We start from the raw sequence: 115343 nt of genomic DNA, 5'->3' as shown, positions 1-115343 counted from the left end.
TCTTGCAGCAAACACGCCACAAGAGTCTTTGATTACAATACGTTACGAGTTGTATTGCTTAATAGTTTTTCATAGGCTGTCTCAAATTTTTGCACATCGCCTGCTCCCATGAAAATCACGACAGCATTTTGATGATCCAATAGCGGAGATACGTTCTCTTCTTTGATCACAGTTCCGCCTTTTTGAATTTTCTTGCCTAGATCTTCAATTTTAACATCTCCTCGTGATTCACGAGCAGATCCAAAAATGTCACATAGATAGACATGGTCTGCAAGATCCAATGCTTCCGCAAATTCATCCATCAAAGCGATCGTGCGGGTAAAGGTATGTGGTTGGAAGACAGCAATAATTTCTTTCTCTGGATATTTTTGACGAGCGCCATCGATCGTTGCTTTGATTTCTGCAGGATGGTGGGCGTAGTCGTCCACGATCGTCATATCCGCCACGATTTTTTCGCTAAAGCGGCGTTTCACTCCAGGAAATGAAATCATCTCAGCGGCAACTTCTTTCATATCCAATCCTTCTTTGTAAGCCACAGCGATCACACTTAATGCGTTGTTGATGTTGTGCTGACCAAACGCTGGTAAGACAAAATGGCCAATATTTTCACCATGGATGAAGACGTCGAACTCTGAACCTTGGGTGGTGCGTTCAATATTTTTTGCTTGGACATCGTCGTTATCGTTGACTCCGTAATAGTAGATTGGGACATCGGCTTCAAGTTTACGCAAGTATTCATCATCACCAAAAGCAAAGATGCCTTTTTTCACTTGACTTGCCATCGATTGAAAGGCTGAGAAGACATCCTCGATCGAGTGGAAGTAGTCTGGGTGATCAAAATCGATGTTGGTCATGATTGCATAATCCGGTGAATACGCTAAGAAATGACGACGGTATTCACAGGCTTCAAATGAAAAGAATTCCGCATCAGGTTCCCCATGACCGGTGCCATCGCCAATCAAGAAACTTGTTGGACGGATGCCGCTTAAGACATGAGAAAGCAATCCTGTCGTACTGGTTTTTCCGTGAGAACCGGTCACCGCAATACTCGTATAGGGCTGAATGAATTGGCCAATAAAGTCATGATAACGAGTAACTTCTAAACCAAGTTCTTTTGCCCGTACGATTTCTTCGTGGGTGTCAGGGAAAGCATTCCCTTGGATAATGACCATTTCTGGTTGAATGTTTGCTTTATCGAAAGGCAACAATTTGATCGCTGCTTTTTCTAGATCACGTTGAGTGAAGAAATATTCTTCCACATCAGAGCCTTGTACTTGGTAGCCTTTTTCGTGCAGAATCAAAGCCAATGAACTCATACCGGAACCTTTGATTCCAACAAAATGATGTATTTTGTTTTGATTTTCCATTATTATAATCCTCTTTTCTCAAATCCGCGTCGTAAAAAAACGCGTGTATTGACAAATATCAGGTTGTCACACGACCTACATTATCATACAAAATGAAAAAAATAGCAACGAGTTTTATTTTTCGACTTGACTTTTCTCATCATTTCCTATTTCTAGCAAACGTCCACGACATTTTCCACAAACATATTTTTTGATATCCACACGTCGCTGCCGCCGAATCTCGCAGCCGCAATTTTGGCATCGATAGCGATGTTTGGCTGTCCTTTTGGCAGGAGGTGCATAACGCAAGCCTCCCGTTCTTGCCAGCAATGCTTTAAAGGCAGGATCTTGGTGACGGTGACCAAGACCTGCTAAGTGCAAATGATAATGACACAATTCATGCTTGATAATGCCGATAAAAACCTCCATCCCGTGTTCTGTGAGCATGGTTGGATTGAAATCCAAGTGGTGATCACTTAGATGGTAGCGGCCACCGGTTGTTTTTAAGCGAGAATTAAACACCGCTCGATGCGTGAATGGTTTGTTGAAAACAGACAGCGACAGCTCTTCCACCAACCGCTGCAGTTCTTGTTGGGTCATTTTGCATTTCCCGGATCGACCATGGTTAAACTGATACGGCCTTTTTTGACATCTACTTGCTCGATCCAAACGGTTACGACATCACCAACGGAAACAACGTCTTTCGGATGCTTTACAAACGAACGGCTCAGCTTCGACAAATGCACCAGTCCATCTTGTTTGACACCGATATCGACGAAAGCACCAAAGTCGATCACATTTCGAACCGTTCCCTTCAGTTCCATTCCCGGTTTTAGGTCCTCCATACTCAGCACATCTTTGCGCAATAATGGGGCTGGCATTTCATCACGCATATCGCGTCCAGGCTGCATTAACGCCTTTAGGATATCCGTGATGGTTTCTTTGCCGACTGACAATTTTGCGGAAAGCTCCGCTGGGCGTAGTTGGGCAAGTTTCGCTTTATTTTCTTCCATTTGCTCTTTCCCTAGCTCCGCTAAAGAAATACCCGCGATCGCCAAAATTTCTTTGGCAGTGTCATAACTTTCTGGATGGATCCCGGTATTGTCCAAAATGACTTTTCCGCCAGGTATCCGCATAAAGCCGATCGCCTGTTCATAAGCTTTTGGTCCTAAGCGAGGGACTTTTTTCAGTTGATTCCGCTGCGTAAATACACCATTTTCTTCTCGATAAGTCACGATATTTTGAGCAGTGGTTTTATTTAAACCAGCTACATGCTGCAAGAGTGCCGCACTTGCGGTATTGACGTCAACGCCAACTTGGTTGACAACAGTCTCAACAACAAAATCCAATTGTTCAGCGAGGCGTTTTTGCGAAACGTCATGCTGGTATTGTCCGACGCCCACGGATTGTGGATCAATTTTGACTAATTCTGCCAAGGGATCTTGCAGACGGCGACCAATACTGATGGCGCTGCGTTCTTCCACTTGCAGATCAGGGAATTCTTGACGAGCGATCGGACTGGCAGAATAAACAGAAGCGCCTGCCTCATTCACGATCACATAATATACTTCTTGATCGATCAATTTTAATTGTTCAGCGACGAATTGCTCTGATTCCCGACTCGCAGTCCCATTACCGATTGCGACCATCTCGACTTTATAGGTTTGTAATAAGCGACGAAACGCTGGTCCGGCAGCTTCTCGCTTATTCATAGGCGCTGGTTTATGAGGATAGATCACTTCGATCGCTAGTACTTTTCCAGTCTCATCAATGACGGCTAGTTTACAGCCTGTACGATACGCTGGATCAAAACCTAAAACGACTTTGCCCTTCAATGGCGGCTGCAGCAACAGATTGCGAAGATTTTCTCCAAAAATCGCAATTGCTTGTTCGTCAGCTTTTTCTGTCAATTCATTGCGGATCTCTCGTTCGATGGCTGGTGAAATAAACCGTTTCAGCGCATCAGCAGCTGCAGCTTCAACAAAACCGGCTGCGGGTGAATCCCTATTCGTGATCAATTTGCGACGTAGGTAATCCATGATTTTTTCTTCATCTGCCACAAGGGCGACCTTCAAGATGTCTTCTTGTTCCCCACGATTAGTGGCTAAAATTCGGTGGGACACCATCTTATTGATAGGATGCTGGAAATCGTAATACATTTCATAAACGCCTTTTTCATCTTTTTCAGCATTTTTGACCGTGCTTTGATACAGTCCTTTGTTTGTGTAATAGCTGCGGATCCAACTACGAAACTCTGCAGTATCACCAACGCCTTCTGCAATGATCTCGTGCGCGCCTGCTAAGGCATCTTCTACAGTAGGAACAGCATCACTGATAAATTCGGCCGCTTTTTCTTGAACGTCACCTGCTTTTGGGAAGCTTAACAGCCACTGAGCAAATGGTTCCAAGCCGTTCTCTTTGGCGATCGTCGCTTTGGTGCGTCGTTTTTGTTTATAAGGACGATACAGGTCTTCGACGGCCTGCATTTTTGTCGCAGCTAAAATCGCCTGTGATAGTTCAGGCGTTAGCTTTTCTTGTTCTTCTATCAAACGCAAAACCTCTTGCTTGCGTTTCTCTAAGTTTTCTAAGTATTGGTATCGCACTTCAATTTCTCGAATCTGAACTTCGTCAAGTCCATTCGTCATTTCTTTACGGTAGCGGGCAATAAAGGGGACGGTATTTCCTTCTTGCAATAACTGCAACACCGTACTGATTTGTTTTTGGGTAAAAGCGGTTAATTCTTGTTTTACTAAATCAAGTACCTCTTGATTCATTTCTGCCATTTGTTCTCACCTTTCCTTTGTTGCTTTTGCTATTTTAACATAAAAAAGACAGCCATTGAGCGAACAAGATTGCACGAAAACAATGTTGCTTTCGCGACTCTTGTTATGGCTGCTTTTGTCTTTTCTCAAAAAGACTTTTAAAAGTCTGGTTGCCAAGGACCTGCTAAATTTTGGTATTCGATGTCCTGAACGATCCCTTTGTCATCAAAAATCACGCCATGCACCGATCCACCAAATACTGCCCCGCCATCGATGCCGATTTTGTCGTCTTGTTGCCATAGATCCGTCGTCTGCATATCTCCATGCAGCATGGGCGTGATGGTATGGCCAAAAACGATCGTTTTTCCTGTACGGTTTTTTCCTTTATGAAACGGCTCGCGAATCCAGATAAAATCATGGTCTGCGGTCTTACGCCAATCTTTTTTACTTAAATCCACGCCCGCATGAACAAAGAGATACTTTCCCCATTCGTAATAAAGCGGTCGCTCCATCAAAAACTCTATTAAGTCTCGATAGCTACTGCGGATCATTAAGGCGATTTCCGTCGGCGAATACTCCTCAGTAGCGCCTGTATGCAAAAGACTTTCAATCGTTTCTTTGCCGCCATTGCGTACGTAAGCGGCAAACCAATCCTCAGGGGCATTTAGAAATTGCAGAAAATACTCCTCGTGATTGCCGCGTAAATAAATCGCTTGGTATTCTTCGACTAACTTTTTTCCCAGAAAAAAACACTCTTTTGACTTCGGCCCCCGATCATTTAAGTCTCCAATCAAAAGCAGCTGATGGAGCTTAGGGTCATAATCGGTAAGAAGTTTTTTAAACAGATCGGCCATTCCATGAATATCACTGATTGCATATAGATAGTTTTGCATAGTCATTTCCTCCTTAAAGGCAATTGATTCTCTTGTTATCAATTTTAGACCTTTGCCTGTAAAATGTCTTGCAATAAAACGAAAAAACCAACCATTTGTCCTGAACAGTACGACAACATAAAGTCGGGTTCAAAAGGACGAATGATTGGTTACGATCGACAAAAGCTATTTTCCTGATACAGCAAAATAATTGCCATCCGGATCGGCAAAATTGAAAACCAGTTGTTCTTCCATCTGAATCAATTCACCCACTTCTGCTTCCATCTCTAAAAGCTTCTTATAAAGTATCGTAATATCTTCTGCAAAAAACATGATCGATGGGGAATTCAAAGCGACTTCAGGTGAATGTGTTTCGATAAACTCACGGTCATATAAGACAAAATGTGCCTCCGCCTCTTTTGATGGCGCGATTTCAACGACGGATGTTCCATCAACGGTTTGTTGTTCAATGATCACAAACCCTAGTTCTTGCCAAAACTCAACTGCTTTCGTCACATCGTCAACGTATAGCATCACTTGCATTTGATTGGAAAACAATGGGCATCCCTCCTATTTCTCGTTATTCGTCTGCTTCCTTCGCTTCTTGCGCAGCGTTCGAATTGGTATTAAAGTTCAATTGTAAACCTGGTTTGTCGGTCACGATCTCTGTCACTTCATAAGTCAAGCGTTTGACGATATCAAACAAGGGCTCAACCAAGCGATCAGTTTCGGCTTTCGTCAAATCCTCTCCAGAATTGACTTTGCGATTCAAAATATGATTGACTTGTCCGACACGTCCTGACAAAACGTAATCAGGGAACACCAATTGGAATTCTAAGCGGGCACCAATAATACTGTTTTTTTCCATATATTCTTCATCTTTGACTTTTAACGGCGCAAAGCCGACATTCAATTTTGTTTCCATTTCTTTGTCTTTCGGTTTCATATCAAAATGATATGCTTCAACGATCGGTTGTTGTCTTTTTAATTCCACTAGATTCACACTCCTTATCTAAAAGTATAGCATAACCTTTTCTTTGAGCCTACTGTATTCTTTAGACAATAAAAAAAACGGCAAGTGCCGTTTTAATTTGCTTCTTTTAGTGTTGCTAGGTAGTCCAATGCATCTTGGACATTGGCGATCGGAACGATTTTCATGTCTGTGTCTAACTTCTTCGCTGCTGCCACTGCCTCTTCGTAATTCGTTTTAATGGAAGGATCTATTTCACGCTCTTCATCAGTGATTTCATCGTCCGGAGCAAAAAAGATTTCTGCTCCACTTTCGCTGGCACTCGCTACTTTTTTGTCAATCCCACCGATTCGACCAACCGTCCCATCAGCTGAGATCGTTCCGGTTCCAGCAATATTATGGCCTTTACGCAAGTTATCTCCAGTTAGCTGTTCATAGATTTCAAGGGTGAACATCAACCCAGCTGAAGGCCCGCCGATATTGCCAGAATCGATCACGATCTCTTCATCAGAAGTGATCTCTGTATGATCGACGAGTGAGATACCGATACCTGCTTTTTGATTGCTTTCCAGTTCAATTAATTTGCCTGTTGCTTCTTTTTCTTCACCATCTTGCAAGTAAGTTACGGTGATCTCATCACCAATGGTTTGACTTTGTACATAGTCGATAAAGTCTTGGCTACTTTTAAATTCTTTGCCATTGACAGCGGTGACGGTATCTCCAACGGATATTTTCCCCGCAAAACTGGAATTTGGATCGATCCCCATGACATAGACCCCTTTATAGGTCATTTCATAAGGTAAGTCTGCCAGCTTTAATGCTTGCTCAATCGCACTATTTTGCGAGGATTCCATATAATAGCGCTGGATGCGATTGTACTCCTCATCTGTCGCACCGCCTAAAAGTTCTTCCTCACTGATCAAGTCTTGAAATTCATTGAATTTCGTTCCAATCGCCGTAAACACGGTAGCCTGTCGAATCCCGACACTGGTTAAAGAAAAGGAGCCGGCTGAGGTGTCTTCTTTTTGATTGACGGTAATCAATTCTTTTAAATCGATCGTTGCACCAGGTTGCTCGATATAATAAGGAATCGGCAAAAAGGCACAGGCTGCGATGATCAGTGCTAAAACAAACAAGAGAACATATTTGATCGTTGATTTAAGATTCATTGGTATCACGCTTCTTTACTATAGCATCGTAGATATTTTGTGGTAAATATTCCGCCACATCGCCGTTAAAGGTTAAGATTTCTTTCAACAAACTGGAGCTGATGAAACTATGCTTTGCATCTGCTAAAAGAAAGACGGTCTCCAGGGAAGGTTCTAAGTGATGATTCATTTCCATGATGTCCCGCTCATACTCATAATCTTTCACACTGCGAATGCCTCTAAGCAGAAACTGTGCGTCTAGTTTTTTCGCGATCGTGACCGTCAGCTCCGTTTCTTGCGCCAGAATCTTGACGTTTGGAATATGAGCGAGGGCTTCTTCAATTAGATGAACTTTTTCTTCACTTGTAAAAAAACTTTTTTTATTGGTATTTGTAAAAACACCCACGATCAGTTCATCAAAAAGCGTTGCGCCTCGCTCAATCAGATCCACATGACCTGACGTCAGCGGATCAAAACTTCCTGGAAATAAAGCAATCTTTTTCATGTTATCCCTCATTTCTATAGATCGTCACCGCAGATATGCCATAGGTTTGGGCGCGCATCAAATGCAAAGAACCAATCTTTTCTGGCAAGACGATGGACTTATCTGTTTCGCAAACCACATAACCAAACGGACGAATCAATTCATCCTTCAGCATAGCTTCTAGCTGTTGCAGGATCTCTTGCTTTGCGTAAGGTGGATCTAAAAATAGATAGTCAAAACTTTGTCCCTCAGCTGCAAACTGGCGTAAGGCTTGATTGGCATCCATTTTTAGTACCGTGAACTTTTCTGGTTCTTTGGTTATTGCAATATTTTCACGGATCACTTTGATAGCTGGAAAACTACGGTCGACACAAACGGCATGCTCCGCACCACGAGAGACCGCTTCGATCGCTAAGCCCCCGCTCCCACTAAACAGATCCAGTACAACTCCTCCATCTAAATATTGCCCTAACATGTTAAAGATCGCCCCTTTTACTTTGTCTGTCGTGGGACGAGTGTTATCTCCAGCAAGACTTTTTAATCTGCGGCCACCATATTCTCCGGCTACTACACGCATGCGTTTTTCCCTCCAAGATCTTCGTAAATACAAATATAGCACTGTTTCTATAAATAGCAATAAAAAAATGGCGGTGACTCAAGGCACCCCCACTTTTCTATTACACGTTTTCTGCCAATCGAATCATCGTATTTTTTTCTTCGATATCAAACCCTTCATCTTTCACTGGATAGGCTGCTGATGTACCAATTTTTTCAGCAAAATCCATTTCGACATCTGGTCGATAGGAAGCTTCAACTTGTCGAACAAAGTGAAACTGCTCGATTTTTGTTTTTTTGCTTTCGTATTCTTCTTCGTTCAAATACATGACCACGTATTTCATTTTGCGTGACACATAATGAACGAAGCCAAAACGACGCAAATTTTTTAGTTGACGTAGGCTGTAGACCCATACGATCAATCCTCGACGCTTCTGCATCGTAAAAGGCGTTTTATCCTCGTGCATGACAATTTCCTCCACAACTTGATTTTGATTGAAAAAAAGGACTTCCAGCATCCACTTTGACAGTTGGTGAAAAACACGTAGAAATCGCTACGGTCAGTTCATCCAGCAAACGCTGCAGCTGCGTTTCACTCCAGCGGTACTCGCTCACTTGCTCATTGAGATCCAGCTGTCGCTTAGCTGTGCGCATCGCACGCTTTTTCTCTTTGAAATCAGGGGCATATGCGCCGTACGCTTCAATTCTTTCAAAATCCAGCTTTTTTTCTAAAAACGTTCGCATCAATTCCTGAGCAACAGGATCTTGATGCATGGTTTGTTTCGCTATTTGATAGTTTCTACACGTTTCACTCGCTTTGATTGCCGTCACAAGTGAATCGATTTGATCTTCAATCTCGAAAAAGGCTTCATCGTAAATCATCTGATGTACTATCCTCGGTCCCTTCTACATCTTCTTGCACTAAGACTACCATATTTGCTTCAGAAAAAGCAATTCCTATCTTTTCTGATTGTTCATGGGTCAAACGTTCAGTAAATCTTGGGTTACTGAACCAAGATAAAATAGTAAAGGTTGGATCATAGACAGGCGCTTCAAAAATCGAAGCAGAAGCCTCTAACTCCTTCGCTGCTAATAACTCCTGCCACTCATCGTTCGTCAAAACAAAATTACTCGTTTTTTCCGAAGAAAGAGCACGTTGATAGGAATGGATGCGTTGAGAGGTCAAATGATCCGATAGATTATTCGTCAAATCCGCTAAAAGTCCGACCGCATCTTGATGCGTCTGGGTATCTTGTACAAAGCTTTCCAAACCGATTTGATTACGAAGCTTATCAATAATGACAAAGGCTAACGTCTCTTTTTCAAGATCAGCTTGTGCTTGGTCAATCGTTTGCGAAACTTGAAACAGCGGTCGTTCTCCTTCTGTCAAGGGATAGGGCGCTAACTTAAGCAGGGTCGTCTGATCCAAATAAGTGATCGCCTGCAGTTGAGCCGTCTCTTGATCAAAGAATAAAACAGCAAATGTCCCATTATCAAACGCTACTAAGGGTCGGTAGTTCATGTCTTCTTCCATCAATTCAAAACTGATGGTGCGATCATTTTGTGTCAAGGTAAAATTTGGATAAATCATGGTCAGCTCAGTCAAGTCAGTCAAGGTCATGCCCATTGCAAAGGGCGCTAGGGAAGATCCCCCGGCGCCAATCACTTTGATTGCCTGCACACTCTCACCATCAGTATTGATCTCAACATATTGCTGATCGTCTAATTGATTGTAGACCCGAATTTCAAACTCGTAGCCCGAGCGATACGTTTGAACTGGAAGCCCATAGATTTCTTCAAAATCAGAAACGGGCTCCCCAATCAATTCAGCTAACCCTTGAGCTGCGATTGGTTCGTAATTCATGGTCGTTGGTGCTTTGATTGGGTTCTCGATCGTCATTCTTGAATCTGAAGCGTTTTGCATGAATACTGGCTGCAAATACACGATTATCAGGGCTAGGACAAATAAGCCGCAAAATAATAATCCCCTTCGCTTCATCTGCTGATCGACTCCTTATTTTTCTTTGACTTCAATCAGAAGGTCTCCTGACTGGATTGGTTCCCCATCGGTCACGTAAACATGCTCAACTACACCAGAAAAGCGAGCTTCGACGGAAGTTTCCATCTTCATCGCTTCAGTGACCATCAACGTCTGTCCACGTGCTACTCGGTCACCTTTTTTGACTAATACTTCTAAAACTGAACCACTCATGGACGCACCGATTTGTTCTTTGTTCGTTGGCTCTGCTTTGCGTTTTGTTTGAACAGAACTGATGATCGAACTATCTTTCACAACGATTTCTCGTCGTTGACCGTTCAAGTTAAAGAAGAGGGTCCGATTGCCTTCGATATCTGGTTCACCGATTTCATCAAGACGAATGATCAAAATTTTGCCTTTTTCTAATTCGACATTGATCGTTTCGCCTAAGCGCATACCATTAAAGAAGGTTGGTGTATCAAGGACTTTTACATCGGCAAACTGCTCATACGCTTTTCGATAATCAAGGAAAACTTGCGGATACATCAAGTAGCTCAAAACTTCTTCGTGTTTTGGTTCATAGCCGATTTTTTCCGCTAGTTCTTGTTTCACTTCGGCAAAATTAACTGGCTTGGCAAAGGTTCCTGGACGTTCCGTAAAGGCTGGGCGTCCTTTTAAGATAATGCGTTGCAATTCTTTCGGGAAACCACCGACTGGCTGACCTAACTCGCCTTGGAAGAAGGTGATCACTGATTCTGGGAAACTCAATGTATCGCCTTTTTCAAAAATATCTTTTTCTGACAAGCCATTTTGTACCATGAAGAGCGCCATATCGCCCACGACTTTCGAAGAAGGTGTCACTTTCACGATGTCTCCAAACATCATATTGACTTCATGATACATTTCTTTGATTTCATCCCATTTTTCGCCTAAACCAACGGCTTTGGCTTGCTGCTGGAGATTGGTATATTGTCCTCCTGGCATCTCATGCTTGTACACTTCCGTTTGAGGGGCGTTCAAGCCATTTTCAAAGGAATGGTAGTACATGCGGATATCTTCCCAATAGTGATTCAATTGTTGGATATTATCCACATTGATCTCTGGGCACCGCTCGCCGTTTAAAAGAGCATAATACAAACTACTCATACTTGGCTGGCTCGTTGCGCCACTGATAGCTGACATAGCGACATCCACGATATCAACGCCAGCTTTGGTAGCTGCTGAGTAAGTGATAATCCCATTCCCGCTGGTATCATGGGTGTGCAGATGGATCGGTACATCGATCGTATCTTTTAACTCACTGATCAAACGATAAGCCGCTTGCGGTTTTAATAATCCAGCCATATCCTTGATAGCAATAATATGGGCACCAAGATTTTGCAATTCTTTTGCCATGTCTTTGTAATATTGTACCGAATATTTTTGGCGGGATGGATCATTGATATCCCCTGTATAACAAATCGTCGCTTCTGCAATTTTGCCCGTATCGCGAACGGCTTGGATACTTTTCTCCATTTGTGGGACCCAGTTCAAACTATCAAAAATTCGGAATACATCGATTCCTTGTGCCGCAGATTCTTTAATGAATTCTTCCAACACATTGTCTGGATAATTGGAATACCCGACAGCGTTGGAGCCTCTAAACAACATTTGTAAGAGTGTATTCGGCATTTTTTTCCGGAACATCCGCAATCTTTCCCATGGATCTTCTGTTAAGAAACGATACGCAACATCAAAGGTTGCTCCACCCCACATTTCACTTGAGAACAATTGTGGCAGGCCAGCTTCCGTCATCGCGGCAATTTTCTTAAAGTCATGAGTTCTTACACGAGTTGCCAACAAACTTTGATGGGCATCTCGGAAGGTTGTATCCGTCAGCAAGACATTCTTTTGTTGACCGATCCATTCAACGACACCTTCTGCACCTTTCGTATCTAAAATATTTTTGGCGCTGACAAAATCAGGCGTTGCTTGGATGTGTTGTGGCATCCGTGGTTCATTGTAAAAAGGTTTCTTTTGTTTTTCGATTCCTGGGAACCCATTGATCGTGATTTCACCGATATACTTCATGGTTTTGTTTCCACGGTCACGAATCCGAGGGAAATTGAATAGTTCTGGCGTATTGTCGATAAAGGTGGTTTTGGCTTCACCTGAACGAAAGGCTGGATGAGAAACAACATTACGCATAAAGAGAATGTTTGTTTTTACACCACGTACTCGGAATTCTTTCAGACAGCGCATCATTTTTTGAATTGCTTGGTCGAACGAAGCAGCATGCGTACAGACTTTTACAAGCAGCGAGTCGAAGTAAGGGGTTACCACCGCACCCGCATAAGCATTTCCGACATCTAAACGAACCCCAAATCCACCCGGAGAGCGGTAGGTATCGATCTTACCAGTATCTGGCATAAAATTATTCGCTGGATCTTCTGTCGTCACACGACATTGGATCGCAACACCCTCAAAACGAATGTCTTTTTGTTCAGGAATCCCGATTTCTTTATGCAAGTCTTTGCCTTGTGCAATCAAAATTTGCGTCGTCACGATGTCTAAATTGGTGATCATTTCAGTGATCGTATGTTCCACTTGGACCCGTGGGTTTACTTCGATAAAGTAGAATTTGTCGCCCTCTACTAAAAATTCCACGGTTCCAGCATTGATATACCCGACATGCTTCATTAGTTGAACGGCTGCTTGGCATATTTTTTCCCGTTGTTCATCAGTCATTGACACACAAGGTGCCACCTCGACTACTTTTTGGTGGCGGCGCTGAACAGAGCAATCACGTTCAAATAAGTGAACGACGTTTCCGTGAGTATCTCCTAAGATTTGGACTTCAATATGTTTTGGATTACTAATGTATTTTTCAACGTAGACTTCATCACTACCAAATGCCGCTTTAGCTTCACTTTTGGCACGTTCGTAGCCGTCTCTTGCTTCTTTTTCATCATGAGCGACACGCATGCCTCGCCCACCACCCCCAAGGGCTGCTTTGATCATGATTGGATAATCATGTTCGTTCGCAAAAGCTAAAACGTCATCGATCGATGCAACTGGACCATCAGAGCCAGGAATCGATTGAATCCCCGCCTCGATTGCTGCTGCTTTTGCTTTGATCTTGTCGCCAAAAATATCTAAATGATGGGTGGATGGTCCGATGAAAATCAAACCTTCTTCTTCACAGCGTTGAGCAAATCCCAGATTTTCTGATAAAAAGCCGTATCCGGGATGGATTCCTTCGGCACCGGCTTTTTTCGCCGTGCGAATGATATCTTCAATGTCTAAATACGCATCGATTGGACGTTTGCCTTTCCCCACTAAATACGCTTCGTCTGCTTTAAAGCGATGGACGGAGTATTCATCCTCCGCAGCATAAATACCGACTGTTTTGATTCCTAACTCCGCACATGCGCGGAAGACACGGATCGCGATTTCTCCACGATTGGCAACAAGAATTTTCTTCATCTAATCCACTCCATTCAATTGATCAATAATCCAAATAATATTGCTTCCTCTTTTCTTCGGCACTGATATTTAACACAAAACCGATACAAATCGATAGCATCAGCAAGCTTGATCCACCTTGACTTAGAAATGGGAAAGTGATTCCCGTCAATGGGATCAAACCAGTGATTCCACCTAAGTTGATAAAAATCTGAGACATAAATAATGTCCCTATACCTATACACATCATGGAATTAAAGGGATCTCTTGAACGGATACCGACAAGAAAGATCCGTCCCACCATATAGAACAAAACACCTAAAATGATGATCGATGGGATCAGCCCTAATTCTTCCATAACGATCGAAAATATATAATCGGTGTGCGCTTCGTTTAAGAAGCCACGTTTTTGGATACTATTTCCAAGCCCGCGCCCGAACAGCCCACCGTTGAACATTGCGTAATACCCATTAACCATTTGATGACCTGTATTGTATTCATCAGCAAACGGGTTTAAAAAAGATGAAAAACGACTATAGACATAGTCGGGTAAAAGCTTACCGCCGGTTAGATTCACAAACAAGACGATCAACATACTACCGATAATACCTGCCACCCCTAATATTAAGGTATACAGGTAATTCAATCCGCTAGACAATAACACGACAAATGCCAGCAACATAACGATTACAGCATTCCCTAAGTCGGGATAAAGTGCCATGATCCCGGTGTAGACAAAAACGATTCCGATTGGACGCCAAACCGTTTTCCAAAATTCTTGTTGGATACCTTTTTGACGATAAGATAGCGTCACCGATAAAAACCAAATCACAATAAACTTTAAATACTCTGCTGGCTGAATGGAAAAGCCAGCAATCGATAACCAACCGAGTGCCCCATTTCTTCTTGGGAAAAAGAAGGCAGCGATCAATAAAAACAAGATGACGATCATGGCGATCTGGACAAATTTTTTGTTCCGAAAAACATCCGTTTTCATTTTATACATGACAGCGATCGCTATTAGGCTCACCAACCAAAATAATGTTTGATTGATGACGTAAGAAGCAGCTGTGGTCGGTTGTGTGGCGGTCATCGCAACGTAAGATGTGGAACTATAAACCATCATCAAGCCCGTGACACACATAACAATATATGGTAATAAAATACTATAATCTAATAAATGTCTTTTCTTTACTTTCTCTGGCAAGTTTATGCCTCCTTGCCGATGTCAGGTGTCCGCTGGTCCTCGTAGACCTCGCTATACAATTGGTTCAAATCTTTTTCAAGATCCGCCATCAATTGCTGCCCTGTTTGATTATCAACGATCCCCAAGCGGATCGCAAATGCCACTTGCCGTGATAGACCATACATCTGGGTATCAACCACTTCTTCAAATGCTTTGCATTGTGCGATACATAAACTATTTTCTTGGTTTCGGATCAGCTTTTTGATTCGTTCTGCGTCATCTCTCAGCAGATCAAGCGCTTTTGTAGAATCGATTTGCTCCATTCCGGTCCCCCCATTTCTTCGTTTCACCATTATAGCATATTCTTATTCGCTTTTGCATCCATAGATTGGATAGAAATACGGAAATAACGAACTTTAATGAGCATATATTCGAAAAGTTCGCTTTTTGATGATTATCATTCGTGTTTTGGAAATTTTATTCGTTTTATTTATATGATCCGCGCCCGATCTCGTGAAACAAAGGCAAATCGTGAAACACTTTATAAAAAACGTCCTTTACTAAAATTTAAGAAAAGCTATTCTATCAAGTATTCGAAAAAAAATCGGTGCCTGCTTTTCCACAATTACGTTTTAAAAAAAGAACAGGTCCAAAAGTCCCTGTTCTTTCAACTCGCATGAAAAGAAAAATCGTTTACTTTGTTTCGTCGCCGATCTTGCCATCCCCATTGATGTCCTCATCGGAAAGACGTTCGACTTCTTTAATAAAACCTTCGCTCATCTCTTGATAATTTTGCTCACCAACGACCGCATCGTCAGGGATTTGATCGACATTTGCAAAAAACTCAATATGATTGTGTAGGTTTTCAAAGCGCATAGGAGCATCTCCGCCGTATTCGCCATCAAGGTTGATCATTAAACGATTGACCTGTTCTGGTGCGTCTACTTCAAGAAAAGATGTTTTCGTATAAATCAGACGACGATCGTTGATGTGTTTTCCACCATTCATCATTAAAGCAACTAAGTGGACGATCTCAAAAATATTGGCCGTTTTGACAATGATCAACGAAAATTTCCCATCGTCAAGCTTTGCATCAGGCGCAATCTGTTCAAAGCCCCCCACTGAATTCGTCAGCCCTAAAAAGAACATCGACGCTCCGCCAATGTATTCTCCGTCTTCATACTTTAGATGCATTTTGATTGGTTTGACACGAGGGAGTAATTCCGCTCCTTTTGCTAGATAAGCTAAGTAGCCAAAAACACTTTTCAGTTCAGAAGGAACATCGTAGGTCAATTCCGTTAAGTGCCCACCAGCAGCAATGTTGATAAAATACATGTTGGGTGTTTTTCCGACATCCATTTTCACTGTCTGCTGCTTCAAAATAACTTCCGCAGCTGCTTTGATATCCGTACGGGGAATCTTTAGTGCTCGTGCGTAGTCATTGGTCGTGCCTCCAGGAATGATCGCCATTTTTGGTCGCTTTTCTAAAGGAGCGATCCCATTGACGACTTCATTGATCGTGCCATCCCCACCGGCAGCTACCACCAAATCAAAACCAGCTTCGCCGGCTCTTCTTGCTTCATCACGAGCGGAAAATGGCGCAGCGGTCGTGGCAAATGCACTCGCCTCATAACCGCCAGTTTCCAAAACATCTAAAATATCTGCTAAGTTTTTTCGAATCAATTCTTTCCCAGATGTCGGGTTGTAGATTACTCTTGCTCTTTTCATCACTTGCCTCTTATCGCTTTGCTAGTTCTTCTTGCAACAGCTTGTTCACAACGCCTGGATTCGCTTGTCCTTTGGTTGCTTTCATGATTTGACCAACTAAGAAACCGACTGCGCGGTCTTTTCCGTTTTTGAAGTCATCGACGGATTGTTGGTTGTTATCTAATACTTCATTGATCATAGGTAGTAATTGCGCAGGATCTGATAATTGGATCAATCCTTTGGCTTTTACGACTTCTTCAGCGTCGCCGCCGTTTGTGATCAACTCTTTGAAGACTTTTTTCGCAATCTTCGAACTGATCGTGCCATCGGCGATCAAACGAATCATTCCCGCTAAATTGTCTGGGGTTAACTTCGTTTCTGGCAGTTCCAATTTCTCGCTGTTCAGATACGCTGAAACTTCACCCATCAACCAGTTAGAAGCTTGTTTAGGATCAGCACCAGCATCGATGGTTTTTTCAAAGAAATCGGACATTTCTTTTGATAAAGTCAAGACCATTGCATCATATTCTGGTAAGCCCAATTCAGAGATGTAACGGGCACGACGTTTTTGCGGCATTTCTGGCAAGCTTTGACGTACACGTTCGATCCATTCATCATCGATCACAAACCGTGGGATATCTGGTTCTGGGAAGTAACGATAATCAGAAGAACCTTCTTTGACACGCATCAATAAGGTTTTGCTGGTTGCTTCATCAAAACGTCGAGTTTCTTGTTGGATCTCGCCTCCAGAAAGCAATACTTTGGCTTGGCGTTTTTCTTCAAATGCCAACCCTTTTTTCACGAAGGACATAGAGTTTAAGTTTTTCAGTTCTGTTTTTGTTCCGAATTGTTCTTGGCCGTAAGGTCGCAACGAAATATTCGCATCACAACGCATGGAACCTTCTTCCATCTTCACATCGGATACTTCTGTAAACAAGATGATTGAACGCAACGCTTCTAGATACGCATATGCTTCTTCTGGTGAACGCATATCCGCTTCGGAAACGATCTCGATCAAAGGGGTTCCTTGACGATTTAGATCAACATAAGAATAACCGCCTTTGCCGTGCATGTTTTTCCCAGCATCTTCTTCCAAATGAACTCGCTCGATGCGAATCTTTTTCTTTTTGCCTTCCACTTCGATCTCGATCCATCCATCATGACCGATCGGTTGATCGAATTGCGAAATTTGATACGCTTTTGGATTGTCGGGATAGAAATAGTTTTTGCGGTCGAAATGCGTTTCTTTTGAGATTTCACAATTCAGCGCAAGCGCAGCTTTCATCCCAAATTCGATAGCCGCTTTGTTCATTACTGGTAAAACACCTGGATAGCCCCAGTCGATCACATTCGTGTTGCTATTTGGTTCAGCGCCAAAGTGAGCAGGTGCTGGAGAAAAAATCTTTGATTCTGTTTTTAATTCTACGTGGACTTCAAGCCCAATGACTGTTTCGAAGTTCATGCCTTATCCCCTCCTAAAATCACTGGTTTTTTCGTGTGGAAATCAGTTGCTTGTTCAAAGGCATAAGCCGCTTTATACATGGTTGCTTCATCAAAATGTTTCCCAATGATCTGCAAGCCGACTGGCAGTCCTTCAGAAAAACCTGCTGGGATCGACATCCCTGGAAGTCCTGCTAAGTTCACAGGAATGGTTAAAATATCATTCAAGTACATGGTGATCGGATCATTGATGTTTTCTCCAATACCAAATGCTACCGTTGGGGAAGCTGGGCCAATGATCAAGTCGTATTGGCTGAAGACCTTATCGAAATCTTGTTTGATCAACGTCCGTACTTGACCGGCTTTTTTGAAGTAGGCATCGTAGTAGCCAGCACTTAGTGAAAACGTACCTAACATGATCCGGCGTTTTACTTCTTCCCCGAATCCTTCACTGCGAGAATTGACATAGACATCTTCTAGATTGCTGACATTTTCTGAACGGAAACCATAACGAATACCGTCAAAACGTTGCAAATTAGAACTTGCTTCAGAAGAAGCGATGATATAGTAAACGGCTACCCCGTATTTTGAGTGTGGCAAGCTGACTTCTTCCACAGTCGCTCCTAACGCACGGAAAGTGTCCGCTGCTTTTAAGATTGCTTCTCGAACGCCTGCTTGGATCCCTTCACCTAAGTATTCTTTAGGCAAAGCGACTTTCATTCCTTTGATATCACCCGTCAAACCTGCTGTAAAATCAGGAACAGCGGCGCCTGCTGACGTACTATCTTTCGCATCAAACCCACTGATGGCATTTAATGCAAAGGCATTGTCTTTCACACCACGCGTCATCGGTCCAATTTGATCTAAAGATGATGCAAACGCGATCAGACCAAAACGAGAAACCCGTCCGTAGGTTGGCTTCATCCCGACGATTCCATTGAAAGCTGCTGGTTGGCGAATCGAACCACCTGTATCGCTACCTAAAGATAATGGGACTTGTCCCGCTGCAACGGCAGCCGCCGAGCCACCTGATGAACCACCAGGTACTTTTGTCTCATCCCAAGCGTTTTTCGTTTTCTTAAAGAACGACGTTTCGGTACTTGCGCCCATCGCAAATTCATCCATGTTTAACTTACCAACTGGAATCATGTCTGCTTGGTAAACTTTGTCCATGACTGTTGCATCGTAGATTGGGTCAAAGTTGCCTAAAATTTTAGAAGCCGCTGTTGTGCGTAGATCTTTCGTAACAATGTTATCTTTGATCCCAATGGGAATCCCTGCCAACACATTGCCTTCAGTGATACCTTTTTGATCGATAGCTTGCGCTAACTCATGGGCTTTTTCTTCATTCAACGCTAGAAACGCATCGACTTTCGGCTCTGTTTCTTTAATGCGAGCAAAGGTTTCGCTCGTTAAGTCTGTTGCAGTAATTTCCTTTGACACTAATAAGCTGTGTAATTCTTCTAAGCTTTTTTTATATAATTCAGTCATTAGGCACCCGCCTCCCCATTATCAATGATTGCAGGCACTTTGATAAAGCCTTCTTCGGATTCTGGAACATTTTTCATTAATTCATCACGGTCCCAGCCGCCGGTCGTTACATCTTCACGCATCACGTTAATCGTTTCTGTGACATTCGATGTGAATGGTACTCCTGTGGTGTCCACTTCTTCAAGTGTTTCAACCATATCAATAATTTTCCCTAGCTGAGAGGTAAACTCATGTAATTCATCGTCTGAGAATGAAAGTTTTGCTAGTTTGGCAACGTGTTTGACTTGTTCTTCGCTGATCGCCATAAAATCCTCCTCTTTCTCGTATCCGTAATCTACGTTTACGTTTTTCCAATGTATTGTATCATTTTTTTAACAAATCATGAAATAGAATTTGAAAATTATCAAATATAATTGCAAATAAAAGCAGAAATCATTTCTTTCCTCGTAGTGCAGGGAAGAAATGATTTCAATTAGACAAGAAAAAACAACTGCTTCTCGTCTGTGACAATGCTTAAAGGTTATTGATCTGCCGAATGACTGCCTTCGATCGCAGCCACCATTTGAGCTTCATCCCAAACGGTGACACCTAGGGATTGTGCTTTGGTCAGTTTGCTGCCTGCCTCTTCCCCAGCAACAACGATATCGGTCTTTTTCGATACACTGCCTGTTACCTTCCCACCGAGATTTTCAATTCGTTCCTTGGCTTCTTCACGAGTGAAGTGACTTAATTTTCCTGTTAAAACGACGGTTTTCTCTTTAAATGGTGATTCGACGTCTTCCAACTGTTCATTTCTAAGCCCCAAATAAGCAAAGTTGACACCCGCTCTTTCAAGTTCATCTAACAGGTCGTGAACTTCTTGATTGTCAAAATACGTGACGACACTTTCAGCAATCGTTGCGCCGATAGCTTCTAGCGAAATGATTTCTTCTTCCTTGGCTTTGCTGAGCGCCCGCAGATCACCGAAATGTTCTGCTAAAATCCGAGCCGCTTTCGCACCGACATGACGGATGCCTAGCCCAAAAATCAAACGTTCAACCGAATTTCCTTTACTCTGATGAATCGCCCGCAACAGGTTATTGGCTGATTTCTCTTTGATTTTATCAAGGGTCAACAATTGTTCTTCTGTTAAAAAGTACAAGTCGGCCACATCTTTAACTAAGGATTTATCGAACATTTGCTCTAAAACACGGGGTCCTAAACCGTCAATGTTCATAGCATTCCGTGAAACGAAATGGCTGAGTCCTTCTTTGATCTGTGCTGGACACTTTGGATTGATACAACGCAAGGCAACTTCTTCATCTAAATGGATCAGCTCACTCCCACATTCGGGACAATGTGTAGGCGATTCAAAGGGTTGACTTGCTTCTGTTCGTTTTTCTTCCAAGACTTTCGCAACCTCTGGAATAATGTCCCCCGCCTTAAAGATGATGACCGAATCGCCAATGCGGATGTCTTTCATTTTAATGAAATCTACATTATGGAGACTGGCACGGCTGACCGTCGTTCCAGCAACACGAACAGGGGTCATCACAGCGGTCGGTGTCACAACACCCGTCCGTCCCACGGTCCATTCGATCGTTTCGATCACTGTTTCCGCTTCTTCCGGCGGAAACTTATATGCCGCCGCCCATCGGGGTGCTTTTACGGTAAAGCCTAGCGCATCTTGATCTTTGAAATTATTGACTTTGATGACTACGCCGTCAATCTCATAGGGAAGCTCACTGCGCTTGTCATGAAACTCTTCGATATATGCCCAAACCTCATCGATGGTGTGACACACTCTGCGTTCGTGATTTGTACGAAAGCCTAATTGATCCAGTTCATTCAATGCTGAAAATTGATCATTGGCTTCAATTGGTCCAAAGTCAGCTAGTGTGTACAAGAAGGTGCTTAAGTTTCTTTGGGCTGCGATCCGTGTGTCTAATTGTCGCAAGCTTCCAGCCGCTGCGTTTCTAGGATTGGCAAAAACTTCCGCCCCTTCTTCTTCTCGCTGTTGATTCAATTTCAAAAACGAAGCCTTTGGCATATAGCATTCGCCACGAACTTCCAACGAGATCGGTTCTTTTAATTTCAGTGGAATCGATTTGACGGTCTTTAGGTTTTCTGTAATGTTTTCACCTACCGTACCATCTCCTCGAGTTGCTCCACGAACAAAGCGCCCTTCTTCATATTTCAAGGAAATTGACAATCCATCGATCTTTAACTCGCAGACATAATCTACCGCTTTCCCCAGTGCTTTTTGAACACGGGCATCAAAAGCCACGATTCCTTCTTTGTCAAAGACATCGTTCAGGCTATACAGCGGAATATCATGCGTGACCTTTTCAAAGCCAGGTAAAATGATACCGCCTACTCGTTGGGTGGGTGAGTCTTCGGTTACTAGCTGCGGATAATTGGTTTCAATTTCAACCAGTTCTGCATATAGCTGATCATAGAGATAATCTTCCACGGAAGGCTGATCTTTTACATAGTATTCGTAAGCATACTGATTTAATTGTGTGCGCAGCTCTTCTGCTCGTGATTGGATTTCTTTTGAAGGGACATCCATCCTAATATCCTCCTTATTTTTCAACTTTTTCAATCGGCGCAAAGGCCGCCAACAATCGTTTGACGCCTTGTTGTGGGAACGCCACATCTAATTCAACATCTTGCGCGCTGCCAGTCGTCCGAACGACGGTACCGATTCCCCATTTTTTATGTTGAACTTTCTCGCCTACTTGCCAAGTATTCCCCGCTGCAGAGGTCTGTTGTTTAGAAGCGACGGTCGTTTGACGCGGTTGTGTATAGCTCGGTTTGAACACTTTTGGTTGAAACGGTGCAGCAGCTTTCGGCTGTGAACGCTCGCCTAATGATTGCAGCAGATCTTGTTCGATCTCTTCGATAAACCGAGACGGACGATTGTATTGGGTCCGACCGTATAATGTTCTGGAAAAAGCGTTGGTCATAAAGAGCTCTTCCTCGGCACGAGTGATTCCCACGTAAGCAAGGCGCCGTTCTTCTTCGAGCTCGCTTTCTTCCATTAAGGCACGAGAAAGCGGGAAGATATTTTCTTCCAACCCAATCAAAAATACCACTGGAAACTCTAGTCCTTTTGCCGCATGCAAGGTCATCAAAGTCACTTGACTACTTTCTTCTTCATAACTATCGACGTCTGACAATAAAGCTAAGTCATTTAAGAAAACACTCAACTTCTCATCTGGTGCATCTGCATCGTCTTCGTTTTGCGCCTCAAACCGTTTGTCGAATTCTTGGGTAACCGATAAAAATTCTTCCAGGTTTTCAAGTCTAGCTTGTGCTTCTAAATTATTCTGGTTGACTAACTCTTGACGATAACCCGTCTTTTCTAATATTTCTTTCGTCAGTTCAGTTACTGAGAGGTAAGGAACCATTTGGGCGAAGCCATCCATCATCATCCCAAAGCTTCCTAATTCTTTGCCGGCCTTTCCAGAAATATTCGCCAACTCGACGTTCATGGCTGCTTCTAGCAATGACCACTCATGAAGATTCGCAAAATCTCGTAGTTTTTCGACGGATGTCGCACCGATCCCACGTTTTGGTACATTGATGATTCGTTCCAAGCTGATGGAATCTCGCGGATTGGCGATCGCCGATAAATATGCCAAAATATCACGGATTTCTTTGCGGTCATAGAATTTTCTGCCGCCGACCATCGTATAAGGAACGTTGGCTTTTAAAAGCATTTCTTCAATGATCCGTGACTGGGCATTGGTCCGATACAATATCGCAAAATCACCGAATTTACGGTTCTTTTCTGCAATTTGTTTTTGCATTTCACTGACGATAAATCGCGCTTCATCTCGTTCACTATCCCCGCGATAATAAGTGATCTTTTCCCCATCATGATTTTCTGTCCATAGATTTTTATCTGGACGGTTGCGGTTATTTTTGATTACTTGGTTTGCCGCATTTAAAATCGTTTGCGTTGAACGATAGTTTTGCTCTAACAAAATCGTTGCGGCATCTGGATAGTCCTTTTCAAAGTCTAAAATATTTTGCATGTTGGCACCACGCCAACCGTAAATACTTTGGTCCGCATCCCCAACAACACAAAGATTTCGAAAACGAGCGGCCAATAAATTGACCAGCGTGTATTGGGCGTGGTTGGTATCTTGGTATTCATCGACATGGATATAGTGGAATTTCCGTTGATAAAATTGCAGCGCATCTTCATTGTCTTGGAAGAGGCGGATCGTATTCATGATTAAATCATCGAAGTCCATGCATTGATTATTGCGCAGCTCTTTTTGATATTTTTCATAGCAACGACCTACGATCTGCTCAAATAGACTACCTTCCATGGCTTGGTAAGCTTCAGGTGTCAACAGCTCGTTCTTGGCATGAGAGATCGTTCCCAAAATAGAACGAGGATCATATTTTTTGGGATCGATATTCAATTCTTTTAATACCCGTTTCATCAGTGTATTTTGCTCAGAAGAGTCAATGATGGTAAAATTTTTCGAATAGCCAATACGATCAACGTCCCTGCGCAAGATTCTGACACACATCGAGTGGAAGGTTGAAACCCAAACGTCTTCTCCACCCGATCCTAATAGTTGACTGACCCGTTCCTTCATTTCACGTGCCGCTTTATTCGTAAATGTGATGGCTAAAATATTCCATGGATTCACATTTTTTTCTTCTATTAAATAGGCGATTCGGTGGGTTAGGACACGGGTCTTCCCACTTCCTGCACCTGCCATCAGCAGCAACGGTCCTTCCGTATGCATAACGGCTTCTTTTTGCCGTGGGTTCATGCGTTCAAGTAATTCACTTTTGGATGACATGATTTTAAACATCCTTTCTTTCTCAATCTTCTCAATTATAGCATTATCGGGGAAAGGGGAAAACCGAACGCTTTGAAAACTTTTAATTAAAAGCGCTTTGATTTTTTCCCTTACGATTCATGCGATTTTTTCAAGAGAAAGTAGGCTTGGTTTGTTTACATAATAAAAAGGCTGTAAACCTACCAGCCTTTTTATTCGTTTGAAGATTTTGGTTAACTAAAGTACTTCTCCACTAGTTTTTCATTTACATAAATCGAGACTTGCCCATCATTGACCGGGAAAACACCTTTTCCGGTATCATCTAAAACAACTTTCGCTTCATTGTTTCTCAATATATCCACGAATGTCTCTCCACCATGGATCGCACTGATAGTCATTTCTTTCTCCGCTCCTTGGGCATTGGTCATCACGACCGCTAATCCAGAAAGCTCATGTTCATAATCGCCAGTTAATACCCAGCCAATGCAATTAGGATCATCGAAATAATCGACTTGATTCCCGAATGCAAGCTTCTCCCGAAGTTTCAGCATATGGACCAGCGCATCCCCGACAGGGGCGATTTCTTGCGCGGGAATCCCAAATAAATCCCCCCAGAAAACTACTGGTACGCCAGCTTTACGTAAAAGGATCAATGAATAGGCATGGACTTTGAACCATCCGTCTATCCAAGATTGTAAACTTTGCCCAACCTGCGTGTCATGATTATCCACAAAAGTCACTGCGTAATCTTCGCGAGCGGCGGTCAACGTCCCTGCAAAAATTTGGCTCATATCGTATTCGCCATTTGAGTGAGATGCTTCATATAAATTGTAGTGCAATGGCACATCAAATAAATAAATCAAATTTCCTGAAGAATCTAAATACTCTTCTAATTTTGGCAGATCCCCTGACCAATATTCTCCGACAACAAATAGTGGTTTGCCTTTTTCCTCGCGTCGGTTTAAGATCCAATCCGCGTAATAGTTGAACTCAATGTGTTTGACCGCATCTAGTCGATACCCGTCAACGCCGGTCAGTTCTTGGTACCATTGGCCCCATTTATTGAGTTGTTCCACTGTTTCGGGATTTTCCATGTCCAAATCACAACCCATTAAGTAGTCGTAATTGCCCATCTCATCATCCACTTGGTTTTCCCAGCCCTTATCAGCGAAGTTAAAAATCCCGTGGTCTTTGTTACGGTCATCATAATCGACACCAGAAAAATTATGCCACGTCCAAACGTAATCATTGTACGTCCCCTGACGTCCTGGGAATGTGAACTTGGTCCAAGCTTCGATTTCTTCCTCATCACTGATCGGTTCATTACGGTTTTCGGTATTGTATTTAACCGCTGGAACGACTTCTTTTTCATCGGCACCAATCAAGTGATTGAAAACGATGTCGGCATAAACCTCTATTCCTTGTTCTTGCAGTGTTTTGATGGCTTCTAGGTATTCATCCTTTGTCCCATATTTTGTTGGCACCGACCCCTTTTGATCGAATTCGCCTAGATCATAATAATCATAGACACCATACCCAACGTCTTCGGACCCAGCTGTCCCTTTATAGGCAGGCGGCAGCCAAATTGCGGTAAATCCATACTCTTTGATTTCTTTACTCATTTCTTTCAATTTGTTCCAGTGCTGGCTATCTGCCGGCAGGTCCCATTCGAACCCTTGTAAAATGACTTTGTTATTCATTTATTTATCCCCCCTTACTTCAATTAAGCCAAATAATAGTAAAAATTGTCAAATATAAGGATAGCTATTAAATCAAAATGACGGTTATCATGACCGATTATGACCGATTCCATTTATTCACGCTTTCATTTTGAATGTTTTTTACTGTTTATGATTGATTTTGAACGAATCATATGGTATCATGGCAGGTGAAGAGGTGATGAAAATGCTTACAGAGGAGCGTCATCAAGCGATTTTGGCACGATTGGAACAAGAAGAGATCGTCAAGGTCAGTGAACTGATTCAACTGTTGGATGCTTCAGAATCAACGATCCGTCGAGACCTGCAAGAGTTGGAAGACAAAGGATTTTTAGTCAGAATTCACGGTGGAGCCAAGAAAAGTCAGCAATTAGGCTTCGAACCAAACATGTCAGAAAAAACGGCGAAGTTTCAAACGGAAAAGCAAAAGATAGCAAGAGCAGCTGCCCAGACGATCAAAAATGGTGAAGTCATTTACTTAGATGCTGGAACAACGACCCTCGAAATGATTCCTTTCCTATCGGCTATCACAGGCCTTAAGGTGGTCACAAACTCCGTCAAACACGCTTCCCTGTTGATCGATCACGGGATCGACACCATGATTTTAGGGGGAACCATAAAGATATCGACGAACGCTGTGTTAGGGATCAATGCTGGTGAACAACTGCGAAAACTACGCTTTAATCGTTGCTTTATGGGCATGAACGGGGCTCATTCTGAGGCTGGATTCACAACACCAGATCCTGAAGAAGCCCTGATCAAGCAGATCGCTTTAGAGCACAGTCAACAAGCCTATGTCTTGCTAGACCATTCCAAATTTCAGCAAACGACTTTTGCTCAAGTTGCCTTTATCGAAGGTGCGACGATCATCACCGATTATTGCCCAAAAAACTATTTAGCGAAATTCAGAGCAAAAACAACCATTATGGAGGTAATACAATGATTTACACAGTAACACTCAATCCATCGATCGACTTTATCGTCCATGTCGATCATTTGGAAATCGGCGCCCTTAATCGAATGAAACAAGACTTTAAACTACCTGGCGGCAAAGGAATCAATGTCTCACGGATTTTGAAACGCATCGGCATCGCCTCGACTGCCCTTGGTTTCGTTGGCGGATTTACTGGTCGTTTTATTGAAGAGTGGCTGACCAAAGAGGAAATCAACAGCAACTTTACCCAAGTCGCTGCGGACACACGAATCAATATCAAACTAAAATCCGGCGAAGAAACAGAAATCAACGGTCTTGGTCCAGTCATTCGCCAGCAAGAAATTGCTGAATTAAAACACCAGTTATCCACTCTTTCTGCCGAAGACATCGTCATCCTATCAGGAAGTAAACCAGCTGGTCTTCCAACCGACTTTTATAAAGAATTGATCAAAATCGTTAAAGAAGCGGGTGCGGAATTTGTCATTGATACGACCGGCGCGGAACTTTTTGATGCTTTATCCGATCAGCCTTTGCTGATCAAACCAAATAATCATGAATTAGCCGAACTTTATGAAATTTCTTTTTCAACAATCGAAGATATTTTGCCTTATGGTCAAAGAATGCTAAAGGATGGCGCTAAAAATGTCATTGTCTCTCTAGGCGGCGATGGCGCCCTGCTCTTTACTGGCAATGAGATCTATCGATCCAATGTGTTGAAACGGCCATTGAAAAATTCAGTTGGCGCTGGAGATTCCATGATTGCTGGATTCATTGGGCGTTATGCAAAGACCAAAGATGTGGTTGAAGCATTCAAATGGGGAGTCGCTTGTGGCAGTGCCACCGCGTTTTCAGATGATTTAGCTGAGGCGTCATTTATCGAAGAATTACTACCGGAAGTCATAATTGAACAAGTGAATCTATAGGAGGATGGAAAAAATGAAAATCAATGAGTTGATGCTGAAAGATGCCATGATCATGGACTTAAAAGCAACAGACAAAAAAGGTGCCATTGATGAAATGGTCGCAAAATTATATGCTGTCGGACGAATTTCAGATATCGAAGTCTACAAAGAAGGAATTCTTGCGCGAGAAGCTCAAACATCAACAGGGCTAGGTGACGGCATCGCAATGCCTCATGCCAAAAACAGTGCGGTCAAAGAAGCGACGGTCTTATTCGCAAAAAGTAATGCGGGTGTTGACTATGAGGCGTTAGATGGACAACCAACGTACCTCTTCTTTATGATCGCAGCACCAGAAGGAGCAAATGATACTCATTTACAAGCATTAGCAGCGCTATCTCGCTTGTTGATCGATCCAGATTTCGTTGCTAAATTAAAAACAGCGACGACTGCTGATCAAGTACAGCAACTTTTCTCAGAAGCTGAGGCACAGCAAGAAGCCGATGCTTTAGCAGAAGAAGCGGCAAACCAAGAAGCAGCACCTGCTAGCGAACGTCCCTATATCGTCGCAGTTACAGCTTGCCCGACAGGGATTGCTCACACCTACATGGCAGAAGATGCTTTGAAAAAGAAAGCCAAAGAGCTTGGTGTAGACATCAAAGTCGAAACAAACGGTTCAGAAGGAATCAAAAATCGTCTAACAGAAGCTGATATCGCCCGTGCTACTGGTGTAATCGTAGCTGCTGATAAAAAAGTAGAAATGGATCGCTTTGACGGCAAACATTTAGTAAACCGTCCTGTCAGTGATGGTATCCGTAAAACCGAGCAATTAATCAATGAAGCAATGAGCGGAACTGCTCCTGTTTTTCATGGTAGCGGCCAAGCTTCTGATAAAGAGGACGCTTCTGCTGATGGTTCAGTCGGTCAACGAATCTATAAAGATTTGATGAATGGTGTTTCTCATATGCTGCCATTTGTTATTGCCGGTGGAATCATGATCGCTATTTCCTTCATGGTGGACCAGTTCATGGGTGTCCCTCAAGATGCCTTGAGTCAATTAGGGAACTACAACCAAGCAGCTTCTTGGTTCAATCAAATCGGTAGCGCGGCATTTGGTTTTATGTTACCTGTCTTAGCTGGATTTATCGCTTCAAGTATCAGTGACCGACCTGGATTGATCGTCGGTTTTGCAGCAGGTGCGTTAGCAAATACAGGTGGTGCTGGTTTCTTAGGTGCCTTGATCGGCGGTTTCTTAGCTGGTTACGTCATCAAGTTCTTACGTTCATTATTCAAAGGCTTACCAAAATCATTAGAAGGAATCAAAACGATCCTCTTCTACCCTGTTTTCGGCCTATTGATCACTGGCTTCTTGATGTTACTGATTAACGTGCCAATGAAAGCTATCAACGACGGCTTGAACAGCTTCTTGACTGGCTTAAGTGGTACCAACGCAGCTTTACTTGGCGCTTTGTTAGCAGCGATGATGGCAGCCGATCTTGGCGGCCCAATCAACAAAGCCGCTTATGTTTTCGGTACTGCAACATTGGCAACGACCGTTGCTGAAGGTGGTAGCGTCGTGATGGCATCTGTAATGGCGGGCGGAATGGTTCCTCCATTAGCAATCTTTGTCGCAACGTTATTGTTCAAAAATAAATTCACAAAAGACCAAAAAGAAGCAGGTTTGACAAATATCGTCATGGGGCTGTCCTTCGTCACAGAAGGTGCGATTCCATTTGCAGCAGCAGATCCACTGCGAGCGATCCCAAGCTTTATCGTCGGTTCTGCCCTGACTGGTGCACTTGTCGGTGCCTTTGATATCCAACTAATGGCGCCACATGGTGGGATCTTCGTTGTCCTGTTATTATCGAAACCAATTTTGTTCTTGCTATTCATCTTGATCGGTGCGATCGTTTCTGGCGTCGTATTCGGTTTGTTGAAAAAAGCGCCTGAGCAAGCAGCTTAATTGAAAAGACCCACAAGTGTAGTGACCCCAAAAAGTTAGACTTTTATGGAGTGGAGAAATCCACTCCTTTTTTGTACGATAAGATTAACTGTTAGACAGCTGTTTTTACAGCTTCTCGAAACTGAACCGGACTTCGCCAATTTAATTTCTTTTTGATGCGTTTATGGTTGTAATAATAGATATATTGGTCAATTTTTGTTTTCAATTCATCTAAACTCCGATAGACTTCTCCATGAAAAATCTCTTGCTTTAATAAACCAAAGAAGTTTTCCATAGGTGAGTTATCTAAACAATTCCCTTTACGAGACATACTCTGGAAGATTTTATGCTGCTTCAATTTATTCTTATAAGCATTCATTTGATAGGCCCATCCTTGATCTGAATGGAAGGTTCTACGAAATGGACAATCATTTGTCATCTGGATTGCTTCTTCTAATCCTTCCATTATGGCTAGTGCGTTTGGTTTTTCAGAAATCCGATAAGATAGAATTTCACTATTGTAGAAATCCATGAAAGGATCTAAATACAGCTTTTTCTGACGAACGACACCTGTGGTGTCTACTTCATAATACTTAAACTCTTTGGTATCAGTTGTAATTTTTTGGTGACAGATATTTGTATAAAACCGACGATGAATACGATTTTTGGCGACAGTACCAACCTTCCCACGATAAGAATTGTACCGTCGAGATTTTCGAGTGTAAGACTTTACTTCGATACCTAGTTTTTTTATCAGACGTTGAATCTTCTTTTTATTGACATGAATCCCTTGATTCTCTAATTCTTTTTTTAGTCGCAGACAGCCATAGTCTTTATGCTCTTTGCGAATTTCAAGCATTTTTTCTTCAATTTCTTGGTCTGGGTTTGGTCTGTCAAACCGTTTCTGCCAATACATGTAGGTTGCTTTAGGAAATTTCAATGTTTCAAGAAGCTCAACTAGTTTGAATGATCCTCGGAGGCTGGCGATGATTCGTGCGATTGATTCTTGCGTCTTTGCTGGGCTTCCTGTTTTCGCAGCTTCCTCAACTCTTTTAAAAAGGCATTCTCAATTTGAAGGGATCGGACTTGCTTTTCTAATGACTTGATACGCTCGCGTTCTTCAGTTGTTGTATTTTCTTTTTTGTTTTCTTTTTTTCTAGTCAAAGTAAGTGGTCGCCCTTTCTCTTTTGAGAGCCCCTCAATACCTGCTTCTCTGAAATTACGCATCCAATTGGCAATAAGCGCAGGGTTGTTCATTTCTAAAGTGCTAGCAACTTCTCGATAGGACATCTCACTTGTTTGATATAACTCTAGCGCATTTAACTTAAATTGAACAGAATATTTCTGATTTTGATGCTTTCTCAATAGACCTTCCTCTCCGTATTCACGATAGGCATTCACCCAATTACTTACTTGAGACTTGCTTGAAATACCGTATTTGTTGGCAAGATACCGATATCCGCCCACGCCACTAAGATATTCTTTAACGATTTTTAGTTTTAATTCAAAAGGATATTTTGCCATACAAATAACGACCCCCAAAAGTTAGATTTTTTGGTCTAACTTTTGGGGGTCGCTTCAAAGATCCTCGTGATCTTGCGGGTCTTTTTCATTCTTGATTGGTAAAAAGCTGCTGCTCGACTAACTTTTGGGTATTCATAAAATACACTCGAAGTTTCTTGCCATTCTTTTTTAGATTGACCCACGTATATTTGCGCGTGCGGTGCAAATACCCAAAATGAACATCCGGCATCGCTGCTTTCAATCCGTCTATTGGCAGCTCCTTCAAGGCTGTTTCTGGTAAATAAAATTGTAAGCAAGCTGTGTAGTCTTTAAAGCGATCCTCTGAGTAATCAATTTCGAGGTGATTCCGAATATAAAAGGCATATGCCTCGACCCCATCATCTACAGTCAATTCCGGTTTTAATACGATATAATCCATCATTCGCAACCGCTCTTGATCCACCCAAGGAAAATACGCTTGGGCATTCAGATACCCTTTCACTCGTCGCTCTTGATACTCTTCGTTCACGAGGTCGAAGCTTCTGGTGACAAAATGTGTCGCGCTGCGTTTTGTTGTCGGCTGCAGTCGATCATTTTGGTATTGGATGGTTTGGATCAAGTGATCCCCAAAGGCATATTCAATATATGGTTCTCTCAAAATACCGACCCCGTTATCCCAAGTCAATTGATCGATTCCAGTTTGATCGCGAAACAATCGCTGATAGGATAGATTCAATTCGTGATCCCACTGGAAAGGATCGCGATACAATTCCACCATCACGACCCCTTGGTCTCTTACCTGCACTTGCTCCACCTGTTGCGCATCAGTAATGATCACTTGAGGAATGATATGCGCGTAGAATGCCGAAAAGTACATGCGCCAGCAAGAAGTCAATGTATAGCCATTGTAAAAAACATCGTACCCAGCAAATTGATTGCAGTCGATGACGATTTCTTGTTCAAAATTTTTCCGCTTCGGTAACGCGTTGATTTCAGCAATCGATTGAAAATTTTGTCTTTTCTCGATTCCTTCGACGTTATGCATCAAGTACTCGTCATATGAACGCAAATAGCCGAACAAGCCATCTCTTTGCATCGTTTCATCAAAGTAACTTAAAATCACTGGTTTTTGCGCGGAAAACACCTCTTTTGTAAACAGATGCCGTTGTAAAACTGCCTCTTGAATGACATGGATACTAGACTCATTTTGTCCATCCGTGACAATAATTTCTGTATTGATTTCTTCAGGGGCGTTATGCAACAACCGACTGATTTCATCAAAATCATAAGGTTTCTTTGCTTGTTGATTGTAGTAGTATTCCGTCGGCTGATAGCTAAGACGAACCAAAGCGAACCAATTTTCAATCAACAAACGCAACTGTGCTGCTTCCATTTGGGTCGATTGTAGAAAGCCATAGATTTTTTCAGTTTTGATCATCGCTATCCCTCTTTTCTATCCCCTTTCTTTAATTATAGTAAAGGGGGAAACGATTGAACACTATTTCGCTTTTTTTGATGAAATCTACCACCGTTCGTGGTAAACTTAAGGCGCTTGGAGGTGAACCTATGGGCTTAAAATTCCAACGAGAAGACTCGCTAGATAAAATGTTTGATGATTTTGCCTTTCTTCCCGATAACGACAAAGACAAGAAAAAACAGGAAAACGATATTGAGCGTTTCTTGAAAAACGAACCTGCTGAAGAGAAAAAAACACAACCTAAAGATAGTAAGAAAGCAGACTAATAAAAAAGGCAAAGGACTCCATAGTCCCTTGCCTTTTTTACTTGTGGTAACAGAAAATGAGCCCCTGAAGCTACATATGTTCAACGATCAGAAACGGCATCTAGAGGTTTTCTTATAGCTCTTCATACAACATGCTTTGACGTAATCGCACCAAGCCGATGGTCAACAAGCAAAGAATAAAAAAGATGGTTGCTAAGATCGTCACCACGAAGATCATCACAAAAATCGGTGAGCTTGTAAAACGAATCATTGGTTCAAAGATAGTGGTTTTAATCAAGTCAGGGATCTCTGAGACTATGAGTTGTTGAATCGCTTGGTTAAAATCTTCCGTGGTTGAATTTGAGGGTAAAACAGCCATAAAGCTCCCTACACCATAATTAGCAACCCCAATCCAAGCAATTGCGACATTTGCTAGAGCGAGCCAGCCAATGCCTAGATTACCAACAACGATCGAGCCGACAGCAAGATTGCCAATCCCAACTAAAAAGCCAAAACAGAGGTTCCCTATTGCAATGACACCGGTGCTGACTGTCCCAATCCCCAGCATTCCGAAGGACAATAAGCCAATCGATAAAAAGCCTAAACTCACAATCCCCAAAGCAATAACCCCTTTGGCTTTGACACCAAGGCTAAACCAGCCGCTGGCAGTTGGTAGCTCTTTCATTAGAACAAAAAACTCTCGAACGCTCGTCACTTGATTCAGTAGTAAGAATAAATTAGGAATCAAAATGTGCATTAATGGAAGCCGCAGAACCGTCCGTTCACTTTTGTATTCATAATAGTAGGTTTCTTTCTTTTCTTTTAATAGCTCTTCCACGGGTGTGCCTAGTAAATCGGCTAGACGAACCAATGTCTCGATGTCTGGTAACCCATTTCCTCGTTCCCATTTTGAAATGGCCTTATCAGAAACAAATAACCTTGCAGCTAATTCCTTCTGTGTTAAGTTATATTTTGATCGATACTCTTTTAATTTTTTGCTTAATGATTCATGCATTCGACCACACCTCCTTGTTACAAGTTTAACAAATATCAAGGAGATTTTCGCTAAAATTGGGCAAATTTAGCACTCTATGCTACGTAGAATAGCGTAAATCAGCTAATTTCCACTGTAAAATGAGAAAAACCGAAGCAAGGGACTTTCTTGCTTCGGTTTCCTAATTGATAATTATTTTATTGCTGCTTCAATCGCTTTCCACGCTTCTTCTTTTCCTTGTTTGGTAATGGAAGAAAATAGGATAAACGTATCTGCTGGGTCAAAGGACAATGCTTTTTTGATCATACTTTCATGCTTGTTCCATTTCCCGCGAGGGATTTTGTCTGCTTTGGTGGCGACCACGATCACTGGAATCTCGTAGTATTTCAAAAACTCATACATTTGAATATCTTCTTGTGAGGGGGCATGACGTAAATCAACAAGAGATACGACTGCACGCAGCTGCTCTCTTTGTTCAAGATATGTCTCAATCATTTTCCCCCATTTCGCTCGCTCTGTTTTAGATACTTTTGCATAGCCGTAGCCGGGGACATCGACAAAATGCAGCGTATTTTCAATCAAATAAAAGTTCAGCGTTTGCGTCTTCCCAGGTTTTGATGAGGTACGGGCTAAATTTTTACGATTGATCAATGTATTGATGAAGGATGACTTTCCGACATTTGAGCGGCCTGCTAAGGCAATCTCCGGTAAAGGTGTAGCTGGATATTGTGCTGGAGAAACGGCACTGATGACGATTTCAGCATCATGTACTTTCATCGAATCGCTCCTTTCTATTTTTTCAAAAAGAAAGCCGGATAGCAATGAAACTATCCGACTTGGTCTCGATTAGACTGCTTTTTTGGTCTCTTCATTGTAAATGATTTTTGGTTCACCAAGTCCTTTTGCCGCTTCTTCCGTGATGGTGACTTTTTGGATCGACTCATCAGAAGGGACATTGAACATGACGTCCATCATGATATTCTCGATGATCGAACGCAACCCACGAGCACCGGTATTTCGCTCAATGGCTTGCGCAGCAATGGCACGCAAAGCCTCTGGCTCAAATTCAAGCTCGGTGTCATCTAATGCCATTAACTTTTGGTATTGTTTGACCAGCGCATTTTTTGGTTCAGTCAAAATATGCACTAAATCATCTACTGTTAATTTCTCTAGGGCAGCCATCACTGGCAAGCGGCCAATAAATTCAGGAATCAAACCGAATTTAAGCAAGTCTTCAGGAATGATTTGCTGCATCACGCTTTCGCCTTCTTCAAGGCGCTTATTGTTCGTGCCAAAACCAATTGTTTTTTCACCTAAACGGTTTTTAACGATGGTTTCGATTCCGTCAAACGCCCCACCAACGATAAAGAGAATATTGGTGGTATCAATTTGGATCATCTCTTGATGTGGATGTTTTCGTCCACCTTGTGGCGGTACACTAGCAGTCGTTCCTTCTAGGATCTTCAGCAATGCTTGCTGCACGCCTTCACCGGATACGTCACGAGTAATCGATACATTTTCACTCTTACGGGCGATTTTATCGATCTCATCAATATAGATGATTCCTTTTTCTGCCATTTCTACGTTATAATCAGCAGCTTGTAACAGTTTCAAAAGAATGTTTTCCACATCTTCACCGACATAGCCGGCTTCTGTCAAACTGGTTGCATCAGCGATTGCAAAAGGCACGTTTAGTGAACGTGCTAACGTTTGTGCCAAAAATGTTTTCCCAGAACCTGTTGGTCCGATCAAGCAAATATTGCTTTTTTGTAATTCTACATCTTCTGCTGTCGTTTCTACATTGACCCGTTTGTAGTGATTGTAAACCGCTACAGCCAGTGTCCGTTTCGCACGATCTTGTCCAATCACATATTCATTGAGAACATTCAGTAGTTCTTGCGGTTTCGGCACTTCGGTAAATTCACGAATTGCTTCTTCGTAAAACTCTTCATCAATGATTTCTTTACACAAATCGATGCATTCATTACAGATATAGACCCCAGGACCTGCAACGATCTTTTTCACCTCTTCTTGCGTTTTGCCACAAAAAGAACAACGAACAGCTTCATTACCGTTTGTATTATCGTACATACTGTTCACCCCTTGAAAATTTTCCAACCTATTTAAAGGAGTGGAATTTTGTTTACTAACTTTGCAGTCTTAAACAATCATATCATAACTTTTTTGAAAGAAAAAGTTCTTTTTACGTTGCCTAACGTTTTCTTATCATTTGTTAGTAATTGTTAAACTAGCCCCTCTTACTCCCAAGAAAAAACGGCAAACACCGCTAGATGTTCGCCGTTTTTAAGCATTTTGCTTACGCTTCTTTTGCAGTACCTGTGACAAGTTCAACTGCTTTCTTCATCGTGATATCATGTTTCAACATGTCTTCTGTTAAGACGCGTTTGATTTGATCCACTGGCATGTTGTAAGCTTCAGAAAGTTCTTTGATTTCGTTTTCGATATCTTCTTCTGTTGCTTCCAAACCTTCTGCTTTAGCGATTGCTTCAATAACAAGGTTTGTTTTCACGCGGGTTTCTGCTTCACCTTCAAATTGTGTGTGCAGATCTGCTTCAGTTGAACCAGTTAATTGATAATACATTTCTGGTGAGATTCCTTGACGTTGCATGTTGTTCAAGAATTCATCCATTGAACGGTGTACTTCATCATGAACCATTGAATGTGGTAATTCAACGATTTCTGCGTTTTCAACTGCTTGACGGATCGCAGCTTCATCTTTTGCATCTTCAGCTGCTTTTTCTTTTGTTTCAGTCAATTCAGCACGGTATTTTTCTTTTAATTCAGCTAATGATTCAACGCTGTCATCAACGTCTTTTGCGAATTCATCATCTAATTCAGGAAGTACTTTTGCTTTTACTTCGTGAACAGTTACTTTGAAGACTGCTTCTTTACCAGCTAAATCTTCTGCTTGATAATCTTCTGGGAAAGTAACGGTAACGTCTTTGCTATCACCAGCTTTTGTTCCTACTAATTGTTCTTCAAAACCAGGGATGAATGAGTTTGAGCCAAGTTCAAGTGAGTAGTTTTCACCTTTGCCGCCTTCAAATGTTTCTTCCCCTAAGAAGCCTTCAAAGTCGATAACGACTGTGTCGCCATTTTCAGCAGCTTCGTCTTCTTTGATAACTAATTCAGCTTGTGCTTCTTGTTCACGTTTGATGCGTGCATCCACGTCTTCTTCTGTGACTTCACGGTCTTGTTTTTCAACTGTTAATTCTTTGTAATCACCAAGTTTTACTTCAGGTTTTACAGTAACTTCTGCTTTGATAACCCAATCTTGGCCTTTTTCCATGCTGTCAACGTCGATTTTTGGTTGCGCAACAGGATCGATCCCTGCTTCTTTTACAGCAGCTTCATAAGCTTCTGGAAGAACAGCGTTCAATGCATCTTCATACAACGCTTCTTCGCCGTACATACGGTTAAATACTTGGCGTGAAACTTTCCCTTTACGGAAGCCAGGTACGTTAAGATTGCCTTTCACTTTATTGAATGCAGTCGTCAAGCCTTTTTGGATTTCTGCTTGAGCGATCGTAAATGTCAAAACACCATCATTGGTGCCTGTTTTTTCCCATTTTGCAGTCATTTATTTCCCTCCGAATATTAATTGATTTACATATGAAATAGCTTCATGCATACCTTTAAATAGTACACTAACGTTGTTTAATTGTAAACATTTTACCATGAAAGTTGCGAATTTTTCTTTCAGCGAATGCTCAATCGTAGGATATTGCGTAGGTGTCGTTTGCGTTCTTCTATTTCATTCGCTGCTTTTGGCTGTTCTTTTTCTTCAAATAACCCACGATAATCTTCAATGTAGCTTGCCACCCATGCTTTTGCCTCCTCTTTTGCAGGTAAAAATGGGTAGCTGATGGCTAAATGATCATTGATTTCTGCTGAGACGCTTTCTGCTAAAATCGGATCTTCTTGGGCGATCGTTTCGTCAATCTCTTTCTGGATCGCTTTAACAGCGGCATCTTCTTGCAAAAGTTTTAACTCTTTCGGAACGATTTGCTGCATATTCCCAAGGTAATCGTTCAGTTCAAAAGGTTCGTCCACTTCAAGACGCACGAGCTCATCCACTAATTTGGGCAGCAAATATGGATTTTTGATGGAAGCTAACGTTTCATGCATCAGCGTGACAAATTGTGGTTTGGTAATGGCTTGGGTAAAAACGTGCCATTCTGTTGCACTCACCGGTTGATTGGCTTCATCTAATGTACGTAAATGCTTGCGTTTCCCATGAAAATCTTCCAGCCCTAAAATTTGCTGCACTTCTTCTACCTTTGCTAATTCACTTGCTAACTGTTCCTGATAGCGGCTTGCAATTTTTGTTTTTTTACCTAATGTAAGCCAGCGCCGAGCTTTTAAATACTGACCATCCAAGATCAGCAGATGACCAATTTGTAAATACCCGTCGGTTTCTTTTAAATAGTCATCCAAATAGTCTTCCGCCAGATCTAACGCTTTGGCAAAATCATTCAACTGCTGCAGACATTCAACCAGCCATTGATTGATCTCAAAACTGGCATTTTTTTGATAGAGTTCATTGTACAGGCGAAAAGCTTGCAAAAACTCCTTTGACTGGTAGGCTTTTTCTGCCGCCAGCCGAAGCCGTTCATTTGGTCCTGGGAAATCAATCGTCTCACCCATTATCGATCCCTCCTTTACTACTTGCTTGATCTGCTAGTTAGTTTTGTGCGCCAATCATTACGTGATTGGCATCCACCTGTTTATTGAAAGCTTTGATCAGATTAATGGTCACCACACTGGTTTCTGCGAAATAATCCGCAGCCTGCTGCTTATTTTTATTAAAGACGATTGGCAAATAACCGAGATAAAAGAAAAGATTGAATTGTAATACGTAGCGTCCGCAAAGCTCGCGAATCAACACAGTTTGCCAGCTGAGTTCTTCCTCTACAAAAGAAACCACTCGAATACCAAAGAGCATTTTCCCAATGGTTTGACCATGATTTAGCTTTGTCATTAGAACAAAATAACCTAGATAGATTGCTAAGGCACAGATGTTGTAAAGGCCAAACCGCTGATTGGTTGCCGTTAAATTCGCTAGATTGTAGATACTACCGATCGTTATTTGGGTAATCGCTCGGATCACCAACACATCAACGAGATAAGCAAAGAAACGAATCCAAAACCCAGCAAAAAAGTAGCTAGGAAAATCATTGAAGAACCGTTTGTCTTCTGCCTGTTTTTCAGGTTCTTCGTACCGTTGCCAGGCTTGTTGTTTTTCCTCGATCTCGCTTTGGGTATACTCTTCTTCCTTAAAAGACGTCAAGACTTGTTGGTAAAAATCATCGGGATGATTTACTTGTGTGTTCCTCATCGCTTTGTTGGCAGTTACTGGTTCGGTTGTTTCTGAAACCTGTGCCTCAGTTGGCACATCCATATGATCGGTTGACGGTGTCGAGGTTTCCCGCTGTTCCCTTTGATCGATTGACGTACTTGTGTGATTGTCATCCGTTGACGATGTGCCAGCGGAATACTTGTTTTTCTCTGTCATAGTCATTCACCTCCATAATAATAAAGAGGTTTCGGAGCATCGCTGGTTCCAAGGCTTTCCATCAATTGGATCACCCGCTCTGTGTTTGATTCTTTTAATCCTTGTAGTTCGGCTAAACTTGAACCTAACCAAGTAGAAGCAAATCCAGTAGATGAAACATCATAGCTGAAAATCTCGGCATCTTCCAAGCCTAGATCTGCTTGCATTGCTGCTAATGTATCTTCAGGAAAACCGATTTCATCCACTAAACCAACGGACACTGCTTGCTGCCCATCATAGATACGGCCATCAGCGATCTTTCTAACGGCTTCTTCTGTCATGCCGCGTCCTTCTGCTACGATTTTAACGAACCGACCATAGGCATTGTCGACATAGGTCTGCAAGACTTCTTTGTCGGCTTCTGTTGGTTCTCTCGTTGCTGAACCTACATCTTTTAGCGCGCCACTTTTATACGTATTGTCTTCGATCCCTAGCTTTTCGAATAAGCCAGCATAGTTTAGCCCTGACATGATCACTCCGATTGAACCAGTAATGGTTTCATCCGTTGCAAAAATTTTATCAGCACCTGCCGAGATATAATAACCGCCACTGGCTGCCATGTTTTTCATACTGACATACATCGGAATCCCTAACTCTTTGATTTTTGCTAACTCCCGAGCGATCTCCGCACTTTCATAGACGCCGCCTCCAGGGGTATTAACTTCCATCAAGATGCCCCCAATAGTTGGATCTTCTTGGATCATCCGTAGTTCTTCTAAAAATCGCTGATGATCATAAGATTCTGTTGTGAATAAGCCCCCACTGGAGCTGCTGGCGATGGTTCCTTCTAAAGATAAGCGAACGATGCGATTGTCTTGATCTCCGGCAACTAACGTTGTCTCTTCGATCGCATTACTTCCATAGAACAAAGCATTTAACCCTTGTAACGTCTGAGTTTCCTCTTGCTCTGGACGATTTGTGATTACTGAAAAAACCCCCGAGCAGATAAATAACCCTGCTGCGATCGCCACTGCGATCCATCTTCTTTTATTCATTCTCCCACCTAACTTTTCACCTTTCCCATTTTTAGTATAGATTTTTGATGACGATCACTGCTTCTTCGTCTCCAACCGCATCAAATTTCTCGCTTTTTTCAGCTAAGACGTAGCCACCAAAAAATTCCTTTGTTAGTTCATCTTGGACTTCGAATGTTTGCGCGGTTTCCACGGTGACTGATCCAGGCAAAATTTCTTGCAAGCTGTCCCAGCCCGTATCCAACATGACCTTTGTTTCATCTGTGACATTAGGATCTTTTTCTATCGCAGCTACCATTTTCTTTAGCTCGGAAAAAGTCATACAATTTACAAATTCTGGCATTTCATTCCCTCACTTTCTTACTTTTTTATTGTAGCGAACTTAAAAAAAAAAGCATAGCTTTATGAGGAAATTTCTTGGGAATCTTATTCGACAAAGCTATGTCAGCTGTTTTGATTTCCTTTACACAGGTTCAAATCAACCTTACCAATAACTATACCAATTATTTTTATATAACTTACAGTTGACAGAAACAGGAATAAATATTATGATATTGCTTGTATTTCTATAAAATATCTCACAAGGAGGATAGATAGACCAATAAGGATAGCGCCTGATCTGGAAACAGATGACGAGGAAAGAGTTTATCGAAACATTCGGCGGATGACTCTAGGGACTGCACTCTACAGGCAAGAACAAATCTCATCGTAAGATGATGACAAAGACTTGCTACGCAGATAGAAATACATAATGCCAAACTAAATTTTTTGAAAGTAGGATTATCATTATGTGTGGAATTGTAGGAATCGTAGGAAAATCAAATGCAGAACGAATTATTTTGAACGGATTGGATCGCTTAGAGTATCGCGGCTATGACTCAGCAGGTCTTTATGTCGCTGATCGGACTTCGGATCACTTAATTAAAGCCCAAGGAAGAATCAAAAACTTGGAAGAAAAAGTGACTTCTGAAGTAACAGGAACGATCGGTATCGGACATACCCGTTGGGCGACCCACGGCAAGCCATCAGAAATGAACGCTCATCCTCACACTTCAGCAAACCAAGCACTCGTGTTGGTTCATAACGGTGTGATTGAAAACTTTGAAGAGCTTCATCAAGAATATTTAAGCAACCACCAATTTGAAGGTCAAACAGATACGGAAATCGTTGTTCATTTGATTGAAGCATTGAAGGAGCAAGACAACAGCACGACCAAAGCAGCCTTTAAAAAAGCTTTGTCCTTGATTCGCGGCTCTTATGCCTTTGCCTTAGTAGAAAAAAATGATCCAGAAACCATTTATGTTGCCAAAAACAAAAGTCCTTTATTGATCGGTTTGGGAGATGGGTTCAATGTCATCTGCAGCGATGCCTTAGCAATGCTCGATCAAACGACTCACTTTGTTGAGATCGAAGATGGCGAAATGGTGACCGTAACAGCCGATGCGATCGAAATCGAAGATCCAAAAGGAAACCTTGTGTACCGTGAGTCTTATGAAGCCCAACTAGATCTGACTGACATCGAAAAAGGAACGTACCCTTACTACATGTTAAAAGAAATCGATGATCAACCAACTGTGATGCGCCGCTTGATCCAAGAATATCAAGGAGAATCCGGTGAAGTAGTGATCGATCCAGCGTTAAAAAGCGAACTTTTAGCGAGCGATCGGATCTACATCATTGCTTGTGGTACCAGCAATCATGCTGGCTGGGCAGCAAAAGCCATTTTAGAAAAACTAACACAGATCCCTGTTGAGGTTCATTTATCTAGTGAGTTTGGCTACAACATGCCATTGTTGTCAGCAAAACCCTTCTTCTTGTTCTTATCACAAAGTGGTGAAACGGCAGATAGCCGTCAAGTATTAGTGACGATCAACCAGTTAGGTCTTCCTAGTCTGACGATTACCAACGTTACTGGTTCTACTCTTTCTCGAGAAGCGAACCATACCTTATTGCTTCATGCTGGTCCAGAAATCGCTGTTGCCTCTACAAAGGCGTATACTGCACAGATCGCAGTGATGACGTTGTTAGCAAAAGCCATTGGTGATGAAAAAGCTGTTCCTGAAGCATTGGACTTTGATGTCTTCCATGAACTAAGCATCGTTGCTTCTGCAATGGAAGCTCTAGTAGATGAAAAAGCTGTTATCAGTCAATTTGCTGAAGATTTCTTATCTGATACCCGCAACGCCTTTTATATTGGTCGTGGAAATGATTACTATGTATCGATGGAAGCGGCATTGAAATTAAAAGAAATTTCTTATATCCAAGCGGAAGGCTTTGCAGCTGGTGAATTAAAACACGGCACCATCGCGTTGATCGAAGAAGGTACACCAGTGATCGGTGTGATCACGGAAGAAGTGACTGGCTCTCATACGCGAGGCAATTTGAAAGAAGTCGAATCTCGTGGGGCTCACACCCTTGTGATCGTTAGTCAAGATTTAGCAAAAGCGACTGATCAAATCATTTTGCCAAATGTTCACCCATTGGTAACCAGCTTAGTGGCAGTCGTTCCAACACAGCTGCTGGCTTACTTTGCTACTTTACAACGTGGATTCGATGTTGATAAACCAAGAAACTTAGCAAAATCCGTTACCGTTGAATAAGTTTTTTAAAAGATTGAAACCGAATTGGTTATTTTCTGTATAATAAAAAGAACTCCTCGTTCGATGACTCGATCGTTCATAGGGGTTCTTTTTTCTGGTTTTCTGCACAACAAATCCGAAAAGACTTTTAAAAGCAACTATGCTCCGCAAGATTTGTCCAATGCGCGTTCCTTTTAAGCGTCGTCGACAAATCCGTTAACAAGTTTATTTATTTCGCAAGTTGTCTACTTGCTGGCAAGTAGACAAAAAAGACGACCAAAGGATATCTTTGATCGTCTTACTTCTTCATTTATTCCGCACCGATTTCTTCTCGAACGACTGCTGCGATTTTTTCAACATAGTAATCGACTTTTTCAATGGTTGGCGCTTCTGCCATCACTCGAAGCAATGGTTCTGTTCCTGAAGGGCGAACCAAGATACGGCCTTCGCCGTTCATTTCTGCTTCTGTCTCTTCCACGATTTTACGGATAGCTGGAACATCCATCGCGCCATTTTTATCTGTCACTCGAATGTTGACAAGTTTTTGTGGATAGATTGTTACCTCTCCTGCTAATTCCGACAGTTTCTTGCCCGTTTGTTTCATGATATTCAATAGTTGAATTCCTGATAGCAAACCGTCACCTGTCGTATTGAAATCCAAGAAAATCATGTGACCTGATTGCTCGCCACCAAAATTATAATCGTTTTTACGCATTTCTTCGACGACATAACGGTCACCGACTTGTGTGATGACATCTTTCAGTCCAATTGCTTCCACTGCTTTATGGAACCCTAAATTGCTCATGACTGTTGTCACGATCGTTCCTTGGTTCAAGCGCTTTTGCTCCGCTAAATATTTCGCACAGATATACATGATTTTATCGCCATCAACGATGTTTCCTAGTTCATCTACTGCGATGACCCGATCACCATCTCCATCAAACGCAAGACCAGCATCCGCCCCTTTTTCAACGACAAATTCAGCTAACGCTTCAGGGTGAGTCGATCCCACACCATCATTAATGTTCAACCCGTCTGGAGACGTCCCCATTGTGAAGAATTCTGTTTCTAGATCGGCAAACAAACGATTGACACTTGTTGCTGTTGCGCCATTTGCTGCATCAACACACACCGTGATTCCTTCCAAATCATCAGGAATCGTTTGACGTAGAAATTGAGAGTATTTCAACAACCCTTCTGGAAACTCATCCACCGTTCCTAAGCCATCGGCAGAAGGACGTGGAAGTGTGTCTTCCGGCGCATCAAGTAATGCTTCAATTTCAGCTTCTTGTTCATCGACTAATTTAAAGCCATCATTCCCGAAAAACTTGATGCCATTGTCTTGTGCAGGATTGTGAGAGGCAGAGATCATTACACCTGCACTCGCTTTTTGCACTTTCGTCAAGTACGCAACACCCGGTGTAGAAATAACACCCAATTGGAATACCTCGATCCCGACAGATAATAGTCCAGCGATCAATGCATTTTCTAGCATCTGTCCAGAAATCCGTGTGTCCCGTCCCACCAAAACGCGGGGACGGCGGTCACCAGTTTCATGCTGACTTAATACATAGCCGCCGTAACGACCTAATTTAAATGCTAATTCAGGTGTCAACTCCTTGTTTGCTTCTCCTCTAACACCATCAGTACCAAAATATTTTCCCATTTTAATAACCTCTCTTATTCATTCTCTACAGTCAAACGACTAAGAACTGCTTGTCGTCGTGCTGCTTGCGGAATTCTCTGTTTGTTCTTGCGTCGTGTCGACTGTCGAAGAATTGGCTTGAGAATTCGCACTGTTCGTTGCTTCATCGCCATCATTGTTTGATTGATTCTCAGTAGTTGTTTCTGCAACCGGAGTGATTTGGATCGTCACAACTGTTGGATTGATCGTTGTTCCCTCTGGTACTGGAATCGTTACTGTCCGTTCGGTCGTGGTTGTGATCTCACTAACATCCACTGGGACACCGATCTGCTGGGTCTCATCCAAAATACTTTGTGGTCCTGTTAGCACCGCACTGATACTACTCATCCGGTAGATGTAATGAGAGATCCCATCTGGTGTTGTCCCCTGTTGAGTGACAAACAATTCAATTTCTTTGCTTGGTGCTTCCATCATCAATGCCACATCGACCGAATCTGGCTCAGGAATGATCGCTAAAGGATTGTTTTCACTATCCCAAGCCTCGATCGTTCCATCCACCGTGATCGAATCGCCAGTAATATCATCTGGATTCACGATCGCTACCACTCGGTCGATTTCTGCCAGTGTCTTGTCGCCAGTAGTGATCTCTACTTCTTGCGGTTCAACACTCATTGAATCAACGCCGTAACCACTCGTTGCTCCATCAGTCGAGATGACTGGCTCAACGGTAAACGTTTGGGTGACTTTTTTCTCGATCGTCACAGTGACGGTTTTGGGTTCGATTTCGGCTGTCACACTTGAGCTAAGATTTTTCACTTCTAAAGGGACCTCATGGGTTCCTTCATCAAGTCCAGTCAAATCAGCAACTACTCGAAAGCTCCGCGTTTCCTCGCTACGTTCAGCATTCAATTGCACCCGATTTCGACTAGACAAAGTCACGTCTACTGTTGTTTCAAATCCTTGGATAAAGTATTCATCTGTGTCATAGGTGGTCTGAATCGGTACATTATCGATCTCTTCCTCATAAGGATTTGAAGTTCCTGCAAGGTTGACTTGCAGGCTTGATCCGCTGGCGATGAAAAACAGAACCAGACTAAAGAACAGCGCTAGTATACCATAAAATACGTTTTGACGACGTTCTTTCTTGATCATTTTCTTCCTCCTTTGTTGACCCCTTCAAAGAAAGATTGCAGCAAGTTGCGTTTACCAGGCTTTTCTTCTGGCACTAATTCGCGATTCAACACGTCGAGATACTCTTGTCGCGAAAGCTCAGTAAGCATCCGATTATTCAGGGTAATACTGACGTCTCCCGTCTCCTCTGAGACGATAATGGTCAACGCATCACTAACTTCTGAAATCCCGACAGCCGCTCGATGGCGCGTCCCAAATTCTTTGGGAATCAACGGACTTTCTGACAGTGGTAAGTAGGCACTAGCAACAGCGATCTTATCATCTCTTAAGATGACTGCACCATCGTGTAGCGGTGTATTGGGAATAAAAATATTGATAAGTAATTCGCCCGTCACGTCCGCATCTAAAGGAATCCCCGTTTCAATATATTCTTCTAACCCCGTCGTCCGTTCGATCGTGATCAATGCACCAATTTTTCGTTTTGCCATATATTGAACAGCTTTGTCCAACGCTTGGACCAACACTTCATCCCGTCGTTTTTCATTCTTAGAAGTCTTGAAGAAAGAGCTACGGCCAAGATGCTCCAGCCCTCGTCGAATTTCTGGTTGGAAAATAACAATCGCGGCGATCACCCCATACGTGATGACTTGATCCATCAACCAAGATAGCGTCTTTAATCCTACGATACCTGCCAAAAACCTTAGAACAATGAATAGGCCGACGCCTTTAAACAACTGGATCGCTTTTGTTCCTCGCACAAGCTGGATCAGCTTATAAACCAAGTACCAAACAACGATCACATCTAAAACATTTACTAAAAATGACCAAGAAAATATATCAAATGAGAGCAATTCTCTCCAATAATCTAAATTAAAAAAATCCCTGAAATTTATCAACATAAACAGCCTTCCTTTATTCTTAAGACTTCAGATAATAGTATAACATAGGACCTCTTCAAAGATTTGAAAAAAAACAAATTTATGAAAAAGTTTTGAAAAAATAAACAGCTCTTTTACTTAGTTTACCATTATCCTGAAATCATTGTTTGTCAAAGGTCTTAGAAGATTTCATCTAAACGAGCTTCTTGCACTCATTTCTTAGGAAAAACAACAAATGACCCTGAAAAACGGGTCAAACCGTTTTTCAGGGTCATTCCTCAGCGAGCGATTACTCTTGCTGACGGCGCTTTGCGCGCGCTGCACGCCGTGCTGCTCTTTCAGCGATCTGTTCTTCGCTTAACGGCTGTTTTTCTCTTCGTACACGCTCCGTTTTTACTGCCGTTGGTTGTTCTGCATCAGTACTTACCTTTTTTTCAAGCTTTGCTCGTATTTTTTCTTCTTGACCTGCTAAGCGGGCATAGTTGTAGAAACGAGTTTTCGCATCTGAAACGGTTTTTTCAAACAATGCTTGCGCCGCATTCGGATTGGCAGACTGCAAGGATGCAAATCGAACTTGTGTCTGCATAAAGGCAGGCATTTGATCAAATGCTGGCTTTTTGAAATCGAGTGTCATTGGCTGTTTCCCTTTTTCTGCCAACAGCGGGTTATAGCGGTAGAGACTCCAATACCCCGATGCAACTGCTTCTTGTGCTTCTTTCAAGGATTGACGCATTCCGCCTGCAAGACCGTGGGTGATACATGGCGTATAGGCAATGATGATTGACGGTCCTGGGAACCGCTCGGCTTCTTCAAAGGCTTTGATCGTTTGCATTTGATTGGCACCAGATGCGATTTGTGCGACATAGACATGTCCGTAGGTCATCGCCATCATTCCTAAATCTTTTTTGGAAACAAACTTGCCACTCGCAGCGAATTTAGCAATGGCCGAAGTCGGTGTCGCTTTAGAGACTTGCCCCCCTGTATTAGAATAGACTTCATTATCTAACACGAGAATATTGACGTCTGCACCAGAAGCGAGGACATGATCGATACCGCCAAACCCAATATCATATGCCCAGCCGTCACCGCCTATCATCCATTGGCTTGGCTTAACAAACAAATCTTTCTCCTGCAAGATTTTGTTCAGCTGAGGTGTTGTGGCAGCTTCAGCTTCTAAGGCGGCGATCAATTTTGCTGCTCGCTGTTGCGTCCCAGCACTTTCTTCTCGATGAAGGTCCCAATCATCAATCAAAGCCTGCAATTCTTCTGATACATTGGCTTTCAACGACTGCAGCTGGGCCGCTAATTTCTCCCGTCGGGTTTGGTTGGCTAAGAACATGCCATAGCCATATTCGGCATTGTCTTCAAACAACGAGTTTGACCAAGCTGGCCCTTGTCCTAAGTGATTGGTTGTATAAGGGGATACTGGTGAGGTTCCACCCCAAATCGAAGAGCAGCCGGTCGCATTGGCGATCATCATGCGATCACCAAACATTTGGGTCAATAGTTTCACATAGGGGGTTTCCCCACAGCCCGCACAAGCACCAGAGAACTCCAACAAAGGTTTATTGAATTGAGAGCCCAAAACAGTTCCTGGTTTTGCTGGATTTTCTTTTTGACGTAAAGTCATCGCAAAAGCCCAATTTAAAGCTTGTTCTTTTTGTTCTTCGTAAGGACGCATCGTCAAAGCTTTCCCTTTGGCGGGACATACTTCCACACAAAGGCCGCAACCTGTACAATCTTCAACGGAAACTTGAATTCGATATTTTTGCCCATTCGCGCCTCGCATCTCTCTGACGATAAAGCCTTCAGGTGCTTCGGTTAATTCATCTTCATCTGCCAAAAACGGACGGATCGCCGCATGAGGACAGACAAAAGCACACTCATTGCACATGGTACAGCGATCTGATAGCCACTCGGGCACTTCAACAGCGATGCCCCGCTTCTCAACCGCTGTTGTCCCGACAGGGATCACCCCTTCAGTCATTTGATTTCGTACGAGGGTACCCACGCTTAGTTGGTTGCCTTCTTGACGGTTGATGGGTTCCACGATTTCCCGCACAAATTGTGTTGTAGCAGTGGATGTCCTCTTCGGTACTTCGATCGTTGCCCACTTGCTTGGAACAGGGATTTCTTGTAATAATTCGATGGTGCGATCGATGGCTGCTTGGTTCTTTTCAACGATCGCCATCGATTTGTGCCGATAACTTTTCAGCGCCTCTTCTTTTAAAATCGGCAAGATTTCCTCGGTCGGAATGATGTTTGCCAAGTAAAAGAAGGCTGTTTCCATCGCGGTATTGATCCGCCCACCTAAGCCGACTTCCATTGCCAACTGCATGGCGTTAATGGTATAAAAACGGATCTCGTTTTCAGCAAGATAACGTTTCATTTTCTTCGGTAAATTTTTTAAGATTTGCTCTTGTGACCAGGTCGTATTTAATAAAAAGGTTCCGCCTTTTTTGAGTCCTTTCAGCAAATCATACGTATGCAAATACGCAGGCGTATGACACGCAACGAAATCCGCGTGTTCGATCAAATAGGTAGAACGAATGGGGGTATCCCCAAATCGCAGATGAGAAACCGTTAGACCACCAGATTTTTTCGAATCATAATGGAAATAGCCTTGTACATATTTTTCGGTATGGTCACCGATGATTTTGATTGCTGACTTATTTGCCCCGACGGTCCCGTCAGAGCCGAATCCCCAGAATTTCGCTTGGAAGGTGGATGGATCAGTTAGATCTAGCGTGCCCTTTGATGGCAACGACAATTGCGTCACATCATCCGTGATCCCAATGGTGAAGCGTTTCTTTTGGCTCGCTTTTGGCTTGAGCAATTCGTCATAAACGGCAACGATTTGATCAGGTGTCACATCTTTTGACCCAAGACCATAGCGTCCACCAATGAGCGTCGGCCGAATCGCTGCATCATACATGGCACTTTGCACATCCAAAAGCAAAGACTCGCCATTGGCACCAGGTTCTTTGCTGCGATCCAATACAGCGATACTTTTAACGGTAGCAGGTAGTTTTTCTAAGAAGACTTCTAGTGGGAATGGTCGATACAAATGGATCGACAAGACCCCCACCTTGCGGCCTGAAGCGCATAAATGATCCACCGTTTGCTGGATCGTTTGCGTCGAGGACCCCATCGAAACGATGACTTCTTCGGCGTCCGAAGCACCATAATAATCCACTAAATCATAGTTGGTTCCTCTTAAAGCATTGATTTTTTTCATGTAAAAACGAACGATCTCAGGCAATGTTTGATAATGCTGATTGATCGTTTCCCGCTGTTGAAAATGGATATCAGTATTTTGATTCGTTCCACTCGTCGTCGGGTGATTCGGGTTCATGGCTTTTTGTCGAAAGGTAGCCAATTTTTCATGATTGACCAACTGCGCCAATTCCTCATAATCTAAGACCTCTATTTTTTGAATCTCGTGACTGGTTCGGAAACCATCAAAAAAATTTAAAAAAGGTATATTGGCTTCGATAGCTGCTAAATGAGCGACTGGCGCTAAATCCATTACTTCTTGGACACTGCTTTCCGCTAACATAGCAAAGCCTGTTTGTCGAGTGGCCATTACGTCGGTATGATCTCCGAAAATATTCAAAGCATTGGTGGTCACTGCTCGGCTGGCGACATGAAAGACGCCTGGCAGCATTTCCCCAGCAATCTTGTACATATTTGGTACCATTAATAAAAGTCCCTGGGATGCCGTATAGGTCGTCGTTAAGGCGCCCGTTTTTAATGAGCCGTGAACCACACCGGCCGCCCCTGCTTCAGATTGCATTTCAACCACTTTCACCGGCTGCCCAAAAAGATTATGCTTTCCTTGAGCAGACCACTGATCCACTAATTCAGCCATGGTTGAACTAGGGGTTATCGGATAGATCGCCGCAAGTTCCGTAAAGGCATAGGAAATATAGGCTGCTGCCGTATTGCCATCCATTGTTTTTCTTTTTCTCATCTATATAACATCCTTTAATCATCATTTTGCACAATAAAACACAATTCATTATAGCCGAAAATCAAGGAATATAAAAGCACAGTCAGGGGATTTTTCATAATTTCGTGAAACGAAATACATAGTATTCAGCTCATTCTCCCCCTCTTTTCACAGACTTAAATCAAAAGACCTGAGGCTTTTCTTTCAGCAGAAACTTCGGTAAACTAAAAGAAAAAGGAGGAATCTTAATGGATATTTCAATCATCAAAGCACAAGAAACAAATGCGGTAACAGGGATACATATCGGAGACCCTTCCGCTAAACCGATCGTCGAATTTATGAATTTGCGCTGCCCTTACTGTCGGCAATGGTTTGAGGAATCGTTACCGATCTTAGGTGAAGCTGTCGCAGCTGGGAAACTACGCCGTGTCATCAAACTATTCGACAAAGAAAAAGAATCATTGCAACGAGGCAATGTGATGCACCGCTTTGTTTCCAGTACAGATCCTCAGGCAACGATCGCTGAGATCACAAAAATTTATCAAACACAAGACGAATGGGGTCATTTATCTTTACCTGAAGTGGCAGAATATGCGAAAAATACCTTAGGGCTATCTGAACAAAACCATCCTGCGATCGCAGGAGAAATTGTGGAAGAAGCGAAAAACGCCAACATTCAATTTGTGCCAACGATTATCTTAGATGGGCACATTTTTGATGAATCGATCTCTGCTGAGGAATTAACTGCATTGATCAATGAATAACCACTAACAAAAAACAGGAGCCGATTTGACGCGAACTTCCACGTCAAATCGGCTCCTGTTTTTTGATTCATTTTTATTCCATTCGACTAGCTGACTTGTTCCCGAAGATGATCGGCAAATTCGTTGATTTTTCGAATGCGATGATTAATTCCTGATTTCGAGATCGCTCCTGATGGAATCATTTCTCCTAGCTCTTTCAAGCTGACCTCGGGATGTTCCAAACGTAATTCGGCGATTTCTTGCAGCTTTTCAGGTAAAGCTTGCAAGCCAACTCGATCTTGAATAAATTCGATATTGTCGATCTGCTTCGAAGCAGCGTCGATCGTTTTGTTCATATTGGCGGTTTCGCAATTCACCAAACGGTTGACTGAGTTACGCATATCACGCACGATCCGCACGTCCTCGAATTTCAGCATGGAATTGGTGGCACCGATCAGTGTCAAAAAATCAGCGATTTTCTCAGCGCCTTTCAAGTAAGAGATATACCCATTTCTGCGTTCTAATGGACGGGCATTCAATCCATATGCGTTTAGCATATCGCAAATATCTTGGTTATGCTCCTCGTAGATGGAATAGATCTCTAAATGATAGCGGCTGGTTTCTGGATTGTTGATGGACCCAGATGCCATGAAAGCGCCTCGTAAATAGGAACGCATTTTTTGAGTATTGCCCATGATCTCATCAGAAACATGGCTTTGAAACATCAGCCCGTCCATGATATCTAAGTCCAAAAGCACGCGCTGTGTATCTTGCTTCAAACGAACGATGTAAACGTTGTTCTTTTTTAATTTCATCTTACGACGGACCAGCAATTCGCTGCGCACGTCGTAATGATCTTTTAGTAACGAATAGATGCGTCTGGCAATCGCCGCGTTTTCTGTTTGAACGTTTAAAACAAATTGTTGGTTATTGATACTTAATGACCCATTCATCCGAATCAAAGCGGCCAATTCTGCCTTGGCATGTTCGCGATGAACTTCTAATGCGGTCAATTCTTTTTTTACCTCTGCTGCAAAGGACATAAAAAAATCCCTCCTTTCTTAGATTTTGGCCCCGTAAACGATACGTAGAAGTTCTTCAATCACTTTATCTCCGTCATGAAAAACTCCGCCATCTCTAAGCTCCAGAAAGTCAGCTGAAATGACACGGCTGGCTTCTTCTCGCAGTCCTTGGAAATCGTGTTTCACTTGTACAAGATATTCATCATAAATCTCTGGGTTCATATACCCTTCTGGAACTTTCTCGGTGTTGACTAACACCGTATCAATAAAGGGTTTGCCTAAATGCTTATGCAGGACCCGCACATGGTCGGCATCACTAAAGTGTTCAGTTTCCCCTTTTTGGGTCATGATATTACAAATATAAACCGTTTCAGCTTGTGTTTCCAACATTGCTTGGCCGATCTCGCTGATCATGAGATTGGGCAAAATACTAGTAAAGAGACTACCAGGACCCAAGACGATCATATCTGCCTCCATAATTGAAGAAACAACTTTACGAGCTGCTTTCGGCTCATCATTATTTTCTTGATTACGAACAAAGACCCGATCGATCGTTTTGCGATCAACCGCGATCTTGGACTCTCCTACCGCTTCGGTGCCGTCTTTAAAAACAGCGTGCAACACCAATGGCAGATCTGACGAAGGATAAACTCGTCCATCGATATGCATGATTTTTGACAAAATTTGAATGGCTTCATAGGTACTGCTGCGCATTTCAGCAATCGCCGCAATAATCAAGTTCCCCAGGGCATGATTGGCTAAAAATTTGTCTTCGGCTTTAAAACGGTATTGAAAAATATCATTATACAGTTGCGGCATATCAGATAGAGCCGCCAAAACATTGCGCAGATCCCCCGGTGGCGAGATAGAGGAAACCAAATTGCGAATCTCGCCGCTGCTACCGCCATCATCAGCGACCGTAACGATCGCTGTGATGTCGACACCCTGATTCCGCAAGCTCTTCAGGATGACTGGTAACCCAGTTCCGCCACCTACCACAACGATCTTCGGCTTTCTGATCCGGTATGTTTTCATTTTCATGAACGATTCACCGTCTCTTTACGCTTATCTTTGTCGCGATGAGTAATATTGACGCGATAATCTTCTGCCAAAACCGCACCGATGCGCTCAGATAATGCAACTGAACGGTGTTGGCCCCCAGTACAGCCGATAGCCACCGTCAAGCTGCTTTTGCCTTCCTTGACATAGCCTGGCATGATCGTTTGCAACAGTGTACTAAATTGCTGATAGAATTCTTCCGTTTCTGGAAAAGACATGACGTACTCATACACGGGTTCATCTTTGCCTGTTAAGGGACGCAACTCTGGAATGTAATGGGGATTCGGTAAGAAACGAACATCCATCACGATATCAGCATCGATCGGCAAGCCATACTTGAAGCCAAACGAAAGTATTTCAATACGAAACCCTGTCTCATGAGAAGCACGAAATTCTTGATTGATTTTTTCTCTCAGTTGCCTTGGGGTCAGCGTCGTTGTGTCGATAACAATACTGGCACGCGTCTTCAAATCGTTTAAGATCGCTCGCTCTTTGCGAATCCCTTCCGTAACTAAGCCATCCATCGCTAATGGATGTGCTCTTCTCGTTTCTTTGTATCTTGACACCAATTCATTGTCCGATGCATCTAAAAAGAGCATCCGTGTGTCGATAAAATTCGTGTTTTCAATATCGATCAGCATACTTTGGATTTCTTCAAAAAACGATCTTGAACGCAGATCGACAACTAAGGCAATTTTCGTCACTTTTCCTGATTCTTTGATCAGTTCCCAAAATTTAGGGATCAAGCTTGGGGGCATATTATCGATACAAAAGTACCCCATATCTTCAAAACTCTGGATAGCGACCGTTTTGCCGGCTCCGCTCATCCCAGTAATAATGACCAATTCTAAATGATCCACTTCAGTCATAGGTAAAACTCCTTTCTGAAACAACTCTATTATATCATGCCGGGCGTATCATTGGAACACCGGCATAAAAAAAGACGTTAGCTCAAAAAATGCCGCTAACGTCGCTATCAGCTTTAGATTGCTTGGCGATTTGCCAATGCTTTTTTGATCGTCCGATCAACTAAAATGGATTGGGCATCAACGACTGGATACGGATTGTCAGTCACAAATTCATCCATTAAGGACAACTCGGTACATCCGAGCACTACGCTTTCACAGCCGATGCGTTCGGTGACTTCTTCCAGTATCTCAAAGTAAAGTTCTTGATCCAAATGATCATTCTCTTTGATTCGATCATAGATCAATGTATTGACCTTTTTTTGGATCGCTGGCTCTGGAAGATAGACGTCAAGTCCGAACTTCCGCAATTCTTTCTCATAGATGCCGGCTTTGACACTGCCTTCTGTCCCAAGAAAGGCCACTTTTCCAGTGACGCCTTTTTCAAAGACGACTTTCGCCGCCTCACGAGGCATATGCAAAATCTCGATCTCAGTGGCAGCTTGCAGCTCATCAAAAAAATAATGGGCGGTGTTACAAGTCAACACAATAAAATTTGGCTTTAACAAATTTTGTTTTTCGATGTCGTCCATTAAATATGGAACAGGGTTTTCTAACGTGTTGTCTAAAATATATGCCGTTCGATCTGGGACTGTCGCATGATTGAATAAAACATAGTTCAAGTAATCTTGGTCTTTATGGGTCTGTGTCCGTCGGTTTAAAATGCGGACAAAACTTTCCGTCGCTAACGTTCCCATGCCGCCTAAAATACTAAAAAAATTCTCCATCTTCTAGCCTTCTTTCGTATGGAAATACGTTTTGAATCGTTTGTTGTACAGATGGAACATTCTCTTTAATAGAATCCAACGCTTTAGAGATAAGTCTTCTTTGTAAAAGACAGTCGTTCCCCAGCGATTTTCTGCTAATAATTTTTTTGCTCGTTCTTTCGCAGGATTTTCTTTTGCATAAGTCAAGAAAATGTTTTTTGGTACCCCTAGCCATAATTTCGCTTCAGACGCGTCAGCTTTGCCATAAACCGTTTCTGTGTAAGGTTTATCGAAAACTAAATCCTCTGTGATGAACTTCGCCAGATTCAATCCGCTTAAGGTAATAAAGAAACTGCTTCTTCCTTGACGCAAGTTGATTTCAAATAATTTATATTGACCGTCTCGCGCATCATATTTCAAATCAAAATTGGCAAATCCAACATATTCGATCTCTTTTAAAAACTTACGGATCATTTGATAGATTTGATCATTTTCATCTGGAATGATCACGACATAATTCCCAACAGCTCCAGGCGTTGGATCCTCTAATAAAGGATGACCTAAGCCCATCACGCGAACTTCGTGATTCTCATCAACATAGGCATTTAAGACCCGCATGTTGCTGTCATCCCCAGGAATAAAATCTTGGACGATCATTTCATATTGATAGCCCGCTTGATAAATGCGAGAAACAATTTCTTCAAATTCTGTTCGATTGTCAATAATGAAGGCTTTTTTGCGTCCTTCAAAATCAACTGACAGCCACGCGACACTATTGGCTGGTTTCAAAGCCACAGGAAAATCAAAAGGCAGCTCTCCTTTGAATGTTCCTTCCGTCAACAGTTCAGGTGTTAAAATGAAGGTCTTAGGATAAGGCAAGCCATATTCCTCGCAGACTTCGTAAAAACTTACTTTGTTGATCAACCGTTTTAATAGGGAATAGTCATTGGCAATAAAGGTATAATAAGGCTTCAATTCTTCTTTATGCTTCGCTAACAGTTCTGCATAGCCATCTCCGCAGGGAATCAATAAATATTTCATGGCAGGATCGTTGTAAGTATTTTTTCCTAACTTGATCAACGTCTCAGTGAATCCGGGATCATGGTCAAAACCTTCCACTTGATTGATTGTAACAATTTTACTAAAGCGGGTTGGCGCAAGTTCCGCACCAGCATAGGCAACTGATTGAATGCCATATGCTTCGTGGAATGCTCTGGCCATACCATAAACATTCATATCGCTTCCTAATAATATGGGAAGAAAATTTTCCTGACTCATCAAAAATCACTCTCTCTTTTGAATACGAAAAACGACCTCTCTCGTTTCGTTTAATTACAATAGAATTATAATACCACAAAGAAAAAAGCAATCAAAGTATCTATCTTTGATTGCTTTCTCCCACTTTGAACGGATAGAACTTATAGGCAGTTTATTCAATGCGAATATACGTATACCTATTGCTATTCTATCAAATAAAATTTTGATTTCAAGCCCTTATCATGAAATTTGCAGATATTTCACGCTTCCTTAAACTTTAGCGAAACCTATTGACAGACAAGTAAAAAAGTGAGTGCTCTTTTCCTTGCTTAAAGGACTTTTTTCAAATAATGACCGGTGTAACTTTCTGAAACCGCAGCAATTTCTTCTGGTGTACCAGTTGCAATGATCGTTCCACCGCCTTCGCCACCTTCTGGACCTAGATCAATCACATGGTCCGCTGATTTGATGACATCCAAGTTGTGTTCGATCACTAAAACGGTATTGCCAGCGTCGACAAATCGTTCCAAAACTTTCAACAAACGGGCAATATCATCCGTATGCAGACCAGTCGTCGGTTCATCTAAGATATAAAAACTCTTGCCATTGGAATTTTTGTGCAGTTCACTGGCAAGCTTCATCCGTTGCGCTTCCCCACCAGACAAAGTAGTCGCTGGTTGTCCCATCGTGACATAACCTAGACCGACATCGACGATCGTTTGCAATTTTCGATGGATTTTAGGAATATGTTGGAAAAATTCCACTGCATCTTCCACAGTCATATCTAAGATTTCCGAAATATTTTTTCCTTTGTAATGAACTTCTAACGTTTCTGAGTTATAACGTTTGCCATGACAAACCTCACAAGGTACGTAGACATCAGGCAAGAAGTGCATCTCGATCTTGATGATTCCGTCCCCTTTACATGCTTCACAGCGTCCACCTTTTACATTAAAACTAAAGCGGCCTTTTTTATAACCACGGACTTTCGCCTCATTGGTTTTAGCAAATAAATCGCGAATGTCATCAAAGACACTGGTATACGTTGCTGGATTGCTTCGAGGCGTCCGACCGATAGGGCTTTGATCGATATCGATCAATTTCTCAATAGCTTCATAACCAGTAATGGTTTTAAAGCGACCAGGCTTGTTCGAATTCCGATTGATTTTTTGCGCCAAGGCTTTTTTCAAAATTTCGTTGACTAATGTCGATTTACCAGAGCCAGAGACCCCAGTAACGGCGACGAACTTTCCTAATGGAAAATCGACCGAAATGTTTTTCAAGTTATTCTCAGAAGCACCGGTCACACGAATCTTTTCACCATTGCCTTTGCGGCGTTCCGTTGGTGTCGGGATTTGTCGTTTTCCTGATAAGTACTGACCTGTTAAGGAAGACGCATTGGCTGCGACTTCATCAGGAGTGCCTGCAGCGACGATCTCGCCACCTGCGTGTCCTGCACCTGGACCGACATCGATCAAGTAGTCCGCTGCCCGCATCGTGTCCTCGTCATGCTCAACGACGATCAGGGTATTCCCAAGATCACGCATTTTCCGCAATGAATCTAGTAAACGATCGTTATCCCGTTGGTGAAGACCGATCGATGGCTCATCAAGAATGTAAAGCACCCCAGACAAATTGGAGCCGATTTGTGTTGCCAAACGAATCCGTTGCGCTTCCCCACCAGAGAGTGTGCCTGATGCACGACTCAAGGTCAAATAGTCCAATCCGACATTTTTCAAGAAGCTTAAACGATCATCGACTTCTTTCACGATCGGACGTGCGATCATTTGCTCTTGTTCCGAAAGTTTCAATTCTTCGACAAAGTTCAACGCATTGTTGATTGCCATCTCGCTCATTTCACCAATGTGTTTTCCGTTGACTTGCACGCACAGCGCTTGAGGATTCAAACGATAGCCATGACAAGTTTTACAAGTCAATTCCGTCATATACAAACGCATTTGATCACGGGTGAAATCAGAGTTGGTTTCATGATAACGGCGTTTGATATTTGGTAAGATTCCTTCAAAAGCGACCTCAACATCACGCACGCCACCGAAATCATTTTCATAATGGAAATGGAAAATTTCTCCATTCGAACCATTCAAAATAATGTCTTTGTGTTCTTCTGGCAGTTCTTCAAAGGGTGTGTCCATATCGATATTGAACTCTTGACAGGCTTGTTCCAGCATTTGCGGATAATACTGTGAACTGATTGGGTTCCAAGGTAATAGTGCACCTTCACGCAACGTTTTGCTTTGATCGGGAATCACTAGGTCGACATCGACTTCTAGCTTCACACCAAGACCATCACAGTCTGGACAAGCACCAAAAGGCGCATTGAATGAAAAGAGCCGTGGTTCTAATTCACCAACTGTAAAGCCACAATACGGACAAGAATAATGTTCACTGAAAAGCATCTCTTCTTGACCAATCACATCGACTACCGCATAGCCATCAGCTAAACGTAATGCTGCTTCAAAGGAATCAAACAGACGAGAACGGATGCCTTCCTTTACAACGATTCGGTCAATGATGATGGCAATATCATGCTTTTTATTTTTTTCTAATTCAGGCGCTTCAGAGACATCATAGACTTCGCCATCCACCCGCATCCGAACATAGCCTTCTCTTTGGATACGTTCGAAGACTTTTTTGTGCTGCCCTTTCTTTTGATAAACGATAGGTGCCAACAATTGGATCTTGGTGCGTTCTGGTAATGCCAAAACTTCATCCACCATCTGCTCAACCGACTGACTAGTAATCTCGATATGATCATTGGGACAGATTGGGTGACCGATTCTGGCGTAAAGAAGCCGCAGATAATCATTGATTTCAGTAACCGTCCCCACTGTTGATCGCGGGTTCTTACTGGTGGTTTTTTGATCGATAGAAATCGCTGGACTAAGTCCATCAATGCTATCTACGTCGGGTTTATCCATTTGCCCTAAAAACTGACGGGCATATGCCGATAGACTTTCGACATATCGGCGCTGTCCTTCGGCATACAACGTATCAAATGCTAAGGAGCTTTTCCCTGAACCCGAAAGACCAGTTACAACAACGAGCTGGTCTCTGGGAATCGTCACATCGATATTTTTTAAATTATGGGCCCGTGCCCCATGGATCACGATTTTATCATTTGCCATATTGTTTCTCCTTCTAATCAGCAGCTTTTAGCTCAAGAATAGTATCTCTCAAGGTAGCAGCCGTTTCAAAATCCAGTGCTTTCGCAGCATCTTTCATTTCTTTTTCTAATTTCAGCAACAAGGTTGCTTTTTCTTCACGACTCAGTTCTTCATAAGAAGTCGTGGTGTATTCGCCAGTTTCTTCCGCCACTTTCGTGATCGCGATCAGATCGCGAATCTCTTTGATGATGGTTTTCGGTACGATTCCATGTTCTTCGTTATAGGCTTCTTGAATACTTCGGCGTCGCGCTGTTTCGTCGATCGCTCGCTGCATCGAATCGGTCATTTTATCGGCGTACATGATTACTTTTCCTTCTGAGTTTCGAGCTGCTCGTCCGATGGTTTGGACTAATGAACGCTCACTGCGCAAGAATCCTTCCTTATCGGCATCAAGGATCGCAACCAGGGAAACTTCTGGGACGTCTAACCCTTCTCGCAGTAAGTTGATTCCGACCAGTACATCAAATTCACCGAGACGCAGGTCGCGAATGATCTCTGTTCGTTCCAATGTTTTGATGTCACTGTGCAAGTATTTGACTTTGATCCCTAATTCTTTAAAGTAATCCGTCAAATCTTCAGACATTTTTTTCGTCAAGGTCGTGACAAAGACCCGTTCATTTCGCTCGACTCGTTCATTGATTTCTCCTACGAGGTCGTCAATTTGACCCATGATCGGTCGTACTTCGATCACCGGATCTAACAGACCAGTCGGACGAATGATTTGTTGAACGACGGTATCGGTTTGATCGTATTCATATGGTCCAGGTGTTGCTGACACATAGACGATTTGATTGACATGCTTCTCAAATTCTTCCAAGCGTAACGGACGGTTGTCCAGTGCAGAAGGCAAACGGAAGCCATAATCCACTAACATTTGTTTTCTAGCACGGTCACCATTATACATCCCACGAACTTGGGGCATCGTTACGTGTGATTCGTCGATTACTAATAGAAAATCATCTGGGAAGAAATCCAATAACGTATAAGGCGGTTCGCCTTCTTTTCGTCCATCCATATGGCGAGAGTAGTTTTCGATTCCTGAGGTATACCCCATTTCTCGCATCATTTCAATATCATAGTTGGTTCGCTGCTCTAAACGCTGTGCTTCCAGCAGCTTGTTTTCTGCTCGCAAAACTTTCAGTCGTTCATCGAGTTCACTTTGGATCGAAGCGATCGCATGTTCCATATGGTCTTCATTGGTCACAAAGTGGGTTGCCGGAAAGATCGACACATGTTCGGTGTCACTCATGATCTCGCCCGTCAAGGCATCGACTTCACGAATCCGATCGATTTCATCGCCAAAAAACTCAATGCGTAACGCTCGCTCATCACGAGAAGCTGGGAAAATCTCCACAACATCGCCACGCACGCGAAAACGCCCCCGTTGAAAATCGATGTCGTTTCGTTCAAATTGGATCTCGATCAATTCTTTTAATAGTTGATCGCGAGACTTTTCCATCCCTACTCGTAAAGAAACAACCTGTCTGGCATACTCGATCGGCGAACCTAAACCGAAAATACAAGAGACAGAAGCTACAACGATCACATCGTTTCTCTCTAATAAAGAACTTGTCGCTGAGTGACGCAACTTATCGATTTCATCGTTGACACTAGAGTCTTTTTCGATGTATGTATCACTGGAAGGAACATACGCTTCTGGTTGATAGTAATCATAGTAACTGACAAAGTACTCGACCGCATTATTTGGGAAAAAGTCCTTAAACTCGCCATATAATTGTCCAGCCAGTGTTTTATTATGGGCAATGATCAATGTCGGTTTATTGACTTCCTTGATTAGATTAGAAATCGTATAAGTCTTACCGGTCCCAGTGGCTCCCAACAAAATCTGTGCTTTTTTTCCACCGACCACCCCGTCAACCAATTGATGGATCGCTTCTGGTTGATCCCCAGCTGGTTGATATTTTGATACTAAGTCAAATTCATGGGAAGTTGTTCTTTCGATCATCTTCATTCCCCCTCGATTATTCTAAACGACAACAAAAAAAGAAAAACTCGCTGCCGCTTTTCCATAAATAAGTATATCATAGCGAACATACTTTCGCCATCATTTGCTATGAAAGTTTCATGCGATTAAGCATAACTTAACATGTTTGATTTTCTAACATCTGATGTGAGGTTTAAGTAACTTTGTCATATTTTTAAAGAGAAAGACTTGTGTGTTGAAGAAAAAATCCATATAATCTATAAATACGTTATATCTAAAGGGGGAATTTTCTTGAAAAGAAAACACATGTCCTTCGCTTTAATCGCGCTGATTATCAGCATTTTTACGCTATCAGTAAAGTCAGCAAGTGCGGAGGAAACTACGTATAAGATAGGAACAGATTTAACATTTGCTCCTTTCGAATTCCAAAATGAAAATAATGAATACGTTGGGATCGATATAGATTTATTAAACGCGATCGCTGAAGATCAAGGTTTTGCGGTTGATTTACGTCCTTTAGGTTTTGACGCCTCCATTCAAGGCGTGCAATCAAATCAGTTAGATGGCATGATTGCTGGGATGAGCATCACTGATGAACGTAAAGAAACGTTTGATTTCTCAGATCCTTATTTTGATAGTGGGATTCAAATGGCGGTAGCTGCGGACAATGACAGCATTACTAGCTACGAAGATCTTGAGGGCGAAACGGTCGGTGCAAAGGTTGGTACCGAAAGTGCCCGCTTTTTAGAAGAAAATAAAGACCAATATGGCTACGACATCAAACTTTATGATGACGCTACTGGGTTGTATGGCGCTGTACGCAATGGTACTGTGGCAGCCGCTTTTGATGATTATCCAGTGCTTGGCTATGCCATCAACAACGGCGAACCGATGAAACTTGTCGGCGAACCTGAAAAAGGTGCTTCTTACGGATTCGCTGTCAGAAAAGGCCAAAATCAAGAACTACTTGAAAAATTCAATGCTGGTTTAGCCAACATGAAAGCTTCTGGCAAATACGACGAAATCGTCAATACTTACATCACAACGTCTGATTCAGATGCAGACACTAGTGAAATGGTGAAAGTCGAACCAAAGAAAGATGTTTACCGAATTGCCAGTGACTCCGCCTTCGCTCCATTTGAATTCCAAAATGAAGACAATGAGTATGTAGGGATCGATGTGGATTTAATGAACCGGGCCGCAGAATTGCAAGGGTTCAACATTGAATTCAATTTCATCGGTTTTTCAGGAGCTTTGCAAGCCTTGGATGGTAACCAAGCAGATGGGATGATCGCTGGGATGACGATCACTGATGAGCGTCGTCAATCCTATGACTTCTCTGACTCTTACTTTGAAAGCGGCATTCAGATCGCTGTAAAAGAAGGCAATGATTCCATCAATTCCTATGAAGATTTAGATGGAAAAACCGTTGGTGCGAAAGTGGGAACAGAAAGTGCAGACTTCTTGATCGCCAACGAAGAAAAATATGGCTATTCGATCAAATATTATGATGCAGCCGATCAATTATATGCAGCTGTTAACGGCGGACAAATCGATGCCATGATGGATGATTATCCAGTGATCGGTTATGCCATCAGCCAAGGTCAAAAACTAGTGACACCGATTGAAAAAGAATCTGGCGGTCAGTACGGTTTTGCGGTGAAAAAAGGCCAAAATCCTGAACTGATCCAAATGTTCAATGAAGCATTGAAAGAAATGAAACGGACTGGCGAGTACGATCAAATCATCAATAAATACATTGAAGATGGCTCTGCCACAGAAAAACGAGTGGATGAATCAACGATCACTGGTTTGATCAGCAACAACTATAACGTCTTATTAAAAGGTTTATGGAATACCCTTTTACTAGCATTGATTTCTTTTGCCTTAGCATTAGTGATCGGCATCATTTTTGGACTATTTAGTGTTGCTCCAATCAAAGCATTGCGGGTTTTTGCAGGGATCTATGTTGATATCATTCGTGGTATTCCTATGATGGTATTGGCTTTCTTCATCTTCTTCGGCCTTTCCGATGCCATTGGTATCACGATTCCCGACTTTGCAGCCGGGGTCATTACATTGACTTTAAATGCCAGTGCCTATATCGCTGAGATCGTCCGTGGCGGGATCAATGCGGTGCCAAAAGGTCAGATGGAAGCCTCTCGTAGTTTGGGGATGACCTACACTCGGACAATGCAGAAAATCATTTTACCGCAAGCGATCAAAATCATGATTCCATCTTTCGTTAACCAATTCGTTATCTCGTTGAAAGATACAACGATCATCTCGGTTATCGGAGTCGTAGAATTATTGCAAACTGGGAAAATCATCGTTGCTCGGACTACGCAAAGTACCTATGTTTACTTGATCATCGCGATTATTTACTTAGTCGTGATCACAGCTTTAACGAAACTTGCAAAAGTTTTAGAAAAGAAGGTGAAATAGCATGAAAGAAAAAATCTTAGTTGAAAATCTTGTGAAAAAATACGGCGACAATACCGTATTGAATAATATCAATGTTTCAATCGCTGAAGGAGAAGTCGTTTGTGTGATCGGTCCTTCAGGTTCTGGGAAATCGACGTTCTTACGCTGTTTGAACCGCTTAGAAGAACCAACCAGCGGCGATATTATCGTTGACGGCGCACATCTGATGGATAAAAACACCAATATCAATGCTGTTCGTCAACATATCGGCATGGTGTTTCAGCATTTCAATCTCTTCCCTCACTTGTCGGTTTTAGAAAATATCATTTTAGCACCGATGGATCTAAAAAATGCTTCTCGGCAAGAAGCGGAAAAGAACGCAATTCGTTTATTAGAAACGGTCGGTTTGGCAGATAAAAAAGACATGTACCCTGACAATCTGTCTGGAGGACAAAAACAACGGGTGGCGATCGCTAGAGCTTTAGCAATGAATCCCGATGTGATGTTGTTCGATGAACCAACCTCCGCACTCGATCCAGAAATGGTTGGCGATGTACTAAATGTTATGAAGGATTTGGCAAAACAAGGAATGACCATGGTGATCGTTACTCACGAGATGGGGTTTGCCAAAGAAGTAGCAAACCGTGTGATGTTTATTGACGGCGGGAACTTCTTGGAAGACGGTACACCTGAGCAAATCTTTACCAATCCTAAGCATGAGCGTACCAAAGACTTCTTAGACAAAGTATTGAATATTTAAAAAAGCCTCTGCAACAGTCCGACGAAGGAACTGTTGCAGAGGTTTTCTTTATTGTTTGTTCCGTTTCGTTTCATCTGCGATCCGCTTTTGATTTTCCCCCAAAAACACTTTTGTATCGATGGGGTTTGCTTTGTTCGCCCCGCCGATGCCAGTATCAACCATTTTCCCCCAGCCCTTCAACGGCTCTTTCCCCGCTGCACGAAGCTTGGCATTTTTTAACCGTAATGCCTGTTTTTTTGTTTCTTTTTTCGCTTGATGTTTTGCTTGCCAGTCCCTTAAGATCTTCATTCCCTCTTCCTCTCTTTTCTATTAAAACAATGCCACATTCAAATGCTCGAAAACATTCCCAACGATCTGTTTGCGTCAAATGTCCTTTGCCACTGAAGCCGTATTTTTTTATCTTGTAGTTGACTATAGTATATCACGTGAATTTCATAATCATCAGGAATAGAGACTAAATTTTATTAACACTATGAAATGCAATTTGAAATCGAGTAGTCAGATCAGGAGTGGCATGTTACACTTATTAAAGAACACTCCCTCCATAACTGCATAAGCTGTATAAATACATTGATTCTTTTGTTTAAACATCGGTTAGAACCCTTCTTATAAAAAACCAACCTTAAAATAACAACAAAAGAAAAATGCAGAAAATTACTTTGGAGGCATACATCGTATGAAAACCATCTATTTCTTTCCCTTACTGATTTTCCTTTCCTTATCACTCACAGGCTGTACCCTGATTGACGAACTCCTGGATGAAACGCGACAAAGCAGTTCTTCATTAGAAACAGCGGTGACTTCTCAATCATTGTCAATGGATTCGGAAGTTAGAAGCTCTTCCTCTACTGAAAAGCAAACAACGTCTACTACAATTGACATAAGCAGCTCTTCTGACAGCCTTGATCAACAGTCAGTAAGTACCGAAGAATCCACCTCTCACTTCTCCTATTGCGAGCAATTGCAGATTGGATTGCCACGACGTTGGAATAGAACCGTCACCAAAGATTTGCTCCACCAATTGCAAGAAGGAATGTCCTGCGATCAAGTTCTTGAGATCATGGGTGGACTGCCTTCTTGGCGACTGGCGGTTGTAGGTGTGGAATCTAATGCATGGATCAATTCCGATGGTGAGGCAATCATTGTCACTCTTATTAACCGAACCGTTTCTGATGTGGCCTGGCATGATCAGTTTTCTGAATCAGAAATTGAGTAATCCATTAAGCGATTTCTCGTAACTAAGATTGGCAAAATGCGTCATGAAATTCAAACACCTCTATTATCATGAGTCGCCTAAAAAACTTAGGAGTTGAAGGATAAAATGAAACTGAATCGTCCTATGAAAAAAATCCGGGAGCATCGCAGAAGAAGTCTTTTTCTTTGTTTGGGCATTAGTTGTTTTTTACTCGGAGCTGTCCTCTTCTACAGCGAAAATCAGCCAGCAGCTGCCTACGAGCAGTTTTTAGAGATCGATTATTTAACTGCTTTACTGGAAGAAAGACCTTCCCCTGAATCCATCAGCGATCTCGGCCTCGCTCTCATCAAACGTAGTGATCGGGTAAATCAAGAGCGCAGTGCCATTAACCGAAAGCGGCGCCGCGAAAATGTGATCGTCACGGAAGAGACTAGAAAAGTTTTTTCTCCCGATCAAGGAGCAATGGTTGATGAAGTAAGAAAAGTAACCACTCGTTTGCCTGATTCAGCCATTGATTTGTTATCAACGATGGCTGACAGCAGCGCTCTCGAGACAAAAAGAGTTCCTTTAGGTTCAAGGGACAAACTGTCCAAAATCAGCTTTGATTTTGACTCCGATAACGCGGGAAATGAACATTTATCTAGAATCACATTGGTTGATGTCCCAGAATTTTTCGGTATTGATTTCTCACAATTCGGGAAAGAGGATGATATTGAGGAGATCAAAGAGACATTGATCGAAAAGTATGGTTTAGATGCTCACATCAGAGACGTTAGCGCCATTCGGAGACTTTTCTTTTTTCATGAAGGATTTGAGTTTTACATTAGTCAAACCTATAATCCAAACGGAGTCGGCATCACTGTCCAAGCAGTAGAACCATAAACAAAAACTATCGAACCCCCATCTCTTTGCGGGTTTAACAAAAAAGGCGTCTGCGAATCCAAACGCAGGCACCTTTTTTCTACTTCTATTTTTATTTAGGCAAAAACGGTCGACCAATTGTCACGTTCATCAAGAAATTCTTGCGCTAATTTTTGCGCACCCTCTAAGGTATGGTTCGCCGCCCAACCGCATTGCACTTCATTGCTGGCAGGTACTTCAGTTGCTTGCAAAACGTCCTTCATGGTTTTTTCTAGGACGGTCAAAATCTCTTCATAATCGTCATGATTCAAGACAGTCAAATAAAAGCCGGTTTGGCAGCCCATTGGTGACCAGTCCACGATATAGTCCGCATGATTACGAATCAATTCTGCCGTCAAATGTTCTAGTGAGTGCAGACTTGCCATATCCATATGCGCTTGGTTCGGCTGCTTCAAACGGACATCATATTTGATGATAGTATCATTCGTTCCTTGTTTTTTATCGGCAACCCGTACATAAGGTGCTTTGACTTTCGTATGATCCAAATTAAAGCTTTCAACATTCATTTTCATTGTACTTCTCTCCTACTCTTTTTGTGCTTCCACAAGCCAAACATACTCATTGATTTGCTTAAAACGACTGGTAAACCCATGTTGGCGAAAGTATCGTTCGATATCCGCAATAACTGGATAGTACTCCCGTTGCAGATCAGCGGCTAGTCGCTGGTATCCAGCTTGCCGTGCTTCATCGATTCGTTCCATTTTGCGGGCTAGAGAAAGAAACATCGTATCCCCGAAAAGCACTTTCCCGCCTTTTGGCAGCATCGCCGCATATTTGCGGATTGCCCGTTGCTTTTCGTCCTCCGTAAGATGATGAAAAACATAGGTAGAAACGATCGTATCGATCACATCCGTGATCTCAGGAAAAACCTCCATATCACCATCTACAAAAGTCACTTTAGAAAGACTGGGTTTTGACTTGGCGATTCGCCGCATCTCTGGCGATGGCTCGATCGCCAGCACGTTTTTTCCTTGATTAAGCAGAGCTTGTGTTAGATTTCCAGTTCCACTACCAAATTCTACCACAGACTGCCCTGCTTTTTCAGCAATTTCAGCGAGTAACTGTTCATATTTGAAAAAAACCGCTCGATATTCTTCATCCTTGCCTGCAACTGTTTCATCGTACTCAGCTGCCCAGTCAGAAAAAATTGGAATAAATTCTCTCCCCATCACTAGCTACCTGCCTTTTCAAACGCTTGCTCTAAATCCGCCTGCAGATCCTCACCGTCTTCGATGCCGACCGACAACCGAATCAAGCCATCTTTGATCCCAGATTGCTCACGAATTTCTTTAGGGATCGAGGCATGGGTCATCACGGCTGGCACTTCTACCAAGCTTTCCACGCCACCTAAACTTTCCGCTAAAGTAAAAATCTTTAATGATTCAACAAATTCTGCTGTTTTCGATTCGTCGTTTAGTTCAAAAGATATCATACCGCTATACCCAGACATCTGTGATTTGGCGATTTCATGTCCTTCATGGGCAATCAATCCTGGATAATACACGTTTGCGACAGCTTGATGTGCTTGTAAGTAGTGGGCAATTTTCATCGCGTTTTTTTGATGTGCTTCCATCCGCAAAGCAAGTGTTTTGATGCTTCGTTGGATCAACCAGCTATCATGAGGCCCCAATACACCACCAATGGCGTTTTGTAAAAAAGCAATTCTTTCGGCGATTTGTGGCTCTTTGGCAACTGCTAACCCAGCTACTACATCACTGTGTCCACCGAGATACTTGGTAGCACTGTGAATCACAATATCTGCGCCTAATTGTAGCGGCTTTTGAAAGTAAGGGGTCGCAAAGGTATTATCCACGATCGTCAAAATGTCCTGTTTTTTAGCTAGTTGGGCAACGATTGCGATGTCCGTGATCTTCAATAATGGATTAGTCGGTGTTTCCAGAAAGATCGCTTTGGTTTCTGGAAGGATGGCTGCTTCAACGGCAGCTAGATCATTTGTTTTGACAAGTGAATAAGTCAACCCGCTTTTTTCTAATACTTGATGGAGCAAACGAAACGTCCCGCCATATACATCATCCCCTAAAATGACATGATCTCCAGTCTGAAACAGCGAGAAGACCGCATGGGTGGCTGCTAATCCAGAGGCAAAAGCAAACCCATGGGCGCCTTCTTCCAGATCCGCAATCAATTCTTCTAAGGCAAATCGAGTTGGATTGCCTGAACGACTGTATTCATATTGCTTTGGCTGACCAAGAGCATTTTGCCGATAGGTTGATGTTTGGTAAATTGGCACACTAACAGCACCAGTCATTTCGTCTTCGCTGATACCACCGTGGATTACTTTTGTATTAAAATGCATGGTTTACTCCTCCTATGAATGGGGTGATTGCTGATTCACCCGCATAAATCTGTTTTGATAGATAGCGATCGCCTCCATCTGGAAAGACGGTAATGATCGAGCTTCCAGTTGGTAATTCGAGGCTTTCTTTTACTGCTGCTGCCATCGCCGCTCCACTTGAACTTCCAACAAGCAAACCATAGTTTCTTGCCAAGTAACGAGTAAAAGCAAAGCCTTCCGCATCACTGATCGTATAAATTTGATCAATAAGCAAATCGTCAAAAAATTGTGGAATGAACTCAACACCGATCCCTTCAATCTCATGTCCATGGGCAGGCCCGCCATTTAAGATCGATCCTTCTGGTTCAACGACAGCAAGTCGAGTGCTTGATTTTTGCTTCTTTAAGTATGTTGCGACACCCGCGAAGGTCCCCCCGCTGCCAGCTCCAGCAACAAAGCTGTCAATTTTTCCAGATAACTCCTGAAAGATCTCTGGGCCTAAGGTTGCTTGGTAGGCTGCAGGATTGTTTTGATTGTGAAATTGCATTGGCATATAACTATTTGGTAGCTGTTTTGCTATTTCCTTTGCTTTTTCAATCGCCCCTTGAATGCCTGCTTCAGTGGGCGTATGAACGATGGTCCCGCCCAACGCTTCAATCAGTTGCTGCTTTTCAAGGCTAAATTTTTCAGGAATGACAAAAATCATTTTTAAGCCATACTCGATTCCAGCTAAAGCTAAACCAATACCAGTATTTCCCGCTGTCGGTTCGATAACGGTTGTCTCATGATCGATCACATGCTCGCGAAACGCTTCATCGATCAAATACTTTCCTAAGCGGTCCTTGATACTTCCACCAGGATTTAAATACTCAAGTTTCGCATAGATGGTACTTCCCTTTTTGCCGCCAAATGCTGCGGCATCAAATTCAAAGAATGGGGTGTGCCCAATCAATGCTTTTATATTATTAACGATCATCGCTCGACTCCTCGCTCAACTTTGTTTGGCACAACTCATATGCTTCATGTACTCATTTTCATTTGCAATCATCAGCCGTCGCCAATGAAAGCGGTAAAAAACAGCAAACAAAAAGGGGTACTGACTATTACATCAGTACCCCAAAAAAATGTCGTCTTATCCGGATAGAAGTGAATCACTAAAGAAACTTCAGCGATCTTCTGCGACAAAGGAACTAATAATAGGCATGACAAATCGGTATGCTGCTTTTTGCACCATACAACAACAACAGGTAGTTTGTGTGTTGACGTTTGTCATGTCTTGTTCCCTCCTTTAATTTGCTTGTTATCAAAATAGCACGACTCTTTTTTATTGTCAAACGTTTTTTGAAATCACCGAGCACACATTGATGATCTTTAATAAAATAACATCATAGAGGATAGTAAGCACTCACATAGGCATCCACGGCTTTGATCGCTGCTGCAACATCTTCTGCAGAAACCGGAAATGGCATATTGTGGATCGTTTCCCCTTCGATGGTTGCTTGCTCGCCAATTTTTAATAGGTCTGCATCGCTGGCTTCCGCAAGATGCATGTCGGATAATGTCGTCGGTAATTCTAATGCCTGATACAATTCTATATATTGGTCGAGCTCTTCAGGATCTGCATTTTCCAGCATCAATTGAGCGAGTGTTCCGTAAGCAACCTTCTCACCATGGGTCAGATCATGAACGTCTCCTTCAAGGGCTGTCAAACCATTATGAATCGCATGAGCTGCTGCCAGACCTGCACTTTCAAAGCCTAATCCACTAAGCAAAGTGTTGGCTTCCACGATTTGTTCAAAAGCTTCGGTAACGACTTGTTTTTTATTCGCTTGATAGGCTTTTAAGGCATTCTCAAAAAGGATCTCTTCGCATTTTTCAGCGATCGCCATGCTGGCAATTGGTTGCACCCCGCCGACCATATTTTTACTATGGCTTCGAGCAACAGCACGTGCCTCGACATAGGTTGCGAGTGCATCCGCAATACCAGCGGCTAGCAATTTGGCAGGCGCTTTGGCAATCACAGCGGTATCCACTAAGACAAGTTCAGGATTTTTGTTATAAAAACGATACTTTTCAAAACGACCTTCATCAGTATAAATAACAGAAAGTGCCGAAGTTGGTGCATCAGTGGAGGCAATCGTTGGCAAAACAGCAATCGGTATTTTCAATTCATCCGCAACAGCTTTCCCAGTATCGATGGCTTTCCCACCACCTAATGCGGCAATCACTTCGATTGATTCACTTTTGGCTTTAGAGACGATACGATCGATTTCATTTGCAGAAGCTTCTCCACCAAAAATTTCTTTTACCGGATCTAACTCGGCTGCTTTCAGGTTCTCAAATAGTTCTTCACCGGCAATTTTCCAAACAGTTTCATCGGTCAAAAGAAGCACTTTCTTTCCTAAATCTTTGATATGGGATAACCCATGCTTCAAGACCCCTTTTCCTTGAACGTATCGTGACGGACTCGCAAATATTCTTTCCATTGTATCTCCTCCTTTAATTGGTCTACTTTTATTGTGACACACTAAGCAAGCGATTTCAAAGGAAAAGAAAAAAAGATGGCTAAGAAGATTCGATTCTTGCCCATACTGCACATTTATAGCCATACAAACACTCATGCCCTTATAAAACGGATGGTTTTATAAGGGCATGAATTGGATTTTTTCATGGTTATTTCTTTTTCCCACCAAAAGCATCTTTCATTTTATCAAAAAATCCTTCTGGTTGTTGTTCGTTCGTTTCATGGCCACTGGCTTTTGCATAAGCCCGCAATGCCTCTTTTTGTTCCTCATTTAAGTTCTTAGGTGTGATCAGCTTCACTTTGACCTGTTGATCGCCATTGCCGCCTCCCCGTAAGCGAGGGGCTCCCTTACCGCGTAAGCGGAAGTTTGTGCCTGTTTGCGTACCAGCTGGAATTTTTAATTTCACATTCCCATGAACCGTTGGTACATTGACTTCGTCGCCTAAAGCAGCTTGGACAAAGTTTAACGGCAGTTCGTAATAAATTTCCGACCCATCACGGTCAAAAATATCACTTTCTTCCACTCGGAAAACAACGTACAGATCGCCATAAGGACCACCATTGGTGCCAGCTTCTCCTTGACCAGACAAGCGCATTTGTTGTCCATCTTCGACACCTGCAGGTACGTTGACTTTCACACTGTGTTTTTTCTTTTCATGGCCAGTACCATGACATGTTGTACATGGTTCTTTGATTTCTTTCCCAGTTCCATGACAAACATCACAAGTTTGACGGCTCATCACACGACCAAGCGGTGTTTGACGTTCAACATTGATGGTACCTGCACCATGACATTTATGACAGGTTTCTGGTGAAGTACCTGGTTTTGCCCCGTTCCCACCGCAGGTATGACAGGTTTCTTCACGATTGTATTGAACAGTTTTTTCCACTCCGAAAATCGCTTCTTCAAAGGAAAGATCAACCGCATATTGCAAGTCCGCTCCTTGTCGAGGTGCATTAGGATTGGCTGCTCTGCCGCCTCCACCACCGAAAAACGATTCGAAAATGTCTTCAAATCCACCAAAACCGCCACCGGAGAATCCGCCACTGTTAAAGCCGCCGAATCCACCGCCATAACCGCCTCCGTAGTTCGGATCGGTACCAGCATGACCATACTGGTCATAAGCAGCTCTTTTTTGGGAATCACTTAATATTTCATAGGCCTCAGAAATCTCTTTAAACTTTGCTTCTGCATCAGGTTCTTTATTGATGTCTGGATGATATTGTTTTGAAAGCTTACGATAAGCTTTTTTGATTTCGTCATCCGAAGCCCCTTTTTGTAGACCTAAGACCTCATAATAATCTCTTTTGTCTGCCATTGGCTTCCCTCCACTCTATTCTTGCGTCTCTCGTATTTTAGCATATAATTCGCTCTAGAAAAATACGTTTCGCAAATTCATAAGAAAAAGCCAAAGCGGTGACTTTGGCTTTTTCACAAACAGCGATTATTTATCGTCACCGTCTACTTCTTCAAAGTCGGCGTCAACCACATCGTCTGCGCCGCCTTGTGCAGCTTCTGGATTTTCTTGTGCTTGTTGTTGTGCTGCTTGTTCGTATAATTTAACAGTTAAGTTTTGTACGATTTCATTCAAAGCATCACGTTTCGTTTTCATTTCTTCTAAGTTGTTTGCTTCAAGTGCAGCTTTCAACTCATCACGAGCTTCTTCCGCTTTTTTGACTTCGTCTGCATCCACTTTGCCTTCAAGCTCTTTCAATGTTTTATCAACAGTGAACAACAAAGCATCGACGTCATTGCGTAGATCAACTTCTTCTTTGCGTTGTTTGTCGGCTTCAGCGTTTGCTTCAGCATCTTTTACCATGCGTTCGATTTCTTCATCTGATAAACCTGAAGATGATTTGATCGTGATTTTTTGTTCTTTTTGTGTACCTAAATCTTTTGCAGAAACATTGACGATCCCATTTTTATCGATATCAAATGTTACTTCGATTTGAGGGATGCCACGAGGTGCTGGTGGAATATCCGTCAATTGGAATCTACCTAATGTTTTGTTGTCAGCTGCCATTGGGCGTTCTCCTTGCAAGACATGGATATCAACGGCTGGTTGATTGTCTGCTGCAGTTGAGAAGACTTGTGATTTACTTGTAGGGATCGTTGTGTTACGATCGATCAGTTTTGTGAAGACGGCACCCATTGTTTCGATACCTAATGATAATGGTGTAACGTCTAGTAAGACGACATCTTTCACATCACCAGTGATCACGCCACCTTGGATCGCAGCACCCATCGCTACCACTTCATCTGGGTTTACTGATTTGTTTGGTTCTTTATTGGTTTCTTTACGTACAGCATCAACAACAGCTGGAATACGTGTTGAACCACCAACTAAGATCACTTCATCGATTTCTGATTGTGATAAGCCAGCATCTTTCAAAGCTTGGCGTACTGGAATTTTTGTGCGTTCTACTAAATCTGCTGTCAATTCATCGAATTTCGCACGAGTCAAGGTCATTTCCAAGTGCAATGGACCAGCATCACCAGCTGTGATAAATGGTAAGCTGATTTGAGTACTTGTTACACCTGACAAGTCTTTTTTCGCTTTTTCAGCAGCGTCTTTCAAACGTTGCAAGGCCATTTTGTCTTTTCCAAGATCAATGCCGTTTTCTTTTTTGAATTCTGCTACCATGTGATCGATGATTTTGTTATCAAAGTCATCCCCACCTAGGTTGTTGTCCCCAGCAGTTGATAATACGTCAAAGACGCCATCCCCTAATTCAAGGATCGATACGTCGAAAGTACCGCCACCTAAGTCAAAGACTAGGATTTTTTCATCTTTATCTGTTTTATCTAACCCATAAGCTAAAGCTGCGGCAGTTGGTTCGTTGACGATCCGTTCTACTTCAAGACCGGCAATTTTACCAGCATCTTTGGTTGCTTGACGTTGTGCGTCGTTGAAATATGCAGGAACAGTGATGACTGCTTTTTCAACTTTTTCACCTAAATAGTCTTCAGCAAATCCTTTGATGTATTGAAGAACCATTGCGGAAACTTCTTGTGGTGTATAGGATTTGCCTTCAACTTCTACTTTGTATCCAGCTTCACCCATATGGCGTTTAATAGAAGAAATCGTATTCGGGTTTGTTACTGCTTGGCGTTTTGCAACTTCCCCTACTTGGATCTCACCGTTTTTGAATGAGACAACAGAAGGTGTGGTACGGTTTCCTTCTGGATTTGTAATGATTTTTGCTTCGCCGCCTTCAAGGACAGCAACAGCTGAGTTTGTTGTTCCTAAGTCGATACCGATAATTTTACTCATAAGTAATACACTCCCTTTTTTAATTTAAACATCTACTTATAGATAGAAAGAACTATTGTGCAACGATGACCATGCTTGCACGCAAGACACGATCATGCAATTTATACCCTTTTTGCAAGACAGTAACGATTGTGTCTGCCGGTGTTTCATCAGAGGCGGGTACAGTCTGCACCGCTTGATGCAAGTTCGGATCGAACATTGCACCTTCAGCAGGAATCTCTTCGATTCCCTCTTCTTTTAAGGCTTGACGCAGACTTTCAAGAACCATTTCAACGCCTTTTTTCAAATTCGCAGCTTGGTCTTGATCGACATCTGCTGCCATCGCTCGTTCCAAATTGTCGATTGCTGGCAACAGTTTTTTGCCAAGATCTTGCGAGCGGTATTTTTGTAAAAGTTCCCGCTCGTTGCGGTTACGTGAAGTGATATTTGCGATCTCTGCACGAGCACGCAGGAATTGATCTTCCAATTCGTTATTCTTTTCTTGCAAAAGTTCCAATTCGCTTTTTTCCACTGCTTCTTCCTCTGGTTGAGGAGTCTGTGCTTCAGTTTCAGTTGATTCATTTGAAGATTCAGTTGTTTCTGCGGTTTCTTCAGCAGTTTTATCTAATTCTTCATCTAAACGCTCTTCTTTTTCCGTCACGTTTCAACCATCCCTTCTACGATTTGTTTCATTGCCGCTTATTCATTGGCAGCGTCTAATGCGCGATAATAATCGGCCAATTTTTTTGCTAACTCGCCTCGAAAAACTTCCATCAATCCAAACATCCGTGAATACGGCATACTTGATGGACCTAATAAAGCGATCGTTCCTTGTCCATGACCTTCGATTTCATAGCTGGCTTGGATCAAACTCATATTTTGTAACAAGTCGTTGCCAAGCTCAGAGCCGATTCTGATTTGAATCGCAGAATCTCTTGGCGCCAGCAGCTGTGTCAGCTGATCTGCGTTTTTCATAAATGAATACATCGATTTGAACTGACTAACATCTTGCGTCGGTTCAAAATCCAGAAGATTCATTCGCCCGCCGACGAAGATTTTTTCTTCAAAAATATGGCTCAGCATCGTATCAAAGAGATCAACGATTCCGTCAGTCGTTTGAAAATACTTATGCAGAATCATAGGAATCTCGGTTCTTAATCGATGGTAGACCGTCATTAGAGGTTCACCGATCAATTTGTCGTTGATGATCCTTACCATTTTTTCCAAATCTTCGCTGCTCATCGATTCAGGAAGAGTAAAGACTTGATTTTCGACATTCCCTTTATCCGTCACGATGATCGCGATGATCTGTCGTGCATTCAAAGGGACGATACGAAAGCCCGTCAATTTCCTTTCCTTCATATCTGGCCCGAGAGACAACGCTGTATAGCTAGTCAAGTTGGACAAGATCGTGGCAGACTGCTGGATGATTTCATTGATTTCATGAAAATCTTTTCCAAAAGAATGACGAATGGTTTGAATTTCGTTTTGGTCAACTTCAGATGGCTTCAATAAGTGATCAACGTAATAGCGATACCCTTTTATTGATGGCACACGCCCTGAAGATGAATGTGTCTTTAACAGAAGTCCAGCTTCTTCCAGCGCCTTCATCTCATTACGAATGGTGGCAGAGCTAGCTTCAACCCCATCTTCCATCAATCGCTTCGAGCCCGTGGGCTGACCAGTATTCGTATAGTTTTGGATGATGAGGTGTAAAATCATTTGTTGTCTAGGTGTCAACATTTTATCCACTCCTCCGTTAGCACTCATTCCTATTAAGTGCTAACACGATTATAAATATACCATATTTGCTAGGAATGTCAAGTATTTGCATCACTTTTTTAGCACTCTTTCTAAGAGAGTGCTAAAAAAAGAAATCAAAAAAAGAAGCAGCGCGAAATGGCTACTTCTCTTCCTTGTTCTTTCTTATTTTTCTCCATCCAAGAGAAATGCTTCAAACACTTCGTTGCCAATGAACATCCCAGCTTTCGTTAAAAAGACACGATCACCTTGACTAGCCAACCAGCCTTTTTGAATCAACTGTTCGCTAGTTGAACCATAGATTTCCTGAAAAGACTTCCCGAATTTTTCTGCAAAGCGTATTTTTGAAATGCCAGCCTTTTTACGAAGGCCTAAAAACAGTTCCTCTTCCATTTGATTACTGGTTGTCAATTCTTCGGTTTCATGGATTGGCAATTGATTTTCCTGTAATGGTTTCAAATAATGCTGGATTGGACCTTTGTTCTTGTAGCGGGTCTGTCCAAGATACCCGCTGGCGCCTGCCCCAAAGCCAAAATAATGTTCATTGTTCCAATACACTAGATTATGCAAGGACTCATATCCTGGTCGTGCAAAATTACTGATTTCATATTGATTCAAGCCAGCTTTTGTCATCGCGGCGATCGCCTCATCAAACATCTGCGTTTCAGCTTCTTGAGAAGGCAGCGCCATTCTCCCTTGGCGAACCCAGTTCATAAACATGGTTTTGTTTTCTAAAATCAAGGAATACATCGCATAGTGAGGCAACCCGAGATCAATCGCTCGCGTCAGTGTATCACGGAAGCTTTCTATGCTTTGTCCCGGAAGTGCATAAATCAAATCGATCGTCACATTCTGAAAATCATGTTTTTCCAGCAGCTGAATGGTTGAATAAACATCTTCAGCGGTATGCTTGCGGCCAATTTTTTTAAGCAAGCGATTATCAAAGGTTTGGACCCCCATCGACAAGCGAGTGACTTGATGGTTTTTCAAAACCAGCATTTTTTCTTCACTCAAATCACCAGGATTTGCTTCCACGGTAAACTCTTTGGTTGTGTGGGTCGGCAGCAATTCATGCACACCTGAAAGCAATCGATCCAGCTGGTTCGCCGAAAGCGACGTTGGCGTCCCGCCGCCGATATAAATTGTTTCCGCCTCATTGATAGGCTGACGCAAGAGGGTCAGCTCAATTTCTTTTAGTAACGCTTCGATGTACTCATCCACTGGCTGCCCTTCTAAAAAAACTTTGTTGAAGTCACAGTAATAGCAGATATGTTCACAGAATGGTATATGTATATACGCAGAAATATTTTGCGCGCTTTTTGTAGATGGATCGTTTATTGTTTGACCTTCAGGCATTCCTAAGTGATTCTCCTCTACCTTCTTTTTACTCCCATCGCTGAGAGCATCGGCACTCATTGTAGCATAGTTCTTAGAATTCTCCTATCACTTGGACTATTTTGGGCAAGAAAAAACACCACTTCCAAGAAGTGATGTCTTCAAATAGTCATAGCAAAAATTAAGAGCACTACTCTTATTAAGTACGGTAAAATACCGCTTTTGTTCTTATCCCACCCAGAAAAAAATCTGTTTGTTACAAGAACTAACACTTCCCCCAAACTGTTAGCGCCACAATAGATAAGCTGTTGCTGACGGCTTACTTAACAAGAGCAGGACTCTTATTCTTGAAAGACAATTGCTTGTCTTATCTGACTTAAGTATACCTTTTTAAAAAAATTAAGTCCTATCATCTTTTTCACCAGTCTATGAAAACGATGAGAATTATCCCCTTGGCGACCGTTATAGAATGTGCAGCAAAATATCGATCAGATAGCGGATCAACCGATACGCAATAAATAAGAAGAAAATATTTCCCAGCAAGAATTGAAAAACATTGCCGATCGCTCCCTTAAAGGAGCGAAAGCTGAAATAACGCGACCAACGATTGAACCCGTTTTGGCGATTTCGTTTCAAACGATACGCTTCATCATACTTCATTTCCAAGAGGTCATAGTAAAAAATCATCAAGGGTTGTTGCACAAAGAAAACTTTTTTATAGCCTGCCATCAACGTGTACTGCTTATTATTGGAAGGGAAGTTGCGATTGCCGTTTTTCTTCACGCGCATCGTTGTTCCATCGTTCATTGGGAACGCATAATGATCCTCGAATTCTGTCAGTTGATGAATTTGCGGCACCTGATTTTCTTCTTCAAAAGCACGTACGACCTCACTCGCTTTCTGAGAAAGTGAAACCAGCCACGCCATCATCCCTAGCAAAATACCTAGCAAGATGATATTTAAAAGCAAACTTTCTTTTAACAAAAATAAATAACCTAAGATAATCAAAATCGCCACACCTAGGGCAATCATTCTTCTACGGAAATAACTGCGATACATCAATTCAAAAGAGCGCCGATAATAGGCAAAATCTTCTTTTACAAAATTCATTTTTTCCACATCTTTCTGCGTTTAGGTTGCTGATAATGTATCAAAGATCCTTTTGAAAGTCAATTTACCGAAAAAGTTTCAGCGTCTGATTTGTTTCAAACAAGAAAACGTTTTATAATGGAAGATGTAACAAAAAAAAGCGATGAAAGTAGGTTGAGATACGTGATATTACAAGAAACATTTACCTTGCAGAACAAACTGACGATTCCTAAGATTGGCCTTGGAACCTGGCAATCTTCTCCAGAAGATGCTTACAACGCCACAAAATTTGCCATTCAAAACGGTTATCGACATGTCGATACAGCGGCAGCTTACAAAAACGAAGAAGCGGTTGGGAAAGCTGTGCGCGATTCAGGCGTTGCCCGCGAAGAAATTTTTGTTACCACGAAAGTACCTGCTGAGTTGAAGACCTATCAAGAAGCGGTTGATAGCATTGATGCTTCTCTAAAAAAACTTGACTTAGGGTATATCGATTTGATTTTGATCCACGCTCCTCGTCCTTGGAAAATCATGGGAAACAATCCAGAAAACAAAGATTTTTATCTTGAAAACATCGATGTTTGGAAAGCACTAGAAGAAGCCTACTTAAGTGGGAAAGTAAAATCAATTGGTGTTTCCAACTTCGATCAAAAAGATTTACAGAATATTTTTGATCATTGCGATGTGAAACCGATGGTCAACCAGTTTGTTTACCATATTGGACGCACAAATGAAGAGTTATTGGCATTTTGTAAAGACCACGAAATTTTAGTGGAAGGCTATTCTCCAATCGCCACCGGTCGTTTACTCGATAACGATGCAGTGAAGACGATTGCGGAAGCTTATGGAAAATCTATTCCACAACTTTCAATTCGTTACTTGCTACAAAAAGACATTCTGCCATTGCCAAAATCCGTTCATGAAGAATACATTTCTGACAATGCCAAAGTTGACTTTGAAATTTCTGAAGAAGATATGAAGAAATTGGATGCGTTGCAAGCTTAAGAATGCTTGCGTTTAATTAAAAAAAGCAGTCCGATCAAGTCCAGTAAATGCTGGTCATGGATCGGGCTGCTTATTTTGTTCTAAAACTCTGTTTAGAAAAACAACCGTTTCTTAGTTTGTCAAAGCTGGAATCTTCTTATGTTAGTTGCTCAAAGGTACCCCACTCTTTTACTTCTTGTTTTTCTACCATCGTTCTGCCTTTCGCTAGAACCGTTTCTACTACTAATGTTTCTTTGTTCAGCAAGCAAATATCAGCATCCATCCCTGCTGCAAGACGTCCCTTTTGATCAAGCTTCAATACTTTCGCTGGATTAGAAGTGATTGCTCGAATGGCGATCTCCAATGGAATCTGCTCTTTTTGGACTGCTTCTTTAATGCCTACCATCAAGGCTCGCGAACTACCGACACCCAGACCTATGAATTGATTGTTTTCATCAAAGTACGGGAGGCTGCCTTGCCCATCAGAGGTCATGGTAAATTGATCCAGCCCGATCCCTTCTGCTAACAAACGCTTCAATCCTTTACTGAAGCGAACCTCATCGTCTTCTTTTTCCCAGAAATCAGGATCCTCACTCGCTGTAAAATCAATCGTTCCACCCATTTTTGCAAAAGCAATACTTGCTTCGAAAAGCTCGCTGGTCCGATTGGCATGTGTCGGTAAAAATTGGCTGATTGGAATCTCTGTTTCTTCGATGGTTCGTAAAAGCAGTTCATATTTTCTCTTTCCTCCACCTAAGTGGACGTTTACGATGCCTGCTTTTCCAGAAAGCATCCCACCAACACGGGCATCCGCCACCGCGCGGGTAAATTCTTCGAAACTCGGTTGTGAAGAACGATGGTCAGAAACGGCAATTTCACCGATACCAATGATTTTGTCAATAGTCAAAAAATCTTGAATGATAGAATCGGTGACCGGAGTCAATGGCAATCGATAAGAACCGTCATACAAGTACGTCGTGATGCCTTCTGCCTCTAGTCCACGGGCCTTACTGATCAAGGCAGTCATATCTCTGCCTACTCCGTCAGTACCCAAACACCCAACCACTGTCGTTACCCCCGCAGAGGTCAGCTGAGACAATTTCACTTCTGGTGTCCGGTTCTGAAAGCCGCCTTCCCCGCCACCTCCTAAGATATGAAAGTGGCAGTCAATAAAGCCGGGAACAGCAAGTAACCCTGTGCCATCGATTTCTTCAAGAGGAACCACTGAGAATCCTCCTTCGATCGAATCTTCAATAGCAATAATCTTGTCTTCGCTTAAAAGAATATCTTTTTTTCCTAAATAGTCAGGCGCATAAACCTCCGCTTGTCGTATCACCTTCATGAGTGCTTCCTCCTCGTGTCTGATTGCTTCTTATTGCAAGCCGATCGCGACTGCAATAAAGATGAAGATCGTTCCTAATACAAATAAGAACCCTTGCATTTTGATCTGGAATCTCGCCCATTTCACCCATTCGATTCTTGCGACACCTAGCACACCGATCAGACTTGCCGATACTGGAGTGAAGGCATCCATGAAGCCTGAGCCTAATTGATAAGCCAATACAGCGATCTGTCTTGAAACACCTAAAAGATCAGCTAATGGCGCCATGATCGGCATGGTCAATGCAGCCTGACCTGAATTGGAGGTCACGATCAAATTGAAGAAGCTTTGGAAAATGTACATGAACCATGCCCCAATAAATGCTGGAACATTGCTTAACAAACCACCGATGCTGTGCAAAATCGTATTCAAGGCTGACGGCACGTTGGCATCAGAACCGCCGAGAACCAGAAGAATCCCTTTGGCCATCCCTACAACGATTGCAGTTCCCGCTAATTCTGAGGCCCCTGATTGAAAGGCACTCGCCACATCATTCAAGCCCATATTTTCTAATTTGAAAAGAACCGCTATGATTCCTGCCCCTAAGCCCATAACAAAGAATTGAGAAGCGATCTCGGGAATATAATAGCCTTTTTGTGTCACACCCCATACGATCCAGATCAAGACCGCCAGCATTTCAACCAAGATCAATTTATGACCTAATAAAAATGGTTTTTGCTCACTGGAGGTTTTTTCAAGATGATTTCGAAAATACGCATCTGATTGATACGTGAGCGATTTCTCAGGATTCTTGCGAATTCTTTCGGCATAGATCATGAGGTATCCTGCGGATAATGCGGTAACCACGACCCACATGATGATTCGGAACGTTGCGCCTGAAAGAACGGGAATACCTGCGATCCCTTGAGCCACTGCCACACTAAATGGACTCATCCACGAGGTGGCATTCCCAATCTGGGAGGCGACATAGGTGACAGTGACCGCCACGATCGAGTCATACCCTAATGCGATCACGAAAGGCACCATGACCATCGAAAACGGAATGACTTCTTCTGCCATCCCAAAAGTAGCACCACCAAATGAAAAAGCAAAGAACAACAGCGGCAATGCCAAACGTTCTAATCCACGGGTTTTGCTGATAAATGCAAAGATCCCCGCATCGATCGCTCCCGTTTGCATGATAATACCAAATGCACCACCGACCACTAAAATCAGTGATGCAATCCCTACTGCTGAGCCGTATTTGTCGCCAGAAACCAACCCTTCAAAAACAAAATTTAAAAAGCCGAAACCGCCAAAGTCATCGGTTCCCCAAACCTTGGCTGTTTTATGCAGTTTTTCTGAAGTATCATAAATCTTTTCGCCATAAAGGCTGTAAAGGGTGTCATCCGTTAGCCCGACCTCATCTAATTGACTCTGGGACAACTCTTTAGGCCCTTCAGCTAGAACAGCTGCTAAAGCCTCAGGATCGACATCTAATTCTTCCAGCTCTTGTGGATCGTCTTCCAATTGATTCAACTGTTGATAGACGTATTCGTTATCTAACGGGTAGGCATAACGAAACGAATCTTGCATCAAGACCGTTCTGGTACTTATGTCCCCATTTGCATCGGTATACTCGATTTCTTGTGTACTAAATTTCCCAGCAGGAACTAAGAAAGTCAGCAACCATGCCAACAGCACGACCCCAAAAATGATGACATACGTATGCGGCGTTTTCATTTTGGTTAAATCTTTCTTTTCTTTCCCCTTTTTCGCTTTTTTTCCAATTGTCACTTTTTCTCTCCCTTTCCCTTTGCAGCGTACTGCATAAATTATCATTTTAGCCTATTTTTTAGTATATCGAAAAAACGTTTTTTCCTCATGGGGAAAGCATTAGAATTCAAATAAACTACGTTATAAAAAGAGAGAAAAAGAAAAAGTGAAAAGAAGCCAGAAACGCTTCTTTTCACTACGAATGACTAGTTTTCTTCAGAAAGCCCATCAAAATAAGCTTCAGTGTCTCGTTCATCTTGCTTTAATTGCTCGATCAACGCTTGTGCGCCATTGAAAGCGACTTGATCACGTAAGAAATGATGCCAACGGATCGCCACGGTTTCACCATAGATATCTTGGTGAAAATCGAGAATATAAATCTCTACTGTTAACTGGCGACCTTGACCAAACGTATCATTGTGACCAATCGATCCCATCGATGGATACCACTTGTCACCAACTTTGATTTCCGTCACATAGACGCCTTCTTTTGGCAACCGAACGGTGCTCTTCACTTTGATATTTGCGGTTGGAAACCCAAGTTCTCGTCCTCTAGCATCACCGTGAACGACGGTTCCTTCAAATTCATAAATATACCCTAACAAGCGATTGACTTGCGCCATATCACCATTTTGTAGTGCAGAGCGAATGCGTGTGGAGCTGACCTTTTCCTCATGAAACGATTCTTGCGCGACAGTCACGACTTCAAAACGTCCTTCTGCATAGGATGGCAAAAGCGCCATGTTGGCCATCTCTTTCTTGCCATAGGTATAGTCAAAACCTGCAACAACAACTTTTGCATGCAGTCCGATCATGTATTCATCTACAAATACTTGCGGTGCCAAATTTGCAAAAGCAGAAGTAAATTCAATGATATAAAGAATATCTACCCCAAGTTGTTCCATGTGCGCTTCTTTTTGCGGCAAACTGGTCAGGTATTGCATTTTTTCAGGATCAACCTTTTGAAAAACGATCGAGGGATGCTGATTAAAGGTCATCAACGCCAATTTTAACCCTTTCTCCTCTGCAATCTTTCGTCCTGTTTCAATGACTTTTTGATGACCTAAATGCACGCCATCGAAAAAGCCTAAAACTAAGACGATCTCCTCATCAGGAATCGCTGCGTGATCATAAGGGTGTCTTATTTCAATGATTTCCATATTCATTCTCCTATTTCTGTACGGATGACTTTTACCGGTTTCATCATATCCTGGTATTTGTCATGAGCTTTATAGATACTGATCAATTGTTCTCGATAAAAAATCGCCACTAATTCCTCTGGGCGCTTTGGTAATCCAAACGCGCTGAAGGGCAAACGCATGCCATTTTTTACTTTCTGCCAGAGGTCTGCATCGATCGTTACTTGAAGAAATTCTGATACCCCGTATTCTAAAGGTAGTAGTAGTTCCGAAACACGTTGTTCATCGACTGCCTTTTGCACCTCTGCAATCGTGTAGGATTGTTCTTTTGAAAAACCACCGCTTTTTAGGCGAGTCAAATCAGACATATGCGCGGGTACACCCAGCAATTTCCCTGTGTCGACCGCTAACGTGCGAACATAAGTCCCTTTTCCACAAGAAACTTCAAAACGCCAGCTTTGCGTATTGTCCTCATGAATAATCGGCTCTGAAATTCGTTCAAAGGAATAAATTTCTGCTTTGCGCTGTGGCCGCTCGACACTTTCATTGTTACGAGCATATTCGTAAAGTCGTTTGCCATTGACTTTGACCGCCGAATACATCGGCGGGATCTGGGTAATCGTCCCCGTCAACTGTTTCATTGCCTGATCGATCTCTTCCTTCGTAAAAGGACGAGTTAGTGCTTGTTGTTCAACGATATCCCCCGACCGATCTTCTGTAGTGGTACTGAAGCCCAAAGTGATTTCCCCGGTGTAGACTTTTCCAGAATCAACCAAGTATTCGACGATCTTCGTTCCTTTTCCGATACAAATGGGCAAGACACCATCCACGTCAGGATCTAGTGTGCCGCTGTGTCCGATTTTTTTTGTCTTTAATATTTTTCGTAATTTAAACACGCAGTCGTGACTTGTTTGTCCACGCTCTTTCCATAATGGTAAAATCCCGTCCATCGTATTCCTCCATTTCACTTCAACTTGCTTATTATAACATATAAAAAAAATTCATTGCACGACAAAATCCTTTTCGCTCTTTCTCATTACATGATAAACTAAGCATATAAGGAGGTCCTAAAATGGTTGTTTTAACGATAGGGTCATTTATTGGATTTGCCATTTTTTTGATCATGATTCAGCTCGGCACGATGCAGCGTTGGGAAGAAGCGTTTGCTTTGCAGATCATCCAAAGCCGTACGCCCTCTTTGACGCGCATGATGCACTTTTTTACCAATTTAGGAAAAGCCTTTCCGACAGTTGCGATCGCTTTACTGTTGTTTGCCTTTCCATCATCGCGGGCGGATCTTGCACCAAAAACAGCAGTCAGTATCTTCATAGTATCAGCAGCTGCTTACTTGATCAAACGAATCGTCCGACGAGATCGTCCTATTGATCATCGTTTAGTTGAAGAAAAAGATCACAGCTTTCCTAGTGCCCATGCTGCCACATCCGCTGCCATGTACGGAACGATCGCCTTGAATCTTGGACAATTGGTTCCCTCAGCAGTCCTTCCGATGACTCTGCTGGCAGTTTTGTTAAGCTTTATGATCGGCTTTAGCAGAGTCTACTTAGGGATCCATTTTTTAACAGATGTGATCGGAGGCTGGCTCTTGGGGACAGGTGTTGCTGGACTGGTAACTTTACTGATGAATACCTGATGCTCTTTTCAAATAAAAAAGAACAGCTTCGATTGGAAGCTGCTCTTTTTTTTATTCTTCTGAGTGCAATGCGCGAATCATTTCATCAATTTTATTCCCGTATTGTACTGATTCATCCAATTCGAATTGGATTTCTGGAACTTTATAGAGCGTTAACGCTTGACCTAATTCACGACGAACCAAGCCAGTTGCTTTTTCCAGTCCTGCTTGGGCTTTTTGCTTATCTGAAGCTAAGTCCGTTAGGGTGCTGTAAAAGATCGTTGCTTGCTGTAAATCTCCAGTTACTCGTACATCTGTGATCGTCACATCTTGCACGCGAGGATCACGAACTTTTTTACGAAGAATTTGATTGACTTCTTTTAAGATTTCTTGCGCCACTCGGCGATCTCGATAGTTAGCCATTCAAAAAGCCTCCTTGTATAGTTGTCATTCCGTTATTTTGTCGGTACTTCTTCCATGACATAGCCTTCGATCACGTCATCAACTTTAAGATCGTTGAATTTCTCGATCATCGCGCCACATTCAAACCCTAGCTTCACTTCTTTGACATCATCTTTGAAGCGTTTCAAGCTGGCAAGTTTTCCTTCATAGATAACGATGCCGTCACGGATCACGCGGACGCCACTGTCACGGCGAATACTGCCTTCCGTTACGTAGCAACCTGCGATCGTGCCCACTTTAGATACTTTGTATGTTTCACGAACGATCATTTGACCAGTGATTTTTTCTTCGAATTCAGGATCAAGCATCCCTTTCATCGCGGTTTCGATTTCTTCGATCGCTTTGTAGATGATGCGATGCAAACGAATATCGACTTTTTCCGCTTCCGCTTGCTGTTTGGCTTGCGGTGTTGGACGGACGTTAAATCCGATGATGATGGCATTACTTGCTGCTGCTAGCGTTACATCACTTTCATTGATTGCACCAACGGCTGAATGGACGATGTTCACTCGCACACCTTCAACATCGATTTTCTTCAATGAAGCAGCTAATGCTTCAGCTGAACCTTGTACGTCTGCTTTGATGATGACATTTACTTCTTTCAGTTCGCCTTCTTTTAGACTTTCAAACAAGTTATCCAATGTCACACGACTGCTTGATGCGCGTTGCTCCATCAAGGCACGTTTTGCACGTTCTTCACCTGCTGCCCGAGCCGTTTTTTCATCTTCAAAGGTAACGAAACGGTCACCTGCTTGAGGGACATCGTTCAATCCTGTGATTTCGACTGGCGTTGCAGGTCCAGCTGCTTTATCACGACGACCTAAATCATTCGTCATCACGCGGACACGACCGAAAGTGTTCCCTACAACGATTGGATCACCAACATGAAGAGTTCCTTGTTGTACCAATAGTGTTGCTACAGGACCTTTGCCTTTATCAAGGCGCGCTTCAATAACGGTACCGATCGCTCGTTGGGTAGGATCAGCTTTCAAATCTTCGACTTCTGCTACTAAGAGGATCATTTCAAGCAATTCTTCAATGTTTTGCCCAAATTTCGCTGAGATTTCAACGAAGATCGTATCCCCACCCCAAGCTTCTGGGATCAACTCATGTTCACTTAATTCTTGCATCACATGTTGAGGGTTAGCACCTGGTTTATCGATTTTGTTAACTGCAACGATGATTGGCACTTTTGCTGCTTTCGCATGGTTGATCGCTTCCACCGTTTGCGGCATGACACCATCATCAGCTGCGACAACTAAAATCGTAATATCAGTGATACTTGCTCCCCGTGCACGCATACTGGTGAACGCCGCGTGTCCAGGAGTATCTAAGAAAGTGATTGGTTTGCCATTGATGTCGATTTGGTAAGCCCCAATATGCTGCGTGATTCCTCCAGCTTCACCACTTGTTACGCGTGAATGACGTAATGTATCAAGCAATGTTGTTTTCCCGTGGTCAACGTGACCCATGATGGTAACAACAGGTGGTCGTGATACTAAATTCTCTTCAATTTGTTCTTCTGCTTCGAAGAATTTATCGATATCTGCGATATCCACTTGAACTTTTTCTTGTGGTTCGATTCCGTAATCGGTAGCAAGCAGTTCAATCGTATCTTTATCTAAAGGTTGGTTTTGATTGACCATAACCCCCATCATAAAGAGCTTCTTGATGATCTCTGCTGGTTCACGGTAGATTTTTTTCGCGATATCCGCTACGTTCATGCCTTCTGTATATTCCAATACTTCTGGCAGTTCACGGAATTTACGTGCTGGAACTGGCGGTTTCTTTTCCGTCTGCTGACGGCCTTTTTTCCCTTTTTTGTTAAATTTATTGCGATTGTTGTTGTTGAAATTGTTATTGCGTCCACCGTAATTTGACTTGCCGCGGTTTTGATTTCCTCCACGGGAATCATTCGAGCCTTGCGTACGGTTGTTGTTGCGGTCTGCCCCTTGCGTATTTCCAGAAGATTGAGCGGCTGGACGGTTTTGTTGCCCTTGATTGTTCGGACGATTTTGTTGTCCTTGGTTGTTTGGACGGTTTTGCTGTCCTTGGTTATTCGGACGATTTTGTTGCCCTTGGTTGTTTGGACGGTTTTGCTGTCCTTGATTGTTTGGACGGTTTTGTTGCCCTTGGTTGTTTGGGCGATTTTGTTGCCCTTGGTTATTCGGACGGTTTTGCTGTCCTTGATTGTTCGGACGATTTTGTTGTCCTTGGTTGTTTGGGCGATTTTGTTGCCCTTGATTATTCGGACGGTTTTGTTGTCCTTGGTTTGTTGGGCGGTTTTGTTGCCCTTGATTGTTACGATTCTCTTGGTTATTCACTCGATTATGACTTCCTTGGTTATTTGGTCTGTTACTTCCTTGACTGTTCGTGCGCTCTACTTGTCCTTGACCAGCAGGACGGTTATTGCTTTGCGTAGTTCGCTGTTGACTTTGATTGTTATGACGGTTTTGGAAGTTAGGATTATTTCTTTGCGTTTTAAATTTCTTTTGTTCTTGTTTTTCCGGCTGGTTGGCTGGTTTCTGATTTGCGGGATTTGAGTTTGCAGATGTTTTACCATTTGGATTGCCGCCTAATGACTGCTGCAATTTCTGCGCCTCTCCATCTGAGATCGCGCCCATATGATTTTTGACATCAAAGCCTAAAGATTGTGCTTTTTCAACAACCTCTTTGCTCGATTTGTTCCATTCTTTTGCAAGTTCATAAATTCTTTTTTTCCCCATGCAATCACCTTCCTAACCTAATATTAATTCCTGCACCTTCCTTGCAAATCCTTGATCTAAGATGCCAATGACCATTCTTGGTTTCCCAATGGCCGCACTGATTTCATCAGCAGAAAATGCATCTAGGAGCGGAATTTCGTAATAAGAACTTTTGTCCTTAATTTTCTTTTGTGTATTTTTACCAGCATCACTGGCGACAATGACCAAAGCAGCTTTCTCATTGCGAATCTCTTTTAAGGTCATTTCTTCACCAGTCACTAATTTCCCAGCACGCATGGCTAGTCCTAACATATTTAATGCTTTGGTTTTATTCATTTGCAAATAACTCTTTTCGCGCTTTTTGGTGCGTTACATAGTCCAATAGTTCTTGGTAAAATTCATCTGTTAATTTCGTTTCCAGCACCCGATCCAAGATCCGCTTATCCCATGCTTTCTGGGCTTCAGCCGGTTCGATCGCTATATAAGCTCCTCGACCGGGCATTTTTCCTGTTGGATCGATGGAAACAACGCCTTCTTTTGAACGAGTGATACGAAGCATTTCTTTCTTAGGCAGCATTTCGCCTGAAATCACTGATTTTCGTAAAGGAATTTTTCGTTTTTTCATCACGATCTCACCTCAACTATTTTTCGTCAAACTCAACATTTTCATAATCATCCGCAGTCATATCTGATGAAAGGATCGCTTCATCAACTGTTTCTGCAGATTCTGTTGCTTCTGTGCTGCTTTCTTCAGCAGCTTCTGAAGCAGTTGCATCATACTCATCGATATAGTCGCCTTCATCCAGCTTCGCATAAAACTCTTCCATATCTGTTTCTGATTTGATATCGATTTTGAAGCCAGTCAATTTGGCTGCTAGACGAGCATTTTGTCCGCGTTTACCGATCGCCAATGATAATTGGTAATCAGGAACGACAACAGTACATGCTTTCGGATTATCAACGTCGAAAATAACGTCGCTGACTTCTGCTGGATTCAACGCATTGGCGATGAAGATCGCTGGATCTTCATTCCATTCCACGATGTCCATGTTTTCGCCTTTTAGTTCATTGACGATCGCTTGAACCCGTTGACCTTTAGGACCAACACAAGTGCCGACTGGATCGACGTTGGCATCAAAGGAACGAACAGCGACTTTGGCACGATCCCCTGCTTCACGAGCAATACTTACGATCTCTACAGTACCATCATATACTTCTGGCACTTCTTGTTCAAATAATCGGCGTAGCAAATCTGGATGGCTACGGCTAACGAATACTTGAGGGCCTTTCGAAGTATTTTCAACACGAGAAACGAATACTTTGATCCGATCATGGGGTTGATAAAACTCATTTGGCATTTGGTCTTGTTTTGAAAGCACGGCTTCAATTTTGCCTAAGTTTACATAGATATAACGATTGTCTTGGCGTTCAACGATTCCTTGCAGAATGTCTTTTTCGTACGCGCTAAATTCGTTATAGATAATGTTTCTTTCTGCTTCACGGACCCGTTGCAAAATGACTTGTTTTGCCGTTTGCGCCGCAATACGACCAAAGTCTTTAGGCGTTACTTCAAAACGGATTTTGTCGCCGATTTCATAAGCGGGATTGATTGTCATCGCTTCTTTTAATGAAACCTCTAGTTGCGAGTCCATGACTTCTTCTGTCACTTCTTTGACTGCATAGACGTGGATGTTGCCTTTTTTCTGATCAAATTCAACTTCCACATTTTGTGCTTGCCCGTAATGACGTTTGTAGGCTGAAACCAATGCCGCTTCCAAGGCATCGATGACAATCTCTTTTGAAATGCCTTTCTCTGCTTCTAATGCATCCAATGCATTCAACATTTCTTTACTCATGATTCTTTCATTCCTCCGTGTTTAAAATTGAATGGCTAAACGAGCTTTGGCAATATTTTTCCGGTCGATCGTTCGTTCTTTTTCTCTGGTTTTGATTCGGGTCTTAATAACTAGCTGATTTTCGTCGAATGACTGTAAAAAGCCTTCGAACTGTTTTTCTCCATCAATCGGTTGATATAAAGAAACATGAATGTACTCGCCGACTGCCCGTTGATAATCTGCTTCTTTCTTCAATGGACGCTCGGCGCCAGGGGAAGAAACTTCCAAGAAATAGGCCTGTGGAATAGGATCAGGTTCGCATTGGTCTAATTGTTCACTAAGTTGTTCACTGACAAAGGCACATTCCTCGATATCGATTCCGCCTTCTTTATCGATGAACACACGAAGAAACCAATTTTTCCCTTCCTTCACGAATTCTACTTCAACTAATTCAAATTTTTGCGCATCCAGAATAGGGGTCACTATATCTGTAACAGTTTCCACTACCGTACTCACAACATCGCCTCCTTTATTTCTCAACGAAACGAACTTCATTCCATTAAAAAGAGTGAGCGAAAAAACCGCTCACTCACTCTAAGTATCATTACATTGTAAATATAACACAATTTTCATAAAGATTCAACTACTGTCGCATGTTCCCTTCGCTTTCAGAAAAAAACAAAGCATTTTCTTAAAGATTTTTAATGCTTGGGTGAATGGCTGTTAGTGAATCACTTGACCAATCCGGCGTAGTAGTTGTGGGTAAATGCTCTCTGGATCAAAGTCCATTGGCGCGTCATGTGGGAAATGAAGCCAGAGCCGACCACCATAAACCACTAGTACTGAAAGTGTCAAGGTCAGCCACAGGTTGTGACTGTGGTAAAGTTTGCTGATTTTCGGATTTTTTTTGAACAAAACGATTCCGAATACGATCGGCACTAACCAAAACAAGGGATGAAAATGCAGCGCACCTTCAAGATCACCCTGAAATAAGTGCAAGTAGGCGCGCGTCATGCCACAACCTGGACAAGGAAACCCCGTTAACCATTTAAACGGACAAATCAATAATCGACCCAATCATCTGAATCAGACGAATCGTTTGATGTAGCAGATGACATCATGGCATTTTGATCAGCTGCTTCCCACATTTGATTCATATCACCTTGTAAAATCGCCATGTTGATGAAATCAAAAGCAAAAAGGCTCAAGACGACAAAAAGGATTTTGTTGTCACTCAGACGAGGCATATTCGCTCGTTGTTGTGCACTCATAAAGATATCCGCAATTCGGTACCACCAATAAATTTGGTACAATCCGCAAGTAAGGATCGTGAGTAAAATCGACGTTTCTGGCGAAAGACGATTATCCCCGCTGTACTCTGCTAGCTCTTTGGTTGTTTGGTACATCCAAAAGAATGTATAAATGCCACAAGTAATAAATGTTAATAAAATGACCGATACAACCGATTTCTTTCTAACTCCGTAATTATAATTCATCACAAACTCCTTCTAGTTTATTCCTTTTTATCACTTACTAATTATACACGATTTTATTCACAAAAACAAAAAAAATCTAATTATTTTATTTTATATAGATTAAAAAAGGTAAATAGCACCTACTGAAAGCAGGTGCCTATACTATAAAATCATTCGTTTTCTTTGAACCAAAAGCTATGCTCGACTATAATTTTTCACTTCAGCAGCCATTGCATCAACAAACAAACTCAATTCTTCGACTTGGGTCTCCTTGCTGCCGTAGCGACGGATATTGACTGTCGCATCATTGACTTCTTGATCCCCAACAACAATTTGGTAAGGAATTTTTTGGGTTTGTGATGCACGGATCTTATACCCCATTTTTTCGTTGCGGTCATCCACTTCCACTCGCAGTCCTTGCGCTTGCAGGCGTTCTTTGATTTCGTAAGCATAGTCGCTGTGGGCTTCGACTGAGACCGGAATGATCGATGCTTGGATTGGTGCCAACCAAGTCGGGAATGCCCCTTTATAGACTTCTGTCAGGTAAGCCACAAAACGTTCCATCGTTGAAACGATTCCGCGGTGGATCACCACTGGACGGTGATTGTTTTCGCCATCTTCACCAACATATGTTAGATCAAACCGTTCAGGCAATAAGAAATCCAATTGGATCGTTGACAAGGTTTCTTCCATACCTAAAGCTGTTTTCACTTGGACATCTAGTTTAGGTCCGTAGAAAGCTGCTTCACCGTCAGCTTCAAAATAATCCAATTCTAATTCATCCATGGCCGCTTTTAGCATTGTTTGCGCATTTTCCCACATCGCATCGTCATCAAAATATTTGTCTTTGTTTTGTGGATCGCGATAACTTAAACGGAAACGATAGTCAGTAATATTAAAGTCTTCGTAAACGCCCACCATAAGATCCAGTGTCCGTTTGAATTCTTCTTTGATTTGATCAGGACGAACAAATGTATGACCATCATTTAAGGTCATTTCCCGAACCCGTTGCAATCCAGATAATGCCCCTGATTTTTCATAGCGGTGCATCATGCCTAATTCAGCGATCCGAATAGGTAGCTCACGATACGAATGAATGTCATTTTTATAAACCATCATATGATGCGGACAGTTCATTGGTCGCAATACTAACATTTCCCCATCCCCCATATCCATTGGCGGGAACATGTCTTCATGGTAATGATCCCAGTGCCCTGAGGTTTTGTATAGATCCACGTTTGCCATGATTGGTGTATACACATGTTGGTACCCTAAGCTGATTTCTTTGTCCACGATATACCGTTCGATCGTACGACGGATCGTAGCTCCTTTTGGCAGCCAGAAAGGCAAACCAGCGCCGACTTCAGGTGATAACATGAACAATTCTAATTCTTTTCCTAATTTGCGATGATCGCGTTCTTTTGCTTCTTCCCGTAAACGGATAAATTCCTTCAAGTCTTTTTTATCGAAAAAGGCTGTTCCGTATACCCGTTGCATCATTTGATTATCAGAACTTCCACGCCAATAGGCTCCGGCTACTGATAACAATTTGTACACTTGGATACGACCTGTCGATGGGACATGAGGGCCGCGGCATAAGTCAACAAATTCACCTTGCTGATAGGCAGTAATCGTTTCATCATCTGGTAATTCAGTGATCAACTCTACTTTGTATGGATCTTCGGCAAAAAGGGTCAACGCTTCTTCTTTTGTTAACACGCGGCGTTCGATTGGCAGATTTTCTTTGATGATCTTCATCATCTCTGCTTCGATTGCTGGTAGATCTTCTGCAGTTACTGGGTTTTCCCCATTGTCTGTGTCATAGTAAAAACCAGAATCAATTGCAGGTCCTACCCCAAAATGGATCGATGGATAGAGTCTGCGCATGGCTTGAGCCATTAAATGAGCTGTCGAATGACGAAGTAAGCCTAAGGCGTCTTCATGATCGGGTGTCACGATCTCAATCGTTGCATCTTCTTCGATCGGACGTGAAAGATCGATCAGTTGTCCATTGACTTTTCCAGCTAAGGCTTTCTTTGCAAGACTTTTCGAGATACTTTCAGCAATCTCTTTGGTTGTTACCCCAACAGCAAATTCTTTTTTTGCGCCATCAGGAAATGTAATAAATAATGACATATGAATGTCCTCCTTTGATGATTTCAATCAATAAAAAAAGTCCTAGTATCGGTTACGATACTAGGACGATCACTCGTGGTTCCACCTATTCTTCAAAAACAGAAAAAGTCTGTTTTCCTCTTCATGAGATAACGGTTCAACCGCCTCCGTTTCAACAGAGGTCTTAAAAAAGTGGTCATCCTTTGGTTTTCTTCTAGGAAATTTTCAGCCAAGATTTCCCTCTCTTATCGAAGACTCTCAAATTCAGGTGTCTTTTTTATTGATCGATTATGGCTCAATTAAACCACTCTCTTGATAAAAAAGCAAGAGAATTATTTCCAATCGCCATTCACAGCATAGGTTCCTTGCTTCATTTCATTGATGATAACGTGGATATGCTCTTTAGGGGCGCCTGTATTTTTATGGACCGCCTCAGTGATTTCTTTCATCATATTCGTCAGTTGCTCTTGCGAACGTCCTTCAACTAGTTCGACATGGATAAATGGCATACGACTTCCTCCTTTGTTTGCTTTTGATTATACACCTTTTTCAAAAAGACAAAAACTATTACCTTGGTTTCCAAAGAAAACCATGACTTTATTCTTCCTGATAAACGACACAAAACTTTTCGCAAACACACAGCATTTGATCGTGAAAAGACAACCCCGCTGAGGCATAAGCTCGTCGAAAAAAAGCTTCATGAACACGGCGCCAATAAGCCAAAGTGCGATCTCCTTCCCCTTCTAAAAAGGCAAAATCTGCTGTCACCTCATCAAAAGGCACGATCGACACTGACTCTAAGTAAAGAACAGCTTTTGGTACATCCGACCCATTTAAAAGGACACTATAGGTTCCTGATTGCGGCAATGCTTCTTGCTCGATTTCATAGAGCGCAGCGGCAGATGTCGTTGCCGTCTTTTTGCCAGCTAAAACCAGTGCTGCCAGTTCATCGGCCATTTGTGGTGTATCACCAAAGGACCAAGCATCTTCATAGGTCAAAGGAGATTGATTTCTTGGATTTGCTTTTAAAAACCGCTGCCAAAACGCCTGAATCTGACAGTCTTTTATTTTTGAATCTCTGGTTTCATCTGCCAATTTTTTTCACTCCAATACTTCGTATATGTTTGGACATTCTCAGCTTCTTGCCAATCATAGGCCAGCCCTAATTTCTCGCTGATGTTCTTTGCTTGGCCATCAAAACGTTTTTGCATCTTCAAGAGGGACTGACCGCAGGCAGTGATCGTGGAAAAATCAAGCAATGAGGTCAATTCCCGCCACTCCTTTTCCGTTAGAAACGACTGTAGGTATTTATGATTTTTCCCTGTACTCACCTGAAATTGCTGAGCTTGGGCAACGAACAAATCTTCAATCCATAACAATTCTTGCCAACAAATAGTGTATAAATGATCCGCAGCATAAATCAGCTGCTTTCGAAGCAGCCCTTTCACGACATACGTGCTTACCCACCAAAATTCGTTGCAGTGTTCCTGAAAAGCGGCTTGGGTCGGGCGCTTGATCCAGTAATGCGAATGATTTGCTTGATTAGCAAAACTTAGTATTTGGTCTGGATCAAGCAGCGGATGCAAGCCTGGTTCGTTAGCCAGACGATCGACCAGTGCAAGAGGACATAGCATGAGATCGATTCTTACTCCGTCTAAAAAATGCATCAAGTACGTAAAACACCCGCCCAAACTTGGCGGATAGATGGTGCTAGCTTCCGGTGTTTGCCTGATCATGATCGGTCCAAAGGCTTCTAACCATGAAGGATCATCGACCAAGGGCTGAATATCATTCATTACGTAAACCACATCAAAGTCTTGTAAAAAATCTTTTGGCGCCTGTGGATCGGTCCGTGAACCAGATAAACCGATGGCACGTGCCCCAACACGTTGCCCCACAGACAGGATCAATTGGTGCAATTCTGCTTCTTCCCTCACCGTCTCCACCTCTTTTTCGTTTCGTTTTTGAACACCTAAGCTCTTTTTATAAATATTAGCATAGTTTCTTTTTTTCCACGACATTCGCAGGGAAAATATGCTATAATTTTATGTCGCAATTTTTTTAAGGAGGATCCTTCGTGAACGAACGTCAAAAAGAACAACAACATGTCAATGAAACCATTGCTCTGATCCACAGAGAACAAGCGATCCTTTCGCAGCAAAAACAAGAGTTAGCCGCTAAAATGGATGATCAATTAAAAGAAATCGCCGATAAGAAAATTCGCGGGGGCGACAGTGAAGCCTTTTATGAATCAGTTATCGAGTACCAGCAGCATGAACAAGAATTGCTGATAAAATACCAAACCGCAGAATCACAAGAAAAACGCGTCAAAACCTTAACAACGATGGCGGGCAATCCGTATTTTGCTCGAATCGATTTCAAAGAAGAACAAGAAACCGAGACCCTCTATTTGGGGATCGCTTCATTGCGAGACAAAGATGAAGAAACGATCGTCATCGACTGGCGCGCACCGATCGCCAATCTTTATTATGAAGGAGAGCTTGGTGAGACCTTCTACGAAACAGACACTGATCGGTTTACGGTAGAATTGCTTTTGAAACGCCAATTTAAAATTCAAAATGGTGAAATCTTGTCGATGGTCGATACTTCGGAGATCATCAATGACGAATTTTTGTTGGAAATATTGGATGAAGCCTCTTCTTCTCAAATGCGTAACATCGTTTCGACGATCCAAAAAGCACAGAATCAAATCATTCGTGATACCACCAATAAATTCTTACTGATCGAAGGAATTGCTGGAAGTGGGAAAACCTCTGCTTTGTTGCAGCGGGTCGCCTTTTTACTTTATCGGAATCGCAAATGGTTGGACGAAAAACAAGTCTTGCTGTTTTCACCCAATCATTTGTTTTCTGACTATATTTCCATGGTCCTGCCTTCTTTAGGTGAAAGTGAAGTGCCCACAAGAACCTTCCACCACTTTATCCAATTGATTCTGACTGGCTATGAAGTGACGAAAGAAACCCAACAAGAAGAAACCTTTTTAAGCGGCGACGATGATGCCATTGAAAAAATCAAAAGTAGTCTTTTCTTGGTGGAAAAAATCAACCGTTATGTCCGTTCGATTGCACCGATCGGTCCCTTGTTCCGTGATCTAAAAATCCAAGGGCAAACCTATTTGACAAAAGAACAGATTCGCCGCTGGTATCAAGAAACCAATAACGAACTGCCGATTTACCAAAGAACCCAACTGCTTCAAACAAAATTATTAAAAAAAATCGGCGGCTTGGAAAAAGATGAAGCCAAAAAAGACTGGGTCAAAGAAGCGACCGAAGAACAATTGCAACAAGTATTTGCCAATGATCCTCATCAAGAATACAGCGAAGAAAACGAACGCCGTTTGCGGAAGAAACTTAGACAGCAGATCGTCCGCAAGAAGTTCCGTTCCTTGACGCGAGGAGTGAAAAACTTTCAGTTTATCAACCAAGCCAAGCAATACTTACACTTTTTACAATCGGTTGAGTCTGCTGCAGTCAAAGAAACTGGCATCGAGGCTGCGACTTGGCAGCAAAGTATTGCCGATATTCGACAAGGCATGCGCCAAAGACAGATCAAACAAGAAGACGCCGTTTTGTTTTTCTTACTGATCAAACAGCTTTATCCTGTTCATGTCGAAGAAAAAGCTCGGTTTATCTTTATCGATGAAATGCAGGATTTTCCACCAGCACAAGTGGCCCTACTGCGTCAGCTTTATCCAAAGGCTGGCATCACCCTGTGCGGCGATTTGAATCAAAAAGTGTATGGCAATGAAACGATCGTCGGGGCATTAGCAGAATTATTCCCCCGCGAAAGTGTGAAACGTTATCAATTGAAAACCAGCTATCGTTCGACTAAGGAAATCACAGATTTCGCCAATCAATTTTTAGTTGGCAGTGATCAAGTGGAATTGACGGCTCGTAAAGGGGCGGTACCAACAATTGTTAAAGGAACTGCAACTGAAAATCTGGCTTTCCTAGAAACCAGTATTCGTGACGCAGCTGAGAATCAGCGTTGGCGCACCGCGATCATTTGTAAAACCGCAAAGGATTGCCAGCAGTTATATGCCCAGCTGGCAGAAACAATGCAGGAACAAGTGCAGCTGATCACCTCTGAAGAAGACTTCATGAAACGCAATGTGATGATCTTCCCGGCCTTTTTAGCAAAAGGGCTAGAGTTTGACCAAGTATTTGTCTGGACACCAGGTGCCACTTTCGTGACTGAACAAGACCAATTGATTTTTTATACAATGGCGACACGGGCGATGCATCAGTTGACCGTCCTCACCCAAGAGGAATTGCCGCTGCTAGCAAAAGCTGATCCTACCACTTATCAGTTCCAAGAAGCATCAACGATCGGATAACAAAAAACATCACTTTCGGCGAGTTCCCAAAGGAAACAAGCCGATCGTGATGTTTTTTTAGCCTTTTAACTCGCCAATAAATAAACGGGTTTCTGGATAGCGCATCCCTACGATGGTTAAAATCATTTGCAGCTCAGAAACGTGTTCGGGATCTTCTGGAACAAATAATTTTGTATGTCGTCCAATGCTGCCGTTATCGATCAAGCGATGGGTACGATTCCACTCACTAAATTCTTCAATCGTCGTAAAGCGACTAAGAGGAAAGCCAGCGCCATCCAGAATTTCTGTCAATCGAAAAAGTACATAGGAACTGTCGATGACAAATTCTTTTCTATGAGGCAAAGCACGCGTTCGTTTATAATCAATAATTGCTTTTTCTGGTCGGTGCTCTAAAAGCCAATCCAACAGCAAGAAGAACCCTTCCATTCGATACTCATCGATAAAGAGCCGTTCAGAGTATTCCGACATGCGAAAGACTAATGGAATCAAGAATCGCTCTTTATAAATTAATAAGGGTGCGCGATCAACGACGACATTTAAATAACGATTCAAATAAGAAGAACCACGATAATCACCTAGACGATACCCTTCTACCCCATACTTTTGATATTTCCGACAAAGAGCCGAGCAGTCAGAAATCGATACAGACACTTCTGCTAGCTTTTCAAAACCACTTAAGATTCGATTAAATGGCTCTAAAACGATTTTTTCTTCCATGTCTGCCCCCCTAACGATTTGTTTGCTTATGTAGTAAATCATAACACATAAAATGTATAGAAACCAACTGAAAAGATGATCAACACAGAAGAATTTTCAGTAAATGAGCAACGCTACCGCTTCATTATTTCTCTTGCATAAGCGATAAAGCTTCTACATAAAAAAACATACTAAAAAAATGGCAGCCAGATTGTCTCTAGGCTGCCAAGTGACACTTATTCTTCCGCGTCTGCCACATTGTGATAGACGTTTTGTACGTCTTCAAGATCTTCTAACACATCGATCATTTTTTCGAATTTTTCTAGATCGTCACCCGTCAAGGTTACTTCATTTTGAGGAATCATTTGCATTTCTGCAATTGAGAATTCAGTGATTCCTTTTTCTTTCAAGGCTTCTTGAATGGCATGGAAGTCACTTGGTTCACCGTGAACGATGATTTGTCCATCTTCTTCAACGACATCACGAACATCGATCTCTTTGTCCATCAAGTATTCTAAGATTTCATCTGCATCGTCACCAGCAAAGCCAAAGAGTGCCGTGTTATCAAACATATAAGCAACGGCCCCTGAAACACCCATATTCCCGCCGTTTTTACCAAAAGCGGCCCGAACATCGGCTGCGGTACGGTTGACGTTATTTGTCAACGTATCGACGATCACCATTGATCCATTTGGTCCAAATCCTTCATATCGAAGTTCTGAGTATTGTTCATCGCCAGAACCTTTGGCTTTTTCAATCGCACGGTCAATAATGTGTTTTGGCACATTGTAGGTTTTCGCACGTTCGATAACAAAGCGTAATTTTTGGTTCGCGTGAGGATCAGGATCACCCGATTTTGCTGCTGCGTAGATTTCGATTCCAAATTTTGCATAAACTCGGCTATTGTTTGCATCTTTAGCAGTTTTTTTCGCTACGATATTTGCCCATTTACGACCCATGATTTCACTTCGCTTTCTTGTTTTTAAAAATCCTTATTCATTATACTTGTCAAATGGCGTTCTGTGAAGTAATTTTCACTTATTTATCAATAAAAAGCGGAATTCTTCGAAAATTTTGTTCTGTGATTTGAGGATTCCCTTGCTGATAAATCTGGTCGATCCGCAATGACAAGCCATAGCGCTGTGCTTCTTGCTTACCAAATTTAGCGATCAGCGGCAGGGTCAGCTCTTTTTTGACCTCTTTTAAATAGTGCTGCCCTTGCTTCGTATACCCTAAGACTCGAATAAAGGAATGTTCTTGAGCTTCCTTCATTTCAGCTTTTGTCACTTGGAACAATACATAACAAGCAAGACGCTGCAGCCGCGTTTGGGTATAGCGTTTTGTCTTTAACAACTTGATAAAATCTGCAAAAGAATCCGCCGCCGTCACATATTGTTTTAGTCGATATTCTAGTCCTTCTTCCATCTGGTAAATAGCAGCTAATTTTTCGATTGGGGCAGAAATGATCTGGTATTGAAGATACGGCCAAAAGGCTTCCCAGTCGACTGTTGCTTGTGAAAGAAAGTTTTGTGTGGCTTCAGGAACAAAATCCACAACAGCTGCACCTTGTTTGATTGCTTGGCGAATGGCTGTTGCACTGGCGATTGTTGGATGATCGAATTGTTCTGAATGATAAGACGCCGCAACGCGTTGGATGGGGACCAAACGCATTGGTTTTTCATAATGCAGCACTTCCCGTGCATACGCCATACCCAACAGATGATTCGGCTGGTCTTTTTCTGCATGGTACTCAGGATAAAGCTCACTGAGGACCATACTCATTTTTTTACTATAGGTAGCATTTTGCCTAGCTATGCGTTGAAATGCGTCATCGATCATCCGCTGATTTTCTTTTTCAAACTGAGCGAACTTTGCATAGTCAAAGGGTTGTTTCGCATCTGTTCCAAAACACAAAGAATCACATTGCAGATTTTGTAAGATCCTAATCGCTCCCGCTGCAAAAAAATCAGCAGACTGGACGGCCCAAGCGGATGGCAGTTCAACGACCAAATCGACGCCATTTTGCAATGCCGCTTGGGCTCGTTGCCATTTATCGATGATTGCTGGTTCGCCACGCTGTAAAAAATTCCCACTCATCACAGCTACAATGACATCAGCGTTGGTTTCTTGCCTGGCTTTGTCCACATGGTATTGGTGGCCATGGTGAAAAGGGTTATATTCTACGACTAGTCCGCAAGCCTTCATCGACATCCCTCCTGTTTTACATAACGGTTACTTATGGCAGACAAAAAACCAGCGACGGCTTTTTTCATTTGGTTTTGTATCGATAAAATCAGCGTAGCATTCAACATTAGCAAAACCAGCATTTTCTAACATTCTTAAATAGCTTTCAAGAGGATAGGTTCTTTCTTGATGAAGCTCATCTAAGCGTTCAAACAACCCATTCTCTTGTGCAACAAAAAAGGTCAAGAAGTGTTCAATGCTATGGTCTTTTTCGCCTTGATAGCTTTCCCAAAGAAAGGCAAATTCATCGGTTTGGTAATGATAGCTATAATCAGGAAAGACTTCATCGATTTGATATACGGAATGCACATCAAATAAAAAGACGCCATCTTCTTCTAAACAACTGTAAACACCATCAAACACTTGCTGCACACTCTGCTCGTCTTCCATGTAGCAAAGGGAGTCAGAATAGCAGGTAATTGCTTGATAGGTGCCAACATCTACGAGATCCAGCATGTCACCCGCAACAAATTGCACAGCCGCCTCTTCTTTTTCAGCCCGTTGACTAGCGATCATCAGCATCTCTTCTGAAAGATCTAACCCAGTCACGTCAAAACCAGCCTTGGCAAACTCAACGGCTAACGCACCAGTTCCACAAGCCAATTCTAACAGCTGTTTTCTTTTTCCTAAATGACGACAAGAAAAATCCAGCCACTTTTTATAGAGACTGGAATCCATTACTTCGTCATAGACAAATGCGAAGGTTTCGTAAGCCATTACGCCACGACCCATTCATTAAGATCCACAAGCGGCGCATCAGACCATAATTTTTCTAGGTTGTAAAAAGCACGTTCTGAGGCACTGAATACGTGAACGATCACGTCACCTAAGTCGATCAAGACCCATTTTCCACCATCTTTTCCTTCGACACGGCGAACAGATACTTGATTTTCTTCTTCTTTATCGATGACTTCATCAATGATCGCATTGATTTGACGTTCGCTATTTCCTGAACAGATCACAAAGTAATCTGCTAGCAAAGAGATTTCCCGCACATCTAATGCCATAATATCTTCGGCATGTTTTGAATCCGCGGCTTTTACAGCAATTTCTAATATTTTCTGACTATCTATGGTAATTCCCTCCTATATTTGGCTACCCAAAAATTGTAGGTTTCGATCGTTTTTGGGTAGATAACTGCTTCTGTTTCGATCAAATGAAGCAAGGTATGTTTCGTTTCGTAAGCAACAGCGGCATCTAAGTCGATCATTGCGATCTCTCTGGCTTCAACGACTCCAGGAAACGTACGTCCGGGTTCGATATAATCTGCCACATAGACGATTTTATCTAGCAGGCTCATCTTGGCTGCTCCGGTTGTGTGCAAACGGATCGCTTGTAAGATTTCTTCATCATCGATTTCTAGTTCTCGTTGAACGAAATCAGCACCGACAAGTCCATGCCAGATAGCATTGTTCCAGTTCAAGAGATCCAAGTCGAATCCGTCTCTACGAATGACTAATTGAAATTCTTCATCGCTGCGTTCTTTCGCATAATCATGCGTCAAGGAGGCGATGCTGGCTTTGACCGGTGAAGCACCATATTTTTCCGCAAGGGCAACGGCCGTTTTTTCGACACCTAACACATGCTCAAAGCGCTTTTGACTCATCTGCATTTGGACCTTTTGCATCAAAAGTTCCCGTTCTGCTTGTGTGTAGTGTTCACTCTTCATCCAAGTACAACCCCTTTTCTTGAATATAGTGTAACACATTATCTGGCAATAAGTAGCGAACCGAACAACCTTGTTGCACTTTTTTACGAATTGTTGTTGAGCTGACATCCATTAGCGGGATATCGATCCAAATAATCGGGTATGGGCTATCGATCGGCACTTCTGGACGACGAACCCCCACAAAAGTCACCAATTCCATCAGCTCATCGATTTGATGCCATTTTGGTAAATAGTTCACCATATCCCCGCCAATGATAAAATAATAATTGGTATCTGGATTCTTAGCTGTCAATTCCCGCATCGTATCAACCGTATAACTCTTACCTTTTCGTTCCAACTCAATGGTCTCTACAGCAAATCGCGGATTATCGGCGATCGCCAACTCCAACATCGCCAAGCGGTGCTCAGCTGGGATCGTCTTTTTCTCATCAACATGAGGCGGTAAATACTCAGGCATGAAATAAACTTTATCCAGCCCTAATGCTTGCCCTACTTGCTCACCCATGACCAGATGTGCGTAGTGTACTGGATTAAAATTCCCACCAAGAATGCCCACTTGCTTTTTCGGTACAAGTTCTTGTGTTTGTGTCTCTAAAACCGTTTGTACCTTTCCAAATGTTTGTCCTTGCATGCCTTCTCCCTCCTAAATTGAACGAACTTTGCTTGAAATCGTTTGGTATTTTTCTTTGCTTGACGGTTTGAATAAAACGATCACTCGTCCGATGATCTGTACCACTTCACAGCCGACTTTCTCACGGATCGTTTCAGCTGCTTCGTCAGCAACCTCATCGGTATTTTGGAGCAATGAGACTTTGATCAATTCTCGTTTTTCTAGCGCTTCTTCAATTTGCGCCATCATCGCGTCATTCAAGCCGCCTTTGCCGATTTGAAAAATCGGGTTTAAATGGTGCGCTTCACTTCGTAAAAATCTTTTTTGTTTTCCTCTTAAGTCCATATTCTTCCTTCTTCCTTATACTAATGCTTTACGTCTAAGCACATCGACACCCTTTGGCGCCCACCCAGCGATGACACACGGTTTGGTGATCGTGATCCAGCCAAGTCCAGCAAAAACGATATCGGTTTTTTCTTTGATTGAAAATTCGAAACGGACGAGTTCAGGAAAATCCGCCACTTCATCTGCTCGCGGCGGCTGCAGCAGCCCACCAACATGTTTCTCATAAAACTCATCGGCTTTCGTTAATTTGGTCCGATGGATCGCCACATCATTTGCTACATAAGCAATAAATGAACTGCGTTCTCCTTGAATGAAATCAAATCGGGCAAGTCCTCCTAAGAACAAAGTTTGTTCTGGATTCAACTGATACACCTTTGGTTTGATCTCTTTGGCTGGTGCCACGATTTTTAGATCTTTTTTACCTAAATAATGCGCCATTTGATGACGATGAATGATTCCTGGTGTGTCGATCAAGAAGTGTCCGTCATCCAATGGAATCTCGATTTTATCCAATGTGGTGCCTGGGAAACGCGAAGTCGTGATCAATTCGTTGATCCCCGCTGTTTGTTTGATGATTTGATTGATCAATGTTGATTTTCCAACATTCGTCACACCCACCACATAGACATCGCGTCCTTCACGATACGTTTCGATCGCTTGCAGTAAAGCTTCCGTTTCACCTGGCTTCTTGGCACTCGTCAATAATACATCCACTGGTCTTAAACCAGCTTCATGAGCACGTTCCTTCATCCATTGGGTCATCTTCGATTTTTTCAAAGATTTTGGCAAAATATCCACCTTGTTGCCCACTAATAAAACAGGATTATTGCCGACAAAGCGGTGCAGTCCTGGGATCAATGAACCATTAAAATCGAAAATATCAACGACATTAACGATCAAGGCTTCTTTTTCCCCGATTTCATTCAGTAGACGCAGAAAATCATCGTCGGTAAGGGAAACATCTTGGATCTCATTGTAATGGCGCAAACGGAAGCAGCGTTGACAATAGACTTCTCCTGATTCAAGTCCTTTTTCTAATGCGGATTGCGGGGTGTAGCCCAATTCATTGGGGTTCGTTGTCTGAATCACTGCCCCGCAGCCGATACAGTGAATTTCTTCGATTCCTTCTGTCATATTAAATTCCTCCACGCCATTTTAACTCTGGGTTGTGCTTCAATAAATAGTTCATGATTTTTCTTTCTGCGGCTCGATTAAATTGGGTTTTCCAAGAATCCGTTGGGATCACTGGTTTCACTAAAATACTGCGAACACCGGCACGATTGGCACCTCGTACATCCGTCATGATTTGATCGCCGATCATCACGACCTCTTCTTTTTTCAAGCCTAATTGCTGATAGCCTTGTTTGATCCCTCTTGAAAAAGGTTTTAATGCGCGGTGTACGTACTTTAAGCCAAAGGGCGCAACTGCCCGTGCCACTCGTTCACTATTGTTGTTGGAAACGACAACTACCGGTATCCCAGCATTTTTCATTTCCAGTAGCCAGTTTTTTAGTTCTTCGGTTCCGTCAGGATTGTTCCAAGCAATCAAGGTATTATCAAGATCGGTCAAAATCCCTTTGATCCCCTGTGCCTTTAGTTGGCTAGGGGTGATTTTATAAATCGCATCGACCATCCAAGTCGGTTTATAATTTGAAAACATAAAATCTCCTTTGCTGCATGATTTCTTCACGTATTAAAAATCGGCGACTAGTCATCGATCCAAATTGTCGATCCTTAAAAAGAAACAGTCCGATCTGCCTACAATCACGCAGATGGTTTCTATCAAGATCAGACCTCTTCAACCTGTAATTATACAATAGAATCTTTTTGAATACTAGCAAGTGCGCCAGTTTCTGCAGGTTTCTTGTAAAAGAACTGAAAAAGGAACCTGCCAAGACAACCGTTTGTCCTATCACTTCTTTAAAGTAGTCTTTTTTCCGTCAAAAAAGCATCCTTTTACTGAAAGGATGCTTAGGAAAGGTCCAAATTTATCACTAACAACTGCGAACTTCTCGCAGTTTACAATACTTTACTCAAAAAATCAATGGTTCGTGGATTTTTCGGATGATCAAAGATCTGTTCTGGCGTTCCTTCCTCCATAATGATTCCCTGATCCATAAATAAAATCCGATCCGCGACTTCTTTCGCAAAGCCCATTTCATGAGTGACGATGACCATCGTCATTCCTTGCTGAGCCAAACGCTGCATGACGGACAATACTTCGCCAACCATTTCTGGGTCTAACGCTGAAGTCGGTTCATCAAAGAGCATCACGTCTGGTTCCATCGCCAAGGCACGTGCGATAGCGATTCGTTGCATTTGTCCACCAGAAAGACTTTGAGGATAGGCTTTTGCTTTGTCTGGTAAGCCAACATCATTTAGTAGTTGTTTTGCCAACTGATCAGCCGCCGATTTTGCTACCTTCTTGACTTTCGTCGGGGACAAAGTAATGTTTTCTAAAACCGTCATATTCGGAAAAAGATTAAAATTTTGAAATACCATACCCATTTTTTCACGCATCTTATACAAATCATTCTTTGGATCGGTAATATCGGTTCCTTCAAAAAAGATTTTTCCGCTTGTCGGTACTTCTAATAGGTTCAAACAGCGTAAAAACGTGCTTTTTCCTGACCCAGATGGCCCAATCACCACTACGACTTTTCCTTGATCGATCGTCGTTGTGATTCCTTTTAGCACTTGATTGCTGCCAAAGGTTTTGTGTAAATCTTGAATATCTAACATCATAGCTTGTCTTCTCCTTTTAACGACGATAGCCTTTGCCTAGTTTCTTTTCCCATAAACTCAATAGTCGCGAAGTCGTAAACGTCAAGATGAAGTAAATGACCGCCGCCACATAGAAAGGCGTTAATGGTTGGAAAGAACTGGTGACAACGATCTGCGCACTGTTCATCAGCTCGTAGATGCCGATCGTTGAAAGCAAAGAGGAATCCTTAATCAAAACGATAAATTCATTGCCTAGTGGCGGCAAAATGTTGCGTAGTGCTTGTGGCAATACGACATAACGCATCGTTTGAAAAGGCCGCAACCCTAAAGAACCAGCCGCTTCTGTTTGACCGTAATCAACGGCATTGATTCCCCCTCGGACGATCTCAGCAACATATGCCCCAGAATTAAGCGAGAGCGCAATGATCCCAGGAAATAGCCGCCCAAAATCAAGACTCAACACGCCGATCGAGACCGTCGGCAAGGCAAACATTCCTTGCAAAAGACCAAAAGCGATCAATATCTGCACCAGCATCGGTGTGCCGCGGATGACTTCAATATACGCATTAGCAAACCAGCGCAAAGGCGTCACTTTTGATAATTTCATTAGGGCGAAAATCACCCCTAGAATCGTTCCAAAGATCACGGTGATGATAGAGATCACGATGGTGATCACCACACCAGAAAGAAAATAAGGGTAATATATCGCTAAAAAGGATAAATCCATAATTGTGTCTACTCCGTTCTATCTATTGCGCCGCATTTTCGTTGGCTAGATCTGTGTTCTTTTGTACATACTCATCGATTGTACCATCTTCAATCAATTCTTTCAAAATACTGTTTAGTTCTTCTTGTAATTCGGTACTCCCTTTAGGTAAAGCAATTGCATAAGAATCGCCTTCAGATGCTTCTAATGCTACATCAGTGATCACGAGGTCATCATTTTGTGCAACATACGATTCAGCAACCGCACTTTCAAGGACCAAACCGTCGATCGAGCCTTGTTTCAATTCATTGACTAGATTCGGAACTTTGGCGATGGAAACCAATTGCGAATCAGCTAATTGATCTTGAACGATCATTTCTTGGATCGAGCCTTTTTGAGCGCCTACTTTTTTGCCAGACAAGCTTTCGATTGAATCAAATGCCGATTCATTGTTTTTATTAACAACTAATTTTTGTTCTGGTGTAAAATAGTTATCGGTGAAATCAAAAGTCTGTTTACGTTCGTCAGTTGCTGAGATGCCTGAAACAGCGATATCGGCTTTCCCTTGTTGCAAAGCAGTCAAAACAGCATTGAAATCAAGGTCCAAAATATTCACTTCGACACCAAGACGATCAGCGATCTCATTGACCATATCGATATCTGCGCCCACGATCGTATCTTTGCCATCGATCAAGGCATGAAATTCAAACGGGGCAAAGTCAGCAGAAGTTGCCACATTTAACACACCAGCTGCTTTGATGGCTTCCAATTGATTATCCGCCGAACCGCTGGCACTAGAACTTCCAGTACTCGATGAGCCGCCATTCCCACAAGCTCCTAAAACCAAAATCCCCGTCAATACAACAAGTGCTCCAAATAATTTTTTCATTAAAAACGCTCCTCTTCAAAACAAATATTTATGCAATATAATCTTCTTATATTCAGAATATATACATAATAGCACAGAATAATTAAATTTTAAACTAAAAACTTCGCCATTTGTACGATTTATTCAATAACACTTTTAATAAAAAAATACTAGGATACCCATCCTCTAATCAGAGTGGATATCCTAGTTTTTAAAATCGGCGAAAACGTTGATACCTTGCCTCAAGCAATTCATCTGTTTGCAAGGTAGAAAGTTCGGCAAGTTTCGTTGAAATTGCCGCTTTCATCTGTTCCATCAATTGCTCTTTCGGTAAAAAGGCCTCTTCATGGGTTTCAGCAATCACTTTTTCAATAACACCGAGTTCATATAGTTCTTGAGCTGTGATCTTCATCAAGCCAGCAGCTTCTTTGGCACGGCTGCCATCTTTCCATAGGATCGAAGCAAAGCCTTCGGGAGATAAAATGGCATAGATCGAATGTTCCATCATCCAAACCTCATCGCCTAATGCCAGTGCTAAGGCACCGCCGCTGCCGCCTTCACCAATGATGATTGCCAAGATCGGCACCGTTAAATCGGACATTTCCATCAAGTTACGGGCAATCGCTTCGCCTTCTCCGCGCTCTTCCGCGCCAATACCGCAAAACGCCCCTGCTGTATTGATCAATGTGACCACAGGTCGCTGAAATTTTTCTGCTTGCTTCATTAAGCGTAACGCTTTGCGATAACCTTCAGGATGTGGTGAGCCAAAGTTTCTGCGTAAATTTTCAGGCAGATTACGGCCTTTTTGAATACCGATCACGGTCACTGGCTTGCCATCTAAACAAGCAATGCCGCCAACAACGGCTTCATCTTCGCCAAACAGACGGTCTCCATGAAACTCTTCAAACTCAGAAAAAATGCCGTCAAAGTAATCCAGTGCCGTCAAACGGTCTTTGCTGCGAGCGAGTTCAACGATCTCGTGGGCTGCTCTAGTCATTGCGATCCCATCCTTTCCGCGTATGCAAAGAAATCAAATGGTGGATTTTCTCCCGCAAGTTCGTCCGTGGAACGATTTGATCGACAAAGCCATGATCTAACAGAAACTCTGCCTTTTGAAAGTCTTCAGGTAGTTCCTGACGAATGGTTTGTTCAATCACACGTCGTCCAGCAAAACCGATCAAGGCTTGCGGTTCTGCCAGGATGATATCCCCTTCCATCGCAAAACTAGCGGTGACGCCACCGGTTGTCGGGTCCGTTAAAACCGTTAGATAAAACAAGCCAGCTTTACTGTGGCGTTTTACCGCGGCAGAGATTTTTGCCATTTGCATCAGCGACAAAATTCCTTCTTGCATCCGCGCACCACCTGAAGCGGTAAAAAGAACAACTGGTAGCTGTTTTTCGATCGCACGTTCAAACAAACGGGTGATCTTCTCCCCCACGACCGTTCCCATACTGCCCATGATGAAATTCGCATCCATGATCCCGATCGCTAACGGCAATCCTTGAACTTTTGCTTCTCCTGTGAGGACAGCCTCATGCAACCCAGTTTTTTCTTGCATTTGTGCGACTTTATCCAAATATCCAGGAAAATCAAGAGGATCTTTTGTGGTTACATCTGTGTCCCATTCTTCAAAACTTTTCTCATCAATCGTGATAGCGATCCGTTCCCAGGCACTGATTCGGAAATTATACCCGCAGTGAGGACAGACTTTCTCTGCCCCCATCTCCTTCGTATAAAGCGTTCGTTTGCAACTAGGACATTTCGCCCAAAGATTATCTGGTACGACTGGTTCGTTCGTTGGCAGCTGACCTCGATTAGGATTGATGCGAATGTAGTTTTTCTTCTTAAATAAAGCCACTCATCTTCCCTCCTATTGTTCAGGTGTCCAATTTGGCAGAAATTCCTCTTGTAAAAAGGCGGTTGTATAGTCTCCCGCAATCACTTTCGGGTGACTGATCAAGTCCATTTGGAATTCTGCATTCGTAATGACACCATCGGTCACTAATTCGGCTAACGCCCGCTGCATCTTCATCAACGCTTCGAAACGGTTCTCGCCGTGAACGATCACTTTAGCGATCATAGAATCATAATAAGGTGGAATCGTGTAGCCAGAATACATGGCACTGTCTACACGAACGCCTAGGCCGCCACTTGGTAAAAACAAATTGTTGATCTTGCCTGGTGACGGTGCAAAATTGAAGGCTGGATTTTCTGCATTGATCCGACATTCGATCGCCGCGCCCGTCATCTTGATGTCTGCTTGCGTCAAACCTAGCGGTTCACCACTAGCGACTTCAAGTTGTTTTTTCACTAAATCAATGTTTGTCACCATTTCGGTGATCGGGTGTTCCACTTGGATTCGAGTGTTCATTTCCATGAAATAAAACTCCCCAGTGTCCGCCATTAAAAACTCGATCGTGCCAGCATTACGATACCCTACCGCTTGTGCGGCACGCACCGCTGCTTCTCCTAGTTCTGCTCGCTTGCTTTCAGAAATCACCACAGAAGGGGATTCTTCCAACACTTTTTGGTTGTTGCGTTGTAGCGAGCAATCGCGTTCACCAAGGTGGATAATATTACCAAAAGAATCACCTAACACTTGCACTTCTATGTGTCGAGCAGGATAAATGATTTTTTCAATGTACATTTCATCGTTGCCAAATGCCGCTTTCGCTTCTTGCTGCGCCGAAGCAAAATGATGAGGCAATGCTTCTTTATCTGCGACTTTCCGTATCCCTTTACCGCCACCGCCGGCCGCAGCTTTGAGCATGACTGGGTAACCAATCTCTTCAGCGATCGTTAAAGCTTCTTCCACATCAGAAATCGCGCCTTTGCTTCCGGGAATGACCGGTACTTCTGCTTCGATCATCAAGCGTCTTGCATTGATTTTGTTTCCCATTGCATCGATAGTCTCACTCTTTGGCCCAATAAAGACGATATTGCATTCCTCGCACATCGCAGCAAAGCGGCTATTCTCTGAAAGGAAGCCAAATCCAGGATGGATCGCCTCAGCCTTTGTGACGATCGCAGCGCTTAGGATCTGCTGTACATTCAAATAAGAGTCGGCTGCTTTGGCAGGTCCGATACAAATCGCTTCATCGGCAAGCTCTGTATGCAACGCTTCTTTATCTGCTTCTGAATAAACGGCGACCGTTTGAATACCTAATTCGCGACAAGCGCGAATGATACGTACGGCGATTTCGCCACGGTTTGCGATCAATACTTTAGAAAACATGTCTCACCTATCCAATCATGAAAGTCAATTCTGCTTCCGCCACTTTTTTCCCATCAACATAGGCAATTCCTTTGCCGATGCCAGCTGCAGATTTCACTTTGATTATTTCTACTTCTAAGATCAAGGTATCGCCTGGTGTTACTTTTTTTCTGAATTTCGCTTTGTCTAAACCGCCAAAGTAGGCAGTTTTCCCACGAAAATCTTCCAATGATAGCAATGCCACAGCACCTGCTTGTGCCATTGCTTCCACGATCAATACTCCGGGCATCACTGGTTCATGGGGAAAATGACCTTGGAAAAACGGCTCATTGATAGTAACGTTTTTCTTCGCAACGACCCGTTTGCCTTCTTCTAACTCCTCTACCCGATCCACTAAAAGCATCGGATAACGATGAGGGATGATTTCTTTGATTTCTTGAATCGTTAATGCGCTCATTGCTTTACCCTTCTTTCACACGGAATAATGGTTGATTGTATTCAACGATTTGTTCGCTTTCAACCAAGACTTCAACTAATTCGCCATCGACGTCGCTGACGATTTCATTCATGACTTTCATCGCTTCAACGATACAGAGAATATCACCTTTTTTCACGTGATCGCCGATTTGTTTGAAGTTGTCTTTATCAGGACTTGGTTTCAAATAAACGACACCCACTAATGGAGAGACAACTTCTTTGCCCTCTAAAACAGGTTTTGCCGTTTCTACTGTGTCCGGTGTTGCTGAGACAGCAGGCGTTGGTGCAACAGGAGTTGGCGCAGCATTCGCTGCAGGAGCAGATGCAGGTGCAGAGGATGCACTTTGTAGCCCACTTGTCGTATTTTTATTAAAATAAAGTTCAAATGTCTCTTTTTTTAATTGAAGCTCAGTTAACGTCGATTGATCGAATTGGCTGAGCAGCTCTTTTACCTCATGTGTTTCCAATTACGCTTCCTCCCAACGTTTCAGCAAGATCACTGCATTATGACCGCCAAACCCAAGTGAATTACTCATGGCATAGGTCAATTCTGCTGGTTGGCTTTGATTGATAACAACGTTCAAGTCGATCTCAGGATCTTGTTCTGTCACGTTGATGGTTGGTGGAATAAATTGATGTTGTAATGCTAATAGTGAAGCAATGGCTTCGATTCCACCAGCCGCTCCAAGCAAATGACCAGTCATTGACTTTGTACTGCTGACATATGGTTTTTTATAGTCTTCGCCCAATCCGTATTGGATCGATGTCGCTTCTGCACTGTCATTGGCAGGCGTGCTTGTACCGTGGGCATTGATGTAGCCAACTTCAGCCGGGGTGATCGCTGCTTCTTGCATCGCCAATTTCATTGCTTTTCCAGCACCTGATCCATCTGGATTTGGCGCAGTCATATGGTAGGCATCACAGTTCGCACCATACCCTACGACTTCACCTAAAATCGTTGCCCCACGTTTTTGCGCATGCGCCAATGATTCTAAAATGAAGACACCAGCGCCTTCACCCATGACAAACCCACTACGATTTTTATCAAACGGAACGGAAGCTTTGTCAGGGTCTGATTCAGTGGTTAACGCCGTCAGAGACGCAAAACCAGCGATACCGATTTCACAGATCGTCGCTTCTGAACCACCAGCGATCATGACATCTGCGTAGCCATGCTTGATGTTCCGAAAAGCTTCACCGATTGAATGGGTACCAGAAGCACAGGCGGAAACAGTCGTCGTACAAATGCCTTTCGCACCTACCCGTAATGCAATGTTGCCGGCAACCATATTTACGATCGACATCGGTACGAACATTGGTGATACCCGGTTTGCTCCTTTGTCATGCATCCGAATTACTTGGTCTTGAATCGTTGGCAAGCCGCCGATCCCTGAACCAACCATCACGCCAAAACGATCCACATCAATGGTTTCTGTATCTAACTTCGCCATTTCCATCGCTTCTAACGCCGCATAAATTCCATAAATGGAAAAAAGATCCATCCGCTTCGTATCTTTTTTAACGAAGTACTTTTCTAACGGAAAATCTTTGACCTCAGCGGCAACTGAGATCCCAGTTGCTTCTGCGTCAAATTTTGTAATCGGGCCGATGCCGTTGGTCCCGTTTTGTAAACTTGCTAAAAATGTTTCTGGGTCATTTCCGATTGGAGAAGTGACGCCGTATCCTGTAACTACTACTCGATTCATCTATTCTTCCTCCTACCCTTGCATTGCCATCCCGCCGTCTACACTGATCACCTGACCAGTGATGTAGGGGCTTTTTGCTAAAAAGACTGCTGTTTGCGCAACATCCTGTGTGGAACCAAAACGCTGTAATGGAATATTTGCCAATGATTGTTCTTTGACTTTATCCGACAGCACTTCAGTCATCTCTGTTTCGATAAATCCTGGGGCGATCGCATTGCAGGTGATCCCCCGAGCGGCACCTTCACGAGCGGCAGATTTCGTAAAACCGATCACGCCAGCTTTACTTGCCGCATAGTTGGCTTGCCCGATATTTCCCGTCAAGCCGACCACACTCGTCAAATTGATGATGCGGCCTTCTCGCAGCTTCATCATTTTTTTCAACGCGTGCTGCGTCATATTGAAGGTACCAGTCAAATTGATTTTGATCACTGAATCAAAATCTTCGGGTTTCATTCTCAACAATAATTTGTCATTCGTGATCCCGGCATTATTGACTAAAATGTGGATCGGTCCGACTGCCGCTTCTGCTTCTAAAAGCATGGCTGCCGCTTGATCAAAATCAGAAATGTCCCCATTGATCGCTACACATTTCACGCCGTAGCTGGTGATGCGATCGATCAGTGACTGGGGAATTTCTTTTCGTCCATTTAAAACGATATTCGCTCCTTCTTTGGCAAAGGCTTCCGCGATGGTAAAACCGATCCCTCGCGAGCTACCAGTTACAAAGACGTTTCTATTTTGCAGATCCATAAATTCCTCCTAGTTGAATCGGGCTAGTGTATCTGCCAACGTTTGGCTATCTTCTACACGCGCAGTCTGTATTTCTTTGTCTATTTTCTTCATAAAACCGCTCAATACTTTTCCTGGTCCGATCTCGATGACTTGTTGGATGCCAAGCTGCTTCAGTGTCGCAATGCTTTCGTAAAAACGCACTGGCGATTTCACTTGCAGCGTCAACAGTTCCTTGATTTGGTCTTGCTGCATTGGCTGCGCGGTCGTATTGCTGATGACAGGTACTTGTAACTCATCAAAGGTGATTTGAGCTAATTCCTGTGCTAGTTGCTGCGATGCGGGTTCCAACAAAGCAGTATGGAAAGGACCGCTGACATTTAAAGGAATCACCCGTTTGGTTCCAGCAGCTTGTAACAATTCCACCGCTTTATCCACTGCCGGCGCTTCACCGCCAATGACGATCTGCTGCGGCGTATTGTAATTCGCTGGTGTCA

General features: G+C 42.6%; 105 protein-coding genes (1 of these 105 only partly in view). 13 read left to right on the top strand and 92 right to left on the bottom strand.

The window, feature by feature from the left end; all coding sequences use genetic code 11:
- Positions 1-32 precede the first annotated feature (32 nt).
- The 22 genes from murC to A5878_RS07820 form a co-directional block, all read right to left on the bottom strand.
- The gene (murC, locus tag A5878_RS07925; protein WP_005225995.1) at positions 33-1367 is read right to left on the bottom strand and encodes a UDP-N-acetylmuramate--L-alanine ligase; all 1335 of its coding nucleotides are present in this window, start codon (positions 1365-1367) and stop codon (positions 33-35) included.
- 114 nt (positions 1368-1481) lie between these two features.
- Complete coding sequence (locus A5878_RS07920) at positions 1482-1946, bottom strand: SprT family protein (RefSeq protein ID WP_086295283.1); 465 nt, start codon at positions 1944-1946, stop codon at positions 1482-1484.
- Entirely contained in the window at positions 1943-4129 is a 2187-nt protein-coding gene (locus A5878_RS07915; protein ID WP_086295281.1) for a Tex family protein, read from the bottom strand. Before A5878_RS07915 ends, A5878_RS07920 begins: the two co-directional genes overlap by 4 nt.
- A gap of 137 nt (positions 4130-4266) precedes the next feature.
- Entirely contained in the window at positions 4267-5001 is a 735-nt protein-coding gene (locus A5878_RS07910; protein ID WP_005231330.1) for a metallophosphoesterase family protein, read from the bottom strand.
- Positions 5002-5166: 165 nt separating this feature from the next.
- Entirely contained in the window at positions 5167-5538 is a 372-nt protein-coding gene (locus tag A5878_RS07905; RefSeq protein WP_015509625.1) for a VOC family protein, read from the bottom strand.
- Between the two features lie 22 nt (positions 5539-5560).
- A complete protein-coding gene (locus A5878_RS07900; RefSeq protein ID WP_005225990.1) occupies positions 5561-5974 on the bottom strand; it encodes a DUF1149 family protein in 414 nt (137 codons plus the stop codon).
- A 92-nt stretch (positions 5975-6066) separates the two neighbouring features.
- Positions 6067-7119: a SepM family pheromone-processing serine protease gene (locus A5878_RS07895; RefSeq protein ID WP_005235759.1), complete on the bottom strand. Its 1053-nt coding sequence runs from the start codon at positions 7117-7119 to the stop codon at positions 6067-6069.
- Positions 7109-7603, bottom strand: coding sequence for a pantetheine-phosphate adenylyltransferase (gene coaD, locus A5878_RS07890; RefSeq protein WP_086295279.1), 495 nt, complete (start codon positions 7601-7603; stop codon positions 7109-7111). The genes A5878_RS07895 and coaD overlap by 11 nt, the downstream gene beginning before the upstream one ends.
- Before the next feature lies 1 nt (position 7604).
- Positions 7605-8159 carry a 16S rRNA (guanine(966)-N(2))-methyltransferase RsmD gene (gene rsmD / locus A5878_RS07885; protein ID WP_086295277.1) on the bottom strand — a complete coding sequence of 185 codons (555 nt, stop codon included), beginning with the start codon at positions 8157-8159 and terminating at the stop codon, positions 7605-7607.
- 100 nt (positions 8160-8259) lie between these two features.
- The gene (locus tag A5878_RS07880; protein WP_005225986.1) at positions 8260-8604 is read right to left on the bottom strand and encodes a YlbG family protein; all 345 of its coding nucleotides are present in this window, start codon (positions 8602-8604) and stop codon (positions 8260-8262) included.
- A complete protein-coding gene (locus tag A5878_RS07875; protein ID WP_005225985.1) occupies positions 8591-9019 on the bottom strand; it encodes a YlbF family regulator in 429 nt (142 codons plus the stop codon). The genes A5878_RS07880 and A5878_RS07875 overlap by 14 nt, the downstream gene beginning before the upstream one ends.
- On the bottom strand, positions 9006-10136 hold the full coding sequence (locus tag A5878_RS07870) for a CAP-associated domain-containing protein (protein WP_015509623.1): 1131 nt from the start codon (positions 10134-10136) through the stop codon (positions 9006-9008). The genes A5878_RS07875 and A5878_RS07870 overlap by 14 nt, the downstream gene beginning before the upstream one ends.
- Positions 10137-10151: 15 nt before the next feature.
- Positions 10152-13580 carry a pyruvate carboxylase gene (locus tag A5878_RS07865; protein WP_086295275.1) on the bottom strand — a complete coding sequence of 1143 codons (3429 nt, stop codon included), beginning with the start codon at positions 13578-13580 and terminating at the stop codon, positions 10152-10154.
- Between the two features lie 22 nt (positions 13581-13602).
- Positions 13603-14766: an FtsW/RodA/SpoVE family cell cycle protein gene (locus tag A5878_RS07860; protein WP_086295273.1), complete on the bottom strand. Its 1164-nt coding sequence runs from the start codon at positions 14764-14766 to the stop codon at positions 13603-13605.
- Between the two features lie 2 nt (positions 14767-14768).
- Entirely contained in the window at positions 14769-15068 is a 300-nt protein-coding gene (locus tag A5878_RS07855; RefSeq protein ID WP_010748186.1) for a YlaN family protein, read from the bottom strand.
- A gap of 370 nt (positions 15069-15438) precedes the next feature.
- Complete coding sequence (locus tag A5878_RS07850) at positions 15439-16473, bottom strand: diacylglycerol kinase (protein WP_005225980.1); 1035 nt, start codon at positions 16471-16473, stop codon at positions 15439-15441.
- A 10-nt stretch (positions 16474-16483) separates the two neighbouring features.
- Positions 16484-17914 (bottom strand): Asp-tRNA(Asn)/Glu-tRNA(Gln) amidotransferase subunit GatB, encoded by a 1431-nt coding sequence (gene gatB, locus A5878_RS07845; RefSeq protein WP_005225979.1) that lies wholly within the window; start codon positions 17912-17914, stop codon positions 16484-16486.
- A complete protein-coding gene (gene gatA, locus A5878_RS07840) occupies positions 17911-19383 on the bottom strand; it encodes an Asp-tRNA(Asn)/Glu-tRNA(Gln) amidotransferase subunit GatA (protein ID WP_086295271.1) in 1473 nt (490 codons plus the stop codon). Before gatA ends, gatB begins: the two co-directional genes overlap by 4 nt.
- A complete protein-coding gene (gene gatC, locus A5878_RS07835) occupies positions 19383-19688 on the bottom strand; it encodes an Asp-tRNA(Asn)/Glu-tRNA(Gln) amidotransferase subunit GatC (RefSeq protein WP_086295268.1) in 306 nt (101 codons plus the stop codon). The genes gatA and gatC overlap by 1 nt, the downstream gene beginning before the upstream one ends.
- 215 nt (positions 19689-19903) lie before the next feature.
- Positions 19904-21934 carry an NAD-dependent DNA ligase LigA gene (gene ligA / locus A5878_RS07830; RefSeq protein ID WP_086295266.1) on the bottom strand — a complete coding sequence of 677 codons (2031 nt, stop codon included), beginning with the start codon at positions 21932-21934 and terminating at the stop codon, positions 19904-19906.
- Positions 21935-21947: 13 nt separating this feature from the next.
- On the bottom strand, positions 21948-24191 hold the full coding sequence (pcrA, locus tag A5878_RS07825; protein WP_086295264.1) for a DNA helicase PcrA: 2244 nt from the start codon (positions 24189-24191) through the stop codon (positions 21948-21950).
- Positions 24192-24403: 212 nt separating this feature from the next.
- On the bottom strand, positions 24404-25870 hold the full coding sequence (locus tag A5878_RS07820) for an alpha-amylase (protein WP_086295263.1): 1467 nt from the start codon (positions 25868-25870) through the stop codon (positions 24404-24406).
- 205 nt (positions 25871-26075) lie between these two features.
- On the opposite strand from A5878_RS07820, the gene A5878_RS07815 reads away from it, so the two are divergent.
- Genes A5878_RS07815 through A5878_RS07805 form a run of 3 tightly spaced genes read left to right on the top strand, consistent with a single transcriptional unit; the run spans position 26076 to position 29684 of the window.
- A complete protein-coding gene (locus A5878_RS07815; RefSeq protein ID WP_005225973.1) occupies positions 26076-26831 on the top strand; it encodes a DeoR/GlpR family DNA-binding transcription regulator in 756 nt (251 codons plus the stop codon).
- A complete protein-coding gene (gene pfkB, locus A5878_RS07810; RefSeq protein WP_086295261.1) occupies positions 26828-27745 on the top strand; it encodes a 1-phosphofructokinase in 918 nt (305 codons plus the stop codon). Before A5878_RS07815 ends, pfkB begins: the two co-directional genes overlap by 4 nt.
- A 13-nt stretch (positions 27746-27758) precedes the next feature.
- Positions 27759-29684 carry a fructose-specific PTS transporter subunit EIIC gene (locus A5878_RS07805; RefSeq protein ID WP_086295259.1) on the top strand — a complete coding sequence of 642 codons (1926 nt, stop codon included), beginning with the start codon at positions 27759-27761 and terminating at the stop codon, positions 29682-29684.
- Between the two features lie 91 nt (positions 29685-29775).
- Here the strand turns inward: A5878_RS07805 and A5878_RS07800 are convergent.
- A protein-coding gene (locus A5878_RS07800) for an IS3 family transposase (RefSeq protein WP_373270292.1) occupies positions 29776-31187 on the bottom strand; the annotation gives its coding sequence in 2 pieces (ribosomal slippage) (positions 29776-30719 and positions 30719-31187; 1413 coding nt in all).
- A gap of 85 nt (positions 31188-31272) precedes the next feature.
- Positions 31273-32604 (bottom strand): hypothetical protein, encoded by a 1332-nt coding sequence (locus A5878_RS07795; protein ID WP_086295257.1) that lies wholly within the window; start codon positions 32602-32604, stop codon positions 31273-31275.
- Between the two features lie 128 nt (positions 32605-32732).
- Here A5878_RS07795 and A5878_RS07790 point away from each other — a divergent pair, with 128 nt between their 5' ends.
- Positions 32733-32909: an SPJ_0845 family protein gene (locus tag A5878_RS07790; RefSeq protein WP_254777463.1), complete on the top strand. Its 177-nt coding sequence runs from the start codon at positions 32733-32735 to the stop codon at positions 32907-32909.
- Positions 32910-33021: 112 nt separating this feature from the next.
- On the opposite strand, the gene A5878_RS07785 is transcribed toward A5878_RS07790, so the two are convergent.
- The 8 genes from A5878_RS07785 to A5878_RS07750 form a co-directional block, all read right to left on the bottom strand.
- Positions 33022-33903, bottom strand: coding sequence for a helix-turn-helix transcriptional regulator (locus tag A5878_RS07785; protein WP_086295255.1), 882 nt, complete (start codon positions 33901-33903; stop codon positions 33022-33024).
- A gap of 171 nt (positions 33904-34074) precedes the next feature.
- Complete coding sequence (gene yihA, locus A5878_RS07780) at positions 34075-34659, bottom strand: ribosome biogenesis GTP-binding protein YihA/YsxC (protein WP_005225967.1); 585 nt, start codon at positions 34657-34659, stop codon at positions 34075-34077.
- 69 nt (positions 34660-34728) lie between these two features.
- A complete protein-coding gene (clpX, locus tag A5878_RS07775) occupies positions 34729-35973 on the bottom strand; it encodes an ATP-dependent Clp protease ATP-binding subunit ClpX (RefSeq protein WP_010748174.1) in 1245 nt (414 codons plus the stop codon).
- Between the two features lie 226 nt (positions 35974-36199).
- Positions 36200-37483 carry a trigger factor gene (tig, locus tag A5878_RS07770; protein WP_086295253.1) on the bottom strand — a complete coding sequence of 428 codons (1284 nt, stop codon included), beginning with the start codon at positions 37481-37483 and terminating at the stop codon, positions 36200-36202.
- Between the two features lie 119 nt (positions 37484-37602).
- A complete protein-coding gene (locus A5878_RS07765; protein WP_086295251.1) occupies positions 37603-38550 on the bottom strand; it encodes a hypothetical protein in 948 nt (315 codons plus the stop codon).
- Positions 38551-38587: 37 nt separating this feature from the next.
- Positions 38588-39418: an RDD family protein gene (locus A5878_RS07760; protein ID WP_086295249.1), complete on the bottom strand. Its 831-nt coding sequence runs from the start codon at positions 39416-39418 to the stop codon at positions 38588-38590.
- A 2-nt stretch (positions 39419-39420) separates the two neighbouring features.
- Positions 39421-40452 carry a signal peptide peptidase SppA gene (gene sppA, locus A5878_RS07755; RefSeq protein WP_086295247.1) on the bottom strand — a complete coding sequence of 344 codons (1032 nt, stop codon included), beginning with the start codon at positions 40450-40452 and terminating at the stop codon, positions 39421-39423.
- Between the two features lie 31 nt (positions 40453-40483).
- Entirely contained in the window at positions 40484-40774 is a 291-nt protein-coding gene (locus A5878_RS07750) for a hypothetical protein (protein WP_005225961.1), read from the bottom strand.
- 445 nt (positions 40775-41219) lie between these two features.
- Here A5878_RS07750 and glmS point away from each other — a divergent pair, with 445 nt between their 5' ends.
- On the top strand, positions 41220-43031 hold the full coding sequence (gene glmS, locus A5878_RS07745) for a glutamine--fructose-6-phosphate transaminase (isomerizing) (protein WP_086295244.1): 1812 nt from the start codon (positions 41220-41222) through the stop codon (positions 43029-43031).
- Positions 43032-43320: 289 nt separating this feature from the next.
- Here glmS and glmM read toward each other — a convergent pair whose 3' ends face one another.
- From glmM to nifJ, 4 genes are all read right to left on the bottom strand, one after another.
- On the bottom strand, positions 43321-44676 hold the full coding sequence (gene glmM / locus A5878_RS07740; protein ID WP_005225959.1) for a phosphoglucosamine mutase: 1356 nt from the start codon (positions 44674-44676) through the stop codon (positions 43321-43323).
- A 39-nt stretch (positions 44677-44715) separates the two neighbouring features.
- On the bottom strand, positions 44716-45807 hold the full coding sequence (locus tag A5878_RS07735; protein ID WP_005225958.1) for a YbbR-like domain-containing protein: 1092 nt from the start codon (positions 45805-45807) through the stop codon (positions 44716-44718).
- On the bottom strand, positions 45804-46685 hold the full coding sequence (gene cdaA, locus A5878_RS07730; protein WP_005235688.1) for a diadenylate cyclase CdaA: 882 nt from the start codon (positions 46683-46685) through the stop codon (positions 45804-45806). Before cdaA ends, A5878_RS07735 begins: the two co-directional genes overlap by 4 nt.
- Before the next feature lie 268 nt (positions 46686-46953).
- Positions 46954-50637 (bottom strand): pyruvate:ferredoxin (flavodoxin) oxidoreductase, encoded by a 3684-nt coding sequence (gene nifJ / locus A5878_RS07725; protein WP_086295242.1) that lies wholly within the window; start codon positions 50635-50637, stop codon positions 46954-46956.
- Positions 50638-50864: 227 nt separating this feature from the next.
- Between nifJ and A5878_RS07720 the strand changes: the two genes are divergently transcribed.
- Positions 50865-51380 (top strand): DsbA family protein, encoded by a 516-nt coding sequence (locus A5878_RS07720; protein WP_086295240.1) that lies wholly within the window; start codon positions 50865-50867, stop codon positions 51378-51380.
- Positions 51381-51466: 86 nt separating this feature from the next.
- On the opposite strand, the gene whiA is transcribed toward A5878_RS07720, so the two are convergent.
- The 7 genes from whiA to uvrB all read right to left on the bottom strand — a co-directional run bounded on the left by whiA (position 51467) and on the right by uvrB (position 61520).
- Positions 51467-52402 carry a DNA-binding protein WhiA gene (gene whiA, locus A5878_RS07715; RefSeq protein WP_015509605.1) on the bottom strand — a complete coding sequence of 312 codons (936 nt, stop codon included), beginning with the start codon at positions 52400-52402 and terminating at the stop codon, positions 51467-51469.
- Positions 52403-52420: 18 nt separating this feature from the next.
- Positions 52421-53422, bottom strand: coding sequence for a YvcK family protein (gene yvcK, locus A5878_RS07710; protein ID WP_086295238.1), 1002 nt, complete (start codon positions 53420-53422; stop codon positions 52421-52423).
- A complete protein-coding gene (gene rapZ / locus A5878_RS07705) occupies positions 53419-54309 on the bottom strand; it encodes an RNase adapter RapZ (protein WP_005225952.1) in 891 nt (296 codons plus the stop codon). Before rapZ ends, yvcK begins: the two co-directional genes overlap by 4 nt.
- 113 nt (positions 54310-54422) lie before the next feature.
- Positions 54423-55133: an amino acid racemase gene (locus A5878_RS07700; protein WP_086295236.1), complete on the bottom strand. Its 711-nt coding sequence runs from the start codon at positions 55131-55133 to the stop codon at positions 54423-54425.
- 3 nt (positions 55134-55136) lie between these two features.
- Complete coding sequence (locus A5878_RS07695) at positions 55137-56390, bottom strand: carboxylate--amine ligase (RefSeq protein ID WP_086295234.1); 1254 nt, start codon at positions 56388-56390, stop codon at positions 55137-55139.
- A gap of 308 nt (positions 56391-56698) precedes the next feature.
- Positions 56699-59515, bottom strand: a complete 2817-nt coding sequence (gene uvrA / locus A5878_RS07690) for an excinuclease ABC subunit UvrA (protein ID WP_005225949.1) — start codon at positions 59513-59515, stop codon at positions 56699-56701.
- Between the two features lie 13 nt (positions 59516-59528).
- Positions 59529-61520, bottom strand: a complete 1992-nt coding sequence (uvrB, locus tag A5878_RS07685; RefSeq protein WP_008382187.1) for an excinuclease ABC subunit UvrB — start codon at positions 61518-61520, stop codon at positions 59529-59531.
- A 270-nt stretch (positions 61521-61790) separates the two neighbouring features.
- Here uvrB and A5878_RS07680 point away from each other — a divergent pair, with 270 nt between their 5' ends.
- Positions 61791-63944, top strand: coding sequence for an amino acid ABC transporter substrate-binding protein/permease (locus A5878_RS07680; protein ID WP_010748161.1), 2154 nt, complete (start codon positions 61791-61793; stop codon positions 63942-63944).
- Between the two features lies 1 nt (position 63945).
- A complete protein-coding gene (locus A5878_RS07675; protein WP_005225946.1) occupies positions 63946-64683 on the top strand; it encodes an amino acid ABC transporter ATP-binding protein in 738 nt (245 codons plus the stop codon).
- Positions 64684-64731: 48 nt separating this feature from the next.
- Here the strand turns inward: A5878_RS07675 and A5878_RS07670 are convergent, their stop codons facing one another.
- A complete protein-coding gene (locus A5878_RS07670; RefSeq protein WP_015509602.1) occupies positions 64732-64971 on the bottom strand; it encodes a hypothetical protein in 240 nt (79 codons plus the stop codon).
- A gap of 388 nt (positions 64972-65359) precedes the next feature.
- On the opposite strand from A5878_RS07670, the gene A5878_RS07665 reads away from it, so the two are divergent.
- Together A5878_RS07665 and A5878_RS07660 are read left to right on the top strand one after the other, a co-directional pair.
- The gene (locus A5878_RS07665) at positions 65360-65899 is read left to right on the top strand and encodes a hypothetical protein (protein ID WP_086295232.1); all 540 of its coding nucleotides are present in this window, start codon (positions 65360-65362) and stop codon (positions 65897-65899) included.
- 105 nt (positions 65900-66004) lie between these two features.
- Positions 66005-66760 carry a Tat pathway signal sequence domain protein gene (locus A5878_RS07660; protein ID WP_086295230.1) on the top strand — a complete coding sequence of 252 codons (756 nt, stop codon included), beginning with the start codon at positions 66005-66007 and terminating at the stop codon, positions 66758-66760.
- 95 nt (positions 66761-66855) lie between these two features.
- Here the strand turns inward: A5878_RS07660 and A5878_RS07655 are convergent, their stop codons facing one another.
- The 11 genes from A5878_RS07655 to A5878_RS07605 form a co-directional block, all read right to left on the bottom strand.
- The gene (locus tag A5878_RS07655) at positions 66856-67311 is read right to left on the bottom strand and encodes an S-ribosylhomocysteine lyase (RefSeq protein WP_008382180.1); all 456 of its coding nucleotides are present in this window, start codon (positions 67309-67311) and stop codon (positions 66856-66858) included.
- Between the two features lie 12 nt (positions 67312-67323).
- A complete protein-coding gene (locus tag A5878_RS07650; RefSeq protein ID WP_086295228.1) occupies positions 67324-67968 on the bottom strand; it encodes a class I SAM-dependent methyltransferase in 645 nt (214 codons plus the stop codon).
- Positions 67969-67970: 2 nt separating this feature from the next.
- Positions 67971-69116, bottom strand: a complete 1146-nt coding sequence (locus tag A5878_RS07645; protein ID WP_086295226.1) for a cystathionine gamma-synthase — start codon at positions 69114-69116, stop codon at positions 67971-67973.
- Positions 69106-70071 carry a PLP-dependent cysteine synthase family protein gene (locus tag A5878_RS07640; protein ID WP_086295224.1) on the bottom strand — a complete coding sequence of 322 codons (966 nt, stop codon included), beginning with the start codon at positions 70069-70071 and terminating at the stop codon, positions 69106-69108. The genes A5878_RS07645 and A5878_RS07640 overlap by 11 nt, the downstream gene beginning before the upstream one ends.
- Positions 70072-70480: 409 nt before the next feature.
- Entirely contained in the window at positions 70481-71581 is a 1101-nt protein-coding gene (locus tag A5878_RS07635) for a glycerol dehydrogenase (protein WP_074536419.1), read from the bottom strand.
- A gap of 187 nt (positions 71582-71768) precedes the next feature.
- A complete protein-coding gene (gene dnaJ / locus A5878_RS07630; RefSeq protein WP_005225937.1) occupies positions 71769-72938 on the bottom strand; it encodes a molecular chaperone DnaJ in 1170 nt (389 codons plus the stop codon).
- 126 nt (positions 72939-73064) lie between these two features.
- On the bottom strand, positions 73065-74894 hold the full coding sequence (dnaK, locus tag A5878_RS07625; protein WP_005225936.1) for a molecular chaperone DnaK: 1830 nt from the start codon (positions 74892-74894) through the stop codon (positions 73065-73067).
- 52 nt (positions 74895-74946) lie between these two features.
- Positions 74947-75534 (bottom strand): nucleotide exchange factor GrpE, encoded by a 588-nt coding sequence (gene grpE / locus A5878_RS07620; protein WP_005225935.1) that lies wholly within the window; start codon positions 75532-75534, stop codon positions 74947-74949.
- A gap of 38 nt (positions 75535-75572) precedes the next feature.
- Positions 75573-76616, bottom strand: coding sequence for a heat-inducible transcriptional repressor HrcA (gene hrcA / locus A5878_RS07615; RefSeq protein ID WP_005225934.1), 1044 nt, complete (start codon positions 76614-76616; stop codon positions 75573-75575).
- 183 nt (positions 76617-76799) lie between these two features.
- On the bottom strand, positions 76800-77990 hold the full coding sequence (hemW, locus tag A5878_RS07610) for a radical SAM family heme chaperone HemW (protein WP_086295222.1): 1191 nt from the start codon (positions 77988-77990) through the stop codon (positions 76800-76802).
- Positions 77991-78431: 441 nt separating this feature from the next.
- Positions 78432-79079 carry a hypothetical protein gene (locus A5878_RS07605; protein ID WP_086295220.1) on the bottom strand — a complete coding sequence of 216 codons (648 nt, stop codon included), beginning with the start codon at positions 79077-79079 and terminating at the stop codon, positions 78432-78434.
- Positions 79080-79196: 117 nt separating this feature from the next.
- Here A5878_RS07605 and A5878_RS07600 point away from each other — a divergent pair, with 117 nt between their 5' ends.
- Positions 79197-80063: an aldo/keto reductase gene (locus A5878_RS07600; RefSeq protein ID WP_050759602.1), complete on the top strand. Its 867-nt coding sequence runs from the start codon at positions 79197-79199 to the stop codon at positions 80061-80063.
- A gap of 136 nt (positions 80064-80199) precedes the next feature.
- Here the strand turns inward: A5878_RS07600 and iadA are convergent, their stop codons facing one another.
- From iadA to truB, 4 genes are all read right to left on the bottom strand, one after another.
- The gene (iadA, locus tag A5878_RS07595; RefSeq protein WP_086295218.1) at positions 80200-81384 is read right to left on the bottom strand and encodes a beta-aspartyl-peptidase; all 1185 of its coding nucleotides are present in this window, start codon (positions 81382-81384) and stop codon (positions 80200-80202) included.
- A 30-nt stretch (positions 81385-81414) separates the two neighbouring features.
- Positions 81415-83106, bottom strand: a complete 1692-nt coding sequence (gene yfcC / locus A5878_RS07590; RefSeq protein ID WP_179190659.1) for a putative basic amino acid antiporter YfcC — start codon at positions 83104-83106, stop codon at positions 81415-81417.
- A 239-nt stretch (positions 83107-83345) separates the two neighbouring features.
- Positions 83346-84299 (bottom strand): riboflavin biosynthesis protein RibF, encoded by a 954-nt coding sequence (gene ribF / locus A5878_RS07585; RefSeq protein WP_179190636.1) that lies wholly within the window; start codon positions 84297-84299, stop codon positions 83346-83348.
- A gap of 2 nt (positions 84300-84301) precedes the next feature.
- The gene (truB, locus tag A5878_RS07580; RefSeq protein ID WP_086295210.1) at positions 84302-85228 is read right to left on the bottom strand and encodes a tRNA pseudouridine(55) synthase TruB; all 927 of its coding nucleotides are present in this window, start codon (positions 85226-85228) and stop codon (positions 84302-84304) included.
- 122 nt (positions 85229-85350) lie between these two features.
- Between truB and A5878_RS07575 the strand changes: the two genes are divergently transcribed.
- On the top strand, positions 85351-85929 hold the full coding sequence (locus A5878_RS07575) for a phosphatase PAP2 family protein (RefSeq protein ID WP_086295208.1): 579 nt from the start codon (positions 85351-85353) through the stop codon (positions 85927-85929).
- Between the two features lie 51 nt (positions 85930-85980).
- Here A5878_RS07575 and rbfA read toward each other — a convergent pair whose 3' ends face one another.
- The 12 genes from rbfA to A5878_RS07510 form a co-directional block, all read right to left on the bottom strand.
- Complete coding sequence (rbfA, locus tag A5878_RS07570; RefSeq protein ID WP_005225925.1) at positions 85981-86331, bottom strand: 30S ribosome-binding factor RbfA; 351 nt, start codon at positions 86329-86331, stop codon at positions 85981-85983.
- A gap of 32 nt (positions 86332-86363) precedes the next feature.
- The gene (gene infB / locus A5878_RS07565) at positions 86364-89096 is read right to left on the bottom strand and encodes a translation initiation factor IF-2 (RefSeq protein WP_086295206.1); all 2733 of its coding nucleotides are present in this window, start codon (positions 89094-89096) and stop codon (positions 86364-86366) included.
- 12 nt (positions 89097-89108) lie between these two features.
- Positions 89109-89411: a YlxQ-related RNA-binding protein gene (locus tag A5878_RS07560; protein WP_015509584.1), complete on the bottom strand. Its 303-nt coding sequence runs from the start codon at positions 89409-89411 to the stop codon at positions 89109-89111.
- Complete coding sequence (gene rnpM, locus A5878_RS07555) at positions 89404-89700, bottom strand: RNase P modulator RnpM (protein WP_005225922.1); 297 nt, start codon at positions 89698-89700, stop codon at positions 89404-89406. Before rnpM ends, A5878_RS07560 begins: the two co-directional genes overlap by 8 nt.
- A 16-nt stretch (positions 89701-89716) precedes the next feature.
- Positions 89717-90931 (bottom strand): transcription termination factor NusA, encoded by a 1215-nt coding sequence (nusA, locus tag A5878_RS07550; protein WP_060792086.1) that lies wholly within the window; start codon positions 90929-90931, stop codon positions 89717-89719.
- A 21-nt stretch (positions 90932-90952) separates the two neighbouring features.
- The gene (gene rimP, locus A5878_RS07545) at positions 90953-91426 is read right to left on the bottom strand and encodes a ribosome maturation factor RimP (protein WP_005225920.1); all 474 of its coding nucleotides are present in this window, start codon (positions 91424-91426) and stop codon (positions 90953-90955) included.
- A gap of 207 nt (positions 91427-91633) precedes the next feature.
- Positions 91634-91975 carry a DUF2752 domain-containing protein gene (locus A5878_RS07540; protein ID WP_256925774.1) on the bottom strand — a complete coding sequence of 114 codons (342 nt, stop codon included), beginning with the start codon at positions 91973-91975 and terminating at the stop codon, positions 91634-91636.
- Entirely contained in the window at positions 91972-92406 is a 435-nt protein-coding gene (locus A5878_RS07535) for a DUF4234 domain-containing protein (RefSeq protein ID WP_034857985.1), read from the bottom strand. The genes A5878_RS07540 and A5878_RS07535 overlap by 4 nt, the downstream gene beginning before the upstream one ends.
- 174 nt (positions 92407-92580) lie before the next feature.
- Complete coding sequence (gene thrS / locus A5878_RS07530) at positions 92581-94521, bottom strand: threonine--tRNA ligase (protein WP_086295204.1); 1941 nt, start codon at positions 94519-94521, stop codon at positions 92581-92583.
- Between the two features lie 311 nt (positions 94522-94832).
- On the bottom strand, positions 94833-95009 hold the full coding sequence (locus A5878_RS07520) for a 2-hydroxymuconate tautomerase (protein WP_005225916.1): 177 nt from the start codon (positions 95007-95009) through the stop codon (positions 94833-94835).
- A gap of 88 nt (positions 95010-95097) precedes the next feature.
- Entirely contained in the window at positions 95098-95595 is a 498-nt protein-coding gene (locus A5878_RS07515; RefSeq protein WP_086295202.1) for an ASCH domain-containing protein, read from the bottom strand.
- Positions 95565-96437: an aminoglycoside 6-adenylyltransferase gene (locus A5878_RS07510; protein WP_086295200.1), complete on the bottom strand. Its 873-nt coding sequence runs from the start codon at positions 96435-96437 to the stop codon at positions 95565-95567. The genes A5878_RS07515 and A5878_RS07510 overlap by 31 nt, the downstream gene beginning before the upstream one ends.
- 140 nt (positions 96438-96577) lie before the next feature.
- On the opposite strand from A5878_RS07510, the gene helD reads away from it, so the two are divergent.
- On the top strand, positions 96578-98857 hold the full coding sequence (gene helD / locus A5878_RS07505) for an RNA polymerase recycling motor HelD (RefSeq protein ID WP_086295198.1): 2280 nt from the start codon (positions 96578-96580) through the stop codon (positions 98855-98857).
- Between the two features lie 57 nt (positions 98858-98914).
- On the opposite strand, the gene A5878_RS07500 is transcribed toward helD, so the two are convergent.
- The 21 genes from A5878_RS07500 to fabD all read right to left on the bottom strand — a co-directional run.
- The gene (locus A5878_RS07500; RefSeq protein ID WP_005225912.1) at positions 98915-99574 is read right to left on the bottom strand and encodes a hypothetical protein; all 660 of its coding nucleotides are present in this window, start codon (positions 99572-99574) and stop codon (positions 98915-98917) included.
- Positions 99575-99789: 215 nt separating this feature from the next.
- Positions 99790-100512, bottom strand: coding sequence for a YebC/PmpR family DNA-binding transcriptional regulator (locus tag A5878_RS07495; protein WP_005225911.1), 723 nt, complete (start codon positions 100510-100512; stop codon positions 99790-99792).
- Positions 100513-100591: 79 nt separating this feature from the next.
- Complete coding sequence (locus tag A5878_RS07490; RefSeq protein WP_086295196.1) at positions 100592-101758, bottom strand: nucleotidyltransferase; 1167 nt, start codon at positions 101756-101758, stop codon at positions 100592-100594.
- A 27-nt stretch (positions 101759-101785) separates the two neighbouring features.
- Entirely contained in the window at positions 101786-102514 is a 729-nt protein-coding gene (locus tag A5878_RS07485; protein ID WP_034695540.1) for a class I SAM-dependent methyltransferase, read from the bottom strand.
- Entirely contained in the window at positions 102514-102855 is a 342-nt protein-coding gene (gene rsfS, locus A5878_RS07480; protein WP_034695537.1) for a ribosome silencing factor, read from the bottom strand. The genes A5878_RS07485 and rsfS overlap by 1 nt, the downstream gene beginning before the upstream one ends.
- An 11-nt stretch (positions 102856-102866) precedes the next feature.
- A complete protein-coding gene (gene yqeK / locus A5878_RS07475; protein WP_086295194.1) occupies positions 102867-103466 on the bottom strand; it encodes a bis(5'-nucleosyl)-tetraphosphatase (symmetrical) YqeK in 600 nt (199 codons plus the stop codon).
- A complete protein-coding gene (locus tag A5878_RS07470) occupies positions 103456-104097 on the bottom strand; it encodes a nicotinate-nucleotide adenylyltransferase (protein ID WP_005225906.1) in 642 nt (213 codons plus the stop codon). The genes yqeK and A5878_RS07470 overlap by 11 nt, the downstream gene beginning before the upstream one ends.
- A gap of 12 nt (positions 104098-104109) precedes the next feature.
- Complete coding sequence (gene yhbY, locus A5878_RS07465; protein ID WP_005225905.1) at positions 104110-104421, bottom strand: ribosome assembly RNA-binding protein YhbY; 312 nt, start codon at positions 104419-104421, stop codon at positions 104110-104112.
- Positions 104422-104436: 15 nt separating this feature from the next.
- On the bottom strand, positions 104437-105555 hold the full coding sequence (gene yqeH, locus A5878_RS07460; protein WP_010748089.1) for a ribosome biogenesis GTPase YqeH: 1119 nt from the start codon (positions 105553-105555) through the stop codon (positions 104437-104439).
- A gap of 1 nt (position 105556) precedes the next feature.
- Complete coding sequence (locus A5878_RS07455) at positions 105557-106081, bottom strand: YqeG family HAD IIIA-type phosphatase (protein ID WP_005225903.1); 525 nt, start codon at positions 106079-106081, stop codon at positions 105557-105559.
- Between the two features lie 359 nt (positions 106082-106440).
- Entirely contained in the window at positions 106441-107166 is a 726-nt protein-coding gene (locus A5878_RS07445; RefSeq protein WP_086295192.1) for an amino acid ABC transporter ATP-binding protein, read from the bottom strand.
- A 16-nt stretch (positions 107167-107182) separates the two neighbouring features.
- Entirely contained in the window at positions 107183-107872 is a 690-nt protein-coding gene (locus tag A5878_RS07440; RefSeq protein ID WP_005225900.1) for an amino acid ABC transporter permease, read from the bottom strand.
- Between the two features lie 22 nt (positions 107873-107894).
- Positions 107895-108740, bottom strand: a complete 846-nt coding sequence (locus tag A5878_RS07435; RefSeq protein WP_005225899.1) for a transporter substrate-binding domain-containing protein — start codon at positions 108738-108740, stop codon at positions 107895-107897.
- Positions 108741-108930: 190 nt separating this feature from the next.
- A complete protein-coding gene (locus tag A5878_RS07430) occupies positions 108931-109716 on the bottom strand; it encodes an acetyl-CoA carboxylase carboxyl transferase subunit alpha (RefSeq protein WP_010748087.1) in 786 nt (261 codons plus the stop codon).
- Entirely contained in the window at positions 109709-110578 is an 870-nt protein-coding gene (gene accD, locus A5878_RS07425; protein WP_005225897.1) for an acetyl-CoA carboxylase, carboxyltransferase subunit beta, read from the bottom strand. The genes A5878_RS07430 and accD overlap by 8 nt, the downstream gene beginning before the upstream one ends.
- Before the next feature lie 12 nt (positions 110579-110590).
- The gene (locus A5878_RS07420; RefSeq protein ID WP_005225896.1) at positions 110591-111955 is read right to left on the bottom strand and encodes an acetyl-CoA carboxylase biotin carboxylase subunit; all 1365 of its coding nucleotides are present in this window, start codon (positions 111953-111955) and stop codon (positions 110591-110593) included.
- 7 nt (positions 111956-111962) lie between these two features.
- On the bottom strand, positions 111963-112391 hold the full coding sequence (gene fabZ, locus A5878_RS07415; protein WP_005225895.1) for a 3-hydroxyacyl-ACP dehydratase FabZ: 429 nt from the start codon (positions 112389-112391) through the stop codon (positions 111963-111965).
- A 4-nt stretch (positions 112392-112395) separates the two neighbouring features.
- Positions 112396-112878 (bottom strand): acetyl-CoA carboxylase biotin carboxyl carrier protein, encoded by a 483-nt coding sequence (gene accB, locus A5878_RS07410; RefSeq protein ID WP_016610184.1) that lies wholly within the window; start codon positions 112876-112878, stop codon positions 112396-112398.
- Positions 112879-114117, bottom strand: a complete 1239-nt coding sequence (fabF, locus tag A5878_RS07405; protein ID WP_016610185.1) for a beta-ketoacyl-ACP synthase II — start codon at positions 114115-114117, stop codon at positions 112879-112881.
- A gap of 12 nt (positions 114118-114129) precedes the next feature.
- Positions 114130-114867: a 3-oxoacyl-[acyl-carrier-protein] reductase gene (fabG, locus tag A5878_RS07400; RefSeq protein ID WP_008378189.1), complete on the bottom strand. Its 738-nt coding sequence runs from the start codon at positions 114865-114867 to the stop codon at positions 114130-114132.
- Positions 114868-114876: 9 nt separating this feature from the next.
- A protein-coding gene (fabD, locus tag A5878_RS07395; protein WP_086295190.1) for an ACP S-malonyltransferase crosses the window boundary here: on the bottom strand, positions 114877-115343 show its 3' portion. Its footprint extends 457 nt past the window's final position; only the last 467 of its 924 coding nucleotides appear in the window; its start codon lies beyond the right edge, outside the window; its stop codon occupies positions 114877-114879.

This window comes from Enterococcus sp. 3G6_DIV0642 (assembly GCF_002140635.1).
GTDB classification, from domain to species: Bacteria; Bacillota; Bacilli; order Lactobacillales; family Enterococcaceae; genus Enterococcus_D; species Enterococcus_D casseliflavus.
The sequence above is the reverse complement of the archived record's forward strand: the minus strand, read 5'-3'. Positions and strand labels throughout refer to the sequence as shown.

Excerpts from the sequence above, each read along its gene's own strand:
- fabZ (WP_005225895.1), bottom strand. The coding sequence starts at position 112,391 with ATGAGCGCATTAACGATTCAAGAAATCAAAGAAATCATCCCTCATCGT.
- A5878_RS07670 (WP_015509602.1), bottom strand. The coding sequence starts at position 64,971 with ATGAAGATCTTAAGGGACTGGCAAGCAAAACATCAAGCGAAAAAAGAA.
- rapZ (WP_005225952.1), bottom strand. The coding sequence starts at position 54,309 with ATGACTGAAGTGGATCATTTAGAATTGGTCATTATTACTGGGATGAGC.
- A5878_RS07785 (WP_086295255.1), bottom strand. The coding sequence starts at position 33,903 with ATGCATGAATCATTAAGCAAAAAATTAAAAGAGTATCGATCAAAATAT.
- dnaK (WP_005225936.1), bottom strand. The coding sequence starts at position 74,894 with ATGAGTAAAATTATCGGTATCGACTTAGGAACAACAAACTCAGCTGTT.
- A5878_RS07920 (WP_086295283.1), bottom strand. The coding sequence starts at position 1,946 with ATGACCCAACAAGAACTGCAGCGGTTGGTGGAAGAGCTGTCGCTGTCT.
- uvrB (WP_008382187.1), bottom strand. The coding sequence starts at position 61,520 with ATGATCGAAAGAACAACTTCCCATGAATTTGACTTAGTATCAAAATAT.
- gatB (WP_005225979.1), bottom strand. The coding sequence starts at position 17,914 with ATGAACTTCGAAACAGTCATTGGGCTTGAAGTCCACGTAGAATTAAAA.
- A5878_RS07880 (WP_005225986.1), bottom strand. The coding sequence starts at position 8,604 with ATGCACGAGGATAAAACGCCTTTTACGATGCAGAAGCGTCGAGGATTG.
- glmM (WP_005225959.1), bottom strand. The coding sequence starts at position 44,676 with ATGGGAAAATATTTTGGTACTGATGGTGTTAGAGGAGAAGCAAACAAG.
- A5878_RS07795 (WP_086295257.1), bottom strand. The coding sequence starts at position 32,604 with ATGATCAAAACTGAAAAAATCTATGGCTTTCTACAATCGACCCAAATG.
- A5878_RS07805 (WP_086295259.1), top strand. The coding sequence starts at position 27,759 with ATGAAAATCAATGAGTTGATGCTGAAAGATGCCATGATCATGGACTTA.
- A5878_RS07575 (WP_086295208.1), top strand. The coding sequence starts at position 85,351 with ATGGTTGTTTTAACGATAGGGTCATTTATTGGATTTGCCATTTTTTTG.
- A5878_RS07520 (WP_005225916.1), bottom strand. The coding sequence starts at position 95,009 with ATGCCATTTATCCATGTCGAACTAGTTGAAGGACGTTCGCAAGAGCAA.
- whiA (WP_015509605.1), bottom strand. The coding sequence starts at position 52,402 with ATGTCCTTTGCAGCAGAGGTAAAAAAAGAATTGACCGCATTAGAAGTT.
- dnaJ (WP_005225937.1), bottom strand. The coding sequence starts at position 72,938 with ATGGCAGACAAAAGAGATTATTATGAGGTCTTAGGTCTACAAAAAGGG.
- A5878_RS07750 (WP_005225961.1), bottom strand. The coding sequence starts at position 40,774 with ATGCCAGAATTTGTAAATTGTATGACTTTTTCCGAGCTAAAGAAAATG.
- A5878_RS07420 (WP_005225896.1), bottom strand. The coding sequence starts at position 111,955 with ATGTTTTCTAAAGTATTGATCGCAAACCGTGGCGAAATCGCCGTACGT.
- A5878_RS07640 (WP_086295224.1), bottom strand. The coding sequence starts at position 70,071 with ATGATCGTTAATAATATAAAAGCATTGATTGGGCACACCCCATTCTTT.
- thrS (WP_086295204.1), bottom strand. The coding sequence starts at position 94,521 with ATGTCATTATTTATTACATTTCCTGATGGCGCAAAAAAAGAATTTGCT.
- A5878_RS07695 (WP_086295234.1), bottom strand. The coding sequence starts at position 56,390 with ATGAGTCAGGAAAATTTTCTTCCCATATTATTAGGAAGCGATATGAAT.
- A5878_RS07440 (WP_005225900.1), bottom strand. The coding sequence starts at position 107,872 with ATGGATTTATCCTTTTTAGCGATATATTACCCTTATTTTCTTTCTGGT.
- yvcK (WP_086295238.1), bottom strand. The coding sequence starts at position 53,422 with ATGAAAATGAAAACATACCGGATCAGAAAGCCGAAGATCGTTGTGGTA.
- A5878_RS07535 (WP_034857985.1), bottom strand. The coding sequence starts at position 92,406 with ATGAATTATAATTACGGAGTTAGAAAGAAATCGGTTGTATCGGTCATT.
- pfkB (WP_086295261.1), top strand. The coding sequence starts at position 26,828 with ATGATTTACACAGTAACACTCAATCCATCGATCGACTTTATCGTCCAT.
- pcrA (WP_086295264.1), bottom strand. The coding sequence starts at position 24,191 with ATGTCATCCAAAAGTGAATTACTTGAACGCATGAACCCACGGCAAAAA.
- rsmD (WP_086295277.1), bottom strand. The coding sequence starts at position 8,159 with ATGCGTGTAGTAGCCGGAGAATATGGTGGCCGCAGATTAAAAAGTCTT.
- A5878_RS07895 (WP_005235759.1), bottom strand. The coding sequence starts at position 7,119 with ATGAATCTTAAATCAACGATCAAATATGTTCTCTTGTTTGTTTTAGCA.
- clpX (WP_010748174.1), bottom strand. The coding sequence starts at position 35,973 with ATGTACGATAATACAAACGGTAATGAAGCTGTTCGTTGTTCTTTTTGT.
- A5878_RS07865 (WP_086295275.1), bottom strand. The coding sequence starts at position 13,580 with ATGAAGAAAATTCTTGTTGCCAATCGTGGAGAAATCGCGATCCGTGTC.
- cdaA (WP_005235688.1), bottom strand. The coding sequence starts at position 46,685 with ATGTTGATAAATTTCAGGGATTTTTTTAATTTAGATTATTGGAGAGAA.
- A5878_RS07700 (WP_086295236.1), bottom strand. The coding sequence starts at position 55,133 with ATGGAGAATTTTTTTAGTATTTTAGGCGGCATGGGAACGTTAGCGACG.
- A5878_RS07635 (WP_074536419.1), bottom strand. The coding sequence starts at position 71,581 with ATGGAAAGAATATTTGCGAGTCCGTCACGATACGTTCAAGGAAAAGGG.
- A5878_RS07435 (WP_005225899.1), bottom strand. The coding sequence starts at position 108,740 with ATGAAAAAATTATTTGGAGCACTTGTTGTATTGACGGGGATTTTGGTT.
- gatA (WP_086295271.1), bottom strand. The coding sequence starts at position 19,383 with ATGACTGAATTATATAAAAAAAGCTTAGAAGAATTACACAGCTTATTA.
- nifJ (WP_086295242.1), bottom strand. The coding sequence starts at position 50,637 with ATGAGAAAAAGAAAAACAATGGATGGCAATACGGCAGCAGCCTATATT.
- iadA (WP_086295218.1), bottom strand. The coding sequence starts at position 81,384 with ATGAAGGTGATACGACAAGCGGAGGTTTATGCGCCTGACTATTTAGGA.
- A5878_RS07560 (WP_015509584.1), bottom strand. The coding sequence starts at position 89,411 with ATGAATAAAACCAAAGCATTAAATATGTTAGGACTAGCCATGCGTGCT.
- A5878_RS07470 (WP_005225906.1), bottom strand. The coding sequence starts at position 104,097 with ATGCAAGGACAAACATTTGGAAAGGTACAAACGGTTTTAGAGACACAA.
- hrcA (WP_005225934.1), bottom strand. The coding sequence starts at position 76,616 with ATGTTGACACCTAGACAACAAATGATTTTACACCTCATCATCCAAAAC.
- A5878_RS07675 (WP_005225946.1), top strand. The coding sequence starts at position 63,946 with ATGAAAGAAAAAATCTTAGTTGAAAATCTTGTGAAAAAATACGGCGAC.
- A5878_RS07870 (WP_015509623.1), bottom strand. The coding sequence starts at position 10,136 with ATGAAGCGAAGGGGATTATTATTTTGCGGCTTATTTGTCCTAGCCCTG.
- coaD (WP_086295279.1), bottom strand. The coding sequence starts at position 7,603 with ATGAAAAAGATTGCTTTATTTCCAGGAAGTTTTGATCCGCTGACGTCA.
- rnpM (WP_005225922.1), bottom strand. The coding sequence starts at position 89,700 with ATGAAAAAACGAAAAATTCCTTTACGAAAATCAGTGATTTCAGGCGAA.
- yihA (WP_005225967.1), bottom strand. The coding sequence starts at position 34,659 with ATGAAAGTACATGATGCTGAAATCGTCATCAGTGCCGTTTCTCCAGCA.
- A5878_RS07495 (WP_005225911.1), bottom strand. The coding sequence starts at position 100,512 with ATGGGTCGTAAATGGGCAAATATCGTAGCGAAAAAAACTGCTAAAGAT.
- fabF (WP_016610185.1), bottom strand. The coding sequence starts at position 114,117 with ATGAATCGAGTAGTAGTTACAGGATACGGCGTCACTTCTCCAATCGGA.
- A5878_RS07605 (WP_086295220.1), bottom strand. The coding sequence starts at position 79,079 with ATGAATTTTGTAAAAGAAGATTTTGCCTATTATCGGCGCTCTTTTGAA.
- A5878_RS07655 (WP_008382180.1), bottom strand. The coding sequence starts at position 67,311 with ATGAAAATGAATGTTGAAAGCTTTAATTTGGATCATACGAAAGTCAAA.
- fabG (WP_008378189.1), bottom strand. The coding sequence starts at position 114,867 with ATGGATCTGCAAAATAGAAACGTCTTTGTAACTGGTAGCTCGCGAGGG.
- A5878_RS07490 (WP_086295196.1), bottom strand. The coding sequence starts at position 101,758 with ATGAAGGCTTGCGGACTAGTCGTAGAATATAACCCTTTTCACCATGGC.
- A5878_RS07915 (WP_086295281.1), bottom strand. The coding sequence starts at position 4,129 with ATGGCAGAAATGAATCAAGAGGTACTTGATTTAGTAAAACAAGAATTA.
- yfcC (WP_179190659.1), bottom strand. The coding sequence starts at position 83,106 with ATGAAAACGCCGCATACGTATGTCATCATTTTTGGGGTCGTGCTGTTG.
- murC (WP_005225995.1), bottom strand. The coding sequence starts at position 1,367 with ATGGAAAATCAAAACAAAATACATCATTTTGTTGGAATCAAAGGTTCC.
- gatC (WP_086295268.1), bottom strand. The coding sequence starts at position 19,688 with ATGGCGATCAGCGAAGAACAAGTCAAACACGTTGCCAAACTAGCAAAA.
- truB (WP_086295210.1), bottom strand. The coding sequence starts at position 85,228 with ATGGACGGGATTTTACCATTATGGAAAGAGCGTGGACAAACAAGTCAC.
- ribF (WP_179190636.1), bottom strand. The coding sequence starts at position 84,299 with ATGGAAATCATTGAAATAAGACACCCTTATGATCACGCAGCGATTCCT.
- A5878_RS07645 (WP_086295226.1), bottom strand. The coding sequence starts at position 69,116 with ATGCATTTTAATACAAAAGTAATCCACGGTGGTATCAGCGAAGACGAA.
- glmS (WP_086295244.1), top strand. The coding sequence starts at position 41,220 with ATGTGTGGAATTGTAGGAATCGTAGGAAAATCAAATGCAGAACGAATT.
- A5878_RS07430 (WP_010748087.1), bottom strand. The coding sequence starts at position 109,716 with ATGACTAGAGCAGCCCACGAGATCGTTGAACTCGCTCGCAGCAAAGAC.
- A5878_RS07600 (WP_050759602.1), top strand. The coding sequence starts at position 79,197 with ATGGAAGATGTAACAAAAAAAAGCGATGAAAGTAGGTTGAGATACGTG.
- ligA (WP_086295266.1), bottom strand. The coding sequence starts at position 21,934 with ATGGATGTCCCTTCAAAAGAAATCCAATCACGAGCAGAAGAGCTGCGC.
- nusA (WP_060792086.1), bottom strand. The coding sequence starts at position 90,931 with ATGAGTAAAGAAATGTTGAATGCATTGGATGCATTAGAAGCAGAGAAA.
- A5878_RS07815 (WP_005225973.1), top strand. The coding sequence starts at position 26,076 with ATGCTTACAGAGGAGCGTCATCAAGCGATTTTGGCACGATTGGAACAA.
- yqeK (WP_086295194.1), bottom strand. The coding sequence starts at position 103,466 with ATGAAGAGTGAACACTACACACAAGCAGAACGGGAACTTTTGATGCAA.
- A5878_RS07720 (WP_086295240.1), top strand. The coding sequence starts at position 50,865 with ATGGATATTTCAATCATCAAAGCACAAGAAACAAATGCGGTAACAGGG.
- A5878_RS07875 (WP_005225985.1), bottom strand. The coding sequence starts at position 9,019 with ATGATTTACGATGAAGCCTTTTTCGAGATTGAAGATCAAATCGATTCA.
- rbfA (WP_005225925.1), bottom strand. The coding sequence starts at position 86,331 with ATGGCTAACTATCGAGATCGCCGAGTGGCGCAAGAAATCTTAAAAGAA.
- uvrA (WP_005225949.1), bottom strand. The coding sequence starts at position 59,515 with ATGGCAAATGATAAAATCGTGATCCATGGGGCACGGGCCCATAATTTA.
- A5878_RS07765 (WP_086295251.1), bottom strand. The coding sequence starts at position 38,550 with ATGGGTGAGACGATTGATTTCCCAGGACCAAATGAACGGCTTCGGCTG.
- A5878_RS07790 (WP_254777463.1), top strand. The coding sequence starts at position 32,733 with ATGGGCTTAAAATTCCAACGAGAAGACTCGCTAGATAAAATGTTTGAT.
- A5878_RS07650 (WP_086295228.1), bottom strand. The coding sequence starts at position 67,968 with ATGGGGAGAGAATTTATTCCAATTTTTTCTGACTGGGCAGCTGAGTAC.
- yqeH (WP_010748089.1), bottom strand. The coding sequence starts at position 105,555 with ATGACAGAAGGAATCGAAGAAATTCACTGTATCGGCTGCGGGGCAGTG.
- A5878_RS07855 (WP_010748186.1), bottom strand. The coding sequence starts at position 15,068 with ATGGAGCAAATCGATTCTACAAAAGCGCTTGATCTGCTGAGAGATGAC.
- A5878_RS07445 (WP_086295192.1), bottom strand. The coding sequence starts at position 107,166 with ATGATGTTAGATATTCAAGATTTACACAAAACCTTTGGCAGCAATCAA.
- yhbY (WP_005225905.1), bottom strand. The coding sequence starts at position 104,421 with ATGGACTTAAGAGGAAAACAAAAAAGATTTTTACGAAGTGAAGCGCAC.
- tig (WP_086295253.1), bottom strand. The coding sequence starts at position 37,483 with ATGACTGCAAAATGGGAAAAAACAGGCACCAATGATGGTGTTTTGACA.
- infB (WP_086295206.1), bottom strand. The coding sequence starts at position 89,096 with ATGGGGAAAAAAAGAATTTATGAACTTGCAAAAGAATGGAACAAATCG.
- A5878_RS07850 (WP_005225980.1), bottom strand. The coding sequence starts at position 16,473 with ATGAAAAGAGCAAGAGTAATCTACAACCCGACATCTGGGAAAGAATTG.
- A5878_RS07665 (WP_086295232.1), top strand. The coding sequence starts at position 65,360 with ATGAAAACCATCTATTTCTTTCCCTTACTGATTTTCCTTTCCTTATCA.
- A5878_RS07910 (WP_005231330.1), bottom strand. The coding sequence starts at position 5,001 with ATGCAAAACTATCTATATGCAATCAGTGATATTCATGGAATGGCCGAT.
- A5878_RS07735 (WP_005225958.1), bottom strand. The coding sequence starts at position 45,807 with ATGATCAAGAAAGAACGTCGTCAAAACGTATTTTATGGTATACTAGCG.
- sppA (WP_086295247.1), bottom strand. The coding sequence starts at position 40,452 with ATGAATAAAAGAAGATGGATCGCAGTGGCGATCGCAGCAGGGTTATTT.
- A5878_RS07500 (WP_005225912.1), bottom strand. The coding sequence starts at position 99,574 with ATGGAAGAAAAAATCGTTTTAGAGCCATTTAATCGAATCTTAAGTGGT.
- A5878_RS07485 (WP_034695540.1), bottom strand. The coding sequence starts at position 102,514 with ATGGCTTACGAAACCTTCGCATTTGTCTATGACGAAGTAATGGATTCC.
- A5878_RS07760 (WP_086295249.1), bottom strand. The coding sequence starts at position 39,418 with ATGACAGAGAAAAACAAGTATTCCGCTGGCACATCGTCAACGGATGAC.
- A5878_RS07455 (WP_005225903.1), bottom strand. The coding sequence starts at position 106,081 with ATGTTTTCAAATTATAAACCGACTTGGATGGTCGATGCGATTTATAAA.
- A5878_RS07820 (WP_086295263.1), bottom strand. The coding sequence starts at position 25,870 with ATGAATAACAAAGTCATTTTACAAGGGTTCGAATGGGACCTGCCGGCA.
- hemW (WP_086295222.1), bottom strand. The coding sequence starts at position 77,990 with ATGCCTGAAGGTCAAACAATAAACGATCCATCTACAAAAAGCGCGCAA.
- A5878_RS07660 (WP_086295230.1), top strand. The coding sequence starts at position 66,005 with ATGAAACTGAATCGTCCTATGAAAAAAATCCGGGAGCATCGCAGAAGA.